General features: G+C 55.7%; 110 protein-coding genes, 1 other RNA gene and 1 other annotated feature (2 of these 112 only partly in view). Of the genes, 60 read left to right on the top strand and 51 right to left on the bottom strand.

Annotated elements, in window-relative coordinates; all coding sequences use genetic code 11:
• From queA to V6940_RS05810, 7 genes are all read left to right on the top strand, one after another.
• Positions 1-431, top strand: partial view of a tRNA preQ1(34) S-adenosylmethionine ribosyltransferase-isomerase QueA gene (gene queA, locus V6940_RS05840; protein ID WP_333495175.1) — the 3' end only. It extends 640 nt beyond the left edge of the window; the window shows 431 of its 1071 coding nt (coding positions 641-1071); its start codon lies off the left edge, out of view; its stop codon occupies positions 429-431.
• 53 nt (positions 432-484) lie between these two features.
• A complete protein-coding gene (gene tgt / locus V6940_RS05835) occupies positions 485-1612 on the top strand; it encodes a tRNA guanosine(34) transglycosylase Tgt (RefSeq protein ID WP_123649993.1) in 1128 nt (375 codons plus the stop codon).
• Between the two features lie 22 nt (positions 1613-1634).
• Complete coding sequence (yajC, locus tag V6940_RS05830; protein ID WP_123649994.1) at positions 1635-1967, top strand: preprotein translocase subunit YajC; 333 nt, start codon at positions 1635-1637, stop codon at positions 1965-1967.
• Positions 1968-1994: 27 nt separating this feature from the next.
• The gene (gene secD / locus V6940_RS05825) at positions 1995-3842 is read left to right on the top strand and encodes a protein translocase subunit SecD (RefSeq protein WP_333495174.1); all 1848 of its coding nucleotides are present in this window, start codon (positions 1995-1997) and stop codon (positions 3840-3842) included.
• Positions 3843-3852: 10 nt separating this feature from the next.
• Positions 3853-4824, top strand: coding sequence for a protein translocase subunit SecF (gene secF, locus V6940_RS05820; RefSeq protein WP_185667175.1), 972 nt, complete (start codon positions 3853-3855; stop codon positions 4822-4824).
• A gap of 116 nt (positions 4825-4940) precedes the next feature.
• Entirely contained in the window at positions 4941-5288 is a 348-nt protein-coding gene (yajD, locus tag V6940_RS05815) for an HNH nuclease YajD (RefSeq protein WP_333495173.1), read from the top strand.
• Positions 5289-5576: 288 nt separating this feature from the next.
• Complete coding sequence (locus V6940_RS05810; RefSeq protein ID WP_333495172.1) at positions 5577-5684, top strand: type I toxin-antitoxin system toxin Ldr family protein; 108 nt, start codon at positions 5577-5579, stop codon at positions 5682-5684.
• An 89-nt stretch (positions 5685-5773) separates the two neighbouring features.
• On the opposite strand, the gene V6940_RS05805 is transcribed toward V6940_RS05810, so the two are convergent.
• Positions 5774-6637, bottom strand: a complete 864-nt coding sequence (locus tag V6940_RS05805) for a nucleoside-specific channel-forming protein Tsx (protein ID WP_333495171.1) — start codon at positions 6635-6637, stop codon at positions 5774-5776.
• A 300-nt stretch (positions 6638-6937) separates the two neighbouring features.
• The gene (locus V6940_RS05800; RefSeq protein WP_333495170.1) at positions 6938-7480 is read right to left on the bottom strand and encodes a DUF3251 domain-containing protein; all 543 of its coding nucleotides are present in this window, start codon (positions 7478-7480) and stop codon (positions 6938-6940) included.
• Positions 7481-7631: 151 nt separating this feature from the next.
• Between V6940_RS05800 and nrdR the strand changes: the two genes are divergently transcribed.
• The 6 genes from nrdR (at position 7632) to pgpA (ending at position 11715) form a co-directional block, all read left to right on the top strand.
• On the top strand, positions 7632-8081 hold the full coding sequence (nrdR, locus tag V6940_RS05795; RefSeq protein WP_052283888.1) for a transcriptional regulator NrdR: 450 nt from the start codon (positions 7632-7634) through the stop codon (positions 8079-8081).
• Positions 8082-8084: 3 nt separating this feature from the next.
• A complete protein-coding gene (ribD, locus tag V6940_RS05790; RefSeq protein ID WP_333495169.1) occupies positions 8085-9188 on the top strand; it encodes a bifunctional diaminohydroxyphosphoribosylaminopyrimidine deaminase/5-amino-6-(5-phosphoribosylamino)uracil reductase RibD in 1104 nt (367 codons plus the stop codon).
• A gap of 85 nt (positions 9189-9273) precedes the next feature.
• Complete coding sequence (gene ribH / locus V6940_RS05785) at positions 9274-9744, top strand: 6,7-dimethyl-8-ribityllumazine synthase (RefSeq protein ID WP_001021161.1); 471 nt, start codon at positions 9274-9276, stop codon at positions 9742-9744.
• Positions 9745-9763: 19 nt separating this feature from the next.
• The gene (nusB, locus tag V6940_RS05780) at positions 9764-10183 is read left to right on the top strand and encodes a transcription antitermination factor NusB (protein ID WP_185667171.1); all 420 of its coding nucleotides are present in this window, start codon (positions 9764-9766) and stop codon (positions 10181-10183) included.
• A gap of 76 nt (positions 10184-10259) precedes the next feature.
• On the top strand, positions 10260-11231 hold the full coding sequence (thiL, locus tag V6940_RS05775; protein WP_333495168.1) for a thiamine-phosphate kinase: 972 nt from the start codon (positions 10260-10262) through the stop codon (positions 11229-11231).
• Entirely contained in the window at positions 11218-11715 is a 498-nt protein-coding gene (gene pgpA / locus V6940_RS05770; RefSeq protein ID WP_333495323.1) for a phosphatidylglycerophosphatase A, read from the top strand. The genes thiL and pgpA overlap by 14 nt, the downstream gene beginning before the upstream one ends.
• A gap of 147 nt (positions 11716-11862) precedes the next feature.
• Here pgpA and V6940_RS05765 read toward each other — a convergent pair whose 3' ends face one another.
• From V6940_RS05765 to xseB, 4 genes are all read right to left on the bottom strand, one after another.
• Entirely contained in the window at positions 11863-12837 is a 975-nt protein-coding gene (locus V6940_RS05765; RefSeq protein ID WP_333495167.1) for an aldo/keto reductase, read from the bottom strand.
• A gap of 63 nt (positions 12838-12900) precedes the next feature.
• Entirely contained in the window at positions 12901-14763 is a 1863-nt protein-coding gene (gene dxs / locus V6940_RS05760; protein WP_333495166.1) for a 1-deoxy-D-xylulose-5-phosphate synthase, read from the bottom strand.
• 18 nt (positions 14764-14781) lie between these two features.
• Positions 14782-15681, bottom strand: coding sequence for a (2E,6E)-farnesyl diphosphate synthase (gene ispA, locus V6940_RS05755; RefSeq protein WP_333010121.1), 900 nt, complete (start codon positions 15679-15681; stop codon positions 14782-14784).
• Positions 15682-15924: an exodeoxyribonuclease VII small subunit gene (gene xseB, locus V6940_RS05750; RefSeq protein ID WP_035894270.1), complete on the bottom strand. Its 243-nt coding sequence runs from the start codon at positions 15922-15924 to the stop codon at positions 15682-15684.
• Between the two features lie 200 nt (positions 15925-16124).
• Between xseB and thiI the strand changes: the two genes are divergently transcribed.
• Positions 16125-17573: a tRNA uracil 4-sulfurtransferase ThiI gene (gene thiI, locus V6940_RS05745; RefSeq protein ID WP_333495165.1), complete on the top strand. Its 1449-nt coding sequence runs from the start codon at positions 16125-16127 to the stop codon at positions 17571-17573.
• 73 nt (positions 17574-17646) lie between these two features.
• Here thiI and yajL read toward each other — a convergent pair whose 3' ends face one another.
• Both yajL and panE read right to left on the bottom strand, forming a co-directional pair.
• Positions 17647-18240, bottom strand: coding sequence for a protein deglycase YajL (gene yajL / locus V6940_RS05740; RefSeq protein WP_333495164.1), 594 nt, complete (start codon positions 18238-18240; stop codon positions 17647-17649).
• Positions 18203-19114, bottom strand: a complete 912-nt coding sequence (panE, locus tag V6940_RS05735; RefSeq protein ID WP_333495163.1) for a 2-dehydropantoate 2-reductase — start codon at positions 19112-19114, stop codon at positions 18203-18205. The genes yajL and panE overlap by 38 nt, the downstream gene beginning before the upstream one ends.
• 159 nt (positions 19115-19273) lie before the next feature.
• Between panE and V6940_RS05730 the strand changes: the two genes are divergently transcribed.
• Positions 19274-19765: a YajQ family cyclic di-GMP-binding protein gene (locus tag V6940_RS05730; RefSeq protein ID WP_220439711.1), complete on the top strand. Its 492-nt coding sequence runs from the start codon at positions 19274-19276 to the stop codon at positions 19763-19765.
• 42 nt (positions 19766-19807) lie between these two features.
• Here V6940_RS05730 and V6940_RS05725 read toward each other — a convergent pair whose 3' ends face one another.
• The 9 genes from V6940_RS05725 to V6940_RS05685 all read right to left on the bottom strand — a co-directional run bounded on the left by V6940_RS05725 (position 19808) and on the right by V6940_RS05685 (position 29378).
• Positions 19808-21172 (bottom strand): MFS transporter, encoded by a 1365-nt coding sequence (locus V6940_RS05725; RefSeq protein ID WP_333495162.1) that lies wholly within the window; start codon positions 21170-21172, stop codon positions 19808-19810.
• Between the two features lie 380 nt (positions 21173-21552).
• Positions 21553-21708 carry a Hok/Gef family protein gene (locus V6940_RS05720; protein WP_333495161.1) on the bottom strand — a complete coding sequence of 52 codons (156 nt, stop codon included), beginning with the start codon at positions 21706-21708 and terminating at the stop codon, positions 21553-21555.
• A gap of 309 nt (positions 21709-22017) precedes the next feature.
• Positions 22018-22905, bottom strand: a complete 888-nt coding sequence (gene cyoE, locus V6940_RS05715; RefSeq protein ID WP_333495160.1) for a heme o synthase — start codon at positions 22903-22905, stop codon at positions 22018-22020.
• A gap of 11 nt (positions 22906-22916) precedes the next feature.
• The gene (locus V6940_RS05710) at positions 22917-23246 is read right to left on the bottom strand and encodes a cytochrome o ubiquinol oxidase subunit IV (protein WP_106927992.1); all 330 of its coding nucleotides are present in this window, start codon (positions 23244-23246) and stop codon (positions 22917-22919) included.
• Positions 23246-23857: a cytochrome o ubiquinol oxidase subunit III gene (locus V6940_RS05705; protein WP_035894295.1), complete on the bottom strand. Its 612-nt coding sequence runs from the start codon at positions 23855-23857 to the stop codon at positions 23246-23248. Before V6940_RS05705 ends, V6940_RS05710 begins: the two co-directional genes overlap by 1 nt.
• Entirely contained in the window at positions 23847-25838 is a 1992-nt protein-coding gene (cyoB, locus tag V6940_RS05700; RefSeq protein ID WP_333495159.1) for a cytochrome o ubiquinol oxidase subunit I, read from the bottom strand. Before cyoB ends, V6940_RS05705 begins: the two co-directional genes overlap by 11 nt.
• 19 nt (positions 25839-25857) lie before the next feature.
• Positions 25858-26805, bottom strand: a complete 948-nt coding sequence (gene cyoA, locus V6940_RS05695; RefSeq protein WP_333495158.1) for a cytochrome o ubiquinol oxidase subunit II — start codon at positions 26803-26805, stop codon at positions 25858-25860.
• 473 nt (positions 26806-27278) lie between these two features.
• Positions 27279-28754 carry a muropeptide MFS transporter AmpG gene (gene ampG, locus V6940_RS05690; protein WP_333495157.1) on the bottom strand — a complete coding sequence of 492 codons (1476 nt, stop codon included), beginning with the start codon at positions 28752-28754 and terminating at the stop codon, positions 27279-27281.
• A gap of 45 nt (positions 28755-28799) precedes the next feature.
• On the bottom strand, positions 28800-29378 hold the full coding sequence (locus tag V6940_RS05685) for a lipoprotein (protein ID WP_035894299.1): 579 nt from the start codon (positions 29376-29378) through the stop codon (positions 28800-28802).
• A gap of 297 nt (positions 29379-29675) precedes the next feature.
• Between V6940_RS05685 and bolA the strand changes: the two genes are divergently transcribed.
• From bolA to V6940_RS05640, 9 genes are all read left to right on the top strand, one after another.
• Entirely contained in the window at positions 29676-29993 is a 318-nt protein-coding gene (gene bolA, locus V6940_RS05680; RefSeq protein ID WP_035894301.1) for a transcriptional regulator BolA, read from the top strand.
• A gap of 346 nt (positions 29994-30339) precedes the next feature.
• Positions 30340-31638, top strand: coding sequence for a trigger factor (tig, locus tag V6940_RS05675; RefSeq protein ID WP_185667148.1), 1299 nt, complete (start codon positions 30340-30342; stop codon positions 31636-31638).
• A gap of 240 nt (positions 31639-31878) precedes the next feature.
• Positions 31879-32502, top strand: coding sequence for an ATP-dependent Clp endopeptidase proteolytic subunit ClpP (gene clpP, locus V6940_RS05670; RefSeq protein WP_185667147.1), 624 nt, complete (start codon positions 31879-31881; stop codon positions 32500-32502).
• A 134-nt stretch (positions 32503-32636) separates the two neighbouring features.
• Positions 32637-33911 (top strand): ATP-dependent protease ATP-binding subunit ClpX, encoded by a 1275-nt coding sequence (clpX, locus tag V6940_RS05665; protein WP_035894304.1) that lies wholly within the window; start codon positions 32637-32639, stop codon positions 33909-33911.
• A 183-nt stretch (positions 33912-34094) separates the two neighbouring features.
• Entirely contained in the window at positions 34095-36449 is a 2355-nt protein-coding gene (lon, locus tag V6940_RS05660) for an endopeptidase La (RefSeq protein ID WP_185667145.1), read from the top strand.
• A gap of 209 nt (positions 36450-36658) precedes the next feature.
• Positions 36659-36931, top strand: coding sequence for a nucleoid-associated protein HU-beta (hupB, locus tag V6940_RS05655; protein WP_035895161.1), 273 nt, complete (start codon positions 36659-36661; stop codon positions 36929-36931).
• Positions 36932-37129: 198 nt separating this feature from the next.
• Positions 37130-39004: a peptidylprolyl isomerase gene (gene ppiD / locus V6940_RS05650; protein WP_333495156.1), complete on the top strand. Its 1875-nt coding sequence runs from the start codon at positions 37130-37132 to the stop codon at positions 39002-39004.
• A 148-nt stretch (positions 39005-39152) separates the two neighbouring features.
• The gene (locus V6940_RS05645; RefSeq protein WP_333495155.1) at positions 39153-39530 is read left to right on the top strand and encodes a helix-hairpin-helix domain-containing protein; all 378 of its coding nucleotides are present in this window, start codon (positions 39153-39155) and stop codon (positions 39528-39530) included.
• Positions 39531-39639: 109 nt separating this feature from the next.
• Positions 39640-40038 carry a YbgC/FadM family acyl-CoA thioesterase gene (locus tag V6940_RS05640; RefSeq protein ID WP_185667142.1) on the top strand — a complete coding sequence of 133 codons (399 nt, stop codon included), beginning with the start codon at positions 39640-39642 and terminating at the stop codon, positions 40036-40038.
• 86 nt (positions 40039-40124) lie between these two features.
• Here the strand turns inward: V6940_RS05640 and queC are convergent, their stop codons facing one another.
• Both queC and V6940_RS05630 read right to left on the bottom strand, forming a co-directional pair.
• Complete coding sequence (gene queC, locus V6940_RS05635) at positions 40125-40820, bottom strand: 7-cyano-7-deazaguanine synthase QueC (protein WP_333495154.1); 696 nt, start codon at positions 40818-40820, stop codon at positions 40125-40127.
• Between the two features lie 67 nt (positions 40821-40887).
• Positions 40888-42588: an SgrR family transcriptional regulator gene (locus V6940_RS05630; RefSeq protein WP_333495153.1), complete on the bottom strand. Its 1701-nt coding sequence runs from the start codon at positions 42586-42588 to the stop codon at positions 40888-40890.
• Positions 42589-42687: 99 nt separating this feature from the next.
• On the opposite strand from V6940_RS05630, the gene cof reads away from it, so the two are divergent.
• The gene (gene cof, locus V6940_RS05625; protein ID WP_333495152.1) at positions 42688-43506 is read left to right on the top strand and encodes an HMP-PP phosphatase; all 819 of its coding nucleotides are present in this window, start codon (positions 42688-42690) and stop codon (positions 43504-43506) included.
• A gap of 44 nt (positions 43507-43550) precedes the next feature.
• Here the strand turns inward: cof and V6940_RS05620 are convergent, their stop codons facing one another.
• On the bottom strand, positions 43551-44600 hold the full coding sequence (locus V6940_RS05620) for a PLP-dependent cysteine synthase family protein (RefSeq protein ID WP_333495322.1): 1050 nt from the start codon (positions 44598-44600) through the stop codon (positions 43551-43553).
• Positions 44601-44715: 115 nt separating this feature from the next.
• Here V6940_RS05620 and V6940_RS05615 point away from each other — a divergent pair, with 115 nt between their 5' ends.
• From V6940_RS05615 to V6940_RS05590, 6 genes are all read left to right on the top strand, one after another.
• Positions 44716-45174 carry an Lrp/AsnC family transcriptional regulator gene (locus tag V6940_RS05615; protein WP_185667138.1) on the top strand — a complete coding sequence of 153 codons (459 nt, stop codon included), beginning with the start codon at positions 44716-44718 and terminating at the stop codon, positions 45172-45174.
• A gap of 87 nt (positions 45175-45261) precedes the next feature.
• Positions 45262-47037, top strand: a complete 1776-nt coding sequence (locus V6940_RS05610; protein ID WP_333495151.1) for a SmdA family multidrug ABC transporter permease/ATP-binding protein — start codon at positions 45262-45264, stop codon at positions 47035-47037.
• The gene (locus V6940_RS05605; protein ID WP_333495150.1) at positions 47030-48808 is read left to right on the top strand and encodes a SmdB family multidrug efflux ABC transporter permease/ATP-binding protein; all 1779 of its coding nucleotides are present in this window, start codon (positions 47030-47032) and stop codon (positions 48806-48808) included. Before V6940_RS05610 ends, V6940_RS05605 begins: the two co-directional genes overlap by 8 nt.
• A 209-nt stretch (positions 48809-49017) precedes the next feature.
• The gene (gene glnK, locus V6940_RS05600; RefSeq protein WP_004858743.1) at positions 49018-49356 is read left to right on the top strand and encodes a P-II family nitrogen regulator; all 339 of its coding nucleotides are present in this window, start codon (positions 49018-49020) and stop codon (positions 49354-49356) included.
• A gap of 33 nt (positions 49357-49389) precedes the next feature.
• A complete protein-coding gene (amtB, locus tag V6940_RS05595) occupies positions 49390-50676 on the top strand; it encodes an ammonium transporter AmtB (RefSeq protein WP_035895173.1) in 1287 nt (428 codons plus the stop codon).
• Positions 50677-51034: 358 nt separating this feature from the next.
• Positions 51035-51295 (top strand): type II toxin-antitoxin system HicB family antitoxin, encoded by a 261-nt coding sequence (locus V6940_RS05590; protein ID WP_333495149.1) that lies wholly within the window; start codon positions 51035-51037, stop codon positions 51293-51295.
• A 54-nt stretch (positions 51296-51349) separates the two neighbouring features.
• On the opposite strand, the gene tesB is transcribed toward V6940_RS05590, so the two are convergent.
• Positions 51350-52210 carry an acyl-CoA thioesterase II gene (gene tesB, locus V6940_RS05585; protein WP_333495148.1) on the bottom strand — a complete coding sequence of 287 codons (861 nt, stop codon included), beginning with the start codon at positions 52208-52210 and terminating at the stop codon, positions 51350-51352.
• 218 nt (positions 52211-52428) lie between these two features.
• Between tesB and V6940_RS05580 the strand changes: the two genes are divergently transcribed.
• Complete coding sequence (locus V6940_RS05580) at positions 52429-52929, top strand: YbaY family lipoprotein (protein WP_333495147.1); 501 nt, start codon at positions 52429-52431, stop codon at positions 52927-52929.
• 139 nt (positions 52930-53068) lie between these two features.
• Here the strand turns inward: V6940_RS05580 and V6940_RS05575 are convergent, their stop codons facing one another.
• The gene (locus tag V6940_RS05575) at positions 53069-53380 is read right to left on the bottom strand and encodes an MGMT family protein (protein WP_185667132.1); all 312 of its coding nucleotides are present in this window, start codon (positions 53378-53380) and stop codon (positions 53069-53071) included.
• A 165-nt stretch (positions 53381-53545) separates the two neighbouring features.
• On the opposite strand from V6940_RS05575, the gene ffs reads away from it, so the two are divergent.
• From ffs to V6940_RS05560, 3 genes are all read left to right on the top strand, one after another.
• Positions 53546-53642, top strand: an RNA gene (gene ffs / locus V6940_RS05570) — signal recognition particle sRNA small type.
• A 340-nt stretch (positions 53643-53982) separates the two neighbouring features.
• Positions 53983-54231, top strand: coding sequence for a hypothetical protein (locus V6940_RS05565; protein ID WP_185667131.1), 249 nt, complete (start codon positions 53983-53985; stop codon positions 54229-54231).
• Positions 54228-54443 carry a hypothetical protein gene (locus tag V6940_RS05560; protein ID WP_035895186.1) on the top strand — a complete coding sequence of 72 codons (216 nt, stop codon included), beginning with the start codon at positions 54228-54230 and terminating at the stop codon, positions 54441-54443. The genes V6940_RS05565 and V6940_RS05560 overlap by 4 nt, the downstream gene beginning before the upstream one ends.
• Before the next feature lie 88 nt (positions 54444-54531).
• Here the strand turns inward: V6940_RS05560 and yczR are convergent, their stop codons facing one another.
• Positions 54532-55956, bottom strand: a complete 1425-nt coding sequence (gene yczR, locus V6940_RS05555) for a MocR-like transcription factor YczR (RefSeq protein ID WP_333495146.1) — start codon at positions 55954-55956, stop codon at positions 54532-54534.
• 89 nt (positions 55957-56045) lie between these two features.
• On the opposite strand from yczR, the gene yczE reads away from it, so the two are divergent.
• The 3 genes from yczE to V6940_RS05540 all read left to right on the top strand — a co-directional run bounded on the left by yczE (position 56046) and on the right by V6940_RS05540 (position 60992).
• Entirely contained in the window at positions 56046-56660 is a 615-nt protein-coding gene (gene yczE / locus V6940_RS05550; protein ID WP_333495145.1) for a membrane protein YczE, read from the top strand.
• 75 nt (positions 56661-56735) lie between these two features.
• Positions 56736-57815 carry a LacI family DNA-binding transcriptional regulator gene (locus V6940_RS05545; protein ID WP_333495144.1) on the top strand — a complete coding sequence of 360 codons (1080 nt, stop codon included), beginning with the start codon at positions 56736-56738 and terminating at the stop codon, positions 57813-57815.
• Positions 57816-57908: 93 nt separating this feature from the next.
• Positions 57909-60992 (top strand): beta-galactosidase, encoded by a 3084-nt coding sequence (locus V6940_RS05540; RefSeq protein WP_333495143.1) that lies wholly within the window; start codon positions 57909-57911, stop codon positions 60990-60992.
• A gap of 15 nt (positions 60993-61007) precedes the next feature.
• Here V6940_RS05540 and V6940_RS05535 read toward each other — a convergent pair whose 3' ends face one another.
• Positions 61008-61823, bottom strand: a complete 816-nt coding sequence (locus V6940_RS05535; RefSeq protein ID WP_333495142.1) for a nickel/cobalt efflux protein RcnA — start codon at positions 61821-61823, stop codon at positions 61008-61010.
• A 135-nt stretch (positions 61824-61958) separates the two neighbouring features.
• On the opposite strand from V6940_RS05535, the gene V6940_RS05530 reads away from it, so the two are divergent.
• A complete protein-coding gene (locus V6940_RS05530) occupies positions 61959-62231 on the top strand; it encodes a metal-sensing transcriptional repressor (protein WP_333495141.1) in 273 nt (90 codons plus the stop codon).
• Here the strand turns inward: V6940_RS05530 and V6940_RS05525 are convergent.
• The 5 genes from V6940_RS05525 to V6940_RS05505 all read right to left on the bottom strand — a co-directional run bounded on the left by V6940_RS05525 (position 62212) and on the right by V6940_RS05505 (position 67193).
• Positions 62212-63789: an EAL domain-containing protein gene (locus V6940_RS05525; protein WP_333495140.1), complete on the bottom strand. Its 1578-nt coding sequence runs from the start codon at positions 63787-63789 to the stop codon at positions 62212-62214. The genes V6940_RS05530 and V6940_RS05525 overlap by 20 nt on opposite strands.
• Before the next feature lie 96 nt (positions 63790-63885).
• Positions 63886-64545, bottom strand: coding sequence for a methionine ABC transporter permease (locus V6940_RS05520; protein WP_333495321.1), 660 nt, complete (start codon positions 64543-64545; stop codon positions 63886-63888).
• Positions 64542-65333 (bottom strand): methionine ABC transporter ATP-binding protein, encoded by a 792-nt coding sequence (locus V6940_RS05515; protein ID WP_333495139.1) that lies wholly within the window; start codon positions 65331-65333, stop codon positions 64542-64544. The genes V6940_RS05520 and V6940_RS05515 overlap by 4 nt, the downstream gene beginning before the upstream one ends.
• Positions 65330-66136 carry a MetQ/NlpA family ABC transporter substrate-binding protein gene (locus tag V6940_RS05510; RefSeq protein ID WP_333495138.1) on the bottom strand — a complete coding sequence of 269 codons (807 nt, stop codon included), beginning with the start codon at positions 66134-66136 and terminating at the stop codon, positions 65330-65332. The genes V6940_RS05515 and V6940_RS05510 overlap by 4 nt, the downstream gene beginning before the upstream one ends.
• Before the next feature lie 25 nt (positions 66137-66161).
• Positions 66162-67193, bottom strand: coding sequence for an isopenicillin N synthase family dioxygenase (locus tag V6940_RS05505; RefSeq protein ID WP_333495137.1), 1032 nt, complete (start codon positions 67191-67193; stop codon positions 66162-66164).
• Between the two features lie 329 nt (positions 67194-67522).
• Between V6940_RS05505 and V6940_RS05500 the strand changes: the two genes are divergently transcribed.
• Both V6940_RS05500 and ykgO read left to right on the top strand, forming a co-directional pair.
• Positions 67523-67786, top strand: coding sequence for a type B 50S ribosomal protein L31 (locus V6940_RS05500; RefSeq protein ID WP_035891863.1), 264 nt, complete (start codon positions 67523-67525; stop codon positions 67784-67786).
• Positions 67786-67926 (top strand): type B 50S ribosomal protein L36, encoded by a 141-nt coding sequence (gene ykgO / locus V6940_RS05495; RefSeq protein WP_003859006.1) that lies wholly within the window; start codon positions 67786-67788, stop codon positions 67924-67926. Before V6940_RS05500 ends, ykgO begins: the two co-directional genes overlap by 1 nt.
• Here ykgO and V6940_RS05490 read toward each other — a convergent pair.
• Positions 67923-68633 (bottom strand): GNAT family N-acetyltransferase, encoded by a 711-nt coding sequence (locus V6940_RS05490; protein ID WP_333495136.1) that lies wholly within the window; start codon positions 68631-68633, stop codon positions 67923-67925. The two genes, ykgO and V6940_RS05490, sit on opposite strands and share 4 nt — an antisense overlap.
• A 104-nt stretch (positions 68634-68737) precedes the next feature.
• Here V6940_RS05490 and pdxR point away from each other — a divergent pair, with 104 nt between their 5' ends.
• Positions 68738-70195 carry a MocR-like pyridoxine biosynthesis transcription factor PdxR gene (pdxR, locus tag V6940_RS05485; RefSeq protein ID WP_333495135.1) on the top strand — a complete coding sequence of 486 codons (1458 nt, stop codon included), beginning with the start codon at positions 68738-68740 and terminating at the stop codon, positions 70193-70195.
• On the opposite strand, the gene V6940_RS05480 is transcribed toward pdxR, so the two are convergent.
• The 6 genes from V6940_RS05480 to acrA all read right to left on the bottom strand — a co-directional run bounded on the left by V6940_RS05480 (position 70164) and on the right by acrA (position 76942).
• Positions 70164-70634 carry a YlaC family protein gene (locus tag V6940_RS05480; protein ID WP_333495134.1) on the bottom strand — a complete coding sequence of 157 codons (471 nt, stop codon included), beginning with the start codon at positions 70632-70634 and terminating at the stop codon, positions 70164-70166. The two genes, pdxR and V6940_RS05480, sit on opposite strands and share 32 nt — an antisense overlap.
• 105 nt (positions 70635-70739) lie before the next feature.
• Positions 70740-71294: a maltose O-acetyltransferase gene (maa, locus tag V6940_RS05475; RefSeq protein WP_333495133.1), complete on the bottom strand. Its 555-nt coding sequence runs from the start codon at positions 71292-71294 to the stop codon at positions 70740-70742.
• A 139-nt stretch (positions 71295-71433) separates the two neighbouring features.
• Positions 71434-71652, bottom strand: coding sequence for an HHA domain-containing protein (locus V6940_RS05470; protein ID WP_064547995.1), 219 nt, complete (start codon positions 71650-71652; stop codon positions 71434-71436).
• A gap of 25 nt (positions 71653-71677) precedes the next feature.
• Positions 71678-72052 (bottom strand): Hha toxicity modulator TomB, encoded by a 375-nt coding sequence (tomB, locus tag V6940_RS05465; RefSeq protein WP_185667108.1) that lies wholly within the window; start codon positions 72050-72052, stop codon positions 71678-71680.
• 524 nt (positions 72053-72576) lie between these two features.
• A complete protein-coding gene (gene acrB / locus V6940_RS05460) occupies positions 72577-75723 on the bottom strand; it encodes a multidrug efflux RND transporter permease subunit AcrB (RefSeq protein ID WP_333495132.1) in 3147 nt (1048 codons plus the stop codon).
• A 22-nt stretch (positions 75724-75745) separates the two neighbouring features.
• Entirely contained in the window at positions 75746-76942 is a 1197-nt protein-coding gene (acrA, locus tag V6940_RS05455; protein WP_220438620.1) for a multidrug efflux RND transporter periplasmic adaptor subunit AcrA, read from the bottom strand.
• Positions 76943-77084: 142 nt separating this feature from the next.
• Between acrA and acrR the strand changes: the two genes are divergently transcribed.
• On the top strand, positions 77085-77753 hold the full coding sequence (gene acrR, locus V6940_RS05450; RefSeq protein WP_185667105.1) for a multidrug efflux transporter transcriptional repressor AcrR: 669 nt from the start codon (positions 77085-77087) through the stop codon (positions 77751-77753).
• A 102-nt stretch (positions 77754-77855) separates the two neighbouring features.
• Complete coding sequence (gene mscK / locus V6940_RS05445) at positions 77856-81206, top strand: mechanosensitive channel MscK (protein WP_333495131.1); 3351 nt, start codon at positions 77856-77858, stop codon at positions 81204-81206.
• Between the two features lie 31 nt (positions 81207-81237).
• On the opposite strand, the gene V6940_RS05440 is transcribed toward mscK, so the two are convergent.
• The 3 genes from V6940_RS05440 to priC form a co-directional block, all read right to left on the bottom strand.
• Positions 81238-82152, bottom strand: coding sequence for an Rpn family recombination-promoting nuclease/putative transposase (locus tag V6940_RS05440; protein ID WP_333495320.1), 915 nt, complete (start codon positions 82150-82152; stop codon positions 81238-81240).
• 80 nt (positions 82153-82232) lie between these two features.
• Positions 82233-82391, bottom strand: a complete 159-nt coding sequence (gene rsmS / locus V6940_RS05435) for a pleiotropic regulatory protein RsmS (RefSeq protein ID WP_333495130.1) — start codon at positions 82389-82391, stop codon at positions 82233-82235.
• Between the two features lie 12 nt (positions 82392-82403).
• Positions 82404-82931 (bottom strand): primosomal replication protein N'', encoded by a 528-nt coding sequence (gene priC / locus V6940_RS05430; protein ID WP_333495129.1) that lies wholly within the window; start codon positions 82929-82931, stop codon positions 82404-82406.
• Between the two features lie 67 nt (positions 82932-82998).
• Here priC and V6940_RS05425 point away from each other — a divergent pair, with 67 nt between their 5' ends.
• The 9 genes from V6940_RS05425 to V6940_RS05385 all read left to right on the top strand — a co-directional run bounded on the left by V6940_RS05425 (position 82999) and on the right by V6940_RS05385 (position 92480).
• Positions 82999-83376, top strand: coding sequence for a DUF454 family protein (locus V6940_RS05425; RefSeq protein WP_333495128.1), 378 nt, complete (start codon positions 82999-83001; stop codon positions 83374-83376).
• A gap of 149 nt (positions 83377-83525) precedes the next feature.
• Complete coding sequence (gene apt, locus V6940_RS05420) at positions 83526-84077, top strand: adenine phosphoribosyltransferase (protein WP_035891847.1); 552 nt, start codon at positions 83526-83528, stop codon at positions 84075-84077.
• A 92-nt stretch (positions 84078-84169) separates the two neighbouring features.
• Positions 84170-86107 (top strand): DNA polymerase III subunit gamma/tau, encoded by a 1938-nt coding sequence (dnaX, locus tag V6940_RS05415; protein WP_333495127.1) that lies wholly within the window; start codon positions 84170-84172, stop codon positions 86105-86107.
• Positions 85437-85501 (top strand) — a sequence feature (DnaX frameshifting element). Its footprint overlaps the gene before it by 65 nt.
• A 57-nt stretch (positions 86108-86164) precedes the next feature.
• On the top strand, positions 86165-86497 hold the full coding sequence (locus V6940_RS05410) for a YbaB/EbfC family nucleoid-associated protein (RefSeq protein WP_052283815.1): 333 nt from the start codon (positions 86165-86167) through the stop codon (positions 86495-86497).
• Positions 86497-87102 carry a recombination mediator RecR gene (gene recR / locus V6940_RS05405; RefSeq protein ID WP_333495126.1) on the top strand — a complete coding sequence of 202 codons (606 nt, stop codon included), beginning with the start codon at positions 86497-86499 and terminating at the stop codon, positions 87100-87102. The genes V6940_RS05410 and recR overlap by 1 nt, the downstream gene beginning before the upstream one ends.
• A gap of 107 nt (positions 87103-87209) precedes the next feature.
• Positions 87210-89084, top strand: coding sequence for a molecular chaperone HtpG (htpG, locus tag V6940_RS05400; RefSeq protein ID WP_333495125.1), 1875 nt, complete (start codon positions 87210-87212; stop codon positions 89082-89084).
• 234 nt (positions 89085-89318) lie between these two features.
• On the top strand, positions 89319-89963 hold the full coding sequence (gene adk / locus V6940_RS05395) for an adenylate kinase (RefSeq protein WP_333495124.1): 645 nt from the start codon (positions 89319-89321) through the stop codon (positions 89961-89963).
• A gap of 186 nt (positions 89964-90149) precedes the next feature.
• Positions 90150-91112 carry a ferrochelatase gene (gene hemH, locus V6940_RS05390; RefSeq protein WP_333495123.1) on the top strand — a complete coding sequence of 321 codons (963 nt, stop codon included), beginning with the start codon at positions 90150-90152 and terminating at the stop codon, positions 91110-91112.
• 63 nt (positions 91113-91175) lie between these two features.
• The gene (locus V6940_RS05385) at positions 91176-92480 is read left to right on the top strand and encodes an inosine/guanosine kinase (RefSeq protein WP_333495122.1); all 1305 of its coding nucleotides are present in this window, start codon (positions 91176-91178) and stop codon (positions 92478-92480) included.
• 123 nt (positions 92481-92603) lie between these two features.
• Here V6940_RS05385 and ybaL read toward each other — a convergent pair whose 3' ends face one another.
• Entirely contained in the window at positions 92604-94280 is a 1677-nt protein-coding gene (gene ybaL / locus V6940_RS05380) for a YbaL family putative K(+) efflux transporter (RefSeq protein ID WP_333495121.1), read from the bottom strand.
• Positions 94281-94535: 255 nt separating this feature from the next.
• A complete protein-coding gene (locus tag V6940_RS05375; protein ID WP_333495120.1) occupies positions 94536-95756 on the bottom strand; it encodes an MFS transporter in 1221 nt (406 codons plus the stop codon).
• A 174-nt stretch (positions 95757-95930) separates the two neighbouring features.
• Between V6940_RS05375 and ushA the strand changes: the two genes are divergently transcribed.
• The gene (gene ushA, locus V6940_RS05370) at positions 95931-97583 is read left to right on the top strand and encodes a bifunctional UDP-sugar hydrolase/5'-nucleotidase UshA (protein ID WP_333495119.1); all 1653 of its coding nucleotides are present in this window, start codon (positions 95931-95933) and stop codon (positions 97581-97583) included.
• 67 nt (positions 97584-97650) lie between these two features.
• Here the strand turns inward: ushA and ybaK are convergent, their stop codons facing one another.
• The 3 genes from ybaK to copA all read right to left on the bottom strand — a co-directional run bounded on the left by ybaK (position 97651) and on the right by copA (position 101716).
• Entirely contained in the window at positions 97651-98130 is a 480-nt protein-coding gene (ybaK, locus tag V6940_RS05365) for a Cys-tRNA(Pro)/Cys-tRNA(Cys) deacylase YbaK (protein WP_333495118.1), read from the bottom strand.
• Between the two features lie 201 nt (positions 98131-98331).
• Positions 98332-99126 (bottom strand): TraB/GumN family protein, encoded by a 795-nt coding sequence (locus V6940_RS05360; protein ID WP_333495117.1) that lies wholly within the window; start codon positions 99124-99126, stop codon positions 98332-98334.
• Positions 99127-99214: 88 nt separating this feature from the next.
• Positions 99215-101716 carry a copper-exporting P-type ATPase CopA gene (copA, locus tag V6940_RS05355; protein ID WP_333495116.1) on the bottom strand — a complete coding sequence of 834 codons (2502 nt, stop codon included), beginning with the start codon at positions 101714-101716 and terminating at the stop codon, positions 99215-99217.
• A gap of 94 nt (positions 101717-101810) precedes the next feature.
• Between copA and cueR the strand changes: the two genes are divergently transcribed.
• A complete protein-coding gene (cueR, locus tag V6940_RS05350; protein ID WP_185667085.1) occupies positions 101811-102221 on the top strand; it encodes a Cu(I)-responsive transcriptional regulator in 411 nt (136 codons plus the stop codon).
• A 3-nt stretch (positions 102222-102224) separates the two neighbouring features.
• Here the strand turns inward: cueR and V6940_RS05345 are convergent, their stop codons facing one another.
• Both V6940_RS05345 and V6940_RS05340 read right to left on the bottom strand, forming a co-directional pair.
• A complete protein-coding gene (locus tag V6940_RS05345; protein ID WP_185667084.1) occupies positions 102225-102686 on the bottom strand; it encodes an NfeD family protein in 462 nt (153 codons plus the stop codon).
• A complete protein-coding gene (locus V6940_RS05340) occupies positions 102683-103600 on the bottom strand; it encodes an SPFH domain-containing protein (protein WP_035891812.1) in 918 nt (305 codons plus the stop codon). The genes V6940_RS05345 and V6940_RS05340 overlap by 4 nt, the downstream gene beginning before the upstream one ends.
• A 126-nt stretch (positions 103601-103726) precedes the next feature.
• Between V6940_RS05340 and fetA the strand changes: the two genes are divergently transcribed.
• Together fetA and fetB are read left to right on the top strand one after the other, a co-directional pair.
• Entirely contained in the window at positions 103727-104386 is a 660-nt protein-coding gene (gene fetA, locus V6940_RS05335) for an iron efflux ABC transporter ATP-binding subunit FetA (protein ID WP_333495115.1), read from the top strand.
• A complete protein-coding gene (fetB, locus tag V6940_RS05330; protein ID WP_333010202.1) occupies positions 104379-105164 on the top strand; it encodes an iron efflux ABC transporter permease subunit FetB in 786 nt (261 codons plus the stop codon). The genes fetA and fetB overlap by 8 nt, the downstream gene beginning before the upstream one ends.
• Before the next feature lie 102 nt (positions 105165-105266).
• Here the strand turns inward: fetB and V6940_RS05325 are convergent, their stop codons facing one another.
• The 3 genes from V6940_RS05325 to tesA are packed head-to-tail and all read right to left on the bottom strand — an operon-like array spanning position 105267 to position 107602.
• Positions 105267-106121: a co-chaperone YbbN gene (locus V6940_RS05325; protein WP_185667081.1), complete on the bottom strand. Its 855-nt coding sequence runs from the start codon at positions 106119-106121 to the stop codon at positions 105267-105269.
• A 58-nt stretch (positions 106122-106179) separates the two neighbouring features.
• Positions 106180-106986: an SDR family oxidoreductase gene (locus V6940_RS05320; protein ID WP_333495114.1), complete on the bottom strand. Its 807-nt coding sequence runs from the start codon at positions 106984-106986 to the stop codon at positions 106180-106182.
• Positions 106970-107602 carry a multifunctional acyl-CoA thioesterase I/protease I/lysophospholipase L1 gene (gene tesA / locus V6940_RS05315; protein WP_333495113.1) on the bottom strand — a complete coding sequence of 211 codons (633 nt, stop codon included), beginning with the start codon at positions 107600-107602 and terminating at the stop codon, positions 106970-106972. The genes V6940_RS05320 and tesA overlap by 17 nt, the downstream gene beginning before the upstream one ends.
• On the opposite strand from tesA, the gene ybbA reads away from it, so the two are divergent.
• From ybbA to V6940_RS05300, 3 genes are all read left to right on the top strand, one after another.
• Positions 107570-108256: a putative ABC transporter ATP-binding protein YbbA gene (gene ybbA / locus V6940_RS05310; protein ID WP_333495112.1), complete on the top strand. Its 687-nt coding sequence runs from the start codon at positions 107570-107572 to the stop codon at positions 108254-108256. The two genes, tesA and ybbA, sit on opposite strands and share 33 nt — an antisense overlap.
• Positions 108253-110667, top strand: a complete 2415-nt coding sequence (gene ybbP, locus V6940_RS05305; protein ID WP_333495111.1) for a putative ABC transporter permease subunit YbbP — start codon at positions 108253-108255, stop codon at positions 110665-110667. The genes ybbA and ybbP overlap by 4 nt, the downstream gene beginning before the upstream one ends.
• Before the next feature lie 211 nt (positions 110668-110878).
• Positions 110879-112021, top strand: coding sequence for a porin (locus V6940_RS05300; protein ID WP_333495110.1), 1143 nt, complete (start codon positions 110879-110881; stop codon positions 112019-112021).
• A 91-nt stretch (positions 112022-112112) separates the two neighbouring features.
• On the opposite strand, the gene mnmH is transcribed toward V6940_RS05300, so the two are convergent.
• Together mnmH and purK are read right to left on the bottom strand one after the other, a co-directional pair.
• Positions 112113-113204 carry a tRNA 2-selenouridine(34) synthase MnmH gene (gene mnmH, locus V6940_RS05295; RefSeq protein ID WP_333495109.1) on the bottom strand — a complete coding sequence of 364 codons (1092 nt, stop codon included), beginning with the start codon at positions 113202-113204 and terminating at the stop codon, positions 112113-112115.
• Between the two features lie 107 nt (positions 113205-113311).
• A protein-coding gene (purK, locus tag V6940_RS05290) for a 5-(carboxyamino)imidazole ribonucleotide synthase (RefSeq protein ID WP_333495108.1) crosses the window boundary here: on the bottom strand, positions 113312-113798 show its final stretch. Its footprint extends 581 nt past the window's final position; the window shows 487 of its 1068 coding nt (coding positions 582-1068); its start codon lies off the right edge, out of view — the gene reads right to left on this strand; it ends in the stop codon at positions 113312-113314.

The following is a 113798-nucleotide window of genomic DNA, read 5'->3' as shown; positions in this document are numbered from 1 at the left end:
CGGTGCGCGTTGACAGCATTGAAGACCACATCATGCACTCCGAATACGCAGAAGTGCCGCAAGAAGTGGTTGATGCGGTACTGGCGGCGAAGGCTCGCGGCAACCGCGTGATTGCCGTCGGCACCACCTCCGTTCGCTCGCTGGAAAGCGCGGCGCAGGCGGCAAAAGATGAGCTGATCGCACCGTTCTTCGGCGACACGCAAATCTTTATTTTCCCAGGCTACCAGTACCAGGTGATTGATGCGTTGGTGACCAACTTCCACTTGCCGGAATCGACGCTTATCATGCTGGTGTCCGCTTTTGCGGGTTATCAGCACACCATGAACGCCTATAAGGCTGCTGTAGAACAAAAATATCGCTTTTTTAGTTACGGTGATGCCATGTTTATCACGTACAATCCGCAGGCTATTTTTGAGCGTGTCGGGGAGTAAGTTCCCGGCATGAGAATTTAACGTCAGACTGTTTTTCTGACGCAGGAGTAAAGATGAAATTTGAACTGGATACCACAGACGGTCGCGCTCGCCGCGGCCGCCTGGTTTTTGATCGTGGCGTAGTTGAAACGCCTGCCTTTATGCCGGTGGGTACCTACGGCACCGTTAAGGGCATGACGCCGGAAGAAGTAGAAGCGACCGGCGCGCAAATCATTCTTGGCAACACCTTCCACCTGTGGCTGCGCCCGGGTCAGGAAATCATGAAGCTGCACGGCGACCTGCACGATTTCATGCAGTGGAAAGGGCCAATTCTTACCGATTCCGGCGGCTTCCAGGTCTTCAGCCTGGGCGATATCCGTAAAATCACCGAGCAGGGCGTGCACTTCCGCAACCCAATTAACGGCGACCCGATCTTCCTCGACCCAGAAAAATCGATGGAAATTCAGTACGATCTCGGTTCCGACATCGTGATGATTTTCGACGAATGTACGCCGTACCCGGCGGACTGGGATTACGCCAAGCGCTCGATGGAAATGTCTCTGCGCTGGGCTAAACGCAGCCGCGACCGTTTCGATGGCCTCGGCAACAAAAATGCGCTGTTTGGCATCATTCAGGGCAGCGTTTACGAAGATTTACGTGATATCTCCGTCAAAGGTCTGGTGGAGATTGGCTTTGATGGCTACGCTGTCGGCGGCCTGGCGGTTGGTGAGCCGAAAGAAGACATGCACCGTATCCTGGAGCACGTTTGCCCGCAGATCCCTGCTGACAAACCGCGTTACCTGATGGGCGTTGGCAAACCAGAGGACCTGGTTGAAGGCGTTCGTCGCGGTATCGATATGTTTGACTGCGTTATGCCAACGCGTAACGCCCGTAACGGTCATCTCTTTGTGACCGACGGTGTGGTGAAAATCCGTAATGCCAAACATAAGAGCGATACCAGCACGCTTGATGCCGAATGTGATTGCTACACCTGTCGCAATTATTCGCGTGCATACTTGCATCATCTTGACCGTTGCAACGAAATATTGGGCGCGCGCCTCAATACCATTCATAATCTTCGCTACTATCAGCGCTTAATGGCTGGTTTACGCAAGGCTATTGAAGAGGGTAAATTAGAGAGCTTCGTGACCGATTTCTACCAACGCCAGGGGCGTACCGTTCCACCTTTGAACGTTGATTAATTTTAATAATGAGGGAATTTGAATGAGCTTTTTTATTTCTGATGCGGTAGCAGCAACCGGGGCTCCGTCGCAGGGCAGCCCGATGTCTCTGATTCTGATGCTGGTGGTTTTCGGCCTGATCTTCTATTTCATGATCCTGCGTCCACAGCAAAAACGTACCAAAGAGCATAAAAACCTGATGAGCTCCATCGCGAAAGGCGATGAAGTGCTGACTAACGGTGGCCTGGTGGGTCGTGTGACCAAAGTAGCGGAAACTGGCTACATTGCTATCGCACTGAACGACACCACTGAAGTGGTTATCAAACGTGACTTCGTAGCTGCCGTTCTGCCGAAAGGCACCATGAAGGCGCTGTAATATTTCGTTTTCCCAAAGGGAACTGCCGTGTTAAACCGTTATCCTTTGTGGAAGTATGTCATGCTGATCGTCGTTATTGTCGTCGGTCTGCTGTATGCGCTTCCCAACCTGTATGGTGAGGATCCGGCCGTTCAAATCACTGGCGTGCGCGGCGTCGCCGCCAGTGAGCAAACGCTGATCCAGGTCCAGAAAACGTTACAAGAAGAAAAAATTACCGCTAAGTCTGTGGCACTGGAAGAGGGCGCTATTCTTGCGCGCTTCGACACCACCGACATCCAGCTGCGTGCGCGTGAAGCGTTGGTAAACGTGCTGGGTGACAAATACGTCGTGGCGCTTAACCTTGCTCCGGCAACACCGCGCTGGCTCGCTGCGATTAACGCAGAGCCAATGAAGCTCGGTCTTGACCTGCGCGGTGGTGTGCACTTCCTGATGGAAGTGGATATGGACACTGCGCTGGGCAAACTCCAGGAGCAAAATATCGATAGCCTGCGCAGTGACCTGCGTGAAAAAGGCATTCCTTATACTACCGTTCGCAAAGAAGATAACTACGGTCTGAGCATCACTTTCCGTGATAGCAATGCGCGTGATGAAGCCGTCTCTTATCTGAGCAAACGCCATCAGGATCTGGTGATTTCCAGCCAGGGTAGCACCGCACTGCGTGCGGTGATGACCGATGCTCGCCTGAGTGAAGCCCGCGAATATGCGGTTCAGCAGAACATCAACATTCTGCGTAACCGTGTTAACCAGCTGGGCGTTGCTGAGCCAGTGGTTCAGCGCCAGGGTGCTGACCGCATTGTGGTCGAGCTGCCTGGTATTCAGGACACCGCGCGTGCGAAAGAGATTCTGGGGGCGACTGCAACCCTGGAATTCCGTCTGGTAAACACCAACGTTGACCAGGCTGCTGCTGCATCTGGCCGTGTGCCGGGCGACTCTGAAGTGAAAGACACTCGTGAAGGCCAGCCGGTTGTGCTGTACAAGCGTGTGATTCTGACCGGTGATCATATCACCGACTCCACTTCAAGCCAGGATGAGTACAACCAGCCGCAGGTTAACATCTCGCTCGATAGCGCGGGTGGTAACATCATGTCTAACTTCACCAAGGACAACATCGGTAAGCCGATGGCGACTCTGTTCGTGGAGTACAAAGACAGCGGTAAGAAAGATGCTAACGGTCGCGCCATTCTGGTGAAACAGGAAGAGGTGATTAACATCGCCAACATCCAGTCTCGCCTGGGCAACAGCTTCCGTATTACCGGTATCAGCAACCCGAACGAAGCGCGTCAGCTCTCCCTGCTGCTGCGTGCCGGTGCGCTGATTGCGCCAATTCAGATTGTTGAAGAACGTACTATCGGCCCAACTCTGGGTATGCAGAACATCAAGCAAGGTCTGGAAGCGTGTCTGGCCGGCCTGGTGGTCTCTATCCTGTTCATGCTCTTCTTCTATAAGAAGTTCGGTCTGATCGCGACAAGTGCGCTGCTGGCTAACCTGGTACTGATCGTCGGTATCATGTCACTGCTGCCGGGTGCGACGTTGAGTATGCCGGGTATCGCGGGGATTGTGTTAACCCTTGCGGTCGCGGTCGATGCTAACGTACTGATCAACGAACGTATCAAAGAAGAGCTGAGTAACGGACGTTCGGTACAACAGGCAATCAACGAGGGCTATGCCGGTGCGTTCAGTTCCATCTTCGATGCGAACATTACGACGCTGATTAAAGTCCTGATCCTGTATGCAGTCGGCACCGGGGCAATTAAAGGGTTCGCGATTACTACCGGTATCGGTGTGGCAACGTCGATGTTTACCGCGATTGTCGGTACGCGTGCCATCGTAAACCTGTTGTATGGCGGCAAGCGCGTCAAAAAGCTGTCAATCTGAGGAGTGCGATGTGGCACAGGAATATAGTGTTGAACAATTAAACCACGGCCGTAAAGTCTATGACTTTATGCGCTGGGACTACTGGGCTTTCGGCATCTCAGGTTTCCTGCTGATTGCGGCCATCGTGGTGATGGGCGTACGCGGGTTTAACTGGGGTCTCGATTTCACCGGTGGTACGGTGATTGAAATTACGCTGGAAAAACCGGCGGACATGGACCTGATGCGCGATGCGCTGGAGAAAGCGGGCTTCGTTGATCCGCTTCTGCAGAACTTCGGCAGCAGCCATGACATCATGGTACGTATGCCACCAACCAAAGGTGCGGATGGTGGCCAGGTGCTGGGTAGCAAAGTGCTGAGTGTGATTAACGAATCCACCAGTCAGAATGCTGCCGTGAAGCGTATCGAATTCGTTGGGCCAAGCGTGGGTGCCGATCTGGCGCAAACCGGTGCCATGGCGCTGATCGTCGCGCTGATCTCTATCCTGGTGTACGTCGGTTTCCGCTTTGAGTGGCGACTGGCGGCAGGTGTAGTTATCGCGCTGGCGCACGACGTTATCATTACGCTCGGGATCCTGTCGTTGTTCCATATCGAGATTGACCTGACTATCGTGGCATCGTTGATGTCAGTTATCGGTTACTCGCTGAACGACAGTATCGTGGTATCTGACCGTATTCGTGAAAACTTCCGCAAGATTCGTCGCGGTACGCCGTACGAAATCTTTAACGTGTCGCTGACCCAGACGCTGCACCGTACGTTGATTACGTCCGGTACCACGTTAGTGGTTATTCTGATGCTGTACCTCTTCGGTGGTCCGGTACTGGAAGGCTTCTCACTGACTATGCTTATCGGTGTCTCCATCGGTACCGCATCGTCTATCTACGTAGCCTCGGCGCTGGCGCTGAAGCTGGGTATGAAGCGTGAACATATGCTGCAGCAGAAAGTCGAGAAAGAAGGGGCGGATCAGCCGTCAATTCTGCCGTAATCTGTCGCACTTAGGGCACGAATAAAAGCCGCAACGCCGTAGGGTGTTGCGGCTTTTTTATTGCCCATTTAGACTGTGCGTATTCCCTTACATTGAACACGACATATCGAGTCATTATGGCCATCATCCCAAAAAACTACGTGCGGCTGGAAAGCGGCTACCGTGAAAAAGCGCTGAAACTGTTCCCGTGGGTCTGCGGGCGCTGTTCGCGCGAGTTCGTCTACTCCAATCTGCGTGAGCTGACGGTTCACCATATGGACCACGACCACACTAATAACCCGGAAGATGGCAGCAACTGGGAACTTCTGTGCCTGTTCTGTCACGATCACGAACACTCGAAATACACCGAGGCTGACCAGTACGGTTCCACGGTTATCGCCGGGGAAGATGCGCAGAAAGATGTGGGCGAGGCGACCTACAACCCGTTCGCAGACCTGAAAGCGATGCTGAACAAAAAGAAATAGCCGACGTGCTGTAACACGTACATGGTTACTGGAATCCCGATCGCAAGGTCGGGATTTTTTCGTTTTTAGGGCACGTCGATGCCGATGAGCAGAGTAGAATCAGCGGCAAGCCGGGTCTCCCGGTGAGGCGCAGTGTTGCGGGGGCTTGATCCCCGGTGGCCTTGTCGCTGGAAAGAGAAAACCCCCGCACATTGTTCGGTATTCACCGGCAACATAACGGGGGCTAACTTGACTCCAGACAAGTTGAGGATAGCCGCGAACCGTTGCCATTGCAACCAAGGCGGCTGTATGACGCTCACGGAAATTTGCATTATTGTCTGGCACGATCTGGCCGCACCTACGCTGGTCGGTATTGCGACAGGTCTGTTTTCAGGCTGGTGGCATAGTCAGAGGTAAGGCGAGGTGGGCGAACCTGCCGCTCGCGTGGCAGCATGCGCCCGAAACAGGCCAGAGGGAAACCTCTGGCCTTTTTTGCGGTGTCGAACTTAGAAGTTGTAACCTACAACAAAGTAACCACCCCAACCGGTTGATTTCGCGCTGAAATCACCTTCGCCCCAGTTCAGGGTATTGCCACCCTGCCACTGGCCGCCGTTATGGAAGTAACGGGCAACTACGGAGTAGTGCCAGTGATCGTAGTTCAGCGCCAGGATGTGGCTGGACGCGATGGAGTTGCTGGTACGGTTCGGTTCGTCGCCGAGATCGGAACCCCAGTCGAAGTTAGTGAAGCCGATGTAGCTCAGCTTGCCGCCCCACAGATCGCTGATTGGCACAAAGTATTTCACTTTGAAGCGGTAACCATCCCACTCGTTTTCATTCGCGGCACCGTAGTTCTGCCACTGGTATTTGGCATACACGTTCAGGGACAGGCCCATCGGCAGGCCGGTGTCGATATCGGTACCCAGACCCATATACCAGGTGCTCTGGCGGCTGGCTTTGTTGTCACCCATATCGTAGATATAGTTGTTCGCGATGTACCACTCTTTGAACGGACCAAAGCTCAGGTCAGCACCGGTCAGCTTGTCGATAGAGAAGCGCGGTTCGATCTCCATGAACATTGGGGAGCCGTCAGACCATACGCCTTTATCGTTGCCGTTACCCCAGTCAAAGGTCTTAGGAATATCGATGTAGCCGTAGAAGTCGAGCCAGTCTTTTTTGGCAAACGCTTCATATTCCAGGTATACGTCGTTGTTCAGCTTTGGCGAGAAGCGGGTGTGATAGCTACCCACCACGTTTACGCTCTGATGCCACCAGTCGGAGACATACTGAGGTTGAGAGTCACCTGCTGCGTTAGCAGTGAAAGATGCGGAGAGCGCCAGTGCAGCACCGGCTGCTAATAATGTTTTTTTCATATTTGTGCCACTAATAAAAAAAAATCGAAAGAGAGTGATTTTTATCACCGAAGTTTTTCTAAATGTTTCGTGTTTCTGCGAGCCTATTATATGAATCCTTGCTCACGAAAATCAGTCATAGTTCACACATTTTTCAAACGCGTAATCGATTGCGTTCACGTTTGCGTAGTTTAGACGCCGCGATTGTACTGATGGGGTGAATTATTGCAAATGTTTACATACGAGAAATGTGTTTCAGGCGGGGGGCAGAGAAGGCGAATTCAGGGGGAAGTAGTGTTACAACTTCCCCCTGTAGAACGGCTACTGTGCGTTGGCAGGCTGCACGTCGTGAATACGGACAAAGCCGAGCTTATCGGGGGTAACGCCGTTAAGCTGTAGCGGGATATCGACGTCGCTCGGTGCCAGCACGCTTGCTGGCGCGGAGAAGAGCTGATTCTGCACGTTGACCTCTTGATACTGCTCGGTTGTGCCCTGAATCTGCCCCCATTCTACGGTGCCGGTGAAGGCCGGGAGCGCCTCGTTCGATTCCCCTTGAATGCGCAGCGTGACCGCCGTGCCCTGAGCATTAGCGGCGATATTGCGCAATGACATGCGCAGGGTCCCCACCTGGCTGTTCAGACGGGCAGGGGTGTTAGCGCCAGGCAGCAGGTAGACACCGCGCGTTGATTTCGCATTCAGCGCATTTTGCTGGGTGATTTTTACCGTCTCTTTATTCAGCTGCGTCATCTCGGTGCTGAGCGCGCTGATGCTTTGGTGCATCTGCTTGACTTCAGACTGCTGCGCGCAGGCGCTCAGGCTGACGAGGCTTCCCAGCAGGGCGATTCTTAGGTAACGTCTTGTCATGCTGTCTGTTTCCTTCTCTTCGGGATAACGCAATGGTAGCGCGCAATACGGCATCTGACATCGATCCTTTGTCTCAAAAAGCGCTGCGCCTTTGTTGTATTCCCAGTTCAGGGTAAAATAGATTCCCATCACCTCATCGTCAGGACGTCGTATGCACTGCCCATTCTGTTTCGCCGTAGATACTAAAGTCATTGACTCCCGTCTCGTGGGAGAAGGTTCTTCCGTTCGCCGCCGCCGGCAATGTCTGGTGTGCAACGAGCGCTTTACCACCTTTGAAGTGGCAGAACTGGTGATGCCGCGCGTGGTGAAAAGCAACGACGTGCGTGAACCGTTTAATGAAGATAAGCTGCGTAGCGGCATGCTGCGTGCGCTGGAAAAACGTCCGGTCAGCTCCGATGATGTGGAAATGGCGATTAATCATATCAAATCGCACCTGCGTGCGACCGGTGAACGCGAAGTGCCGAGCAAGCTGTTGGGTAACCTGGTCATGGAACAGCTGAAAAAGCTCGATAAAGTGGCCTATATCCGCTTTGCGTCGGTTTACCGCAGCTTCGAAGATATTAAAGAATTTGGCGAAGAGATCGCCCGCTTACAGGACTAAGCTATGCACGATGAAATGTACATGGCGCGCGCGCTAAAGCTGGCGCAACGCGGTCGCTTTACCACTCATCCCAACCCGCGCGTGGGCTGCGTGATTGTCAATCAGGGCGAAATTGTTGGCGAAGGTTTCCACTACCGCGCCGGTGAACCGCATGCGGAAGTGCACGCGCTGCGCATGGCGGGTGATAAAGCCAAAGGCGCTACCGCCTATGTGACGCTCGAACCGTGCAGTCACCATGGCCGCACGCCGCCTTGCTGTGACGCGCTGATTGCCGCGGGCGTTTCCCGCGTTGTCGCCGCCATGCAGGATCCAAACCCTCAGGTCGCGGGGCGTGGGCTGTACCGCCTGCAGCAGGCCGGTATTGAAGTCAGTCACGGTCTGATGATGAGCGAAGCCGAAGCGTTGAACAAAGGCTTCCTCAAGCGGATGCGTACCGGTTTTCCATACATCCAACTGAAGCTTGGCGCATCCCTTGATGGCCGTACGGCGATGGCCAGCGGTGAAAGCCAATGGATTACCTCGCCGCAGTCGCGGCGCGACGTGCAGCGCCTGCGTGCAGAAAGCCACGCGATTTTAACCAGCAGCGCCACGGTGCTGGCGGATGACCCGGCACTGACCGTGCGTTGGGACGAGCTCAATGCCGAAACGCAGGCACTCTACCCGCAGGACAGTCTGCGTCAGCCGCTGCGCATCGTTATCGATAGCGGCAACCGCGTCACGCCGGAGCACCGTATCGTGCAGCAGCCAGGTGAAACGCTGTTTGCGCGCACCGGGGATGATACCCGCGTGTGGCCGGAAGGCGTACAGACACTGAAAATACCGGAGCACAACGGTCACCTCGATCTAGTGCTGCTGATGATGCAACTGGGCAAACAGCAGATTAATAGCATCTGGGTGGAGGCGGGGCCAACGCTTGCTGGCGCGCTGATTCAGGCGGGGCTGGTCGACGAGCTTATCGTCTATATCGCGCCTAAACTGTTAGGAAGTGATGCTCGGGGATTATGTGTGCTGCCAGGCCTTGAGAAACTGGCCGACGCCCCCCATTTCAAATTCAACGAGATACGCCAGGTGGGCCCGGATGTGTGCCTGCATTTAACCACTGCGTGAGGCTTTCCGAATTAGAGGAAGCAGCGCCCAGAATATTATGATAAAATCCGCCCCCCTGCGGGGCAAATGAACCCAAAGGAAGAGTATGAACATTATTGAAGCTAACGTTGCTACCCCGGACGCTCGCGTCGCCATCACCATCGCGCGTTTCAACAACTTTATCAATGACAGCCTGCTGGAAGGTGCTATCGACGCCCTGAAGCGCATTGGTCAGGTTAAAGATGAAAACATCACCGTTGTTTGGGTTCCAGGTGCTTATGAACTGCCTCTGGCGGCTGGCGCACTGGCTAAAACCGGTAAATACGATGCGGTGATCGCGCTGGGTACAGTTATCCGTGGCGGTACTGCGCACTTCGAATATGTTGCTGGCGGGGCAAGCAATGGCCTGGCGCACGTCGCTCAGGACAGCGAAATCCCGGTAGCCTTTGGTGTTCTGACCACCGAAAGTATTGAACAAGCCATCGAACGCGCTGGCACAAAAGCCGGTAACAAAGGTGCAGAAGCTGCACTGACCGCGCTTGAAATGATTAATGTATTGAAAGCCATCAAGGCCTGATTTTTGTAAGGGGAAATCCGTGAAACCTGCTGCTCGTCGCCGCGCCCGTGAGTGTGCCGTCCAGGCGCTCTACTCCTGGCAGTTGTCCCAGAACGACATCTCCGATGTTGAATACCAGTTCCTGGCGGAACAAGACGTTAAAGATGTCGACGTCGTGTACTTCCGTGAACTGCTGTCCGGGGTGGCGACTAACAGCGCGTACCTCGACGGATTGATGAAGCCATACCTGTCCCGTATGCTCGAAGAGCTGGGCCAGGTAGAGAAAGCCGTACTGCGCATCGCGCTGTTCGAGCTGTCGAAGCGTGATGATGTGCCATACAAAGTGGCTATTAACGAAGCTATCGAACTGGCGAAAACCTTTGGCGCTGAAGACAGCCACAAGTTTGTCAACGGCGTGCTGGATAAAGCCGCTCCTGCTATTCGTCCCCACAAAAAGTAATCTCCAGGCCGGGTTTTGCCGAATCTCTTTCTGGCAAATCCCGGCCTTGTTTTATCCTTCTGCTGAGGCATAACGTATGGCATGCGGCGAATTCTCCCTGATTGCCCGTTATTTTGACCGAGTTCGAAACGCCCGTCTTGATGTAGAAACCGGAATCGGCGACGACTGCGCGTTACTCAATATTCCCGAAAAACAGACCCTGGCTATCAGCACCGACACGCTGGTGGTGGGCAACCATTTCCTTCCTGATATCGACCCGGCTGACCTGGCCCACAAAGCACTGGCGGTAAACCTGAGCGATTTAGCCGCAATGGGTGCTGACCCGGCCTGGCTGACGCTTGCGCTGACGCTGCCTGCGGTGGATGAAGCCTGGTTGGCGGCGTTTAGTGACAGGCTGTTTGAGCTGTTAAGCTATTACGATATGCAGTTAATCGGCGGCGACACCACCAAAGGGCCGCTGTCGATGACGCTGGGTATTCACGGCTACGTGCCGGTGGGCCGCGCGCTGAAACGCTCGGGCGCAAAACCGGGTGATTGGATCTACGTGACCGGCACACCCGGTGACAGCGCGGCGGGTCTGGCGTTGATTCTGAACCAGCTGACGATTGATAACCCTGAAGATGCAGCCTATCTGCGTCAGCGCCATCTGCGCCCGACGCCGCGTATCCTGCAGGGGCAGGCGCTGCGTGACCTGGCAAACTCGGCTATCGATCTCTCCGATGGTCTGATTTCCGATCTGGGGCATATTCTTAACGCCAGCGGCGTCGGGGCCCGCGTTGACCTCGATTTGCTGCCGTACTCGGATGCGCTGCGTCGCCATGTACCGCCGGAGCAGGCGTGCCGCTGGGCGCTTTCCGGTGGTGAAGACTATGAGCTCTGCTTTACCGTTCCGGAACTGAACCGCGGCGCGTTGGAAGTGGCGCTGAGTCAACTGGGCACACCGTTTACCTGCATTGGGCAAATCAGCGCCGATGTGGAAGGACTGCATTTCACCCAGGACGGTAAAGCGGTGCAGCTCGACTGGAAGGGATACGATCATTTTGGCTAAGCATGATGAAGCAAAACGTCGTCTGAATTTACGCAACCCCTGGCACCTGCTGGCAACGGGGTTTGGCAGCGGTCTGAGCCCGGTAATGCCGGGCACGGCTGGTTCGATTGCCGCCATTCCCTTCTGGTACGTGCTGACGTTCCTGCCGTTACAGCTCTATTCGCTGGTGGTGATGTTCGGTATTTGTATCGGCGTTTATATCTGCCGCCGCACGGCGCGCGATATGGGTACCCACGACCATGGTAGCATCGTCTGGGATGAGTTTATCGGCATGTGGATTACGCTGATGGCGATTCCGGTCATCAGTTGGCAGTGGGTATTGGCGGGCTTTGTGGTGTTTCGTATTTTTGATATGTGGAAGCCCTGGCCTATTCGCTGGTTCGACCGAAACGTCCATGGTGGAATGGGGATTATGGTCGACGATATCATCGCTGGGGTGATTTCGGCGGCGATACTGTTTGTGGTAGGGCATTACATTCTGTGATGCGTTAACCCTCACCCCGACCCTCTCCCTGGAAGGGAGAGGGAGAAAACCGCCTCGCCGCCTTTTGGTGGAGAGGGAGAAAACCGCACCAAACGGTTCCCTCGCCCCTTTGGGGAGAGGGTTAGGGTGAGGGGACATCCGGGCGCGTTACTTAAACCCAACCACGGGATGCGGCTGATACGGCGCTTCCATCGATGCAATCTGCTCCGGCGTCAGCGTAATATCCACCGCACTCAACAGCTCATCTAACTGATCTTCGCGGGATGCTCCAATAATCGGTGCCGCCACCCCCGGCTTACTCAGCAGCCATGCCAACGCCGTCTGCGCTCGGCTGGCTTCAACTTCCTGCGCGACCCGCTCCAGTTCCCCGGCAATCTGCTCATCGTTCTCTTCGGTTGAGCTATACAGCGTTTGCCCGAACTCGTCGGAGACCAGCCTTGCTGTCGTCTCGCCCCACGGGCGCGTCAGGCGACCACGCGCCAGCGGGCTCCACGGAATTACCGCTACCCCTTCCTGAGAGCAGAGCGGCAGCATATCGCGCTCCTCTTCCCGATAGATCAGATTGTAGTGATCCTGCATGGTGACGAACGGCGTCCAGCCGTTGGTTTTTTGCAGCGCCAGCGCATGGGCAAACTGACGAGCGTGCATTGATGATGCGCCAATAAAGCGTGCCTTACCGGACTTCACCACCTCATCCAGCGCCTCCAGCGTCTCCTCAATGGGCGTGCGGTAGTCCCAGCGGTGAATCTGTAGCAAATCGACGTAGTCCATCCCGAGGCGCTTTAAGCTGTCGTCGATGGAGCGGAGAATTTGCGCACGGGACAGACCTTCTTCCAGGTCACCCACCTGATGATAAACCTTGGTGGCGACCACCACCTCATCACGGCGAGCGAAATCGCGCAGCGCACGGCCGACAATCTCTTCGCTGCTGCCGTCAGAATAGCTATTTGCGGTGTCGAAAAAGTTGATGCCGCCTTCGATGGCACGCTGGATGATGGGGCGGCTGCTGTCTTCCGGAAGCGTCCAGGCGTGTTTACCCCGATCCGGTTCGCCGAAGGTCATACAGCCAAGGCAAAGACGAGAGACCCGAAGGCCGGTGTGTCCTAACGTATCGTATTGCATGAATCAGCTCCTGCTAGCGGGTAAGCGGTTTACCTTTAAGCATAGCAGGAGCGATGGGGAGGATTATGCTAGCCAGCCCGCGATCTTCGCTTCGATACCGGCGGCATCCAGGCCGAGGTCGGCGCGCGCCTCTTCCTGCGTGCCCTGCGGGATAAAGAAGTCAGGCAGACCAATATTGAGCACCGGCACGGGTTTACGATTTGCCATTAGCACGTCGTTGACGCCGCTACCCGCGCCGCCGATGATGGCGTTCTCTTCCAGCGTTACCAGCGAGTCGTGGCGTGCGGCCATCTCGAGGATCAGACTTTCATCCAGCGGTTTCACAAAGCGCATATCAACCAGCGTGGCGTTGAGTTTCTCCGCGACGATTTCCGCTTCAGCCAACAGGGTACCGAAGTTAAGGATCGCCAGCTTCTCGCCTTCGCGTTTCACTACGCCTTTGCCGAGCGGCAGTTTTTCCAACGGATGAAGTTCAGCACCGGTACCGCAACCACGCGGGTAGCGTACCGCGCTTGGACCGTCGCTGTAGTGATAGCCGGTGTAGAGCATCTGGCGACATTCGTTTTCATCGCTTGGCGTCATGATGACGAAATCCGGAATGCAGCGCAGATAGGAGATATCAAACGCCCCCTGGTGCGTCTGCCCGTCGGCGCCAACAATGCCCGCGCGATCGATAGCGAACAGCACCGGCAGCTTCTGGATAGCCACATCGTGGATCACCTGATCGTAGGCGCGTTGCAGGAAGGTGGAGTAGATAGCCACGACCGGTTTGTAGCCCCCAATTGCCAGGCCCGCGGCGAAGGTCACCGCGTGCTGTTCGGCAATCGCCACATCGAAATACTGGTCAGGGTATTTTTTCGAGAACTCCACCATGCCGGAGCCTTCGCGCATCGCTGGCGTCACCGCCATCAGCTTGCTGTCTTTCGCCGCGGTTTCGCACAGCCAGTCGCCGAAAATTTTCGAGAACGACGGCAGGCCGCCGCTGCTTTTCGGCAGCTTACCGCTGGTGTGGTCGAACTTCGGCACCGCGTGGAAGGTAATTGGGTCTTTTTCGGCCGGCTCATAGCCACGGCCTTTTTTAGTCATGATATGCAGGAACTGCGGGCCTTTCAGATCGCGCATGTTCTTGAGCGTATTCACCAGCCCCAGTACGTCATGGCCGTCAACCGGCCCGATGTAGTTGAAGCCCAGCTCTTCAAACAGCGTGCCCGGCACTACCATGCCTTTGATATGTTCTTCGGTGCGCTTGAGCAGCTCTTTAATCGGCGGTACGCCGGAGAAGACTTTCTTCCCGCCTTCACGCAGGGAAGAGTAGAGCTTGCCGGAAAGCAGCTGCGCCAGATGGTTGTTCAGCGCGCCGACGTTCTCAGAGATAGACATCTCGTTGTCGTTCAGCACGACCAGCATATCGGGTTTGATATCGCCCGCGTGGTTCATCGCTTCAAACGCCATACCGGCGGTAATCGCGCCATCGCCAATCACGCAGACGGTGCGACGCTGTTTGTTCTCTTTGCCCGCCGCAACCGCAATACCAATACCGGCGGAAATCGAGGTTGAGGAGTGACCGACGCTCAGCACGTCGTACTCGCTCTCGCCGCGCCACGGGAACGGGTGCAGGCCACCTTTCTGGCGAATGGTGTCAATTTTGTCGCGACGGCCAGTCAGAATTTTGTGCGGATAGGCCTGGTGGCCGACGTCCCAGATAAGCTGGTCGAACGGCGTGTTATAGACGTAGTGCAGCGCCACGGTGAGCTCCACCGTGCCAAGCCCGGAGGCGAAGTGTCCGCTGGAACGGCTCACGCTGTCGAGCAGGTAACGACGCAGCTCGTCACACAGCTTCGGCAGGCTCTCTTTTGGCAGCAGGCGCAATTCCTGAGTGGAATCGACCAGCGCCAGGGTCGGGTATTTGGCAATATCAAAACTCATCTGAGACTCATTTATGGTTTATTTGTCGCGCAGGATGATGTAGTTCGCTAGCGCTTCCAGTGCTGTGGTATCCAGTGATTGTGCGGCCAGCTCGGTAAGAGACTGACGGGCATCGGCAATAAGGTCACTGGCTTTAGTCCGGGCTTGCTCAAGGCCCAGTAGTGCAGGATAGGTGCTCTTGCCGAGCTGCTGGTCGGCACCCTGGCGCTTTCCGAGGGTCGCAGTATCGCCCACCACATCCAGAATGTCATCCTGAACCTGGAACGCCAGCCCGATGCTTTCGGCATACTTATCCAGCAACGGCAGCGCCCTGCGGCCCTGTTCGCCCGCGCTGAGTGCGCCCAGGCGTACGGCGGCACGGATCAGCGCACCGGTCTTATGGCGGTGAATGCGCTCCAGCATTTCCAGATTAACCTGTTGGCCTTCGGCTTCCAGATCCAGCGCTTGCCCCCCGCACATGCCCGCCACACCGCTGGCGGTTGCCAGCTCGGAGAGCATTGCCAGACGATCGCGATCGGAGACCTCACTCATCGGCGCATCACTCAGTATAGAAAACGCCAGCGTTTGCAGCGCATCCCCAGCCAGAATGGCACTCGCCTCACCAAATTTAATGTGGCAGGTCGGCTGACCACGACGCAGGTCGTCATCGTCCATCGCCGGGAGATCGTCATGCATCAACGAATAGGCGTGAATGCACTCGACCGCCGCTGCTGGCGCATCCAGCGTAGCGAGGCTAACGCCGAACATCTGCCCGGTGGCGTACACCAGGAATGGGCGCAGGCGTTTACCGCCTAATAGTGCGCCATACTGCATGGCATCAACCAGTGGAGTGTTCTGAAACGGCAGTGGCGCAATAAAACGGCGCAGCGCGTCGTTTGCCTGCTCAACGCAGGCATTCAGCTGTTGCGAGAAATCCATTTATTCAGCGTCCGGCGTGAAAGGCTCTAGTGGGGAATCTTCGTTATCGGCCAGCAGGATCTGCACGCGTTGTTCCGCTTGCTGCAGCTTCGTCTGCCCCTGACGTGCCAGCTGCACGCCACGTTCGAATTCATTCAGCGCTTCTTCCAGAGGAAGGGAGCCGCTTTCCAGACGGTTAACAATTTGCTCCAGCTCGGTTAAAGCGGTCTCGAAACTGGCCGGGGCTTCGTTTTTCTTTGGCATAGTGAATGTTTGGCTCTTGTTATGTCGCGACTGCGTCTATGGTAACGGAGTCTGGGTGTGAAGCAAATAACACGCAATGGTAAGCGGGATGATGGTATACTCCGCGTCCTGGACGCAGGTGCCCTCGCTATGAAACGGTACGCTGCGATACATCTTTTTGCCTAAAGCCCCGTCGGGCTTGCCAACGAACCATTGCCGCCATGAAGTTTATCATTAAATTGTTCCCGGAAATCACCATCAAAAGCCAAACTGTGCGTTTGCGCTTTATTAAAATTTTAACCGGGAACATTCGTAACGTTCTTAAAAACTACGATGAAACGCTTGCCGTCGTTCGCCATTGGGACCACATCGAGGTGCGTTCTAAAGATGAAGACAAACGTCTGGTGCTTCGCGACGCGCTGACCCGTATTCCTGGTATCCACCATATTCTGGAAGTCGAAGACGTTCCGTTTACCTCGCTGCACAATATTTTTGAGCAGACGCTGCCGCTGTGGCGTGAAGCGCTGGAAGGTAAATCGTTCTGCGTACGCGTTAAGCGTCGTGGTAAGCACGAATTCACGTCAATTGAAGTGGAGCGTTACGTTGGCGGCGGCCTGAATCAGCACATCGAGACGGCGCGCGTGAAGCTGACTAACCCAGACGTGACCGTTAATCTCGAAATCGAGAACGACCGTCTGCTGCTGGTGAAAGGGCGCTACGAAGGCATTGGCGGCTTCCCGATTGGTACTCAGGAAGACGTGCTGTCGCTGATCTCCGGCGGTTTTGACTCCGGCGTGTCCAGCTATATGCTGATGCGTCGCGGCTGCCGCGTGCACTACTGCTTCTTCAACCTCGGCGGTGCTGCCCATGAAATCGGCGTTCGTCAGGTCGCGCATTACCTGTGGAACCGTTTCGGTAGCTCACACCGCGTGCGTTTCGTGGCGATCAACTTCGAGCCGGTGGTGGGTGAAATTCTTGAGAAAGTGGAAGACGGCCAGATGGGCGTCGTGCTGAAGCGCATGATGGTCCGTGCGGCATCGCAAGTGGCTGAGCGCTACGGCGTACAGGCGCTGGTCACCGGTGAAGCGCTGGGCCAGGTGTCCAGCCAGACGCTGACCAACCTGCGTCTTATTGATAACGTCTCTGACACTCTGATCCTGCGTCCGCTGATTTCTCACGACAAAGAGCACATCATCAACCTGGCGCGTGAAATTGGCACTGAAGACTTTGCTCGCACCATGCCGGAATACTGCGGTGTGATTTCGAAGAGCCCAACCATCAAAGCGGTGAAGGCGAAAATCGAAGCGGAAGAAGCGAACTTCGATTTTGCGATTCTGGATAAAGTGCTTGCCGAAGCGAATAACGTCGACATCCGCGAAATCGCGCAGCAGACCCAGCAAGATGTGGTGGAAGTTGAAACCGTCAGCGGCTTTAGCGAGAACGACGTGATTCTGGATATCCGCTCCATTGATGAGCAGGACGATAAACCACTGAAGCTGGAAGGCGTGGAAATCGCTTCTCTGCCATTCTACAAGCTGAGCACTCAGTTTGGCGACCTCGACCAGAGCAAAACCTACCTGCTGTGGTGCGAGCGCGGCGTGATGAGCCGCCTGCAGGCGCTTTATCTGCGTGAGCAGGGCTTTACCAACGTTAAGGTTTACCGCCCATAACTAAAAAAACCGGCCTGGCCGGTTTTTTTATATCAGGTAGCCCGGCCGAGCAAAGTGACGCCGGGTTTTGCACCTACTCTTCGTAAAAGTTATAAATCCCCGCCGCCATCACCAATTGCGATGCAATCTCATACGCTTTTTCACGCCCGACCAGCAGGTCGATAATCTTCAGCCCGAAATCAATCGACGTGCCCGGCCCCTGGCTGGTCAGCAGATTGACGCGCGGGTCCCAGACCACACGCTTATCCTGCCACTGGCCTTCAGGAATTTGATCTTTCAGCGCCGGAAAACCGGTCATATTGCCGATAGGGAAGAGCTCATGGGGCACCAGCACGGTGGCTGCTGCCGCGCAGATAGCAGCGACAATCCGCCCGGAGTTGTGAAACTGTCTCACCGTTTCTACCAGCAGCGGGCTGTCGCGGAAGCACTCCGCGCCTTTAATACCGCCCGGCAGGATGATGATATCGAAATCGCCGTCTGCCACTTCGACCAGCGGGGCATCGGCCAGCAGCTTAACGCTGCGGGAGCAGGTAATGGTCAGGTTACCATCACTGGCGACGCTGGCGGTGGTGACGCTGATGCCGCCACGCACTAACAGATCGATAGTGGTGACGGCTTCCATCTCTTCACTACCAGGAGCGAGGCAAATCAGTGCCGACGCGCTCATATTCACTCTCCTTACGTTTAACCTGTTCATACAGGCGGGTATTTTCCGGCACTGGAATGCCGTGCGCCCGTGCGCGTTTGAGCAGGAAACCGGTGATATAGTCGATTTCCGTATGTCGAAGTGCGCGGATGTCCTGCAGCATGGAGGAAATGTTCTCCGCCGTCAGGTCAATCACCTGGTTAACATAAAATAACAGACTTTCCGGAGAGGTATGAAATCCTTCCCGCGTCATGGTCATTGCCACTTCATCGCATATACGCGCCACCTGATCCTGATGATGACGAAGTTCGCCGTTAGGGCAGTTCATCAGCGCCGTCATCGGATTAATGACGCAGTTTACGGCGAGCTTACGCCACATGGCAGAGTGAATATTGTCGTGCCAGGCAACGTCCGGCAACACCTCCTGGAGGGTTTCCGCAAGCAGGCTGTAGTCGTCATCGTAGCGTTTGGCCGGGCCGATGTGGGTGGTGCCGTTGGCGACATGAATAATGATATTGCCATCGCGACGCGCGGCTTGAGTGGTTGCCCCCAGTAGAATAGGCTGACGCAGGCCGTTAAGCTCCTGTAGCGTCCCCATACCGTTATGAATCAGCAAAATGGGCGTAGCTGCTGGAAGCGTCGCCGCCAGGCTTCTGACCGCGTCTGAGACCTGCCAGGCTTTGAGGGTCACCAGCAGCAGATCGCTCTGCGCCAGGAAGTCGGGATCGTTGGCGATAAATGAGTGGTTGAATACGCTACCGTCCAATTCCATCACGTTGACGCTACAGTAGGGCTGAGGTACGCGTAGCCATCCTTGTACTTCAAATCCTTTTTTATGGAGCGCCGTCATCCAGAGTTGGCCTAGCGCACCACATCCCAAAACGGTAATTTTCAAACATCCTCCTTACCACACCAGATGCTGCTGGTATGTCATACTTCACGCGAGCACTCGAATGAGTATAGCGTTATCAACTAAGCTTCCGGGGATAACAAGTTGAGTTATGCCGTGTTGCAGGTATTATGCAACGCAAAAGAAACTAAGGGAGGGGAAAAGATGCCATCTTTCGATATTGTCTCTGAAGTCGATCTTCAGGAAGCGCGCAACGGCGTGGATAACGCAGCCCGTGAAGTTGAATCTCGTTTCGATTTTCGCGGCGTAGAAGCGAAAATTGAGCTTAACGAAGCGAATAAGACCATTAAGGTACTGAGCGAGTCCGATTTCCAGGTGAACCAGCTACTGGATATCCTGCGCGCCAAGCTGCTCAAGCGCGGCATTGAAGGCACATCTCTTGATGTACCGGAAGAGTTCGTCCACAGCGGGAAAACCTGGTTTGTGGAAGCGAAGTTGAAGCAGGGTATTGAAAGCGCGATTCAGAAGAAAATCGTTAAGCTTATCAAAGACAACAAGCTGAAGGTGCAGGCGCAGATTCAGGGCGAAGAGATTCGTGTAACCGGGAAATCCCGCGACGATCTGCAGGCCGCGATGGCGCTGGTGCGCGGCGGCGACCTCGGTCAGCCGTTCCAGTTTAAAAACTTCCGCGACTAACCGTGAAAGTGCTGCCCGCACGCTGCTGCGGGCAGTTTCGTCTCACCTGGCGGCAATTACCTGCTCAACCTCAAAGCGGTTCGTCACTTTGCTGTCAATCTTGATATAGGCAGAGTGCTCCTGCGCCACCACCAATACTTCTTTAACGCCTTCGGTCGCCAGCAGGCGCTCGCGCAGCGCGTCGTCGGCATCGACATCATCCGGGATCTGCACGCGCAGGCTGCTAACGTACGGCGGCTCCTGCATCGTCATCGAAACCAGTAGCCAGACCGTTGCCAGTAGTGCGCCGGCGAGGAATACCGTTTGTGAGTCGAACAGGCCGTCAATCCAGCCTCCTAGCGAGCCGCCGATAGCGACACCGAGGAACTGGCTGGTGGAGTAAATCCCCATCGCCGTACCTTTGTAGCCCGCCGGAGCCTCTTTGCTGATAAGCGAAGGCAGCAGCGCTTCCATCAGATTAAACGCGAGGAAGAAAATCTGTACGCCGGCGACCAGCTCCCAGAAGTAGTTACCGGAACCCCACAGCACGATTTCCGCAATCAGCAGCAGGGCGATGCACAGCACGAACACGCGCTTCATGCGGCGCTTCACTTCGGCATAAATAATAAACGGCACGACGGCAATAAACGAGACGACCATGGTCACCAGGTAGATTTTCCAGTGCTCGGAAGCCGGGAAGCCCGCGGATTCCAGCTGACCGGGCAGCGCCACGAAGGTCGACATCAGCAGGATGTGCAGGCACATGATGCCGAAGTTCAGCTTCAGCAATTTCGGCTCCATCAGCACTTTGCTAAAGCAGCCTTTGACCATCCCTGATTCGCGGTTGAGCACGTGGTTTTTGCTGTCCGGCACCACCCAGAGAGTGAGCAGGATGCCCAGCGTCGCCAGCCCGGCAATCATCCAGAACAGCGCGTGCAGGCCGAGCTTGTGGGTGATAATCGGGCCCAGCACCATCGCAATGGCAAAGGTGACGCCAAAGCTGACGCCGATAAACGCCATCGCCTTGGTGCGGTTTTGTTCACGGGTCAGGTCGGAAAGGAGCGCCATGACCGCGGCGGCAATCGCGCCAGAGCCCTGTAGGGCGCGGCCGAGGATAATGCCCCAGATAGAATCCGACATTGCCGCAATCACGCTGCCGATCACAAAAATTGCCAGCCCGCCGACAATCAGCGGTTTGCGGCCAATGCGATCGGAGATAAGGCCAAAGGGAATTTGAAAAACGGCCTGCGCCAGTCCGTAAATACCAATCGCCAGGCCAATCAGCGCTTCGCTTGCGCCCTGCAATGCCATGCCGTATGTGGTCAGAACCGGAAGGACCATAAACATGCCAAGCATACGCAAAGAAAATACGGTCCCTAAACCCCAGGTGGCGCGTAACTCACCTGGCGTCATTTTGTAATCGTTCATTCCCACCTCTATATAAAAGCTGGGAGTAGTGTAGTGCGGGGAGAGAGCAGGGTAAACAGACGCTTAATTAACAAATATTACATTATTGAATCATTTGTGCGGAATAGAGACATAAACAATAACCCGGTGGCACCAGAGCCGCTGGGAGCAAGGACTCGTCAGGCGGCTTTCTGCGATATTGGGCGGGTGGTGTCGATCGCTTTCAGTGACCATAAATCATCTGCCGTATCAATAATTGGTTCGACCTATGACCGAGTTTGTCCCTGGATCTGCGGCACAGCGCCCAGGTAATACTGTAGTGCTAGGAAGATGAAAAATTGGGTGCGTTGAGAATACCTGGCAACATCAAGAGTGGCGGGGATGACTCCCCGCCGGGTCTCTTACTTAACAGATTCGTAGGCTGTGAAGACGGCGACCTCCGTATGCCCGCTGCGGATACGGACCGCGCAAAGATCTTTGCGTGTGACCAGTACCGACATCACGACGGTAATACAGAGGACTAACAGGGCAACAATCACTACCTTGTTCTGTTTCATAGGCTACTTCTCCTTGACCCTAAGGTCGGTAAGAGGCTAACCTAATACTGCTTGGTATTGGGGGCCTCAGATTAATGTTAAGCGTCTTGCCGGACGCTGAATGTTATCTGGGGCTTTTGTCTATCTGCCTTTCGCATCATGCTCAAGACAAACAGTCTCAAGCACCCGCCGCGATTCTATACCTCTTCCCTTCGAACGAGCTGCCTAAACGCTGGCTTCGCCGCTATTTAGGAAAACATCAATATTGGGCACTTTTCTTCAGGCAATAAAAAACCCCGCCGAAGCGAGGTTTTTTCAAACGGTGTCTCTTTACCAGACGTAAGTCAGCAGATTCTGAGAATTCGGCACCATAAAGTCTACGGACATCATCACAGAGAGCGCGGTAATGGCGATGATAGAGAAGCCGAACAGCTTGCGCGCCCAGACCTTATCATCTTCCACTTTGTAACCACGCAGCGCCATGCCAAGCCACCAGACGCTTACCGCAGCCGCAACGACCAGGTATTTATACCCAGCGTAGCCGCCCAGGGAGAGCATCAATGTGGCCAGAGCAAAGGCCACGATGTACAGCGTGATGTGGTTTTTTGCCACTGCAATGCCTTTCACCACCGGCAGAACCGGGATGTTCGCTGCCTGATAATCCTTGAAGCGGAAAATCGCGATAGCGTAGGAGTGAGGCATCTGCCACAGGCTGAAGATCGCCAGCAGAATCAGTGCACCGCTGTCGAAATCACCGGTCACTGCGCAGTAGCCAATCACCGGCGGCGCAGCGCCGGAGAGTGAACCAATCAGCGTGCCGTAAACGGAGTGGCGCTTCATGTACAGGCTGTAAACGCCGACATAAACCACGAACCCCATTACCCCCAGCCAGCAGGCGAGGGGATTGGCGCCGAACCACAGCAGCATGAAGCCAGCGAGACCCAGCAAAGTGGCGTAGACCAGTGACGTTTTTGGCGCAATCAGTCCCTTAACCAGCACTCGGTTCTTCGTTCGTTCCATCTTACGGTCGATGTCACGATCGATGTAGTTGTTGAAAACACAACCCGAGGCGACCACCAGAGACACGCCGATCAAAGTCCAGGCGAACAGCGGATAGTCGATGTGACCTTTGGAGGCCAGCAGGAAACCGCCGATCACGGAGATCAGGTTGCCAAAAATGATGCCAGGCTTCGTTACTTGCAGGTATCGCTTAAACATACTCGCCGCTCTTAGTGAACCATCATGTTGTAGTTCAGGTTCCACATAATCCAGATGGAGCCTACTACCACGATGGCAATGATTATCACGGTAAAGACAAACGCGGTCAGGTTCCAGCCTTCGTCAGACTTGCTGTTCATGTGCAGGAAGTACACCAGGTGTACGACAATCTGCACAACAGCGGTGACCAGAATGGTCCCCAGAATCGCCGCATGCGACGCGCTGCCGGTCATCACCATCCAGAACGGAATCACCGTCAGGATGATAGACAGGATGAAACCTGTCATGTACGACTTCACGCTGCCGTGGGATGCGCCGCTGTGATCGTTAGAATGACTCATTACATTGCCCCCATCAGGTAAACAACGGAGAACACACAGATCCACACTACGTCCAGGAAGTGCCAGAACAGGCTCAGGCACAGGATACGAGTACGGTTAGTGCTGGTCAGGCCGCGGCGAGAAATCTGCACCATCAGCACGGCCATCCAGATAAGACCGGAGGTGACGTGCAGACCGTGAGTCCCTACCAGTGCGAAGAACGCTGACAGGAAGCCGCTGCGATCCGGGCCCATACCTTCAACAATCAGGTGATGGAATTCATAGATTTCCATCGCGATGAACCCTGCACCAAAGAGGAAGGTCAGGGCGAGCCAGGAAACAACCTGGCTCTTGTTGTTTTTGTACATGGCGATAGCCGCCATGCCGTAGGTGATGGAGCTGAACAGCAGCAGTGCGGTTTCAACCAGAACGAACGGCAGTTCGAAGATATCTTTACCCGCCGGGCCGCCAGCCGTGCCGTTCACCAGAACGGCATAGGTAGCGAACAGGGTGGCGAAGATGATGCAGTCGCTCATCAGGTAGATCCAGAAGCCGAAGATCTTCATCGGCCCTGTATCGTGGTGCCCGTGTTCGTGCGCGTGGGCGTTATGCGCCAGAGTATCAGTTGCCATTTTTCAGCCCTGCCTTAGAAATCTCATCGAAATGCTGGTTTTCCAGTTTTTCGACTTCTGCAACCGGCACGTAGTAATCCACGTCCTCGTCAAAGCTTTTGATAATCCAGGTGATCACGATGCCTGCGAAGCCGACAATCGCCAACCACCAGATATGCCAGATCATGGCGAAACCAAAGATGGTTGCGAAGGCAGCAATCACAATGCCCGCGCCGCTGTTTTTCGGCATATGAATTTCTTCATAGTGAGCCGGCTGCTTGTACGCTTCACCTTTCTCTTTCATTTCCCAGAATGCATCGCGTTCGTGAATCTGCGGCACAATGGCAAAGTTGTAGAACGGAGGAGGAGAAGAGGTTGCCCACTCCAGCGTACGGCCGCCCCATGGGTCACCGGTCAGGTCACGGTTCTGTTCGCGGTCGCGAATAGAGACGTAGAACTGAATCAGCTGGCACAGGATACCGCAGGCAATCAGCGCAGCACCGCATGCTGCAACAACCAGCATTGGGTGGAACTGCGGGTCAATCTGCTGGCTCAGGCGACGGGTCATCCCCATGAAGCCCAGCACGTACAGCGGCATGAATGCGACGAAGAAGCCGATGATCCAGAACCAGAAAGCACGGATGCCCCAGGTTTCGTTCAGCGTGAAGCCAAAGGCTTTCGGCCACCAGTAGGTCAGACCTGCGAAGCAACCAAATACTACGCCGCCGATGATAACGTTATGGAAGTGCGCAATCAGGAACAGGCTGTTGTGCAGCACGAAGTCCGCGCCCGGCACTGCCAGCAGAACGCCGGTCATACCGCCGACCGAGAAGGTCACGATAAAGCCGATGGTCCACAGCATCGCAGAGTTGAAGACGATGCGACCCTGATACATGGTGAACAGCCAGTTGAAGATCTTCACCCCGGTAGGGATGGCGATAATCATCGTGGTAATACCGAAGAAGGCGTTTACGTTCGCGCCCGCACCCATGGTGAAGAAGTGGTGCAGCCAAACGATGAACGACAGGATGGTAATACACACGGTCGCCCACACCAGTGAGGTGTAACCGAACAGGCGTTTACGTGAGAAGGTTGCTGCAACTTCAGAGAACACACCGAAGACTGGCAGAACCAGAATGTACACTTCCGGGTGACCCCAGGCCCAAATCAGGTTGATGTACATCATCATGTTGCCGCCCATATCATTGGTAAAGAAATGGGTGCCCAGATAGCGATCCAGGGTCAGCAGCGCGATGGTAACCGTCAGAATTGGGAAGGAGGCGATAATCAGGATGTTGGCGCACAGAGATGCCCAGGTAAATACCGGCATCTTGAACATCGTCATTCCTGGTGCACGCATCTTGATGATGGTCACGAAGAAGTTAATACCGGTCAGTGTGGTACCAATACCGGAGAGCTGCAGCGCCCAAATCCAGTAATCGACACCTACGCCCGGACTGTACTCAATTCCCGAGAGCGGCGGATAGGCCAGCCAACCGGTCTGAGCAAATTCACCAACGCCCAGGGACAGGTTAACCAGAATCACACCGACAACGGTGAACCAGAAGCTCAGGTTGTTCAGGAATGGGAACGCTACGTCGCGCGCACCGATCTGCAGTGGAACCACCAGGTTCATCAGACCGATAACGAACGGCATCGCCACGAAGAAGATCATGATGACGCCGTGGGCGGTAAAGATCTGGTCGTAGTGATGCGGTGGTAGGAACCCAGCTTCCCCGGCCGAGGCCAGAACCTGCTGGCTACGCATCATCACGGCATCGGCAAAGCCACGCAGCAGCATGACGATAGCAACGATGACATACATGATGCCCAGTTTTTTGTGGTCGACGGAGGTCAGCCACTCGTTCCATAGATAGGACCACTTACCAAAGTAAGTGATGGCCGCCAGGAGAGCGAGTCCCCCGACGATAATGGCAGCCACCGTAACCACGATAATGGGTTCGTGGTAGGGCACTGCATCCAGTGTCAGTTTTCCGAACATCGTATTCTTCCTCGGCCCCTTAGTGAGCGGATTCCGCGTGGCTCATGTCCATGCCTTCCATTCCTTCGTGCGATGCGTGTTCGCCTTCTGGTTTGGTCATGTCCATGCTCTTGCCGTGATCCATGAATTTGCTGGTCACTGCTTTAAACAAATCTGGTTTCACGCTGGAGAAGTACTCCACCTTGTTATATTCGCTCGGTGCAGCCAATTTCTCGAAGGTGGCCATGTTATCCATGGTGTTCGGAGATTGTTTCGCTTTCGCGACCCACTGATCGAATGCGGCACGATCCGGCGTAGCAATGGCTTTGAACTTCATTCCAGAGAAGCCCTGGCCGCTATAACTCGCAGAGATACCGTCGTAGATACCTGCTTCGTTAGCGATCAGATGCAGGTTGGTCTGCATACCGGCCATCGCGTAAATCTGGCTGCCCAGACGCGGGATAAAGAAGGAGTTCATCACGGAGTTAGAGGTCACTTTGAACTGCACTGGAACGTTCGCCGGGAAGGCGATTTCGTTAACGGTAGCAATGCCCTGCTCCGGATAGATGAAGAACCATTTCCAGTCCATGGAAACCACTTCGATAGTGATTGGTTTCTCATCATGAGCCAGCGGTTTGCTCGGTTCTAAAGCGTGAGTGGTTTTCCAGGTCAGTACGGCGAGGAAGATGATGATAAGAATTGGCACGGTCCAGACCACAGCTTCCACTTTATTGGAGTGTGACCAGTTCGGGCTATACTTCGCATCTTTATTGCTCGCACGATACTTCCAGGCGAAACCAACGGCCATTAAGACGGCGGGAATCACGACGATCATCATCAGGCCGAAAGCCGTCAGAATCAGCGAGCGCTGTTCCAGTCCAATCTGTCCTTTGGGGTCAAGTAGCGCAGAATCACAACCACTGAGTAATACAGTGCTGGCGATTAATGACAACCATCCCAAGTTTTTATTGTATTTCCTGAGTCTCATGTAACGACCTCAATTCCACGGGGTGTTGGTGGCGTTTAAAGTGTGGGGTCATTTTACGGGAAGGTTACATTACTGTAAACATCATTGGTGCTCTGTCAGTTATGTGTTACCGGGTTCTGCCGTGCCTGTCACAGATGTTGCCAAATGTGTCTATTTTCCGAGCGGAAAGCCCATCTGGCGGGCGTTATAACGAAAGGGGGTATGGGGAAGGGGTTAAGATGGCAATTGGTATAACCATTGCCAAAAATATACAAATAATTAACAATTAATCATCAAATAATGGACAATTCAAAAACGAAAAATTAATTGTTCTGGTGCTGAATCGGTTAAAGAAATAAAGCACATTTTAGACGTTCCAATAATTTCCAGAATTCTAAAGCGCACAAAAGCACAAATATTTTTTTTCACATACGATGCAAGAGTTATTATTACGTCTCGTGATTACAACGTACTCTTCACATTTTCCGCTTATTTTATTGGAACTGCGTTTTACGCAGAGCAAGGTAGTCCAGTAGACAGCCGTAAATGATGCCGATAAAGGCAATTATGACGCCTATCTCGAGTACGATTCCGGACCACTGAATGGCAGTGAGGTTCAGAGCATTTGCTAGCAGCATTACCAGCCAGACTCCCAGCAGCGAGGCTCCCAGCATCAATAGACGTAGCGCGAATCGGTAAGCGCCCGCATAGCTATCACGTGGCATAAATTGCTCGGTCTGCTGAGTATATTCCAGGGTCTGCCGGCAGATAAGCAGCAGCAGAATGCCCGGGACGGCGGCAATCACCGAGAAGAGATAGAATGTCGGCCAACCGTGCGCTTCGACAAACCAACCGGCAATTGGCCCAACGTAGACACGGCCCACGGCGGACAACGCCGACAGCAGCGCAAACTGGGTGGCGGAAAACGATTTATTACACAGCGTCATCAGCAGCGCGACGAATGCTGCTGTGCCCATACCGCCACACAAGTTTTCAAAGAAGACCGCGGCCGCCATCGAATAAATATGTTTATCCGTGACCGAAAGTGCCCAATAGCCGGCGTTCGACACACCCTGCAAAATGCCAAAAATCAGCAGCGCGCGGAACAGCGTCAGGCGCTGCATCAGCACACCGCCGTAAAGTGCGCCGACAATGGTGGCAAACAGACCAAGGGTTTTATTCACCATCCCGACCTGGCCTGCGTCAAACCCGACGCCGCGGATCAAGAAGGTGGTGGTCAGGCTCATGGCGAAGGCATCACCGAGCTTATACATCACGATGAGCAGCAGAATCAGCCAGGCGTTGTTACGGCCGAAGAAATCTTTAAGCGGTTGTACCACCGCTTGCTCAAGGCTTTTCGGAACCGGAATCACGTCGCTCGGTTCGGGGGCCAGCAGCGTGGCAATAATGCACGGCACTAGCAGCGCCGCCATTAGCCAGTACATGCCCTGCCAGCCCAGCCATTTATCGGCCAGCCATAGCGCCAGACCGCCGGAAACCAGCATCCCCAGACGATAGCCCAGCACGCTAATCGCCGCACCCGCACCGCGCTCTTCCGCTGGAAGCACGTCGGTTTTCCAGGCATCGAAAACGATATCCTGCGAGGCGGAGCAGAAGGCGATGATGACCGCCAGCGCCGCCATCCAGCGCAGCTGCGTGGAGGGCTCAAGGAAGCCCATCGCGGCAATGGCAATAAGCAGTAAACATTGTGTCGTCAACAGCCAGCCGCGACGACGCCCTAAAAACGGCGGCGTGTAGCGGTCCATGACCGGTGACCAGAGAAACTTAAAGACGTAAGCCTGGCCGACAAGCGAGAAAAAGCCGATGGTTTTCAGATCGATATTTTCGACCGTCATCCACGCCTGCATCGTCCCTGAGGTCAGGGCGAGCGGTAAGCCGGAAGCAAAGCCCAGAATCAGCAGAATGGCTGATTTCGGTTGCTGAAAAATGCGGAGATAGTGACCAGACATAGTGTTCTACGTTCAGACCCGGCCTGAGCCGGGTCTGTGACGGGATTAGCGAGCGTTCTGCTTGATGAAATCGTGGATAGTGGTGTCCTGTGCCATATCGGCGATGGTATCGCCCAGCACGCTATCAACGGTATCGGAAATGTTTTTGTTGGAAGCCTGGAATGCGCCTTCAACGGAGTAGTTAGAACGGTAGTTTTTCGTCATCTTATTACCGTTAGCGGCGGTCGCGATGATAGCGATGTCGGCTTTGGTAGAGATGTTGTAACGCACGTTACCCTGGGAAACGTCGGCATACAGCTGATTAACGATAATCTGCAGATTTACCGCACCGTTCGGGCCAATCATATAACCGCGCGCGGTCATCTGTTTTTCCAGCACTTCCTGCATCAGGAAACGCAGGTCGCGGGAAGCGGTCAGGGTGACCAGCTGGTTGTTGCGGGTGACTTTGGCCAGCGCCTGATCCTGACGCTGGTCAGCGCCGGTGATGCTAACGGTCACGCCCATCAGGCTTGGATCCTGCTGAGGCAGGGTGATTTTTGGTGACACTTCAACCGTGGTCGGAGGCGTTGCGCATCCTGCCAGCATAAACAGTGCTACCAGTGGGAAGAGGATTTTTTTTAACATGTTAGGGGTCTCAAACGCATTGTTTACTGAAAATTCCCGCCATCATAACATCGCCATCGGTCAGGGGAAGTAGGCAATGCATGTAATTTCATCGTGTTGGTGTTTTTCTGCACGCGTGAACAATCTGCGGCAGGATTTCAGATGAGAAGCGATTGTAAAAGACGTTAACTTCATCTACTTGACAAATAAAAGGGCGCGAACGCTAATTTTTTGTTGCCTTCGTGTAATGGAATCAGTAAAAGCGGCTAACATTTAAAGGGATAGGCGGCATCTTAACGTTGTCGGAGGAGTAATATCATGATGATGCGTGAACAAATCGAAGAAAAACTGAGGGCAGCGTTTGAACCTGTTTTCCTGGAAGTCGTAGACGAAAGCTACCGCCACAACGTACCGGCCGGCTCTGAGAGCCACTTTAAAGTTGTGCTGGTGAGCGATAAGTTTACCGGGGAACGTTTTCTGAATCGTCATCGGATGATCTACGGAACGTTAACAGAGGAGTTTGCGTCCACCGTCCATGCGCTGGCATTGCATACTTATACGCGAAAAGAGTGGGAAGGTTTGCAAGATACCGTCATTACCTCACCGCCATGCCGCGGAGCGGGTACTATCGCGTAGAAAAGGCATTTGCAACACGGAACTTTTCCAGTATGTTGCGTACAGATTATGAGAAAACGGCCTGCGGGCCGTTTTGTTTTGTCTGAATTTTGAGCGCATTTGACAGCGTTCAGACAAAAATTAGCCGGGAATTGTGAAAAATGCCGCAGCAACGCGTGATAACCGTTCTCGACTCATAAAAGTGATGCCGCTATAATGCTGCGTCTTATTTTTCGGAATGTCTTCGGGATGATTCTGACGACAGGGAATGTGATTGATTACGAGAGCATCCCAGGTCCGCAACGCCAGCTTTTCGAGCTTGCGGAGTAGAGTTGACCGAGCACTGTGATTTTTTTGAGGTAACAAGATGCAAGTTTCAGTTGAAACCACTCAGGGCCTTGGCCGCCGTGTAACGATTACTATCGCTGCTGACAGCATCGAGACCGCTGTAAAAAGCGAGCTGGTCAACGTAGCGAAAAAAGTACGCATTGACGGTTTCCGTAAAGGTAAAGTACCGATGAATGTTGTTGCTCAGCGTTATGGCGCTTCCGTGCGTCAGGACGTTCTGGGTGACCTGATGAGCCGCAACTTCGTTGACGCGATCATCAAAGAGAAGATCAATCCAGCTGGCGCGCCTAACTACGTTCCTGGTGAATACAAGCTGGGTGAAGACTTCACCTACGCAGTAGAATTCGAAGTGTACCCAGAAGTTGAACTGCAGGGTCTGGACGCTATCGAAGTTGAAAAACCAGTAGTTGAAGTGACCGAAGCTGACGTTGACGGCATGCTGGACACTCTGCGTAAGCAGCAGGCAACCTGGAAAGACAAAGACGGCGTTGTTGACGCTGAAGACCGTGTTACCGTTGACTTCTCCGGCTCTGTAGACGGTGAAGAATTCGAAGGCGGCAAAGCGACTGATTTCGTACTGGCAATGGGCCAGGGTCGTATGATCCCAGGCTTTGAAGACGGTATCAAAGGTCACAAAGCAGGCGAAGAGTTCGTTATCGACGTTACCTTCCCAGAAGAATACCACGCTGAAAACCTGAAAGGTAAAGCGGCTAAATTCGCGATTACCCTGAAGAAAGTTGAAGAGCGTGAACTGCCAGAACTGACTGCAGAATTCATCAAACGTTTCGGCGTTGAAGATGGTTCCGTTGAAGGCCTGCGCGCTGAAGTGCGTAAAAACATGGAACGCGAACTGAAAGGCGCGGTACGTAACCGTGTTAAATCTCAGGCAATCGAAGGTCTGGTAAAAGCGAACGAAATCGACGTTCCTGCTGCTCTGATCGACAGCGAAATCGACGTTCTGCGCCGTCAGGCTGCACAGCGTTTCGGTGGCAACCAGCAGCAAGCGATGGAACTGCCTCGCGAACTGTTTGAAGAGCAGGCGAAACGCCGCGTAGTTGTTGGCCTGCTGCTGGGCGAAGTGATTCGTACCCACGAGCTGAAAGCTGACGAAGCACGCGTTGCTACCCTGATCGAAGAAATGGCTTCCGCCTACGAAGATCCGAAAGAAGTTATTGAATTCTACAGCAAAAACAAAGAGCTGATGGAAAACATGCGCAGTGTCGCTCTGGAAGAACAGGCTGTTGAAGCGGTTCTGGAAAAAGCGAAAGTGACTGAAAAAGCAACTTCCTTCAATGAACTGATGAACCAGCAGGCGTAATTTCGCTTACCGGTTTACGGTTTTGAGAAAAACCCGTTGCCTTTTGGTGACGGGTTTTTTTATTGCAGCAATAACCAAAGCTTGCGTGATAAAACGGCTTTTCGGTGTTAGCGTATCAACAAAATATTGTTATGCTTGAAATAGGGTAAGATCGTACCCATTACTGAGGGAACGAATCACTCGCCGCATCTCTATAATTAGCAGGCTGTGGCTATTTTATTTATTATCCAGGAGACGGAAATGTCATACAGTGGCGAACGAGATAATTTTGCACCCCACATGGCCCTGGTGCCGATGGTCATTGAACAGACCTCACGTGGCGAACGTTCTTTTGATATCTACTCCCGTCTACTTAAAGAGCGCGTAATCTTTCTGACCGGTCAGGTCGAAGACCACATGGCAAACCTGATTGTGGCGCAAATGCTGTTTCTGGAAGCGGAAAACCCGGAAAAAGACATTTATCTGTACATCAACTCCCCAGGCGGCGTGATCACAGCAGGGATGTCTATTTATGACACCATGCAGTTTATCAAGCCGGATGTCAGCACCATCTGTATGGGGCAAGCGGCATCGATGGGCGCGTTCCTGCTGACGGCAGGCGCAAAAGGTAAGCGCTTCTGCTTACCAAACTCCCGCGTAATGATTCACCAGCCGCTGGGCGGTTATCAGGGCCAGGCGACGGATATCGAAATCCACGCCCGTGAGATCCTGAAGGTGAAAGGACGCATGAATGAGCTTATGGCGCACCATACTGGCAAATCTCTGGAGCAGATTGAGAGCGACACTGAACGTGACCGCTTCCTGTCCGCTTCTGAAGCCGTCGAGTATGGCCTGGTTGACTCAATTTTGAGCAAACGTAACTAATGTCATGACGGCACGTGCCGCTGCACGGTATATAATACTAAGGGCGGCACAACGCTTGCGTAGCAGCTTGCGCTTAAGAATGGCATTTGCGTCGTCATATGCGGCACAAAGAACTTAAAAAGAGGTTTTGACTCATGACAGATAAACGCAAAGATGGCTCGGGCAAACTGTTGTACTGCTCTTTTTGCGGCAAAAGCCAGCACGAAGTGCGTAAGCTCATCGCCGGCCCATCCGTGTATATCTGCGACGAATGCGTCGACTTATGTAACGACATCATTCGCGAAGAGATTAAAGAAGTGGCGCCGCATCGTGAACGCAGTGCTCTGCCGACGCCACACGAAATTCGCCACCATTTAGATGACTACGTTATCGGTCAGGAACAGGCGAAAAAGGTGCTGGCCGTTGCGGTCTACAACCACTACAAACGTCTGCGTAACGGTGATACCAACAACGGCGTTGAGCTCGGCAAAAGTAACATTTTGCTGATTGGCCCAACCGGTTCCGGTAAAACCCTGCTGGCCGAAACGCTGGCACGCCTGCTGGACGTTCCGTTCACCATGGCCGATGCAACCACCCTGACCGAAGCAGGTTACGTGGGTGAAGACGTTGAAAACATTATTCAAAAGCTGCTGCAGAAGTGCGACTACGACGTACAGAAAGCCCAGCGCGGTATTGTTTACATCGATGAAATCGACAAGATTTCTCGTAAGTCTGACAACCCGTCGATTACTCGTGACGTGTCCGGCGAAGGCGTGCAGCAGGCGCTGCTGAAGCTGATTGAAGGTACCGTAGCGGCCGTTCCGCCGCAGGGTGGTCGTAAGCATCCGCAGCAGGAGTTCCTGCAGGTTGATACCTCGAAGATCCTGTTTATCTGCGGTGGTGCATTTGCTGGTCTGGATAAAGTGATTGCTAACCGTGTTGAAACTGGCTCTGGCATTGGTTTTGGCGCAACGGTAAAAGCAAAATCTGACAAAGCCAGCGAAGGCGAACTGCTGACCCAGGTTGAACCAGAAGATCTGATCAAATTTGGTCTGATCCCTGAGTTCATCGGCCGTCTGCCAGTGGTTGCAACGCTGACTGAGCTGAGCGAAGAAGCGCTGATTCAGATCCTCAAAGAGCCGAAAAACGCCCTGACCAAGCAGTATCAGGCGCTGTTTAACCTCGAAGGCGTGGATCTGGAATTCCGTGACGAAGCGCTGGACGCTATCGCCAAGAAAGCGATGGCGCGTAAAACCGGTGCTCGTGGTCTGCGTTCCATCGTAGAAGCCGCGTTGCTCGAAACCATGTACGATCTGCCTTCTATGGAAGACGTCGAAAAAGTGGTTATCGACGAGTCGGTGATTGCTGGTCAAAGCGAACCGCTGCTGATTTACGGCAAGCCGGAAGCGCAGCAGGCATCTGGCGAATAATTCACCAGTTCATACAATCAGTTAATCAAAAAGGGGGGATTTTATCTCCCCTTTTATTTTTCCGTATTCATGGCGTTGAATGTGTGGAATACATCCCCATATACTGGTTACATGTTAATGGTTGTGTGAAGCACAGTCGCATGACCAGTTTACCTGGCGGACACTAAACTAAGAGAGAGCTCTATGAATCCTGAGCGTTCTGAACGCATTGAAATCCCCGTATTGCCGTTGCGCGATGTGGTGGTTTATCCGCACATGGTCATCCCCTTATTTGTAGGGCGGGAAAAATCTATCCGTTGTCTGGAAGCGGCCATGGATCATGATAAAAAAATCATGCTGGTCGCGCAGAAAGATGCTTCAACGGATGAGCCGGGTGTAAACGATCTTTTCACCGTCGGGACCGTGGCCTCTATTTTACAAATGCTGAAGCTGCCTGACGGTACGGTCAAAGTACTGGTCGAAGGGCTGCAGCGTGCGCGTATCTCTACGCTCTCTGATAACGGCGAACACTTCTCCGCGAAAGCAGAGTACCTGGAATCGCCGGCCATTGAAGAGCGCGAGCAGGAAGTGCTGGTACGCACCGCAATCGGTCAGTTTGAAGGCTATATCAAGCTGAACAAAAAAATCCCACCAGAAGTGCTGACGTCGTTGAACAGCATCGACGACCCTGCACGCCTGGCGGATACCATCGCGGCCCACATGCCGCTGAAGCTGGCAGATAAACAGTCCGTTCTCGAGATGTCCGACATCAACGAGCGCCTGGAATATCTGATGGCGATGATGGAGTCAGAAATCGATCTGCTGCAGGTTGAGAAGCGTATTCGCAACCGCGTGAAAAAGCAGATGGAAAAATCTCAGCGTGAGTACTATCTGAATGAGCAAATGAAAGCCATTCAGAAAGAACTCGGCGAGATGGACGAAGTTCCTGACGAAAATGAAGCGCTGAAGCGTAAGATCGACGCGGCGAAAATGCCGAAAGAGGCGAAAGAGAAAACCGAAGCCGAACTGCAAAAGCTGAAAATGATGTCGCCGATGTCAGCAGAAGCTACCGTGGTTCGCGGTTATATCGACTGGATGGTGCAGGTGCCGTGGAATACGCGCAGCAAGGTTAAAAAAGACCTTCGCCAGGCGCAAGAAATCCTCGATACCGACCATTACGGCCTCGAGCGCGTCAAAGACCGTATTCTTGAGTATCTTGCGGTTCAAAGCCGTGTGAACAAGCTGAAAGGGCCAATCCTGTGCCTGGTAGGGCCTCCTGGTGTGGGTAAAACCTCTCTGGGTCAGTCCATTGCTCAAGCGACCGGGCGTAAATACGTTCGTATGGCGCTGGGCGGCGTGCGTGACGAAGCGGAAATCCGCGGTCACCGTCGTACTTACATCGGCTCTATGCCGGGTAAACTGATCCAGAAAATGGCCAAAGTGGGCGTTAAAAACCCGCTGTTCCTGCTCGATGAAATCGACAAAATGTCTTCGGACATGCGCGGTGACCCGGCCTCCGCTCTGCTGGAAGTGCTTGATCCAGAACAGAACGTAGCGTTCAGCGATCACTACCTGGAAGTGGATTACGATCTCAGCGACGTCATGTTCGTGGCGACCTCGAACTCCATGAACATTCCAGCGCCGCTGCTGGATCGTATGGAAGTGATCCGTCTTTCCGGTTATACCGAAGACGAGAAGCTGAACATTGCTAAACGTCACCTGCTGCCGAAGCAGATCGAACGTAACGCCCTGAAAAAAGGCGAGCTGACGGTAGACGATAGTGCGATTGTTGGCATCATCCGTTACTACACCCGTGAAGCGGGCGTTCGTAGCCTGGAACGTGAAATCTCGAAACTGTGCCGTAAAGCGGTTAAACAGCTGTTGCTGGATAAAGAGCTGAAGCACATCGATATTAACGGCGATAACCTGCACGACTATCTCGGCATTCAGCGCTTCGACTACGGTCGCGCGGATGAAGAAAACCGCGTGGGTCAGGTCACCGGCCTGGCGTGGACGGAAGTGGGCGGCGATCTGCTGACCATCGAAACCGCCTGTGTACCGGGTAAAGGCAAGCTGACCTACACCGGTTCCTTGGGTGAAGTGATGCAGGAGTCCATTCAGGCAGCGCTGACCGTGGTGCGCGCGCGCGCAGAAAAACTGGGCATCAACCCTGATTTCTACGAAAAACGCGACATTCACGTTCACGTACCGGAAGGGGCTACGCCGAAAGATGGTCCAAGTGCTGGTATCGCGATGTGTACCGCGCTGGTTTCCTGCCTGACCGGTAACCCGGTGCGTGCAGACGTGGCAATGACAGGGGAAATTACCCTGCGTGGCCTGGTGCTGCCAATCGGCGGTCTGAAGGAAAAACTGCTTGCGGCACACCGCGGTGGCATTAAGACTGTTCTGATTCCTGATGAGAACAAACGCGATCTGGAAGAGATTCCGGACAACGTTCTGGCCGATCTGGAGATTCATCCGGTTAAGCGCATCGAGGAAGTTCTGGCGCTGGCGCTGCAAAATGAGCCGTCTGGCATGCAGGTTGTAAGCGCAAAATAGTGACCTCGCGCAAAGAGCGTTAATAAAAACAAGGCTGGCAAGCGTAAACTGACTTGCCAGCCTTTTTTTGTCTCGCTAATTTAGACGGCTGGCAGGTGTGTCGATGACGACGGGTGTTGTAAGGGCATGGGAGTCCTGATATAACTGCTCCGCGATTGCACCGTGAAGGATTCAGGTGCGATATAAATAATAAAGAGAGGAAGAGAACAGTGAATAAATCTCAACTGATTGACAAAATTGCTGCTGGCGCGGATATCTCCAAAGCTGCAGCTGGACGTGCGTTAGATGCTTTAATTGCTTCTGTTACTGAATCTCTGCAGGCCGGGGATGATGTTGCACTGGTAGGTTTTGGTACCTTTGCTGTTAAAGAGCGTGCTGCCCGTACTGGCCGTAACCCTCAGACCGGTAAAGAGATCACTATCGCCGCTGCTAAAGTACCAGCGTTCCGTGCAGGTAAAGCACTGAAAGACGCGGTAAACTGATCGCTTTCCCGCGTAGGGAATGTGGCACAGTACAAGGGCGCATCATCTGATGTGCCTTTTTTTATGGCTTATTGTGTACTTTTAAGCGTTTATATTCGGTGTCATGCTGACAAGCGCCCCGGTTTCTTGTCAAAATAGCGGCCACACGTGCTATGCTGCACGAGGTATTTGTCACCTACAGCGGAGTGTTGTTACACCATGATGGACAATTTACGCACGGCAGCCAACAGCGTCGTGATCAAAGTCATTTTCGGGCTCATTATCGTGTCGTTCATTTTGACCGGCGTGAGTGGTTACCTGATCGGCGGTAACAATAATTTTGCCGCAAAAGTGAATGGCCAGGAAATTGGCCGCGGCCAGTTTGAAAATGCCGTTGCTAGCGAGCGTAACCGCATGCAGCAGCAGCTTGGCGACCAGTACTCAGAGCTGGCGGCCAACGAAAACTACATCAAAACGATGCGTCAGCAGGTGTTGAACCGCCTTATTGACGAATCGCTTCTGGATCAGTACGCGAAGACCTTAGGGCTTGGCATCAGCGACGAGCAGGTGCGTAAAGCGATTTTCGCCACCCCAGCTTTCCAGACCGACGGCAAATTTGATAACACCCGCTACAACGCGCTGGTGAATCAGATGGGCATGTCGGCGGATCAGTACGCGCAGGCGCTGCGTAACCAACTGACGACCCAACAGCTGATTAACGCCGTTGCCGGTACCGACTTTATGCTGCCGGGTGAAACTGACCAGCTGGCCGAGCTGGTTGCACAGCAGCGTTTGGTTCGCGAAGCGACGATCGACGTGAATGCGCTGGCGGCAAAGCAGCAGGTTTCCGATCAGGAAGTTTCTGGCTACTACGAGCAGAACAAGAGCCAGTTTGTGGCGCCGGAGCAGTTCCGCGTGAGCTACATCAAGCTGGACGCTACCTCCATGAGCGAGCCTGTTTCTGACGACGAAATTCAGTCTTACTACGACCAGCATCAGGATCAGTTCACTCAGCCGCAGCGTGACCGTTACAGCGTAATTCAGACCAAAACTGAAGCGGATGCGAAAGCGGTACTGGATGCCCTGAACAAAGGTGCAGACTTCGCTGCACTGGCAAAAGAGAAATCTGCTGACATCATCTCCGCACGTAACGGCGGCGATATGGGCTGGCTGGAAGCCTCTACCACGCCTGACGAACTGAAAAATGCCGGCCTGAAAGAAAAAGGCCAGCTGTCTGGCGTGATCAAATCCTCCGTGGGCTTCCTGGTCGCGCGTCTTGACGACGTACAGGCAGCACAGGTGAAACCGCTGGCTGACGTGCGCAAAGAGATTGCGGACAAAGTGAAGCAGGAAAAATCGCTCGACGCTTACTATGCACTGCAGCAGAAAGTGAGCGACGCGGCGAGCAACGACAACGACTCTCTGGCGGGTGCAGAGCAGGCGGCTGGTGTGAAAGCGGTTGAGACCGGTTGGTTTGACCGTAACAGCCTGCCGGCCGAGCTGAACTTCAAGCCGGTATCTGAGGCTATCTTCAACGGTGGTCTGGTTGGCGAGAACGGCATGCCGGGCAGCAACTCTGACATCATCACCGTTGACGGCGACCGTGCCTTCGTCATTCGCGTGAGCGAGCACAAAGCCGAAGCGGTGAAACCGCTGGCGGAAGTGAAAGCGCAGGTGACCGATATCGTTAAGCACAACAAAGCAGAACAGCAGGCCAAACTGGACGCTGAAAAACTGCTGGTGGCGCTGAAAGACGGTAAAGGCGACGACGCGATGAAAGCTGCAGGCCTGACCTTTAGCGCCAGCAAAACCCTGAGCCGTGCCGGTCAGGATCCGCTGAGCCAGGCTGCCTTCGCACTGCCGCTGCCGCAGAAAGACAAACCAAGCTACGGTATCGGCAACGATATGCAGGGTAACGTGGTTCTGCTGGCGCTGGACGAAGTGAAAGCCGGCGAAATGCCGGAAGCGCAGAAGAAAGCGATGGTTCAGGGTATTACCCAGAACAACGCGCAAATCGCCTTCGAAGCGATGATGAACAACCTGCGTAAATCCGCGAAGATTAAGCTCGGCGACATCATCGATCAGCAGCAATAATCGGAATTCGCTTCGCATAATTTTGTAATGCGATGTACACCTCAAAGGCCGCTTTCGCGGCCTTTTCCACATTTGAAATCTGCCTTTTGAACCGTTGCGCGCTAACCGCTATGGTGCTTTCGCTATCAATCAATAAGGAGAAATCAAGATGAAACGTGGAATCAAAATGTCTGTTATGGCTGCGGTACTGGCGTGTGCGGGGATGAGCTTTAGCGTTCAGGCGGCAGCGCCTGCTGCGGCGAAAACGCCGGCGGCACAGGTAAAAACCAGTGCAGATACTGGAGAACAGGTGAAAGCTGTCCCTGGCGCTAAAGCGGCGGAGGATGAAGGGACCAGGGTTAGCATCAATACCGCGTCGGCTGAAGCACTGGCACAGGCGATGAACGGCGTAGGGTTGAAAAAGGCGCAGGCCATCGTTAGCTACCGTGAAGAGTACGGACCGTTCAAAACGGTCGACGATCTCAAACAGGTGCCGGGAATGGGTAGCTCGCTCGTTGAGCGTAATCTGGCGCACCTCACGCTTTAATTTGCATCAGGTATTTGCACTCGTCTGAAAATTTGCCAGACTAAAGAGGTCATACCAGTGGTGTGACCTCTGACTCTATGTAAAAACAAAATAATAAGGCTATGGCGCTATGCAGACACAAATCAAAGTTCGCGGTTATCACCTGGACGTCTATCAGCACGTTAACAACGCTCGCTATCTGGAGTTTCTCGAAGAGGCCCGCTGGGATGGGCTGGAGAGTAGCGCGGGGTTCCAGTGGATGAGCGCGAACCACATCGCCTTTGTGGTGGTGAACATCAATATTAACTACCGTCGCCCGGCGGTGCTGGGTGACCTGCTGACGGTGACCAGCAAGGTGCAGCAGTTGAACGGTAAAAGCGGCGTATTAAGCCAGGTGGTCACACTGGAGCCTGAAGGGCAGGTGGTTGCCGACGCGCTGATTACCTTCGTCTGTATCGACTTAAAAACGCAGAAGGCGCTGGCGCTGGAAGGGGAGTTGCGGGAGCATCTGGAAGCGATGGTTGAGTAATGAGCCTGTCCCGGGGGCGGTGTAAACGCCTTGCCCGGGTTAGGTGGCCCGGGCGAGCGCAAGCGACCCCGGGAACGTCTCCAGACCTATTTCAGCCCGGTTTTCTGCTTCATTGCCGCCATCACCCCTGGCTTATCCGCCAGATAATGATTCAGCCCATTTGCGCGCAGGTTACAGGCCGCGCAGTGACCGCAACCATTGCCCTTGATGCCGTTGTAGCAGGTGAGCGTTTCGGTACGCACCAGTTCCAGCTTGCCCCAGTAGTCCGCTAGCGCCCAGGTTTGCGCTTTATCGAGCCACATCAGCGGCGTTTCAAAGCGAATATCTTTTGCCATGCCCAGGCTAACCGCATGGTTCAGCGCCTTCACGAACTCGTCACGACAGTCCGGATACCCGGAGAAGTCAGTCTCGCAGACGCCGGTGATGACGGCTTCTGCCTTCACCTGGTAGGCATAAATGGACGCCAGCGTCAGGAACAGAATATTGCGCCCCGGCACAAAGGTATTCGGAATACCGTTGGCATCCGGTTCGTAGTCCGGTACGGGAATGCTATCGCGGGTCAGGCTGCTGACCGCCAGTTCATTGAGCAGGGTAACGTCCAGCACCTTGTGCGCGCGCGCGCCCAGAGTTAAGGCCAGTTCACGGGCGACGTCAATTTCAGCGCGATGGCGCTGGCCATAATCAAACGTGACGCAGTGAACTTCATCATATTGATGCAGCGCCTGCACCAGGCATGTTGTGGAATCTTGTCCACCGCTAAAGACGACAACGGCACGTTTCATGGCTTTTCCTGTCAGTGACTCTAAAAGCCGCTATGGTAACGCCTGCACGCCGTGGCGACCAGCTTCTTCACCGCGTTGTTGGCGGCAGCCAGGCAGCAGAAAAGTCAAACCAGCCGCGGGCATTCAGGCGAATGCCGTTGACTCCCGGCGGCGCGCTGACCTGATACTGATAGTTAAATAGCGGTGTCAGCATCGCTTCACTCATCAGGCGAGTAAAGATGTGCTTCAGCGCGGCGATTCGCTGAGCATCGTTCGCTAGCGCCTGAGCGTCATCTAATGCCTGGCGAACGCGGCTGGCCTGCTGTTCGGTAAACAGCGCGGGCCATAATGCATCACAGCGCAGCCACTGCTCCAGCGCGTACTCCGGCATCTCGCCAATCAGGCGGTCGCCCATAAACAGGTCGGCCTGTGGCAGGCTTGGACAGCCGGTCCAGCTTTTAGCATCATAAAAAATCACCGTCAGCTCGCAGCCCAGTTTCGCCAGGGCTGTTTTTAGCTCTTCGGCCATGGTGTGCAGTTCTACCGGCAAATGGTAGAGAAGCGTCAGGTGGGGCGGTAGGGCAACATCGGGCGCATCTTTCGGTAGCGGGATATCCCAGCCGGGCAGCATCTCTTCGCTGGGGGTAATCAGGTTTTCCCCCAACGGTAGGCTTTGCAGCAGGCCGGAGCGGTGAATCAGCCCGATGACCCGCTGCGCCTGTGCGCTGCTCAGGCGCGGGCTCTGGCGCAGTGCCAGATAGCAGAATCCCAGGCTGATGCTGTGGCTGACCAACCTGAGTTCGCCAAGCTCCTCTGGTTTGCCAATGGCAATCTGCACCGGGTGCTGACAGCTGGTCCCCAGCCCCTGCTCGAAAAGCTGTGGCGTGATCCAGTATTCAATGGCCTGCAGCAGCGGGTGGCTCTGGTGATAGCGATGATGGCTCTCAATGCGTACCAGTTCGGGCTCAAAAATTTTCAGCATAAACGGGCCGGTGCCCTGCGACGGTTCGTCCGGATGTGCCAGCACGCTACAGTAGCTTGCCAGCCGATGTGGTAGCCAATAATCCGGATGATGCAGCGTGAAGGTCAGGCACTGCGGATGCGTTTGCGTAATGGCTTTTACGCTGGAAAAGAGCTTCGCCAGTTCGGGCAGTTCCAGCAGCATCAGCAATCGTCGACGAAGCTGCTCGGTCTCCACGGCATCGCCGTTGTGCCAGTGCAGGGTCGAACGAATATAAAACTGCCAGCACAACCCATCGTCGGATACCGACCAGTGGTGCGCCAGGTCGCCCTGCGGCTGTGAGGCTTCATGGTTAAAGCGAGTCAGGCCGGAGTAAATCTGCCCGGCAAGGTGCTGCTCGGCGCGACCGGCCAGGAAGCCAGGATGCAGTGGCTCCAGCGGACGGTAGTAAGGAATACGCAGTGTCGGCGTATTGTTTTGCCACTGGCCACCGAGAAACGGGTGCAGCAGCGCCCTCAGCTCAACCGGGGCAATCTGCGCCAGCTCCAGCGCGTTATGCTGCTCGCCGCGGTTCAGTGCGGTTTCCATCATCTCATTGCGCAGCGTTTCTGGCGCGGTATGAAACCGTAGCCGCCCGCGCTTGCCGCGCCCGGACTGCGCTTGCCAGCTCAGCCAGCCCGCCTCTTGCGCCTGACGCAGCAGGGTACGTACGTGTCGCTCGCTGCAAAAACAGCGGGCGGCCAGCTCAGCGATGGTGACCTGCTGATCTTCTCCCTGCGACGGCAGCCACAGACGCTGGAACTGATTTAAACGGTTCAACTGGCGCATAGAAACCCGGAACAATAAATATTAACTATTCAGTATTACTTCCGTATATCCCAGCAGATACTGGATGGCAAGAGAGAGCGATCACAGGCGGGATAAAAGATGGCAAGACTGGCAGCATTTGATATGGATGGCACCCTTTTGATGCCAGACCATCGTTTAGGCGAGAGAACCGTGGCGGTACTGAAGCGCCTGCGCGAACGGAACATCACGCTGACCTTTGCCACCGGTCGTCACGTGCTGGAAATGCGCCCGCTGGTGGAGAAACTGTCGCTGAATGCCTTTCTGATAACCGGCAACGGTACGCGTATTCATACCCAGCAGGGCGAAGTGCTGCACCGTAGCGATCTCTCCCCGGACGTAGCGGAAGAGGTGCTGCACACCCGTTGGGATACGCAGGCCAGCGTCCATGTTTTTAACGACGGCGGTTGGTTTACCGGGCGTGAAATCCCGGAGATGTTAAAGGCGCACGTGTATAGCGGTTTCCGCTATCAGCTTCGCGACCTGCGCATGATGCCGGCGCATCAGGTGACAAAGATTTGCTTCTGCGGCGATCACGACGATCTCAGTCGTCTGCGGATCCAATTAGTTGAGGCATTCGATAAGCGCGCAGATATCTGTTTCTCCGCCGTCGACTGCCTGGAAGTGTTGCCGCTCGGCAGCAATAAAGGCACGGCGCTGTCGGTGCTGAGTCGTCATCTGGGCGTGGGTATGGATGAGTGCATGGCCTTTGGCGATGCGATGAATGACCGTGAAATGCTGGGGCTCGTGGGGCGCGGCGTGATCATGGGGAATGCCATGGGGCAGCTTAAAGCGGCGCTCCCCCATCTACCGATTATCGGAAACTGCAAAAACCAGGCGGTTTCTCACTATTTAACGCATTGGCTGGATACACCTAATCTTCCTTATTCCCCCGAATAGAGAGACCTTCCAGCAAGCCAGGCTCAGTTGATGCCTGGCTTTTTTTATTTCCCAATCATGGTGTTAATAGCCTGCAGCCACGGCGCCGTGTCGCCGATGTTATTCGCCACCCATTCTGGGTTGTAGTAGGTGTCGAGGTAGCGCTCACCGCTGTCGCACAGCAGCGTCACGATCGAGCCGGTTTTCCCTTCATCGCGCATCTGTGTGGCTAACTGCAGCGCGCCCCACATATTCGTCCCGGTAGACGCGCCAACCTTACGGCCAAGCTGCGTTTCCAGCCACTGAGCGGTGGCGACGCTTGCGGCATCCGGCACTCGCAGCATGCTATCAACCACATCAGGAATAAACGACGGCTCGACGCGCGGACGGCCAATACCTTCAATTTTACTGCCGACGCTGCCGCGAAGATTCACATCGCGGTGCTGCCAGTAGTCCATAAACACGGAGTTCTCCGGGTCGACCACCATCAGTTGGGTTTCATAGCCCTGACAGCGAATGTAGCGGCCAATGGTGGCAGAAGTGCCGCCGGTGCCTGCGCTCATCACTATCCACGTTGGTACCGGGTTGGGTTCGTGCGACATCTGACGGAAAATGCTGTCGGCAATGTTGTTGTTGCCGCGCCAGTCGGTGGCGCGTTCGGCGTAGGTGAACTGATCCATATAGTGGCCGTTCAGCTCGCGGGCCAGGGTTTCCGAAGCGGCATAGATTTCACACGCGCTCTCGACGAAGTGGCAGCGGCCGCCGTAAAACTCAATCTGTTCTACCTTACGTTTCGCCGTGCAGGAAGGCATTACCGCGATAAACGGCAGGCCGAGCAGGCGGGCGAAGTAGGCTTCGGAAACCGCCGTTGAACCGGACGACGATTCAATAATGGTGGTGCCTTCTTTGATCCAGCCGTTGCACAGTCCGTAAAGGAACAGTGAACGCGCCAGACGGTGCTTGAGGCTGCCGGTCGGGTGCGTGCTTTCATCTTTCAGGTAGAGCTGAATGCCGGGAAAAGCCGGTAGCGGCAGGCGGATTAAATGCGTGTCGGCGCTGCGTTGGTAGTCGGCGTTAATTTCGCTGATGGCGTGTTTGACCCAGGTGCTGTTCATCATTATTTTCCGTTTGTCATTTTGTGCCCAGCTTAGCGAAAAGTGCAGAAAAATTTGTTGCCATCTGACCTTTAAAATAGAATTAAGAGAGAAAATTTTTCTCCCGGTGACCGAAATGTTAGATAAAATTGACCGAAAGCTGCTGGCCCTACTACAAAATGACTGCACGCTCTCTTTGCAGGCGTTAGCAGATGCCGTTAATCTGACCACCACACCGTGCTGGAAACGACTAAAACGTCTGGAAGATGACGGTATACTGCTTGGCCGTGTCGCCTTACTGGATGCGGAAAAGCTTGGGCTTGGGTTAACGGCGTTTGTGCTGATAAAGACCCAGCACCACAGCAGCGATTGGTACAGCCTTTTTGTGAGCGAAGTGACGCAAATGCCCGAAGTGTTGGGCTTCTGGCGCATGGCAGGGGAGTATGACTACCTGATGCGCGTCCAGGTGGCGGACATGAAACGCTACGATGATTTTTATAAAAGCCTGGTGAACCGCGTCCCTGGACTGTCGGATGTTACCTCAAGCTTTGCGATGGAACAGATTAAATACACCACTGCTCTCCCCATCGAATAATACTTTTTCTGGGATTTTCTCTTTGCCCATCGAGCTGCCAGGGCGGCAGCGCAGGACGAAGAGAATCGACGTTCAGGATTTTACCGCGTGCGATTATTTGCTCAACTAAGTTGGTACTTCCGCCGGGAATGGCGGCGCTATCTCGGCGCTGTCGCCTTGCTGATTATCATCGCCATACTCCAGCTCATTCCGCCTAAAGTGGTCGGGATCGTGGTGGATGGCGTGACACAACACCACTTCACCACCGGGAAGGTGATGATGTGGCTCGGCACCATGGTACTGATTGCCGTGGTGGTCTACCTGCTGCGCTACGTCTGGCGCGTATTGCTGTTCGGTGCCTCCTATCAGTTAGCGGTAGAACTGCGAGAAGATTTCTACCGGCAGTTAAGCCGCCAGCATCCGGAATTTTATTTACGTCACCGCACCGGCGACCTGATGGCCCGCGCCACCAACGACGTAGACCGCGTGGTGTTTGCCGCCGGGGAGGGGGTGCTGACGCTGGTGGACTCATTGGTGATGGGCTGCGCGGTGCTGATTGTGATGTCCACCCAGCTTAGCTGGCAGTTAACTCTGTTGGCGCTACTGCCGATGCCCATCATGGCGTTGGTGATCAAACGCTACGGCGATCTGCTGCATGAGCGCTTCAAAGTAGCCCAGGCGGCGTTCTCAAGCCTTAACGACCGAACTCAGGAGAGCCTGACCAGCATCCGCATGATCAAAGCCTTCGGCCTTGAGGACCGGCAGTCCGCCCAGTTTGCCGCCGATGCGGCTGACACAGGGGTGAAAAACATGCGCGTGGCGCGCATCGATGCCCGCTTTGACCCGACGATTTACATCGCCATAGGGATGGCCAATCTGCTGGCGATTGCCGGTGGCAGCTGGATGGTGATGCAGGGCGAGCTGACCCTCGGCCAGCTCACCAGCTTTATGATGTACCTTGGGCTGATGATCTGGCCCATGCTAGCGCTGGCCTGGATGTTCAACATCGTCGAGCGTGGCAGCGCCGCCTACAGCCGCATTCGTACCCTGCTGGCGGAAGCGCCGGTGGTTGACGACGGCACACAGCCGGTACCCGACGGGCGCGGTACGCTGGAACTGGCGATTGGACGTTTTAGTTACCCGCAAACCGACAAGCCAACCCTCTGCGACGTCAATGTGACCCTGAAACCGGGCCATATGCTCGGCATTTGCGGGCCAACAGGGTCGGGGAAATCCACTATCCTGTCGCTTATTCAGCGCCATTTTGACGTTGATGAAGGTGAGATCCGCTTCCACGACATTCCCCTGCGTCAATTGCAGCTGGATGGCTGGCGCAGCCGCCTGGCAGTGGTCAGCCAGACACCGTTCCTCTTCTCTGACACGGTTGCCAGCAATATTGCGCTCGGCCATCCGAGCGCGACGCAGGAAGAGATTGAGCATGCGGCGCGGCTGGCCTGCGTGCACGAGGACATTCTGCGCCTGCCACAGGGTTACGATACCGAAGTCGGCGAGCGCGGCGTGATGCTCTCCGGCGGGCAGAAGCAGCGTATTTCCATTGCACGTGCGCTGCTGCTGGAGGCGGAAATTCTGATCCTCGACGATGCATTGTCGGCGGTTGATGGCCGCACCGAGCATCAGATTCTGCACAACCTGCGCCAGTGGGGGGAAGGCCGCACGGTGATTATCAGCGCGCACCGTCTCTCGGCGCTGTCGGACGCCAGCGAAATTATTGTGATGCAGCACGGGCATATTGCCCAGCGCGGTCAGCATGACCAGCTGGCCGCAGAGCAGGGCTGGTACCGCGATATGCATCGTTATCAACAGCTGGAGGCCGCGCTGAACGACGTGCCGGAAGAAGATAAGTCGGAGGTGGCCGATGCGTAGTTTTGGGCAACTGTGGCCAACCCTGAAGCGCCTGCTGGCCTACGGCTCGCCGTGGCGTAAACCGCTGTCGATTGCGGTGGTCATGCTGTGGGTGGCCGCCGCCGCCGAAGTGAGCGGACCGCTGCTGATAAGTTACTTTATCGACAATATGGTGGCGAAAAATCGTCTGCCGCTGGGGACGGTCGCCGGGCTGGCGGCTGCTTATATCGGGCTGCAACTGCTGGCTGCTTCACTGCACTACAGTCAGTCGCTGCTGTTTAACCGCGCGGCGGTCGGCGTGGTGCAACAGCTGCGTAGTGATGTGATGGACGCCGCGCTGCGCCAGCCGCTGAGCGAGTTTGACACCCAGCCGGTAGGCCAGCTTATCTCCCGCGTCACCAACGATACGGAAGTGATCCGCGATCTGTACGTGACGGTGGTGGCGACAGTACTGCGCAGTGCTGCACTGATCGGCGCAATGCTGGTGGCGATGTTCAGCCTCGACTGGCGCATGGCGCTGGTGGCGATCGCTATCTTCCCTGCGGTGATGATCGTGATGGTGATTTATCAGCGCTACAGCACGCCTATCGTGCGCCGCGTTCGCGCCTATCTGGCGGATATTAACGATGGCTTCAACGAAGTCATCAACGGCATGAGCGTGATTCAGCAGTTCCGTCAGCAGGTGCGCTTTGGTGAGCGGATTGGCGACGTGAGCCGCTCACACTATCTGGCGCGTATGCAAACGCTGCGTCTGGACGGCTTCCTGTTGCGTCCGCTGCTGAGCCTGTTCTCTTCGCTGGTGCTGTGCGGCCTGCTGATGCTATTTGGCTTTAGCGCGCAGGGCTCCATTGAGGTCGGTGTACTGTACGCGTTTATCAGCTATCTGGGGCGCCTGAACGAGCCGCTGATTGAACTCACCACTCAGCAGTCGATGTTACAGCAGGCAGTGGTGGCCGGTGAGCGCGTATTTGAACTGATGGATCGCCCGCGCCAGCAGTACGGAAAGGATATGGCACCGCTGGTGCGCGGCGATATTGATATCGACGATGTTTCATTTGCCTATCGCGATGACAAACTGGTGCTGCAAAACATTTCGTTATCGATTCCAGCACGCAGCTTTGTGGCGCTTGTGGGGCACACCGGTAGCGGAAAAAGTACGCTTGCCAGCCTGCTGATGGGCTATTACCCGCCAAACTCCGGTGAAATACGCCTTGGCGGTCGCCCGCTACAAAGCCTGAGTCATCAGGTGCTGAGACAGGGCATCGCCGTGGTGCAACAGGATCCGGTGGTGCTGGCCGACTCCTTCTTTGCCAACGTCACGCTGGGGCGCGATATCAGTGAAGCACAGGTCTGGCAGGTGCTGGAAACCGTACAGCTGGCCGAGCTGGCGCGAGGGATGAGTGAGGGTATCTATACCCATCTGGGTGAGCAGGGTAACAACCTGTCGGTCGGGCAGAAGCAGCTGCTGGCGCTGGCCCGCGTGCTGGTTGAGACCCCGCAGGTGCTGATCCTGGACGAAGCCACCGCGAATATTGACTCCGGCACCGAGCGTGCGATTCAACATGCGCTGGCCGCCGTGCGTCAGCACACGACGCTGGTGGTGATCGCTCACCGTCTGTCGACCATCGTGGAAGCGGATACCATTATGGTGCTTCACCGTGGACAGGCCGTCGAGCAGGGGACTCACCAGCAACTGCTTGAAGCCAAAGGGCGTTACTGGCAGATGTATCAGCTACAGCTGGCCGGTGAAGAGCTGGCGGCCAGCGCCCAGGATGATGCGTTGACCGTGTAATGCACCACCGTCAGGCATTTTTCTAACAGATTGCTGTTGTGACACGCATCATGCACCCGCATGGTGCGTTTTTCTTTTAACGCCCACCATCTTGCCGCCATAAACCCTGATTTTTACCGCAGAGCAGGGTGGTTTTCATTTCTGGCATGACCCTTGCTTTACCTCTTACGTGTTCGTAGCCATTACCGAATTCTGACTGGAGGGGATCTATGAAGCTGGTTACCGTGGTAATTAAACCATTCAAACTCGAAGACGTTCGCGAAGCGCTGTCTTCCATTGGCATTCAGGGCTTAACGGTGACGGAAGTGAAAGGCTTCGGTCGTCAGAAGGGTCATGCAGAGCTTTATCGTGGCGCGGAATACAGCGTCAACTTCCTGCCGAAAGTAAAAATTGATGTGGCTATCGCCGACGATCAGCTCGATGAAGTTGTCGATGTGATTAGCAAAGCCGCTTATACCGGAAAAATTGGCGACGGTAAGATTTTTGTCGCCGAACTGCAGCGCGTAATCCGTATTCGTACCGGCGAAGCCGACGAAGCGGCGCTGTAATTCCCAGCCAGCACAGTGATAGGGATCGAGATGATGAAAAAAACAATGGTAAAAACGGGGTTGAGCGCACTGGCGCTGCTGCCGGGTCTGGCGATGGCGGCACCGGCGGTGGTCGATAAAGCCGATAACGCCTTTATGATGCTGTGTACCGCACTGGTGCTGTTTATGACCATTCCGGGGATTGCGTTGTTTTACGGCGGCCTGATCCGCGGTAAGAACGTGCTCTCTATGCTGACGCAGGTCGCGGTGACCTTTGCGGTAGTCTGCGTACTGTGGGTGGTTTACGGCTACTCGCTGGCCTTCGGTACCGGCGGCAGTTTCTTCGGCAGCTTCGACTGGGTGATGCTGAAAAATATCAAGATTACTGACCTGATGGGCTCGTTCTATCAGTATATCCACGTGGCATTCCAGGGCTCCTTTGCCTGTATCACCGTGGGCCTTATCGTTGGCGCGCTGGCAGAGCGTATTCGCTTCTCCGCGGTGCTGATTTTTGTGGTGATTTGGCTGACTCTCTCCTACGTGCCGATTGCGCACATGGTCTGGGGCGGCGGTCTGCTGGCGAGCCACGGTGCGCTTGACTTTGCAGGCGGTACGGTGGTGCATATTAACGCCGCGGTGGCAGGCCTGGTGGGGGCTTACCTGATTGGTAAACGCGTCGGCTTTGGCAAAGAAGCGTTCAAACCGCACAACCTGCCGATGGTATTTATCGGTACCGCGATCCTCTACTTTGGCTGGTTTGGCTTCAACGCCGGTTCTGCCAGTGCGGCGAACGAAATTGCCGGTCTGGCTTTTGTGAATACCGTGGTGGCAACCGCTGCGGCGATCCTTGGCTGGGTATTTGGCGAATGGGCGCTGCGCGGTAAGCCTTCTCTGTTGGGCGCGTGTTCTGGTGCGATTGCGGGTCTGGTGGGTATCACCCCAGCATGTGGCTATATCGGTGTCGGCGGTGCGTTGATTCTGGGTATCGTGGTCGGTCTGGCGGGTCTGTGGGGCGTGACCTCTCTGAAACGCTGGCTGCGCGTGGATGACCCATGCGACGTGTTCGGTGTTCACGGCGTGTGCGGCATCATCGGCTGTATCCTGACCGGTATCTTTGCTTCTACGGCGCTGGGCGGCGTGGGTTATGCAGAAGGCGTGACCATGAGCCATCAGGTGCTGGTGCAGCTTGAAAGTATCGCCATCACCATCGTCTGGTCCGGCGTCGTGGCCTTCATCGGCTATAAAGTGGCAGATTTAACCGTCGGTCTGCGCGTACCGGAAGACCAGGAACGCGAAGGTCTGGACGTGAACAGCCACGGCGAGAATGCCTACAACGCTTGATATCGGCAACCCGGGTGAGGCGTTTACGCCGACCCCGGGAGAATGCTTCAGACGTTGAAAAACAAAAGATTTATTTTGACCGTTATTTAACCCGCCCTGGTGCGGGTTTCTTGTTTATACGGTGGAGCCAATGATTTTTGTGATCGTTATCACAATGGGTGCTGGTATGGTGTCTGTAAAACCTTACGAACCGTAAGTAATTAAATACGTTTGCGTAAAAGTCTTTTATCTAAAACGGCTTTTTATCTTTTACGCTGGAGAGTATTCTCCCACCCCGTCGATTTCATCGGCAAAGATTTGCGGGCAAAGCCAGCTTTCCCCGCGCCAGGATGGCACAACAATTCAAGGAACGTTTCAAATGCATACCAGCACATTATTTATCGATGGTCACAAAGCCCGCGTTAAATACGACCCTATTATTGAAATGTTTCGCGGGGAGTTTTTGAACACCGAACGCAGAGCGACATTTATCGCAGGGGACGCAAAAGAGCTGACGATTGCCGCCCGCGACGCGTTTGATTGCTACTGTAATAACTGCCGCGCGACCGGCGTCAAACCGTTCGGTAAGAAGAAACGCCTGCCTCGTATTAGCACCCTGCTGAGCCGTATCATCCATTAATTACCCAGCTGCAACTGCACGCCCGCGTGATATCGCGGGCGTGGTTGATATCACCTAGTTGCGGTTACGCATAACCCCTTCCTGCACCGTCGACGCCACCAGAACACCATCCTGAGTGTAGAACTCGCCGCGTACAAAACCACGGGCGCTGGAGGCAGAGGTGCTCTCGACGCTGTACAGCAGCCATTCGTTCATATCGAACGGGCGGTGGAACCACATCGAGTGGTCGATGGTCGCAACCTGCATGCCGGGTTCGAGGAAGCCCACGCCGTGTGGCTGGAGGGCAACCGGCAGGAAGTTGAAGTCAGAGGCATAGCCGAGCAGGTACTGATGAATATGCAGTGAATCCGGTACGGTGCCGTTGGCGCGCATCCACACCTGACGGCGCGGTTCCGCCACATGGCCCTTCAGCGGGTTGTGGAACTCCACCGGGCGGATCTCCAGCGGCTTATCGCAAAGAAACTTCTCTTTGGCCTGCGGCGGCAGCAGGTGTGCCAGCGAACGGGCGATGTCGGTTTCCGACGGCAGGCCGTCCGGTGACGGTGCGGCGGGCATCGTTTTTTGATGCTCGTAGCCGGACTCCGTGCCCTGGAAAGAGGCGGTCATATAGAAAATAGGCTTCCCGTTCTGGATAGCCGCCACGCGACGCGCGCTGAAGCTATTACCATCGCGCAGGACTTCAACGTCATAAACGATAGGTTTCTGGCTGTCGCCCGGGCGCAGGAAATAGCTATGGAAGGAGTGCACCAGACGGTCGGCAGGGACGGTCTCTTTTGCCGCATATAGCGCCTGGCCGACAACCTGGCCGCCAAAGACCTGACGCAGCCCCAGATCTTCACTCTGGCCACGGAACAGTCCTTCTTCAATTCTTTCCAGATTTAATAATGTCAGCAGATTAGAAAGCGCTTGGCTCATTGATACCCTCTATAATTTTACAGTCGCAACATCAGGTGAATGCTCTCATTATAACGTAGTTTCGCGAGTGGTCCGATGGGTTCAATTGTCTGAATAATGGGGCGTTTGCAGGTAATCATGTGAATTATATGCCACACTAAAGCGGTTACGTTTGTTAATGCATTGTCACTCAAATGAGAAAATAGCCTCAGAATGGGTGAGCAATAAGGAGAATGCTAATGAAACTCGTGCCGATCTTAAGCGGTTTGGCGATTGCACTGGCCCTGGCGGGCTGTGCGAAGACGCACCAGCAAAGTCAGAATCAGACACCTGCGCCAGAAGCAGCGGCGGCCAACCAGGCCGTGTCAGGACCAAACGTCTCTGGTAGCGTGTGGATCCGCCAGAAGGTGGCGCTGCCGCCGGATGCCGTACTGACCGTAACACTGTCCGACGCGTCGCTGGCCGATGCACCATCGAAAGTGCTGTCGCAGAAAGTGACGCGTACCGAAGGGAAACAGGCGCCGTTTAGCTTTGTCCTGCCGTACAACCCGGCAGATATTCAGCCTAACGCCCGTATCCTGCTGAGCGCGGCGGTGACCATCAACGATAAGCTGGTCTTTATTACCGACACCGTCCAGGAAGTGATTAACCACGGCGGCACTAAAGTCGACCTGACGCTGGTTCCAGTGCAGCAAACGCCGGTGCCGGTTCAGGATAGCTCGCCGGTTCAGGTTCCATAATGCGAATGCCCTCCACGTGAGGGCATTTTTTTGCCGTGAATTCAGTGTTACTTTTGTAGGCCTGATAAGCGAAGCAGCCATCAGGCAATCACGGCGCATATTGCCGGATGGCGGCGTTGCCTTATCCGGCCTACAGCTGCTAGTAGTTCCAGCGATACTTCTGCATATCAATCTGCCCGCTTCCCGACACCTGCACCCCTTCAGAAAGTAATGCCTGGCGTTGACGCTGTAGATCCGGGCCGGTCAGGGATATCACGCCGTGCCGATTCACTACTCGATGCCACGGCAGCGTGGAGCCCTCCGGCAGCCGTTTTAATACGCCGCCGACCTGACGAGCGGCGCGCGGAGAGCCAGCCAGCCGGGCAATATCGCCGTAGGTGGTGACGTAGCCTTCCGGGATGGAAGCGATGATTTGCCAAACGCGCTGAGGGAAAGATCCAAAATCGTCCATAGTGAGTTCCTTAAAGCAGAACCTTCAGCATAATCAGCCTGATGCCCCCTGTGAAGGGCGGATTGCACAAGAATCCAGCAGGCAGTAGCGGATAGCTTGCAATTGCCCGTCTCAGCAGTGATAATGCGCCAGCGCGTTGGATAACAACGCTCTCAATGGGGGCCCTGTTGGTTCTCCCGCAACGCTACTCTGTTCACCAGGTCAGGTCCGGAAGGAAGCAGCCAGGGCAGATGACGCGTGTGCCGGGATGTAGCTGGCAGGGCCCCCACCCATTTCTACCGCCGTAAAATTCCCTCTCGTTAAGACCAATCTAATCCCTGTATTTATTGTGGCTATTTCTCGTCAACAACCTTTTGCATTCAAATAACATTCATCCATTTGTAATATTACTGTCATTTATGTGTCATAAATTGCCTTTAGATTAACATTGGGTATTTATATTACCCTTTGTGTTATAAATATATTTCTGGAATGTGCTGTTGGTTTCATGTATTAGTTATTACAGAAATAATACAGAAACCATTTTTGGCCGCGTCGCTTTGCGGGTTTTGTTAACACAAACTCGCCTACGAGACGGCGCGTCTTTACGGGAAGGGGTTTATATGACAGTCGCAGTGCTTAACGTAAAAATTGATGAAGCGGTAAAAGAGAGACTTCGCCACTTTGCTGAAGTCCACGGCCTGACTTTAGGCGCTGCGGCAGAAAAGCTGCTGCTGCTGGGGTTTGTAGCAGAAGAAGAGGCGGGTGTATGTGAAGATGACATCGACAGCCAGCATACGGAAGAAGATGTTGCTCCATTCACACCTAAAGAAATCAAAGCATTACGTAAAATCCTGAAGAAGAGAAAATGAAACAGCAAACGTCAATAGCGTGTAACTATAGCGAAGCCTGCGACCTGTTACGTTCAGGCTACGTGAAGCATGTTCTTCTCAACTGGAATGTTGGCAGCGATGAATTCTTTCGTATCGCCTCAGACTGGTGCGATACCGGTGCTAAGATTAAAAAAGAGGGAGAATCTTTCGTTATTTCCCTGAAAGGCTTTCCGATCCCTCCACAGCACTAATATATTCTTTAGCCGCACTTTATTACGTTAAAGAATATAATGTTTCAGGCCGGTTATGTTATTGGGGGCGTTCTCCCCTTGCGCGCGGTTAAATTATTTTCCGCACTTTGTTTGCGCCATGCTGGCCTGCTAACGTTGCCCAAATCGGCTGTAATGTCGAAAAGGCGCGACGCAGGGTTTCATCGTCCAGTGTAAACGGAATGCGTAAATTACGCTCTCCGCTGCCCGCCAGACCAAATCGTGTTCCCACGCCAAGATGAATCGCGCTGGCTTCTGCTCGCGCAGCAAACCGCGTTGCCATCATCTCCGGCAGCTCAACCCAGAATGACAATCCCCCTTCCGGCAGCACAAATTTCCACTGCGGGAAGTATTCATGCATTAACGCCGCGCACATATCCCGCCTCGCCGTCAGCAATCGACGCCGTTCGGGCAGTAGCTGATGCTCATTTTCCAGTAGCCAGCAGGTGGCCAGCTGTTCCAGCAGCGGCGAGCCTAAATCAAGAGTATCGCGGGTCTGGACCAGCGCTGCAATGGTGCGCGATGACGCGCGGATCCAACCCAGGCGTAGCCCGCCCCAGAAGCTTTTCCCGGTTGAACCCACGGTAATGATCGGCGCATCGCGATTAAACGCGGCCAGCGGCGGCGGTGGCGGGGCGTTGTACCATAAATCCACCATCGTTTCGTCGACGACCAGCGTCGTGCAGGTTCGTGCCGCCAGGTCCGCTACTATCTGCCGGGTGGCGCTGTCCATGCACTGGCCGGTAGGGTTTTGAAAATCGGGCATCAGATACGCCAGCCGCGGTGCGGTCTGGGCGATAACCGCTGCCAGGCCGTCGGTGTCCCAGCCTTTATCGGGCAATGGCAGCGCCACCGGGCGGCAGGATGCACCCTCAATAGCGGAAATCGCCAGTGGATAGGTCGGCGTTTCAACCACCACCCGGTCTCCCGGCCCGGTGAGGTTACGCAGAATCAGCGCCAGCCCGCTGACCGCGCCGTTTACCAGCATGATCTCGTCGGCTCGTGTTGGTAGCCCGCGCGCGCTATAGCGCTGGGCAATGGCTTCGCGCAGGGCGGGTAGTCCTTGCTGATCGTAACCCGTATTGCTGAGGTAGCCGGGCAGCGCCGCCAGCGCATGGCTGTATGCCTGGTGGATTTCTGCGCCGGCCGCCAGCGCGGCGGTGGACATGTCCAGCGTCGGCGAGTCCGGCATGCGCGGCGCACGCTGGTAGCCTTCGGTGCTGAGCGTGACCGTCGAGCCGCTACCCTGCTTGCTCTGCACATAGCCTTCGTCGCGCAGCTGAGCCAGCGCGCTGGCAATGGTGGTACGGCTGACTCCTAGCGCGCTGGCAAACTCCCGCTCTCCCGGCAGGCGGGTGCCGAGTGGCAGGCGGGCATCGAGAATCAGCAGCCGCAGCGCGTCGGTGAGCTGCCGCCATAGCGGCGTCGGGGAGGGGCCGTCCTGCCAGTGGCCGAGCAAACGAATTAACGATTGGGTGGCGGAGCGTCGAATCATGGGAGCAGTCCACTTTTTAAAAACTGGTCATTAATCATAATGCCATTTTTACCGATGATGGAAGCCTCATTCTACAGGCCGAGGTCTCTATGCTGCGCCGACTGATTCAGCTCTACATTGGGTTAATACTCTACGGGGTATCGACCGCCGTCTATGTTCGTGCCAATCTCGGGGCTGACCCGTGGAACGTGTTCCACCTTGGCGTATCCGGGTTAACCTCCCTTGATATTGGCATGGTGATGATCCTTACCGGCGCAGCCGTACTGCTGTTATGGATCCCGCTGCGCCAGCGTCCGGGACTCGGCACCATCAGCAACGTTATCGTGCTGGGACTGGCGGCCGATGCCACGCTCTCGCTGATGCCGCCGCTGGAATCGCTCTGGCTTCGCGCCGTGCTGCTGCTGTTGGCGGTGGTGCTGAATGGGATGGCGACCGGTATGTATATCGGTGCCGGTTTTGGCGCCGGGCCGCGCGATGGCCTGATGACCGGCATTCACGCCCGTACCGGCTGGCCAATCCGCCGCATTCGTACCACTATCGAGCTGTCGGTGCTGGTTATCGGTATGCTGCTGGGTGGCACCTTCGGCGTGGGCACCGTGCTGTATGCACTGGCGATTGGCCCGTTGATTCAGATTTTCCTGCCATGGTTCCAGTTGCCTCGTGTGGCGCAGCGTCGCACGGCTGAGGTGGAGCAAACTTCCTGATTTTACGAAGCGCTCACAGCATATTTTTCGTTTTCCGGTTACACTGCACCTGGTACGCCAGTTAAACGGAAAAGTATGAAAACAATCACGCTGTATGATGTGGCCCGCGTTGCCGGTGTCTCCTACCAGACCGTGTCACGGGTGATAAACCAGGCCGCGCACGTGTCGCCGCGCACGCGGGAAAAGGTACAGGCAGCGATGCAGGAACTGCACTATGTTCCCAATCGCGGTGCGCAACAGTTGGCCGGAAAGGCCACGCGCGCGCTGGGCTTGCTGACCACCGATCTGGCGCTGCATGCGCCTTCGCAAATCGCCTCGGCGGTGAAGCGCCGAGCCGGAGAAGTGGGCTTTTCCGTGCTGATTTCGATGGTGGAAAGCCATGACCGGGAAGCCTGCTTCAACGCTCTGCAGGAGCTTCAGGCGCAGCGCGTCGAAGGGCTGCTGGTGAATGTGCCGCTGGAGCGTGAGGATGCGCAGGCGCTGGCCGCCGCCTCGCCGGTACCGATACTGTTTCTCGACGTAGGACGTGATGCCGAGGTGAATAGCCTCGTGTTTGACGCCGAGCAGGGCGCTCGGCTGGGCGTTGAACATCTGCTCTCGCTGGGGCATCGGCAGATTGCGTTGCTGGCGGGGCCGCAAAGTTCCGTCTCCGCCCGGGCTCGGCTAGCGGGCTGGCAGCATGCGTTACAACAGGCTGCGGTACAGCCGGTTTCCGTGGCCTATGGTGACTGGAGCGCGGCCTCCGGTTATGAAAAAGCGCACCTTTTACTCAGTGAAAAACCCTACCCTGATGCACTGCTGGTGGCCAACGATCAGATGGCATTGGGCGCGCTGCGCGCCTGCGCGGAGAAAGGCATTCGCGTGCCGGGGCAGCTATCGATAGTGGGTTATGACGATACCACCGACAGCGCCTGGTTTACACCGCCGCTGACCACCATCCGCCAGCGCTTCAAAGAAGCCGGGCGGATGAGCGTGGATTGGCTCATTGCGCAGGAAGGTAGCGCATTACCTCTGAGCCAGACTTGCCTGAACGTTGAGCTGATTGCCCGCAGTTCTAGCGCCGAGCGGCAGCCGGAAAGCCTACAGGATGACGATCTGGCGCACTGCTTGCAGGCGCTGGCGACCCGAATAATCAGACGATCGCGCGATTTGTGATCTGACTCGCTTCCTCTCGATCCGATCCTTTACCTCGTGGTGAGATACGTGCACTCTCATTAAAAATTGTGAGCGCTTCGCAACGAGGTTTCCATGCCGCATTCTTCTCTGACGCTGTCTGCTTTACTCTCCCGCCGTGACTGGGAAAATCCCCAGCTTACCCAGTGGCACCGACTGCCCGCCCACGCGCCGTTTAACAGTTGGCGTGAGGCGAGCGCAGCGCGGCTGGATAGCGCATCGACCTCGCGCCTGTCATTGAACGGCAGCTGGCGCTTCAGCTTCTTTTCCGCACCTGAAGCCGTACCGGAGAGGTGGGTTGAGCAGGATCTTCACGATGCTGTCGCTATGCCGGTACCGTCTAACTGGCAAATGCATGGTTTTGATACGCCTATCTACACCAACGTGACCTACCCGATCCCGGTGACGCCGCCGCAGGTGCCCGTTGACAACCCGACGGGCTGCTACTCGTACACCTTTGTCGTAGAAGATGAATGGCTGACGCAGGGACAAACGCGGATTATTTTTGACGGCGTAAACTCGGCATTTCATCTGTGGTGCAATGGTCAGTGGGTGGGCTACTCCCAGGATAGCCGTCTGCCGGCCGAGTTTGACCTGAGTGCGGTGCTGAAACCTGGTGAGAACCGCTTGGCGGTGATGGTGCTGCGCTGGTGCGATGGCAGCTACCTGGAAGATCAGGATATGTGGCGCATGAGCGGTATTTTCCGCGATGTGACGCTGCTGCATAAACCGGCAACGCGTATCGCCGACTATCAGGTTACGCCTCGGCTGTCTGAGCGCTTTACCTTCGGCGAGCTGGATATTCAGGTGACCGTCGAAGGCTCTGCCGCTGCTGCGACCGACGTGGAAGCCGTGCTGTGGTGGGGTGACAACGCCGTTGCCAGCCTGCAACAGGCCGTGGGCATTCCGTTTGTGGATGAACGCGGCGGTTGGGCAGAGCGCCTGAAGGTCACGCTGGCGCTTGAGCAACCCGCATTATGGAGCGCCGAAACGCCAAACCTTTACCGGCTGGTGCTCACGCTGCGTGATGCAGACGGTAAGCCGCTAGAGTCGGAAGCCTGCGATATCGGTTTCCGTCAGGTGGCGATAGAGGGCGGGTTGCTGAAACTGAACGGTAAACCGTTGCTTATCCGCGGCGTTAACCGCCATGAACATCACCCGGAAACCGGGCAGGCGGTGGATGAAGCCACCATGCGCCGCGATATTGAGCTGATGAAGCAGCACAACTTTAATGCCGTACGCTGCTCCCACTATCCGAACCATCCGCTGTGGTACCGCCTGTGCGATCGCTACGGGCTGTACGTGGTGGATGAAGCGAATATTGAAACCCATGGCATGGTGCCGATGAGCCGCCTGGCGGACGACCCGCGCTGGCTACCGGCGATGAGCGAGCGCGTGACACGAATGGTCGCGCGCGACCGTAACCATCCTTCCATTATCATCTGGTCGCTCGGCAACGAATCCGGGCACGGCGCGAACCATGACGCGCTCTACCGCTGGATAAAAACCGCCGATCCGTCACGCCCGGTGCAGTATGAGGGCGGCGGCGCTAATACGGCGGCGACGGATATCGTCTGCCCGATGTACGCTCGCGTCGATGCCGATCAGCCGCACCCGACGGTGCCGAAGTGGAGCATTAAAAAGTGGATTGCGCTGCCGGAAGAGACTCGTCCGCTGATCCTCTGCGAGTACGCTCACGCGATGGGCAACAGCTTTGGCGGTTTTGCGAAATACTGGCAGGCGTTTCGTGACAACCCACGCCTGCAGGGCGGTTTTGTCTGGGACTGGGTTGACCAGGCATTGAGCAAAACCAATGAGCAGGGCGAGCGCTTTTGGGCCTACGGCGGCGATTTTGGCGATACGCCAAACGATCGTCAGTTCTGCATGAACGGCCTGGTGTTCCCGGATCGTACGCCGCACCCAGCGCTGTTTGAGGCGCAAAGGGCACAGCAGTTCTTCCAGTTCAGATTGGTGGGGTGCGCGCCGCTGGAAATAGACGTGAGCAGTGAATTCCTGTTCCGTCACACGGATAACGAACGTCTGCGCTGGTCGATTACCGTTGATGGCAAAACGCTGACGCAGGGCGAGGAAGCGCTTGATATCGCCCCACAGGGGCAGCAACGAATAGTGCTGCCGTTCACCGATAGCGCCGCGCTCAGCGAAAATAGCTGGCTCAACGTTGAGGTATATCAGCCGCAGGCGACCGAGTGGTCGGCAGCCAACCATCTGTGCGCCTGGGATCAGTGGCCGCTGCCGACCGCGCTGTCGCTGCCGGTACAACAAGAGACGGGTACCGCTCCGCAGCTGCACGTTGAGGCGCAGGCGTTTGCGATTGTCCACGGTAGCCAGCGTTGGCAGTTTAGCCGTGAGAGTGGCGATTTGACGCAGTGGTGGCGCAACGACAAACCCGAACTGCTGTCGCCGCTGCGTGATAATTTCACCCGCGCGCCGCTGGATAACGATATCGGCGTGAGCGAAGTGACCCGCATCGACCCGAACGCATGGGTAGAGCGCTGGAAGGCGGCGGGGATGTATGCCATGACGCCGCGGCTGTTACTGTGCCGGGCCGCGTCGCAGGAACAGGGCGTTGAGGTCGAGACGCAGCAGAGTTGGGAGCATCAGGGGAAAATTCTGTTTATCAGCCACAAACGCTGGCGCATTGATGATTGCGGCGTGCTGCATGGCGATGTGACGGTGCAGGTGGCGGAAGATATTCCGCACCCGGCGCGAATTGGCCTGCACTGCCAGCTGGCCACCGTGGAGGAACAGGTGAGCTGGCTGGGGTTGGGGCCGCATGAAAACTATCCAGACCGTCGTCTGGCGGCGCGTCAGGGATTATGGACTCTGCCGCTGTCGGCACTGCATACGCCGTATATCTACCCGACGGAAAATGGGCTGCGCTGCGATACCCGACAGTTGGAATATGGCGCGCACTGTTGGCGCGGTGAGTTCCACTTTGGCCTCAGCCGCTACAGCCAGCGTCAGTTACATGAGACCACCCATCACCATCTGCTGCACGAGGAGCCAGGCTGCTGGCTGAACCTTGATGCCTTCCATATGGGCGTGGGCGGCGATGACTCCTGGAGCCCAAGCGTAGGGCCGGAGTTTTTACTGCCCGCCCGCCGCGTTCGCTACCAGTTTAGCTGGCAGTTAGCCTAAGCCCTGCACACGGCATCAGATCAGTGCGCTGATGCCGTGTCCCATCATGTAAAGCCCCACCAGAATAATCAGCGCGCCGGAGAACCACGGCGCTTTTCGCGATAGCTCCCCAAACCCGCTCCAGCGTTTGCTCACCTGCTTCAGGCCAATGGCGGCAATGGCCCCAGAGGCGACCAGCGTGAGCGCCAGCCCGACGCTAAAGCTCAGCACCAGCGTCGCGCCCAGCGCCACGTGCTTAAGCTGCAGGCAGATAAGCAGAATGGTGATCGAGGCTGGGCAGGGAATGAGCCCGCCGGTCAGACCGAACACCACAATTTGCCCGGTGGTGACTTCCTGGCCTTTGAAACGGCGGTTGATCTCTTCGGCGTGGGCGCGCTGGTGGGCATCCTGCCAGTCGGCCTCTACCAGATCGTGGTGATGATCGTGGTCATGATGATGTTCATGATCGTGGTGGTGGTGATCATGGTCGTGATGATGATCGTGCGCCCCGCGTGACTCGCGCCAGGTACGCCACAGCATCCATAGCGCGATAACAATAATGATTATCCCGGAAAGCAGCTGAAACCACGGCTCGGCGGTTTGTGCATCCCAGCCGCGGCCAAACCGCATCCCGGCCATGGCGATGACCCACACCACCACGGTGTGCGACAGCGTCGCTGCCAGCCCCAGTAATATCGCCTGCTTTAGCGTACCGCGGATCGCCACGATAAACGCTGCCATCATGGTTTTGGAATGGCCTGGCTCCAGGCCGTGCAGCGCCCCAAGCAGAATGGCACCGGGGATAAAGAACCAGGCATTGCCCTGTTGTAAGAGTGTCGTGAAGTCGTTCATCGCGAAGGATCCTTGCAAAAAAGTGAAATCACTATACTCCCACCCAGTATTGTAATACTACCCCCTAGTATAAAAATGCGCAGTCAGAGCCGCGCGTGGTATGCTTGCGCAGGAGTTAAAAACAGGATCCCGGCCATGTCACATACCGTTCGTCATAAGAAGATGTTATTGACGCGTCTGAAGAAAATTCAGGGGCAGAGCGTTGCGCTTGAGAAAATGCTCAATCGCGAGCACGAGTGCGCGGAGGTGCTACAGCAACTGGCGGCGATTCGCGGGGCGGTCAACGGCATGATGCTGCAGGTGATTCAGGGTCATCTGACCGATCACGTGGTCAAAGAGCCCGAAGAGGGTCAGCGCGAAGCCGACCTCGACGTGGTGATGCAGGTGATTAAGTCCTATCTGAAGTAGCGTGCGCCCGCAGGTTGCTTTCCGCCCAGAGAATAAACGCTTCTTTCGGCAGGGCCTTGCTGTAAAGCCAGCCCTGTCCAAACTGCACGCCGTGCTCGCGCAGCCACTTCTCCTGGCAGGTACTCTCAATCCCTTCCGCCACGACGTTAAGCTGTAGGGTTTTCGCCATCTCAATGATGTATGGCGTCACCTGGGCGTATTCCAGCGCATCAACGAAGGATTTATCGAGTTTTAAGGTATCGACCTCAAGGTCCTGCAGGTAGCGCAGGCTGGAGTAGCCGGTACCGAAGTCGTCGATATAGATGGCGTGCCCGGCCTTACGGTAAGCGGTCATCGCCGGCAGCGTGGTTTTCGGGTCGGCAAAACCGCGCTCGGTTAATTCAAGGGCAATTTGCTGCGGCTGCACGTGCCAGATGCGCATCTGCTGGTGCAACAGCGTTTGCAGTACGACAGAGTGGAAATCGGCGACGGAGAGGTTGATGGAGACATGCTGATCCGGATGCAGGCTGAGCCATTTACCGAGATCGCGGAAAACGGATTTCACGACGTTTTCCGTCAGGTTGGTGATGAGCCCGGTTTGCTCGGCAAGTGGAATAAAAATCTCCGGCGACAGGTAGCTGCCGTCCGGCTGCTTCCAGCGTGCCAGTGCTTCACATCCCACCACTTTGCCATCGGTAAGCGACACGATGGGCTGGTAGTAGACGGTAATCGCGGCATTGTTCAGCGCATCAAGCATACGCTGGCGTGGCGACTGCAAACGGCGCAGCACCTGGAAAATCAACCAGCTTGCCAGCAGGCTCATGAGTATACCGACCGGTAACCACAGCATCAGTTGGTGGCGCAGGCGTTCAGACAGCGGCAGAGTCGAAGACCAGGTCATGATCGACACCTGCAGATCGGGATACTGGCGTACCGTATAAACGATATTGTCTTTGGTCAGCGTCTCCAGATGCTGCAGCTGAATCTGCTGCCAGGCCTGCTGGTCCAGGGGCGCGCTGCTGGCGAGAACCCGGCTATTATGGGTGCTGATCAGGGCGACCTGGGTTTTTGAGTTACTGAACGGGATAACGTCGATAAACGAAACGGGGTCGATAATCACCATATGGTGATCGGAAGCGAAGGCGGCCATATAGCGGTGAATACCGAGATCGTTGCGCTCGGTGTACCAGGCGCGATAGCCGGATGGGATAATGCGGTCGGGTTCCGGGAAGGTGAACGGCTTCCCGGCGTTTTCGAGCGAGGAGCACCTGGCTGTCAGCCCATCGAGATAGAGCACTTCCTGAATATAGCGCCACGAGTAAGAGAGGCGCCGCATCTCCTGGAGATGCGTTGGACTACAGCCCGCATCCTTCAGGGTATCCATCTGCCGTAGCGCCCCTTTGGCTTGATCCATCACCTGCTCGGTACGTATGAGGACCCGCGATGCGTAGGTTTCCTGCTCGGTAATAAATTGCCGATGCGCTTCCCGCTGAGCAAGCCAGACGCTCAGCAAAATAGGCAGGAGTATCGCTATAATCAGTACGCCGGTTATCAGACCGATCAGGTGTCGAGTTGTCACTGCCAGTCCTTTTCCGGGGCTAAGTAGTGCAAGTATACCCGACATTTCCTACGCTTATTACGCGAAATCATCCCCCCTGCCAGAATTAGCGCGGATTCAGCGGCGATGCGCCAGCGCGCGAACCAGGCGGTCACCCCCCATTTGCACGCCCTGAACCATCAGGACCAGAATCAGCACCGTGCCAATCATTATCTGGTCGTTAAACCGCTGATAGCCGTAGCGAATCGCTAAATCACCCAGCCCGCCACCACCGATGACCCCCGCCATAGACGAAAAGCCAATCAGCATGACGATAGTCAGTGTGGTGCCTGCCAGCAGCGCCGGGAGCGCTTCGGGCAGCAGCGCTTTGCTTACCACATGCCAGGCGTTACCGCCCATCGACAGCACCGCTTCAATGCGTCCGTAGTCCACCTCATCCAGCGCGCTTTCGGTCAGGCGAGCAAAGAAGGGAAATGCCCCGATGGTAATCGGCACAATGGCCGCCGTGCTGCCGAGCGTGGTGCCAACCAGCAGACGGGTGAAGGGGATAAGGGCAATCAGCAGCACGATAAACGGCAGCGAGCGCCCGGTGTTGATAATCGCCCCGAGCACTGCGTTCAGGCGCGGCATGGGGACAATCCCCTGGCGGCGGGAGAGAAACAGTAACACGCCCAGCGGCAGGCCGATTAAGACGGTAAACAGGGTGGCGAATCCCACCATGTACAGCGTATCCAGCGTGCCGTCGACCAGCAGTGGCCATAAATCTTCCCAGCTCATGCGACTATGCATAGGTGTCTCCCTTCAATGCCGTGACGGGCGAGGAAGCGGCGCTCTTCATCGCCGTCTCCCAGTAAAATGTCCCGCAGGCGTGACCAGGGGGAAGCCAGCAGGTCGGCGATTTTTCCGCTCTCCTGCAATTCCCCGCCTTCCAGCAGCGCCGCGTGATCGCAAAGGTTTTTGACTACTTCAAGCTGATGGGTGATCAGTACAATGGTCAGCCCCAACTGGCGATTTATCGTCTCCAGCAGTGCCAGTACGCTGGCGGTGGTTTCGGCATCCAGTGCGCTGGTGGCCTCATCGCACAACAGCACGTCGGGCTCTGCCGCCAGCGCGCGGGCAATGCCGACGCGCTGCTTTTGCCCGCCGGAAAGCTGGGACGGGAAGGCGTTGGCTTTGTCGCCAAGCCCCACCAGTGCGAGCAGTTCCGTTACGCGCTGTTGACGCTGCGCTTTCGGGATACCGGCAATCTCCAGCGGCACGGCAACGTTGTCGGCTACACTTCGGGCGTGCAACAGATTGAAGTGCTGAAAAATCATGCCGGTGCGCAGACGATGGGCGCGAAGCTGCGCCTTATCGTACTGCACAATATTTTCCCCGTTGAACAGGATACGGCCCGCGCTGGGCCGCTCCAGTAAGTTCAGACAGCGAATCAGGGTGCTTTTACCCGCACCGCTCCGCCCAAGAATGCCATAAATGGCCCCTTTAGGGACGGTAAACGAAACGTCGTTGAGTGCCGGGTGGCCGCTTCCGGCATACTGCTTGCTCAGCCCTTCTATGACGATCATGACTGCGGCGCGCTAACCGGGATCACCGAGCCGTTGTAGTGCTGGCGAATAAATTCTGCCACCTGCGGCGAAGTCAGGTCTTTGGCGAGTTGTTTGATGCGCGGATCGTTTGCCAGCTGCGGGGTTGTGACCAGAATATTGGCGTACGGGTTATGCGTGGGGCTTTCCAACCCCAGCGAATCTTTGGCCGGGTTCAGCCCTGCCTCCAGCGCGTAGTTGCCGTTGATCACCGCCAGGTCGACGTCGTCCAGCGAGCGTGGGATCTGCGGCGATTCCACCTCGAGGATCTTCAGCTTATGCGGGTTTTCGGCGATATCTTTTGGCGTGGCAAGCGTCGTCGCTGGGTCGGTAAACTTCGCCGCCAGCTTAATCAACCCTTTGCTCTGCAGCAGGAACAGCGCGCGGCTCAGGTTGGTGGTGTTATTCGGCACCGCCACGGTTGCGCCTTCGGGCAGCGATTGCAGATCTTTATGTTTATGTGAATAGATGCCCAGCGGCTCGATGTGCACCGTGGCGGCAACGGCAAAGGTTTTGCCCAGCGCCTTTTCCTGGTCTTTCAGGTACGGCACGTGCTGGAAATAGTTGGCATCGACGTCGCCGTTGGCCAACAGTTCGTTGGCGTTAACGCCGCTGGTCAGTTCGACAATTTTCAGATCCAGCTTCGGGTCCTGCTTTTTAATAAAGTTGAGAATTTCCGCGTGCGGTACCGGGTCTGCGGCGATACGCAGCGGTGCGGCAGACGCGCTCCAGGCCAGAGAAAGAGACAGTGCTACCCCTGCCAGTTTGAATGCGGCATGTTTCATGGTGTGTTCCTTGTTTTAAGGGTTATCAGGCAATCAGCTGTTCACTGCGCGCGCGCAGTACGTCACGGTAATAGCGCTCCGCTACGTCCGGATGGGAGCGCAGGCGGCCTTTCAGATAGTTCCAGCCCACGTCGCGCAGCAGCGGATTCAGCGGGTCGCTTTGCGGGCCATTGGCTTCTCGCGCCAGTGATTCAGGCAGGGAGTAAACCGGCACAACGGCATCCAGCTGTGCGCCTAAGAAGAAGGCGATGGAGAGGCGTTGCTTGTTGGCCGGCGGTGAGATCACGCGATGAACGGTGGCGCGCAGGTAGCCGTTGGTTGCCAGTTCAAGCAGCTCGCCAATATTGACCACAAAGCTGCCGGGCAGCGGTTTGGCGTCAATCCACTGGCCGTCGCTGACCTCTACCTGCAGCCCTTGCTGATCGTCCTGCAACAGGAAGCTCAGAAAGCCGGAGTCTTTATGCGCCCCCACGCCCTGGGTGCTGTTTTGCGTCTCCTGCTGGCCGGGGTAGCGGATCAGCTTGATATGTTCGTTGGGCTTTTGGCCGTACAGGGTGTCAAACGCCTCGGGAGGAAGCTGGAGCGCCTCAGCAAAGGCCCGCAGCAGCGTCATCGCCATTTCGGTCATTGATCGCTGCCACTGCAGCAGGACCGGGCGTAAGGTGGGCAGCGCCTCAGGCCACAGGTTAGGGCCCTGCAACTGAAGCCAGCGCGGGTCGTGCTCTCGCAGCGAAACGGCCTGGCGTTCGGCACCGATATCAAACTGTTCCCGCCAGTCCGGCTGGCCGCGCGTTAGCTCGGCGGCGCTGCGGTTATAGCCGCGGAAGTGCGGGGAGTGGATCATCGCCACCTGCTGTTTTTGTTCGTCGGACAGGGCGAAGAAGCGGCGTGATTCCGACTGCAGCGACTGCTGCAGGGCGTCGTTGATACCGTGATCGGTCAGGTAGAAAAAGCCAACGTCGCGGGCGGCGTGGCGAAGCGCCAGCAGAAACTCAGCGCGTTCAGACGGCTGGTGGTAGCGCGCCAGGCTGAGAATGGGCAAGGTGGTCAGACTCATTGAACTCTCCATTTTGCAGATGAATGCCGTAATTTTGGGGTGGTGCAAATGCGGGATGACAACAACAGCGCTGCATGGGATATCTCCGTCGGGTTGATAACGACAGCCTGCCTGATGGCGAAGGGCGCGACCAATAACGTTATTTTCTAATTTATGACGGAGTGGGGGTCTGAGCTTTTGCGAAAATTAGCTAAAGCGCATGGTGGCAGGCGAGGATTAATACGTGTGTTCTACGATTTTATCATTCCCCTTTAATTTGTAGGGTTGCAAAGCCCGGTTTCGCGGCGTATCGTAATTGTTATGTTATAACATATGATATCGAGGGTCAGATGAAAGCCAATATCCATCCCCATTACCGCACCGTGGTGTTTCATGACACCAGTGCCAACGAGTATTTCAAAGTGGGTTCGACCATTAAAACTGACCGGGAGATTGAACTGGAAGGGGTGACATATCCGTATGTCACGATTGATGTGTCGTCCAAATCGCACCCGTACTACACCGGGAAACAGAGAACGGCCTCTACCGAGGGTAGCGTGGCGCGCTTCAGCCAGCGTTTTGGCCGCTTTATTGATGTGAAAAGAGGTTCATGATGCAGGTACTTAACTCATTGCGCAGCGCCAAACAGCGCCACCCGGATTGCCAGATTGTGAAACGCAAAGGGCGACTGTACGTTATCTGCAAGTCAAACCCTCGCTTTAAGGCCGTTCAGGGGCGTAAGAAGCGCCGTTAAACGGACAACTGTCGCAGCGACTCCAGGGAGTGGCGTTGCTTGCCGTCGGCGGTAAAATTGTCGGCGGCAAGCCATTTCTGGAAGGCGGCGTTCAGCACCGACCACTCACCGTCGATAATCGAAAACCAGTCGGTATCGCGGTTATGACCTTTAATCACCAGCGCCTGGCGAAAATGGCCTTCAAACTGGAAGCCTAAGCGCAGCGCGGCCTTGCGTGAGGGTTCGTTGAAGCTGTTGCATTTCCACTCATAGCGGCGATAGCCCAGGGTATCGAACGCATAGCGCATCAGCAGCCATTGGGCTTCCGTAGACGCAGGCGTTCTGCTCAACAGCGGCGAGAAGTGGACGTGGCCGACTTCCATCACCCCGTTATTCGGGTCGATGCGCATTAATGCCAGCGAACCGACCGGCAGATTGGTTTGTCTATCTATAACCGCAAAATGAACCGGATCCTGCAGGTTTTCCACGCTTGCTACCCACTGGCGATATTCCTCTACCGAACTTTCCGGCTCGCGCAGCAGCCACGTCCAGTTACGGGTATCCGTTGCCTGCTGGTGAGCGGCGAACAGCGCATCGGCGTGCAGAAGGCTCAGTGGTTCAAGGCGGCAAAACTGCCCTTCCAGTACCACGCGCTCAGGACGTGGACGTGGCTGCCAGTCCGGTAGGGCATCGCCAATTAACTGACCAAATTGATTAAGCTGACTCATAACCTCTCCTTAGGGAAAATAAACAATACGCTGAGCGTAGGGGTTTACTGGTTCCATAAGAAGTGCCACCAGGTTATCTTTTGATGGTACCACGAGGAGCTGAGATGAATATTCCTGACGATCCCTTTTTTGCCCTGCTTTCCCGCTCACTACAGGCGCGTGGAACAGAGACGCTTCAACGGAGCCTGTATACTGCGCTGAGAGAGGCCATTATGCAGGGGCAACTCCAGGCGCAGAGTTGGCTGCCGGGCTCGCGAGCGATCGCCGAGCGGCTGCAGGTATCGCGTAATACGGTTAATGCGGCGCTGGAGCAACTGGCGATGGAAGGCTACCTGCGGCGAGACCGTCGGGGTTCGCGGGTGGCCGCGCTGCCGCAGCCGGAAAGTCACGAGGCATCGATACCGGCGCCCGTTAAGCTACCGTTACGGTTACAACGGCTGCCGCAGGTCATGCCGCGCGATACGCCACCATTGTTGTTCACCCCCGGCACGCCGGCCATTAACTATTTTCCCTTACCGCTCTGGCGACGATTGCTTGACCGCGTCTTGCGTGAAGAGGGGAGTTCGCTGCTCGGCTATGGCGATGCGGCAGGTGAGTGGCCGTTGCGGGTGGCGATAGCCCGCCATCTTGCGTTATCGCGCGGTATCGACTGCGATGCCCGGCAAATTGTCATCACTGAAGGGGCGCTGGAAGGCGTAAACCTGTGCACGCAACTCCTCAGTGAACCGGGACAAACCGCCTGGGTAGAAGAGCCGGGTTATTTTGGTGCCAAAAGCGCATTCCTGGCGGCGGGGTTAGCGCTGGAAACGGTACCGGTGGATGAAGAAGGGATGCAGATTGCCGTCAATCTGCCACCACCGACGATGATCTTTACCTCCCCCTCTCACCAGTATCCTATTGGCAGCGTGCTCAGTGCGACGCGGCGTCTTGCGCTGCTGGACTATGCACGTCAGCATGGGACGTGGATCGTTGAGGATGACTACGACAGTGAATTTCGCTTCAGCGGCGAACCTATTCCAGCCATGCGCGGAATGGTCGATAACGCCCCAGTGGTCTACCTGGGTACTTTCAGTAAGACGCTGTTCCCGTCGCTGCGTATTGGGTTTATGGTGCTGCCATCGATGCTGGCTGAGGCGGCGCAGCCTGCTATACGTGCGCTTTTGCGCGGTGGACATCGCGCCGAGCAGCGTGCGCTGGCCTGTTTTATTGAAGAGGGTCACTATGCGCGCCATCTGGCGGCGATGCGCCGCCTTTATCGCAAACGACAGGCACAGCTGCACGATGCGTTGGAACAGGAACTCACCGTTCCGCATCAACTGATGGCAGGAGAAGGGGGGCTACATATGACGGTAGCTATTGACGGGATTGATGACGTGGCACTGGTGCATCAGGCGCGACTGCATCAGATGGCGCCAGGTGCGCTCAGCAGCTTTTATCTGAACCGCCAACAGGCGCGTACCGGGCTGGTGCTGGGCTATGGAAATACGTCCGCATCGCAGTTTACGACGGCGATACGGACGCTACAGCGACTTATTGTGCCGCTTCGGCGCGGGCAAGGGTGAAGACATCGTAAAACGAGAGTTCGCCCTTGGTGGAGACCATTTTCTGTAGCTGAGCCTTCGCCTGGCCGTCCACGCGGGCGGAGTTCAGGATCCGCTCGATAAGCTGTTTGGGGACAAAGCGGGTGTTGTACCACTCACCGTTGTAGCAGACACGGAAATCCAGGACGTCGATATCTTCATAGCGGTAGCGCGGATAGACGTCGAAAAAGAAGAAGCCGTTCAGCAGCGCAAACAGCAGCCACAGCAGCCAGACGGTATCGGCCAGGGTTTCAGAGCGCATCATCACCACGAGCGTCGCGAAGAACGCAAGGTACATGGCGATGAATAGGCCTGGGTGGTTACGGATAAAGCTAATACTAAAGCGCGGCCGGTTGTCGCGCTTTTCAGTCGCGTTTAGTTCATCAATGGTTTGCGTGAGTAATCGCTGGATCTCTGACATCTTTTGCTCGGCAACGAAGGGCGGAATAGCCTATTGTATGTTGCGTCAATCAATACAGAAAGTAACAGATCGGTTGCAAAAAAGCATAACAGTCCGCGTCTGTTATCAGGCCAGCATTTTGATGACGTTAGCGGGGTTACCACCGACGACGGCGTTTGCCGGTACATCTTTAACCACAACCGCACCGGAAGCAATAACCGCGTTATCACCGATGGTCACGCCGGGATTAATCACCGCTCGCCCGCCAATCCACACGTTATGACCAATAGTCACCGGTTTGCCATATTCAATGCCGCTGTTGCGCTCAGCCGCATCAAGCGGATGGGTGGCGGTGTAGATATGAACGCCGGGCGCCAGCATGCAGTTATCGCCGATATAAATAGGGCAGACATCGAGCATCACGCAGTCGAAATTCGCGTAGAAGTTGGTACCGAGATGGATATTGTAGCCGTAGTCGCAGCGGAATGTCGGTTCAATATAGGCATCGTGGGCTTTGCCTAATAACTCTGTCAACAACGCTGCCCGTTCGGATTTCTCGTCCGGCTCGGTATGATTATACCGATGGATAAGGTGCCGGGCGCGTAGCCGGTCCATTCTCAGCGTGTCATCAGCCGGGCGATAATATTCACCCGCAATCATCTTACGTTTTTCTTCACTCATAGGGCCTCCAGTACGGGAAGCCATCACCATAAAAGGCGAACAGAGATTTGGGAACGTTCCCGATTCATCGATGTGATGCAAATCACAGAGATTCGACAAAATACACGGAGTGGGGTACGTGCCTGTAAATGAATAAAAATTAACGAATATACTTCCAGACGGTTGAAGGAATTTTGTCGTACAGTTTATTCATGGTCAATTCAGCCAGACGATGATCGGCCGCTGAGTAAAATACCGCCAGTTCGTTATCAGACAGTTCATATTTATTTTTTTCAATGACACGTTCTAACGTATCAATTGACTGACAGCGTCGTAGGCGCATCAAATAATCAGTTTTAGTTAGTGGTTTATCAGACATAATTCACCCATTGATTGTAATAATTTTAACAAGAGAGGCTAACAGGGTTAGCTCGGCTAGCGTTGACGAAACAGCGGAAAAGTTTGTTCCCTGACTTACGCCATTTTTGCAGGTCGCTGCTATTAATGCCGTAGTTACCGAACAACATGAAAGTATCATCCAGATATTCGTCGATCTGCGCAATCAGTTTATTATCTTCGTCGTACTTAATTTTATAATTAAGTGCAAACGTTGCAATATGTTCAATCAGCTCATTAAGCTGCAGGTTAACCGCCGAGGTAGGGTCATTCACCCAACCATGGTTGCTCTCTTCAAGCGTGACAAGACAGTCATGATACAGGGTTTCGCAAAGAAACTTAAGCTGTGCGATATCGTGTCTTTTTGGTGAGTATTCGTCCATAACGCATCCCCCTGATTGCAGTTCAAACAACGAGTAACAAATACCGGTGTGGGATGGGTACTACTGGTTAACCTGAAACATGTGCGTGTTCCCGATCTGCAGTAACTATAATCTACTCCGCAAAAGATTTCACCGAGCTATTACGAAAAATTACAATTAAGTCTCAAATGGTTAGTTTTTTTATAAACAATGACCGGGCAGGGCGGGCATTGACCCCGCTTTATCATACTTTCGCATGATAAAGAGAACATTCATGGACTTAGACCGCGGGTGCTGCGATGTCGTTCGATTAAATATTATAGGATTATTCTTAATTCGTTTCTATCGCCGGGGTTACTACAGATTATTCAAAATGAATTAAAGACAAATCTCAATAAAGCGAGATAGGAGAGGGGACTATATTTTAATATATAGGCTAACCACAATATCTATTTTTTTATGATTGATTGAAAAATAGACACCAGGGCTGCCAGCGTAGCGATAAAAAAAAGGGCCGCAATAGCGGCCCTTTCGATAGCATAGTTTTAGTGATGCTCTACCTTATGGCTGTGCTCGAGGTCTTCGTTTTTACGGCTGAAACGACGACGTACAACCACGAAGAACACCGGTACGAAGAAGATGGCCAGAACGGTTGCTGTTACCATCCCACCCATTACGCCGGTACCAACGGCGTTCTGCGCACCGGAGCCTGCGCCGGAGCTGATAACCAGCGGCATTACGCCGAGGATAAACGCCAGCGAGGTCATCAGGATTGGACGCAGACGCATACGAACGGCTTCCAGCGTCGCTTCAATCAGCCCTTTGCCTTCTTTGTCCATCAGGTCCTTGGCGAATTCAACGATTAATATCGCGTTCTTCGCCGACAGGCCAATGGTGGTCAACAGGCCCACCTGGAAGTAAACGTCGTTAGTTAACCCGCGAAGCGTGGCTGCCAACAGCGCACCAACAACCCCCAGTGGAACAACCAGCATAACCGAGAACGGAATAGACCAGCTCTCATACAACGCTGCCAGACACAGGAAGACGACAATCAGCGAGATGGCGTACAGGGCAGGGGCCTGGTTACCGGACAGACGTTCCTGATAGGACATCCCCGTCCAGTCGTAGCCGATACCCGCAGGCAGTTTGCCCGCCAGCTCTTCCATCATGTTCATGGCTTCACCGGTACTCTTACCTTCAGCCGCCTGACCCAGAATTTCCATGGATGGCAGACCGTTGTAACGTTCCAGACGCGGTGAACCGTATTCCCAACGTGAAGTAGAGAAGGCGGAGAAAGGCACCATCTGACCATCGCTGCCGCGAACGTACCATTTGCCAATATCTTCCGGCAGCATACGGTATTTCGCTTCGGACATCAGGTACACCTTCTTCACACGACCGCGGTCGATGAAGTCGTTGACGTAGCTACCGCCCCAGGCTGTGCCGAGAGTGGTATTGATGTCGCTGATGGAAACGCCCAGCGCCTGCGCTTTTTCCTGATCGATATCGATCTTGAACTGCGGCGTATCTTCCAGGCCGTTAGGACGCACGCCGGTCAGCACGTCAGGGTGCTGGGCAATCATCCCGAACAGCTGGTTACGCGCCTGGGTCAGTTTTTCGTGGCCCAGACCCGCCTGGTCGATCAGCTGGAAGTCGAAGCCGGTAGCAGTACCCAGTTCCACGATAGCTGGCAGGTTAAAGGCGAACACCATCGCATCTTTAATCGTCGAGAAGTAGCCCATCGCACGACCGGTAATCGCTTCAACTTTGTTCTCAGCGCCCGGACGTTCACTCCAGTCTTTCAGCGACACGAAGGCGATACCGGTGTTCTGGCCACGACCCGCGAAGCCGAAGCCGTTTACGGCAAAGACGGATTCAACGTTGTTCTTCTCTTTGGTGAGATAGTAGTTGGTCATCTCATCCAGCACTTTCTGCGTACGTTCCTGGGTCGCACCGGCAGGCAGCTGCGCCATGCTCAGGAATACGCCCTGGTCTTCGTCCGGTAAGAAGGAGCTTGGCAGACGCACGAACAGGTATGCCATGCCAACAACGATGATCAGATACAGCAGCAGGTAACGACCGGTGCTGCGCAGAATGTTGCCTACGCTATCGGTGTAATGGTGCGTGCTCTTCTCGAACATGTTGTTGAACCAACCGAAGAAGCCCTTGGTAGAACCGTGGCTGCCTTTGGCAATTGGCTTCAGCATCGTGGCACACAGCGCTGGCGTCAGGATCAACGCCACCAGTACCGACAGCGCCATCGCGGAAACGATGGTGATGGAGAACTGGCGATAGATTGCCCCGGTGGAACCACCGAAGAAGGCCATCGGGATAAATACCGCTGACAGCACCATCGCGATACCCACCAGTGCGCCCTGAATCTGGCCCATGGATTTACGCGTTGCTTCTTTCGGCGGCAGCCCCTCTTCGGCCATCACACGCTCAACGTTCTCGACCACCACGATGGCGTCATCCACCAGAAGGCCGATGGCGAGCACCATCCCGAACATTGTTAGGGTGTTTATCGAGAAGCCAAACGCGGCAAGTACCGCAAAGGTCCCGAGCAGTACCACCGGCACCGCGATAGTTGGGATCAGCGTCGCACGGAAGTTCTGCAGGAACAGATACATCACCAGGAACACCAGGATGATCGCTTCGACCAGCGTTTTCACCACTTCGTGAATCGAGATCTTAACGAACGGGGTGGTGTCGTATGGGTAAACGATTTTCAGGCCTGACGGGAAGAACGGCTCCATTTTCGCCAGTTCAGCGCGAATCGCGTTCGCGGTGTCCAGGGCGTTTGCGCCGGTCGCCAGTTTAATACCCAGACCGGAAGCCGGCTGGCCGTTAAACTTCGCCACCACGTCATAGCTTTCGCCGCCGAGCTCAATTTTCGCCACGTCGCGCAGGCGTACCTGCGAACCGTCCTGATTAACCTTCAGCAGAATGTTGCCAAACTCTTCGGTGTTAGTCAGACGCGTCTGTGCCACGATAGAGGCGTTCAACTGCTGGCCTTTCACCGGTGGCGTACCACCTAATTGGCCTGCTGCCACCTGGGCGTTCTGCGCTTTCAGCGCGGCGATAACATCCACTGGTGTCAACTGGAAGTTATTCAGTTTGTTCGGGTCCATCCAGATACGCATCGCGTACTGGGAACCGAACAGCTGAACGTCGCCCACGCCGCTAGTACGGCTGATGGCGTCCTTCATGTTGGCCGCAACGTAGTCGGAAATATCGTCCTGGTTCATGGTGCCGTTGGTGTTGATAACACCAACAACCATCAGGAAGCTGCTGGAGGCTTTTTCAACGCTGATACCCTGCTGCTGAACTTCCTGCGGCAGAAGCGGCGTCGCCAGAGCGAGCTTGTTCTGTACCTGTACCTGAGCGATGTCCGGATCGGTACCGGATTCGAAGGTCAGGGTAATGGTTGCGGTACCGGTGGAGTCGCCGTTGGAGGACATGTACATCAGGTGATCGATACCGTTCATGTTCTGTTCGATAACCTGAGTGACAGTGTTCTGCACCGTTTCGGCGTCAGCACCGGGATACATGGCCGTGATCGAAATCGCAGGCGGCGCAATCGTTGGATATTGCGCGACCGGCAATTTGAGGATCGATAGCCCCCCAGCCAGCATGATAATAATGGCGATCACCCACGCAAATATGGGGCGATCGATAAAGAAATTAGGCATGTCTTAACGGCTCCTGTTTAAGTTAAGACTTGGTTTGTTCTGACTGAGCGGCGCCTGCGGCAGCTTGCTGTTTATCGTCAGAAGTGACTTCCTGGGCTTTCACCTGCACGCCCGGTTTCACTTTTTGCAGACCGCTGATAATCACGCGATCGCCGTCTTTCAAACCACCCGTCACCAGCCATTTGTCGCCAATCGCCTGGCTTGCAACGATCTGACGAACTTCGACTTTATCGCCTTCACCCACAACCATGGCGCTCGCGTCGCCACGCGGCGTACGAGTCACACCCTGCTGAGGAACCAGCAGCGCGGTTGGGTTGGTCCCTTCTTCCAGACGTGCGCGAACAAACATGCCCGGCAGCAGCGTATGGTCAGGGTTAGGGAAGATGGCGCGCAGCGTGATAGAACCGGTGGTCTGGTCAACGGTGACATCAGAGAATTCTAACGTCCCGCTCTGCGGATATTTGATGCCATCGTTGGTCACCAGGTCCACTTTCGCTTTACCGTTTTCCTGTTTCAGTTTGCCGTCTGCCAGCTCCTGCTTCAGACGCAGGAAATCATTGCTGGACTGGGTAACATCAACGTAGATCGGATCGAGCTGCTGAACGGTAGCCAGTGCGGTTGCTTGACCGTTCTGAACCAGCGCGCCTTCGGTGACCGACGATTTACCAATGCGACCGCTGATAGGCGAAGTCACTTTGGTGTAGGCCAGGTTGATACGCGCGGTTTCTACAGCAGCTTTTGCGGCCAGAACGGCGGCGTTAGCCTGCTGGGCATCCGCAACGGCAGTATCGTAATCCTGACGACTGATGTACTGAGTACCCAGCAGTTTGGAGTAACGATTGACGGTCAGTTTGGCGATATTGGCAGCCGCTTCCGCTTTCGCTAAGTCACCTTTCGCGCTTTCATAGGATGCCTGATAGGTTGCCGGATCAATCTGATAGAGCGACTCGCCCGCCTTGATGTCGCCACCTTCGATAAAGTTGCGCTTCAGAATAATCCCGCTGACCTGCGGGCGAACTTCTGCGACACGATAGGCGTTGGTGCGGCCTGGCAGTTCCGTCGTGATTACAAGAGGTTCAGATTTGAGCGTCACCACGCCCACTTCTGGCATGTGTTGCGCTCCTTGCTGAGCTGGTTTGTCGTCACATCCTGTTAGCGCTAAGCTGCCTGAGAGCATCAGAACGACCGCCAGAGGCGTTAACCCTCTGTTTTTGTTCATATGTAAACCTCGAGTGTCCGATTTCAAATTGATCAATGGAACAAGCGTCCACAAACCCATTGCTGCGTTTGTATTATCGTCATACTATGGTACATACATTCATAAATGTATGTAAATCTAACCCCTGCAAATTCACCGACCTATGGCACGAAAAACCAAAGAAGAAGCGCTGGCTACGCGTCAGCACATACTGGATGTCGCCCTACGGTTGTTCTCACAGCAGGGGGTATCATCCACCTCACTCGCCGAGATTGCAAAAGCGGCAGGGGTGACGCGCGGCGCAATTTACTGGCATTTTAAGGATAAGTCGGATCTCTTTAATGAAATCTGGGCGTTATCAGAGTCCAGCATCGGCGATCTTGAAATTGAGTATCGGGCAAAATTCCCCGGTGATCCACTCTCAGTTTTGAGAGAAATCTTAGTTTATATTCTAGTTGCCACGGTTATCGAAGAGCGCCGACGATTGATGATGGAAATCATTTTTCACAAATGTGAGTTTGTCGGTGAAATGGCCGTAGTGCAACAGGCCCAGCGTAATTTATGTTTAGAAAGTTACGATCGGATTGAACAGACGTTAAATGACTGTGTCACTGCGAAGGTTTTACCGGCAAATTTGTTAAGTCGCCGGGCGGCGATTTTAACCCGCAGCTATATCTCAGGGTTAATGGAAAACTGGCTGTTTGCCCCGACCTCCTTTGATCTGAGGGCCGAGGCTGAGTCCTACGTGGCTATCCTGCTTGAGATGTATCAATTTTGTCCAACGCTACGCGACGAAAAAGACCTCCCTTGTTCTAAGGATTACCAGGAATAATCCTGGCTGCCCCGGCTATTCGCCTGTAGCCAGAAGTGCTATTCTGCGCCGATATTTATCTCCGGCATGCCGCCGGCTTTAGCCACCACACATGTTAAGATTATGCTGCATAACATCCGCCCTCGGGCCACGATCTCTGCATTTCTCATTATTGCTGTCTGTTTTGTGCTATCTATCGCCGCGGTACAGGCCCGTGCGCTGAACGGCACCGATATTCCTGACCGTTCTGACGTCCAGGATCAGCTTAACGCGCTGAACAATAAAAAAGACCTGACCCCTCAGGAAAAGCTGGTTCAGCAGGATCTGACGGAAACGCTGCAGCTGCTCGATAAAATCGACAGCGTTAAGGCGGAAAGTACCCAGCTACAAAAACAGATTGATCAGGCGCCCATTAAGCTGCGCCAGGCCACCGACAATCTGAATGACATCAGCGATGTCGATAACGATGATGAGACGCGTAAAACGCTGAGCACCCTGTCGCTGCGCCAGCTTGAAGCTCGCGTGTCCCAAGCGGTGGACGATTTACAGAACGCGCAAAACGACCTGGCCACCTACAACAGCCAGCTCGTCTCTCTGCAAACCCAGCCTGAACGCGTACAGAACGCGATGAACTCCGCCTCCCAACAGCTGCTGCAGGTGCGTAACAGCCTGAATGGCAACACCGTCGGCGATGGTCTGCGCCCTACCCAGCAGACGATGCTGCAGGTGCAAAAAACGCTGCTTGACGCGGAGATTGAGCTTCAGCGTAAGAGCCTGGCTGGCAATACGGTATTGCAGGACTCCCTGCAGAAGCAGCGCGACTACGTGACCGCCTACAGTACCCGCCTCGAGCATCAGCTTCAGCTGTTGCAGGAAGCAGTCAACAGTAAGCGTCTGATGCTGTCGGAAAAAACCGCCGCCGAGAACGCTACACCCGAAGAGACCGCCCGTATCCAGGGCAACCCACTGGTAAAGCAAGAGCTCGAAATCAACCATCAACTGAGCCAGAAACTGATTACCGCAACCGAAAGCGGCAACCAGCTGGTTCAGCAGAATATTAAGGTAAAAACCTGGCTCGACCGCGCGCTGCAGTCCGAACGTAACGTCAAAGAGCAGATTGCGGTGCTGAAGGGCAGCCTGCTGCTCTCCCGTATTCTTTATCAGCAGCAGCAGACGTTACCGTCGGCGGATGAGCTGGAGGACATGACCACCCGTATCGCCGACCTGCGTCTTGAGCAGTTCGAGATTAACCAGCAGCGCGACACTCTGTTCCAGAGCGATGATTTTGTTGCCAAACTGGAAGAGGGGCACAGTAACGAAGTCGACAGCGAAGTGCATGATGCGCTGCTGCAAATCGTCGACGCGCGCCGCGAAATGCTGGACCTGATCAACAAACAATTGGGTAACCAGTTGATGATGGCTATCAACCTGCAGGTTAACCAGCAGCAGTTGATGAGCGTCTCCAAAAGCCTGAAATCGATTCTGACCCAGCAAATCTTTTGGGTGAACAGCAACCGCCCAATGGACTGGGACTGGATTAAATCGTTCCCTGAAGCGCTGAAGAGCCAGTTCAAATCGATGAAAATCACCGTGAACTGGGAGAAAGCGTGGCCTGCCGTGTTCATTGCTTTCCTCGCCGGGCTTCCGCTGCTGCTGATTGCCGGGCTGATTCGCTGGCGACTACAGTGGCTGCGCAGCTATCAGGATAAGCTCGGCGATCAGGTGGGCAATCTGCGTAATGACAGCCAACTGCATACGCCGAAGGCGATTCTCATCGATCTCATCCGTGCGCTGCCGGTGGTGCTGATCATTCTGGCGATAGGCCTGATTCTGCTGACCATGCAGCTCAATATCAGCGCGCTGCTGTGGGCATTCAGTAAAAAACTGGCGATTTACTGGCTGGTCTTCGGCCTGTGCTGGAAAGTGCTGGAGAAAAACGGTGTTGCCGTCCGCCACTTCAATATGCCGGAACAGCTTACCAGCCACTGGCGTCGCCAGATTGTGCGCATCAGCATCGCGCTGCTGCCGCTGCACTTCTGGTCGGTGGTGTCGGAACTCTCCCCGCTCAACCTGATGGATGACGTGCTGGGGCAGTTTGTTATTCTGTTAAACCTGTTAGTGATTGCGGTGCTGACGTGGCCGATGTGTCGCGAAAGCTGGCGTGATAAAGAGTCGCACAGCCTGCGACTGCTGACGGTGACGGTGCTGTCGCTGGTGCCGGTGGGGCTGATGGTGCTCACCGCGACCGGTTACTTCTATACCACACTGCGTCTTTCCGGCCGCTGGATTGAAACGGTCTATCTGGTTATTTTCTGGAACCTGCTGTACCAGACGGTACTGCGCGGTTTGAGCGTGGCCGCCCGCCGCATTGCCTATCGCCGAGCGGTTGCCCGTCGCCAGAATCTGGTGAAAGAGGGGGCCGAAGGGGCCGAACCGCAGGAAGAACCGACGATTGCGCTGGAGCAGATTAACCAGCAGACGCTGCGTATTACCATGCTGGTGATGGTCGCGCTGTTTGGCCTGATGTTCTGGGCTATCTGGTCTGATTTAATCACCGTATTCAGCTACCTCGACAGCATTACGCTCTGGCATTACACCGGCACCGAAGCGGGGGCCAGCGTGGTGAAAGACGTCACTATGGGCAGCCTGCTGTTTGCCATTATTGCCTCGATGGTGGCCTGGGCGCTGATCCGCAACCTGCCGGGTCTGCTGGAAGTGCTGGTGCTCTCAAGGCTCAATATGCGCCAGGGGGCCTCGTATGCCATCACCACCGTGCTGAACTATGCCATTATCGCCGTCGGGGCGATGACCGTGTTTGGTTCGCTCGGGGTATCGTGGGATAAACTGCAGTGGCTTGCCGCCGCGCTGTCGGTTGGTCTGGGCTTTGGCTTACAGGAAATTTTCGGTAACTTCGTCTCTGGCCTGATTATTCTGTTCGAACGTCCGGTGCGTATTGGCGATACGGTGACCATTGGCACTTTCTCGGGGACGGTCAGCAAGATCCGTATCCGTGCAACCACCATCACCGACTTTGACCGCAAAGAGGTGATCATCCCAAACAAAGCGTTCGTTACCGAGCGACTGATCAACTGGTCATTGAGTGATACCACCACCCGCGTGGTGATCCGCCTCGGTGTGGCCTATGGCTCCGATCTCGACAAGGTGAAAAAGGTGCTGCTGCAGGCGGCGACCAGCCACCCGAAAGTGATGCACGATCCGGAACCGTCGGTCTTCTTCACCACCTTCGGTGCCAGCACGCTGGATCACGAGCTGCGTTTGTATGTGCGCGAACTGCGTGATCGTAGCTATACCGTGGATGAATTGAACCGGACTATCGATCGCCTGTGCCGTGAAAACGACATCAATATCGCCTTCAACCAGCTCGAAGTGCATCTGCACAATGAGAAAGGGGATGTGGTGACGGAAGTGAAACGTGACGGTAAAACCGACGGCCAGGATTTGGTCGCGGATTAAGCGTAAAAAGGGCGGCGCAAGCCGCCCTTTACTATTCTGCTTGTGCCGTAAGATCGTCGGCGTTCAATCCGGTCAACTGCTGTATCAGCGCCGCGGGCAGCCCGGCATCCAGCATATTTTGTGCAATCTTCTGCGCTTCATCGCGTCGACCCAGCGCTTCGCCTTGCTCAATCCCTTTCTTCCGTCCCTCTTCGGCTAGCCATTCGGCCATGGTCATCAGCTGCTCCTTATGCTGTGGTGAATATTGCGCCAGTGCGCAGAGTAACGCTTCCGGATGAGATGTGCTACCCGCTTGTAGCATGTAGGTGATCAGCGTTTCCAATTGCGACGGCGTGAGCCAGTTTTCTATCAGCAACGTCCCTAGCGGTTCTTGTAAAAAGGCCAGATCGCGCTGACGGATATGCTTAAACAACAGCTCCAGCATTGCCATGCGTTGATGGGCCATGATTTCACTGTCCGGTATCACGGTGATATCAACAAGGGGAAAATCCTGGGTGTAGAGGCGATGTGCCAGCGTGGTGTTATCGAACAGTTCAAGCCAGTTCATACGATACGGCCAGGGGCTGACGCTGCCGTGATAAAACAGCATCGGGACGACCAGCGGCAGGGTCTCGTGCCCGGCATCCAGATGCTGCTGCATGGCAGCGAGGGTGTAGCGCATCAAACGAAAAGGCATCAATTTATCCGGCGTGCTTTGATGCTCTATCAGCACATAGATATAGCTCGTCCCATTACGGGTTTGCAGCGAGTAGAGAATGTCGGAATAGCTGGCGCGCAGATTTTTTTCGACAAAGCTGCCGGATGCGAGCTGTAGCGTCTCAAGGTGGCACTGCGCGAGCAGCTCGCGGGGAAGGTGCGCCTGTAAAAAATCCTGCGCTATCGCTTTATGGCGTAAAAACTGTTTAAAGATGGCATCGTGCGGCGTCGCCGAATAGATTTTCATGATGTTCCGTCATCGGGTTTTCCTGAGCGTGACCGAGAATTTGCCACAGGCGATGACGGTGATGCAGCTCACCGTTTTGGGTTTTACGCGCCGCCTTCCGCATTTTTTAGCTTATTGATGTAATCTTTGCGCACCATCTCCAACGCGCTTAGCACTATTTCAGGGGCGATCTCGTTGCTCTCCAGCAGTTCAATCAGATCCACCGCCAGTTTGACATCATCGGGGGCGCTTTCCAGCGACATAGCTTCTCCTTGTTAGCGCGTGATGCGCGCCAGTATGCGTTCAATATCTTCCAGCGCTTCACGGCAGCGGGTGAGGCGGCCATCAAAAGCGGTGATTTCGCGGGCCAGACGCTGCTGCTCTTCAAGCGTGATGGCCTGCAGGTATTGCTGCTGACGCTGCTGCTTCATCTCCAGCAGGCGACGTTCAAAGTCCTGGGTTTCCAGCCGTTTGCGCTGCCAGCGACGCAGGCCGGGCGAGGGACTATCCCAGACGCGTAACGACCAGGCTTCGCTTTCGCGGCTGATGGCTTCAATCTGCGCCGCCAGACGTTCGGCAAGCCAGGCCACCTGCGGCAGCTGCTGTTGTTCCACAGCATGCTTAAGCTCCTCAAAATGGGCGTAAGCTTCGTCGAGATAGGCCTGCATTTTTGTGCTGCGCGTCTGGAAAAGCTGGCGGTCAAAGCGCGCGCTCAGCGTTGCATGGGCTGCCAGCGGCGTAATCTGCGTCTGAAGCCGTGTAAGCTGTTGTTCCAGCGTTTGTAAAAGCCGCGCCGTTTTCACCGGATTCTCCCCTTGATGGTTATCGGCTATGCTAGAGTAGCAGACCCACTTGATAACGATTCGCATTATGCAGCGTACTATTTTAATCATTATTGGCTGGCTGGCGGTAGTCCTTGGCACCATTGGCGTAGTATTGCCTCTGCTGCCAACCACGCCGTTTATTCTGCTCGCCGCCTGGTGTTTTGCGCGCTCTTCGCCGCGTTTTCATCATTGGCTGCTGTATCGTTCCTGGTTCGGCGGCTATTTACGCCACTGGCAGCGTTATAAAGCCATGCCACCGGGGGCTAAACCGCGGGCGATTATCGTGATTTTATTGACCTTTGGCGTTTCGCTGTGGTTGGTCAATATGCTGTGGGTCCGGCTGCTCCTGCTGACGATTCTCTGTGGATTACTGATTTTCCTCTGGCGTATTCCGGTCGTTGATGCAGAGCAACAAAACGGATGAACCGCATTTATGGTGTTGCAATTCTACGAGCTAGCCAGTAAATTCTGGCGTTTTCGAGCACAGGCGCGCCCGGTTAAAAATTAAGCAGCATCCATTTTTAACCCGTTTTGCTCGCCTTGAGTAACACTGTTTCAATCAGGCACAAACCTATGACCGCAACTGCACAGCAGCTTGAATATCTGAAGAACAGCATCCAGAGCATCCAGGACTATCCAAAACCTGGCATTCTTTTCCGCGATGTCACCAGCTTACTGGAAGACCCGAAAGCCTACGCGCTCAGCATTGAACTGCTGGTCGAGAAGTACAAAGACGCCGGTATCACCAAAGTCGTGGGTACCGAAGCGCGTGGCTTCCTGTTTGGCGCGCCTGTCGCGCTGGCGATGGGCGTAGGTTTTGTCCCGGTGCGTAAACCGCGCAAGCTGCCGCGTGAAACGATCGCCGAAAGCTATGAGCTGGAGTACGGTACCGATCAGCTGGAGATCCACGTTGATGCGATCAAGGCTGGCGATAAAGTGCTGGTGGTCGACGATCTGCTGGCAACCGGCGGGACTATCGAAGCGACGGTTAAACTGATCCGTCGTCTGGGTGGCGAAGTGCACGATGCGGCCTTCATCATCAACCTGTTCGATCTGGGCGGCGAACAGCGCCTGGAAAAACAGGGCATCACCAGCTATAGCCTGGTGAATTTCCCGGGTCACTAAGCATTTCCCGATACATAGCCTCGCCGATCCGGCGGGGCTGTGGTAGCATTACCCCCTCGTGAATCCACCTTCCAGCGTTTCAGAGCCTGCCAATGAGTTATCAGGTCTTAGCCCGAAAATGGCGCCCACAAACCTTTGCTGACGTCGTCGGCCAGGAACATGTGCTGACCGCACTGGCGAACGGCTTATCGTTAGGGCGCATTCATCACGCATACCTTTTTTCCGGCACCCGTGGGGTGGGGAAAACCTCTATCGCCCGTCTGCTGGCGAAGGGGCTTAACTGCGAAACCGGCATTACCGCCACGCCGTGCGGCGTGTGTGATAACTGCCGCGAAATAGAACAGGGGCGCTTTGTCGATCTGATTGAGATCGATGCCGCCTCGCGAACCAAAGTCGAAGATACCCGAGATCTGCTGGATAACGTCCAGTACGCGCCCGCACGCGGTCGCTTTAAGGTCTATCTGATCGACGAAGTGCACATGCTCTCGCGCCATAGCTTCAATGCGTTGTTAAAAACGCTTGAAGAGCCGCCTGCGCACGTCAAATTCCTGCTGGCCACGACCGATCCGCAAAAGCTGCCGGTTACCATTCTGTCGCGCTGCCTGCAGTTCCACCTGAAGGCGCTGGACGTTGAGCAAATTCGTCATCAACTGGAGCATATCCTTGATGAGGAGCATATTGCTCACGAACCTCGCGCCCTGCAGCTGTTGGCGCGTGCGGCGGACGGCAGCCTGCGCGATGCGTTAAGTCTGACCGATCAGGCGATTGCCAGTGGTGAAGGCCAACTGACCGCCGTATCGGTCAGTGAAATGCTCGGTACCCTTGACGACGATCAGGCGCTGTCGCTGATTGAAGCGCTGGTGGCGGCCAACGGCGAACGCGTGATGGAGCTGGTCAACGATGCTGCACTGCGCGGCGTTGATTGGGAAGCATTGTTGGTTGAGATGCAAAGCCTGCTGCACCGTATCGCGATGGTTCAACTGTCGCCTGCGGCGCTCGGCAGCGATATGGCCGCCGTGGAGCAGCGAATGCGCAATCTTGCGCGTACCGTGCCACCAACTGACGTCCAGCTGTACTACCAGACGATGCTGATCGGCCGTAAAGAGCTGCCGTATGCACCGGACCGTCGGATGGGCATTGAGATGACGCTGCTGCGCGCACTGGCGTTCCACCCCAATGCGCCACTGCCGGAACCGGAACGGCCGCCGCAGACCTTTGCACCGGCTGCTGCACCGATGACGCAACAGCCGCCACCGATGCAGACCTCTGCACCGATGACGCCGCCGCCTGCCGCTCCGCTTCCTGATTCAACCAATCAGGTGCTGGCCGCGCGTCGTCAGCTGCAACAGCAGCAGGGTAATCAGGGAGTAAACCCCCCAAAAAAGAGTGAACCGGCAGCCGCTTCCCGCGCGCGGCCGGTGAACAGTGCTGCGCTGGAAAGACTGGCTTCGGTAACGGAACGCGTTCAGGCGCGTCCGGCACCGGCCGCATTGACCCAGCCTGCGGCGAAGAAAGAGGCATACCGCTGGAAAGCGACCACGCCTGCTGATGAAGTGAAAAAAGAGGAAGTCGCCACGCCGAAAGCGCTGAAGAAAGCGCTGGAGCATGAGAAAACGCCAGAACTGGCGGCCAAACTGGCGGTGGAATCTTTAGCACGCGACCCGTGGGCGGCCGAGGTGAGCCAGATGGCGCTGCCGAAGCTCGTTGAACAGGTGGCGCTCAACGCGTGGAAAGAGCAGAACGGTAACGCGGTGTGCCTGCATCTGCGTCCTACACAGCGGCATCTGAATTCGCCAGGCGCGCAGCAAAAGCTGACCGAGGCATTGAGTACTTTATACGGTGCGCCTGTTGAATTGACCATCGTGGAAGATGATAATCCGGCGGTGCGTACGCCGCTGGAGTGGCGACAGGCCATCTATGAAGAGAAGCTCGCGCAGGCGCGCGAGTCGATTATCGCGGATAATAACATTCAGACGCTGCGCCGATTCTTCGATGCGGACCTGGATGAAGAGAGTATTCGCCCCATTTGACCGCAAGCGCTGCTTACGGTCGTTATTCTTTAACGTGACCTACTGAGAGAGAAGCCTATGTTTGGTGGTAAAGGCGGTCTGGGTAACCTGATGAAACAGGCCCAGCAGATGCAAGACAAAATGCAGAAAATGCAGGAAGAAATCGCCCAGCTGGAAGTAACCGGCGAATCTGGCGCAGGTCTGGTCAAAGTGACCATCAACGGCGCGCACAACTGCCGTCGCGTGGAAATCGATCCAAGCCTGCTGGAAGACGACAAAGACATGCTGGAAGATCTGGTCGCTGCAGCGTTCAACGATGCGGCACGTCGCATTGATGAAACTCAGAAAGAGAAAATGGCCTCTGTATCCTCCGGTATGCAGCTGCCACCAGGCTTCAAGATGCCGTTCTGATGCAAACCAGTCCGCTGTTAACTCAGCTGATGGAAGCGTTGCGCTGTCTGCCGGGCGTTGGCCCGAAGTCGGCGCAGCGCATGGCGTTTACCCTGCTGCAGCGTGACCGCAGCGGCGGGATGCGTCTGGCGCAGGCGTTAACCCGCGCGATGTCGGAAATCGGCCACTGTGCCGATTGCCGCACCTTCACCGAGCAGGAAGTGTGCAACATCTGTTCGAACCCGCGTCGCCAGGAAAACGGTCAAATCTGCGTGGTGGAGAGTCCTGCTGACATCTACGCCATTGAGCAGACCGGGCAGTTCTCCGGCCGCTACTTCGTGCTGATGGGCCACCTGTCACCGCTGGATGGCATCGGCCCGGACGACATTGGTCTCGACCGCCTTGAGCAACGTCTGGAAGCGGAGCAGTTGACCGAAATTATCCTCGCCACCAACCCGACGGTGGAAGGGGAAGCCACGGCCAACTATATCGCCGAGCTTTGCGCGCAGTATGGCGTTGAAGCCAGCCGTATCGCCCACGGCGTGCCGGTAGGCGGTGAGCTGGAGATGGTTGACGGCACCACGCTGTCGCACTCGCTGGCCGGTCGCCATAAGATTCGTTTTTAATCAATCGAGAGCAGGATTTTCTGCTCTCGCTTGAAATCCGCAACACCCATCCCCATTTTCCTCTCATCGTTTTTTTTACCTTGTAATCAGCATTGAGGTATTTTGCAATGAAAGGACAAGAAACCCGTGGCTTCCAGTCAGAAGTAAAACAACTTCTGCATCTGATGATCCATTCTCTGTATTCCAATAAAGAAATCTTCCTGCGTGAGCTTATCTCTAACGCTTCAGATGCCGCCGACAAGCTGCGCTTCCGCGCGCTGTCCAACCCGGATCTGTATGAGGGCGATGGCGAACTGCGTGTGCGCGTCTCCTTCGATAAAGATAAGCGTACGTTGACCATTGCCGATAACGGCGTGGGCATGAACCGTGACGACGTGATTGACCACCTGGGGACTATCGCTAAATCCGGCACCAAAGCTTTCCTCGAATCTATGGGCTCTGACCAGGCAAAAGACAGCCAGCTTATCGGCCAGTTCGGTGTCGGCTTCTACTCGGCGTTTATCGTCGCGGACAAAGTCACCGTGCGCACCCGTGCGGCAGGGGATAAGCCGGAAAACGGTGTGTTCTGGGAATCTGCCGGTGAAGGTGAATACACCGTTGCTGACATCACCAAAGAAGACCGTGGTACCGAAATTACGCTGCACCTGCGCGAAGACGAAAGCGAGTTCCTCGACGACTGGCGCGTACGTTCCGTCATCAGCAAATACTCCGACCATATTGCGCTGCCGGTAGAGATCGAAAAACAGGAAGAGAAAGACGGCGAAACCGTGGTTTCCTGGGAGAAGATCAACAAGGCGCAGGCGCTGTGGACGCGTAACAAAGCCGAGCTGAACGACGACGAATACAAAGAGTTCTACAAGCATATTGCCCACGACTTTACCGACCCGCTGACCTGGAGCCACAACCGTGTGGAAGGGAAGCAGGAGTACACCAGCCTGCTGTACATCCCGTCGCAGGCGCCGTGGGATATGTGGAACCGTGACCATAAGCATGGCCTGAAGCTGTACGTGCAACGCGTCTTTATCATGGACGACGCCGAGCAGTTTATGCCGAACTACCTGCGCTTCGTGCGTGGTCTGATAGATTCTAACGATCTGCCGCTGAACGTTTCTCGTGAAATTCTGCAGGACAGCACGGTCACCCGTAACCTGCGTAACGCGCTGACCAAGCGTGTGCTGCAGATGCTGGATAAGCTGGCGAAAGACGACGCTGAGAAATACCAGACCTTCTGGAAACAGTTCGGTCTGGTGCTGAAAGAAGGCCCGGCGGAAGATAACGGCAACCAGGAAGCCATTGCGAAGCTGCTGCGCTTTGCGTCGACTCACACTGACTCTTCCGAGCAGACCGTGTCGCTGGCCGACTATGTGTCCCGCATGAAAGAAGGGCAGGAGAAAATCTACTACATCACCGCCGACAGCTATGCCGCGGCGAAGAGCAGCCCGCACCTGGAGCTGCTGCGTAAGAAAGGCATCGAAGTGCTGCTGCTTTCTGACCGCATCGATGAGTGGATGATGAACTACCTGACCGAGTTCGACGGCAAGCCATTCCAGTCCGTTGCCAAAGCCGACGAGTCTATCGACAAGCTGGCGGACGAAGTGGACGAGAGCGCCAAAGAAGCGGAAAAAGCGCTGACGCCGTTCATTGAGCGCGTGAAAACCCTGCTGGGCGACCGCGTGAAAGAGGTGCGTCTGACTCACCGTCTGACCGACACCCCGGCCATCGTCACCACCGACGCGGACGAAATGAGCACCCAGATGGCGAAGTTGTTTGCCGCTGCGGGCCAGGCTGCGCCAGAAGTGAAATATATCTTTGAGCTGAACCCGGATCATGTGCTGGTGAAACGCACCGCGGATACCCAGGACGAAGGGCAGTTTAAAGAGTGGGTTGAGCTGCTGCTTGACCAGGCGCTGTTCGCTGAGCGTGGTACGCTGGAAGATCCTAACCAGTTTATCCGCCGTATGAACCAACTGCTGGTGTCATAAACCTTACCCTCACCCTAACCCTCTCCCTAAAAGGGAGAGGGTACTGGCCCTGCGCTGGTTCTCACCCTCACCCTGTGGTAGAGGGCCGGGGTGGGGGCATCAAACTGCTCCGTACGCAAAATATCTGACCATTAACCGTTTCAGCCGTCCCGCCTTCCTTGAGCCAGCGCCGTTCTGGTGGTATCTTTTAGCGCTTTTTAAAAAATATCGACAACCTTTGAGGGGATTTTCGCAATGCGTATCATTCTGCTTGGCGCACCGGGCGCGGGTAAAGGAACTCAGGCACAGTTCATCATGGAGAAATATGGCATTCCGCAAATTTCCACCGGTGATATGCTGCGCGCCGCTGTAAAATCCGGCAGCGAGCTGGGCAAACAGGCTAAAGACATCATGGACGCAGGCAAGCTGGTCACTGATGAACTGGTTATCGCGCTGGTCAAAGAACGTATCGCTCAGGAAGACTGCCGCAACGGTTTCCTGCTGGACGGCTTCCCACGCACTATCCCGCAGGCTGATGCCATGAAAGAAGCGGGCATCAACGTTGACTATGTTCTGGAATTCGACGTTCCTGACGAGCTGATCGTTGACCGTATCATTGGCCGTCGCGTACACGCGGCATCTGGCCGTGTTTACCACATCAAATTCAACCCACCTAAGGTTGAAGGTAAAGACGACGTGACCGGCGAAGATCTGACTACTCGAAAAGACGATCAGGAAGAGACCGTTCGTAAGCGCCTGGTGGAATACCATCAGATGACTGCTCCGCTGATCGGCTACTACTCCAAAGAAGCGCAGGCAGGTAACACCAAGTACGCAAAAGTTGACGGCACCAAAGCTGTTGCTGACGTACGCGCTGAACTGGCGAAGATCCTCGGTTAATCTCGTCTTCCGGCACCGAGCGTGCCGGATGGCTGGGTGATCGCCTTATCCGGACTACATCTTACCGTAGGCCGGATAAGCGCAGCACCATCAGGCAAATTCTCTCCTTACCTCTCGCAGCAATTAGTTTTTCTTCCTCACTTTTCCGCTACAATTATCAACAATTTGAATCGATAAGAGGCGGTAATGCATCATAAGAAACCCGGTATCCTGCTGGTTAACCTCGGCACCCCCGATGCTCCAACGCCTGAAGCGATAAAACGCTACCTGACACAGTTTCTAAGCGATAAGCGCGTCGTTGATACCCCTCGTCTGCTTTGGTGGCCGTTGCTGCGCGGCGTGATCCTGCCTATCCGCGCGCCGCGCGTGGCCAAACTCTATCAGTCCGTATGGATGGAAGAGGGCTCGCCGCTGATGGTGTTCAGCCGCCGCCAGCAGCGCGCGCTTGCCGCTCGTCTGCCGGATATTCCGGTGGTGCTGGGGATGAGCTACGGTACGCCGTCGCTGCAAAGCGGCGTAGATGAACTGCTGGCGCAGGGCGTTAACCATCTCATCGTGCTGCCGCTCTACCCGCAATACTCCTGCTCTACGGTGGCGGCGGTGTGGGACGAGCTGGCGCGTATTCTGGCGACCAAACGGGCGATTCCAGGCGTTTCGTTTATCCGCGACTACGCCACCGACCACGGCTATATTCAGGCACTCGCGGCCAGTGCGCGCGCGTCGTTTGCCCGTCACGGCGAGCCGGACGTGCTGCTGCTCTCGTATCATGGCATTCCTCAGCGCTTTGCGCAGGAAGGCGATGACTACCCGCAGCGCTGCCGCGATACCACCCGCGAACTGGTGTCGGCCCTCGGCATCTCGCCTGACAAGGTAATGATGACCTTCCAGTCGCGCTTTGGCCGTGAACCCTGGCTCACGCCGTACACCGACGAAACGCTGAAAATGCTCGGTGAGAAGGGCGTGAAGCATATTCAGGTGATGTGCCCAGGCTTCTCGGCGGACTGTCTGGAAACGCTGGAGGAGATTGCGGTGCAGAACCGCGAGGTCTTTATAGAGGCCGGTGGTCAGCAGTATGAATACATTCCTGCGCTGAATGACGACGAAGCGCATATCGCGATGATGGTCAATCTGACCGCGCCCTATACCTGATCGCAAGCAGGCGGATGAATGTGCTACTATTCACCGCCTGTTCACAGCCACTCCTGAAAAACCATGAAATTTCCCGGTAAACGCAAATCTAAACACTATTTCCCGGTGGACGCTCGCGATCCGCTGCTAAAGCAGATTCAACCCGAAAGTGAAACCAGCGCCACCTGGGTTGTCGGTATCGACCAGACGCTAGTGGATATTGAAGCCAAAGTCGACGATGCGTTTATTCGGCGCTACGGCTTGAGCGCCGGGCATTCTTTGGTGATTGAAGATGACGTTGCCGAAGCGCTGTATCAGGAGCTGGTGCGGGAGAATCTGATTACCCATCAGTTTGCCGGTGGCACCATCGGCAACACCATGCACAACTACTCGGTGCTGGCGGACGATCGCTCGGTGCTGCTGGGCGTGATGTGCAGCAACATCGAAATCGGCGGCTACGCCTACCGCTACCTGTGCAATACCTCAAGCCGTACCGACCTGAACTACCTGCAGGGCGTTGAAGGGCCGATTGGCCGCTGCTTCACGCTTATCAGCGATTCTGGCGAGCGGACCTTTGCCATCAGCCCGGGCCATATGAATAAACTGCGCCCGGAGAGCGTGCCTGAGTCGGTGATTGCCGGTGCATCTGCGCTAGTGCTGACTTCCTATCTGGTGCGCTGCAAGCCGGGTGAACCGATGCCTGAGGCAACCATGCAGGCCATCGCCTATGCGAAGAAATATGACGTGCCGGTGGTGCTGACGCTGGGGACTAAATTCGTAATCGCCGAAAGCCCGGAGTGGTGGCAGAGCTTTATCAAAGAGCACGTGTCGATTCTGGCGATGAACGAAGAAGAGGCAGAAGCGCTAACCGGCCTCAGCGACCCGCTGCAGGCGTCGGATAAGGCGCTCGACTGGGTGGATCTGGTGCTGTGCACGGCCGGGCCAACCGGGCTGTATATGGCGGGCTTCACCGAGAACGACACCAAGCGTAAAACGCAGCATCCGTTGTTGCCGGGGGCGATTGCCGAATTCAACCAGTATGAATTCAGCCGCGCGGTGCGCTTTAAAGATTGTCAGGACCCGCTGCGCATTTATTCGCACATTGCGCCGTTTATGGGTGGCCCTGAAAAAATCATGAACACCAACGGCGCGGGCGACGGTGCGCTGGCAGCGCTGCTGCACGACATTACCGCCAACGCCTACCATCGTACCAACGTGCCGAACTCCAGCAAGCACCAGCATAGCTGGCTGACCTACTCGTCGTTGGCGCAGGTATGTAAGTATGCAAACCGGGTAAGTTATCAGGTTCTGAACCAGCATTCACCGCGTCTGACGCGCGGCCTGCCGGAGAAAGAAGATAGCCTCGAAGAGGCGTACTGGGAACGGTAATATTGCTTATCAGGCCTACGCAAACGTGTAGGCCTGATAAAAGCGTAGCGCCATCAGGCAATATCGGCGCACATTGCCGGATGGCGGCGTCGCCTTATCCGGCCTACGATGGCGTGACGAATATTACCCGCTAACCGCCTCAGTCAACGGTGGCTCACTCAGCAGCCCCAGCATCGTTTTGGCAATTTCACGCTCGCCCATCACCACTTCATTGGCTCCGCGCTCGCTGATATAGGCCACTTCATCGTCGTAGTGCGCACGAGCGATAATCTCAATATGTGGACACTTCTCGCGGGCGCTGGCGACAATCTCCCCAGCTTCGTAGCCGTTCGGAATGGTCAGCAGCAGCCAGCGGGCGCAGTCCAGATGCGCCAGGTCCATAATCTCTTCGTTCGCCGCATTACCCAGTACCGCACGAATGCCGCGCTCGCGCAGCTCATCCACGCGGGTACGCGAGGTTTCGATAACCACCAGCGGGATACCCTGCGCCATCAGCTTCTCGCCCAGCAGGCTGCCAACGCGACCGTAGCCGACCAGCAGCGCGTGGTTACAGATATCCACCGGGATCTGCTTCTCGTCTTCCAGCGCCTCTTCCAGCGTCTGCTCCTCGAGGGTTTCCGTTTTCTCGAGGTATTTTTCCAGCACTGAGAACAGCACAGGGTTGAGCATAATAGAGAGGATGGCGCCCGCCAGCACCAGATTCTGCCCCGACTGCGGCAACAGACCCAGCGCCATGCCGAGGCCAGCAAGGATAAAGGCAAATTCACCAATCTGCGCCAGGCTGGTAGCGATGGTTAACGCGGTACGCTGAGAGTGACCGAACAGGCGCACCAGGCCGAAGGCCGCCAGAGATTTGCCGAAGATGATGATGGCAAGCGTTGCCAGCACCGCCAGCGGCTGCTCAATCAGAATCAGCGGGTCGAACAGCATGCCGACGGAGACGAAGAACAGCACCGCGAACGCATCGCGCAGCGGCAACGTATCGTGGGCAGCACGGTGGCTCAGCTCGGATTCGTTCAGCACCATCCCGGCGAAGAACGCGCCAAGCGCAAAGGAGACATCGAACAGCTCAACCGCGCCGAAGGCAATGCCCAGCGCCAGCGCCAGCACCGACAGCGTAAACAGTTCGCGAGAACCTGTTGCAGCGCTGCGGGAGAGGATCCACGGCACCAGACGGCGGCCGACCAGCATCATAATGGCGATAAACGCCACCACCTTACCGATGGTGATTGCCATATCAACCGCCAGTGAGGCGAAGCCGATATTCTCTTTTTCCATCATGCCGGCGACGGCTGGCAGCAGCACCAGGGTCAGCACCATCACCAGATCTTCAACAATCAGCCAGCCGATGGCAATTTGCCCGCGCTGGCTATCGATAAGCTGTCGTTCTTCCAGCGCGCGCAGCAGCACCACGGTACTGGCAGTGGAGAGACACAGACCAAAGACGATACCGGTCATCATTGACCAGCCTAAGAAGGTGGAGAGCAGCATGCCGAGCAGGGTGGCAACGGCTATCTGCGCAATCGCTCCGGGGATGGCTATTGACTTTACCGCCATCAGATCCTTGAGCGAGAAATGGAGACCCACGCCAAACATCAGCAGAATAACGCCTAGTTCCGCCAGTTCAGGGGCCAGTTTGGTATCAGCGACAAATCCTGGAGTAAACGGTCCGGCCAGTACGCCCGCTAACAAATATCCTACCAGTGGAGAAATTCTTAACTTATTGGCAATCATGCCAAGGAAAAAAGCGAGCACAAGGCCACCAACAATGGTGGTGATTAGCGGTGTGGCGTGATGCATTCCGTCTCCTTTCGTCGTGATGCGTGGTCCCATTTTTGGTGCAGAATGCCGGAACAGCCTGAAAACCAAAAAACCTCGTAATAGTTTATGACAATTTCGGTCATTTTGTTTGTGAATAATTCTTGAATTTAACTAAAAATTTGAATTTTGAGGAGTAAATGGCACAAATAAGAAAGTTGAATGCGGGAAGTCAGAGGTGACGTGTGCTTGCGGGAGAAAGAAGGCAGCCAAAACAGACGTTTGGCTGCCAGAAAATCAGTGTTTTTGGCGGTTATCAGGTAAGAATATGGTCAACATACCGATCAATGGCAGGAAGGCGCATATTTTATAAACCAGGTCGATGCTGGTGTGGTCCGCAATTAGCCCCAGCACCGCGGCACCCAGGCCACCCATCCCAAAGGCGAAACCGAAGAACAGCCCAGAAACCATGCCGATACGGCCTGGTAACAGCTCCTGCGCGTACACCAGGATGGCGGAAAACGCCGAGGCGAGGATAAATCCAATGATTACCGTCAAAATCCCCGTCCACCAGAGGGTGGCGTAGGGTAAAAGGAGGGTAAACGGCGCTACGCCGAGGATAGAGCCCCAAATAACATATTTACGGCCAATCTTATCGCCGACTGGCCCGCCAATCACGGTCCCTGCGGCAACTGCAAACAGGAAGGCAAAGAGGTGAATCTGGGCGTTTTGTACCGATAATCCGAATTTTTGCATCAGATAAAAGGTGTAGTAGCTGCTAATGCTCGCCATATAGAAGTATTTAGAGAAAATCAGCATCAGCAGAATGAAAACGGCCAGCACCACTTTATTTTTTGGCAGAGGATTAACGATAACGATTTTAGGTTTACCTTTCGCTAAACGATGCTGTGCGGCGTACCAGCGGCTAACCTGCGCCAGAACGACGATTGCCAGCAGCGCGGCCAGTACGAACCAGGCGACGTTGCCTTTACCGTAAGGCGCGATAATCACCGCCGCCAGCAATGGCCCCAGCGAGCTACCGAAGTTGCCGCCTACCTGGAAGATGGACTGCGCCAGGCCGTGACGACCGCCGGAAGCCATACGCGCCACGCGGGAGGACTCCGGGTGGAACACTGATGAACCGGTGCCGACCAGCGCTGCCGCCAGCAGAACCCCGCCGAAGCTGCTCGCCAGCGCCAGCAACACCAGGCCGCTTAGGGTAAAGCACATGCCGACCGGTAGCGACCACGGCATAGAGCGTTTATCGGTGATATAGCCGATAACCGGCTGGAACAGCGATGAGGTGAGCTGGAAGGTCAGGGTAATCATCCCGATCTGCACGAAGCTGAGCGAAAACTCCGACTGAAGCAGCGGATAAATCGCCAGAATCAACGACTGAATCATATCGTTGAGCAGATGGGAGAGGCTGATCGCCCCCAGAATACCAAATGAGGTACGACCCTTCTGCGAAGACGCAGACGGGCCAGGCCGCGTAGGGCTGGTTTCAGAAATTGCCATAGATTCCACTTGTAATTAATAGTGCGATGTTGGGGATATACGCTTTAATAATAATTATCAGACTAAGATACCTGCCTAAGACGTTTGAAGGAAGTCTCATTTCTGAAAACAAATTAGACTAATATTTCAGAGCATTGTAATTTCGGCGATGGTTATTCACTCAGGGAGAGAAACATGCATTTCGTCAAACGGGGCGTGGCACTGGCGATGCTGTCTGCATTGTCTTTAGTCAGCTTACCTTCTCAGGCTTATCAGCAAGATAAAACCTATAAAATCACCATCCTGCATACCAACGATCATCACGGGCACTTCTGGCGCAGCGAATACGGCGAATACGGGCTGGCGGCGCAAAAAACGCTGGTGGACGGTATTCGTAAAGAGGTGGCGGCTGAAGGGGGAAGCGTGCTGCTGCTCTCCGGCGGTGATATTAACACCGGGGTTCCAGAGTCCGATCTGCAGGACGCCGAGCCTGATTTCCGCGGCATGAACCTGGTGGGCTACGATGCGATGGCCGTGGGTAACCACGAATTCGATAATCCGATGAGCGTGCTGCGTCAGCAGGAAAAATGGGCCAAATTCCCGTTCCTCTCCGCCAACATCTATCAGAAAAGTACCGGTGAACGTCTGTTTAAACCCTGGGCGATTTTCAAACGCCAGGATCTTAAAATTGCCGTTATTGGCCTAACCACCGATGACACCGCTAAAATTGGCAACCCGGAATATTTCACCGATATTGAGTTCCGCAAACCGGCGGAAGAAGCCAAGGTCGTGATTCAGGAGTTGCAGCAAAAAGAGAAGCCAGATCTGATTCTGGCAACGACCCACATGGGCCATTACGATAACGGCGAGCACGGCTCCAACGCGCCGGGCGATGTCGAAATGGCACGCAGCCTACCTGCGGGCTCGCTGGCGATGATTGTGGGCGGTCACTCACAGGATCCGGTCTGTATGGCATCGGAGAATAAAAAGCAGGTCGACTACGTGCCGGGCACCCCGTGCGCGCCGGACAAACAGAACGGCATCTGGATTGTGCAGGCGCATGAGTGGGGCAAATACGTTGGTCGCGCCGACTTTGAATTCCGCAATGGTGAGATGAAGCTGGTGCACTATCAGCTGATCCCGGTGAACCTGAAGAAAAAGGTGACCTACGATAACGGACAGAGTGAGCGCGTACTTTACACGCCACAAATCCCAGAAAATTCGCAGATGCTCTCGCTGCTGACGCCATTCCAGAGTAAAGGCAAAGCACAGCTGGATGTAAAAGTGGGCAGCGTCAACGGGCATCTGGAAGGGGATCGTAGCAAGGTTCGCTTTGTCCAGACTAATATGGGACGACTGATTCTCGCTGCACAGATGGCGCGCACTGGCGCTGACTTTGGCGTGATGAGCGGCGGCGGCATCCGCGATTCCATTGAAGCGGGCAATATCACCTATAAAAGCGTGCTGAAAGTGCAGCCGTTTGGCAACGTGGTGGTGTACGCCGATATGAACGGCAAAGAGGTCACTGAGTATCTGACTGCGGTCGCTCAGATGAAGCCAGATTCCGGTGCGTATCCGCAGTTTGCTAACGTGAGCTTTGTGGCCAAAGACGGGCAGCTTCAGGATCTGAAAATCAAAGGTGAACCGGTTGACCCAGCGAAAACCTATCGCATGGCCACCCTGAGCTTTAACGCCACCGGCGGCGATGGCTATCCGAAGATTGATAGCAAACCAGGGTATGTGAATACCGGGTTTATCGATGCTGAGGTGCTCAAGCAGTATATTGAGCAGAACTCACCGTTAGATGTGAATGCTTACGAACCGAAAGGTGAGGTGAGCTGGCAGTAAGGTTTGAGCCTTTATTCCCTCTCCCCGCTGGGGAGAGGGTTAGGGGGAGGGGGACAAGCCGCATCCATCAATCCCGACGCGCAATATCCGCAAACGTCGCGCCAAGAATCTTCGCTAAATCCACCGCCGCCAGTTCAATGTCCAGCCCGCGCTTGCCGCCGGAAACATAGATAGTGGCAAACTCCTGCGACGGCGCATCAATCACCGTTGGCAGACGCTTTTTCTGCCCCAGCGGGCTAATGCCGCCTACCAGATAACCGGTCACGCGTTGAGCCACCATTGGGTCGGCCATATCGACTTTTTTGGCGCCTAACGCTTTGGCCACTTTCTTCAAGTCCAACTGCCCGGCGACCGGCGTTACCGCCACGGCGAGCTGTTTCATGTCGCCGTTCATTGCCACCAGCAGGGTTTTGTAAACCTGGTCGGCATTCAGACCGAGTTTACGCACCACCTCATCGCCGAAGTTGGTTTCATGCGGATCGTGTTCGTAGGCGTGGATGTTGAACGGGATCTTGTTCTTTTCGAGTAGCTTAACTGCGGGAGTCATAACGTTCCTTCTTACTACAGACGTGATATACAGCCAGCATACGCCCAAAAATGCATTAAAAAATAGTACAATCTTGCGCAATAGGTATTGGCAGTTGCGGCAACTTTGAGCGACAATCGAAAGATCCGGAGTGCGAACTCCGGGATAATAATAATGATGAAATTCCTCTTTGACGGGCCAATAGAGATATTGGCCATTTTTTTATCCCAGCATCTGCGGCAGATTACCTTCCCCGTACAAATGTAGCGCCCCGACGGCTACCACGTAGCGCCCCGGCGGCAGCGCCAGCAGCGCATCGCGCCAGGCTTCATTGCGTTTCACCATCAACACATCATACAGCGACTGGCTAAAGGTATTGGGCAGCGAAGCCGTACCGTTGGACGGCGGCTGCTCTAACCACCAGCCAATCATCACCTGCAGCAGCCTGGCGTTGGTATGCCAGTGCGTCAGCGTATCGTCGAGCAGCGCCATGCCGCCGTCGGGGAGTTCGCAGAGCAATGCTATCTGGCTATCGGCCCCTTCCAGCTCCTGCACCGGCAGTGATGTTTCGCGAGCAGCCTTCAACAATTGGTAGTCAATGCCGTAATCCGGGCGCAGCCCCAGCTTTTGCGCCTGAGTGGCCTGTAGCACCATCGCCACCTGCCACAGCGGCTGGGTATCAAAGCGATACAGCGGCATGCCTAGCTCATCGCTGAGCTTTTCAAGCTGGCTGAACTGCGCTTCGCTGAGCCGTTCGCGCAGCGGTGGATATTCTGGCAGATCGCTGAAGGGGGTCTCGTTACCGGAGATATCCGCCTCGACGATTAACGCATCGGCCTGACGGAGTTTTTTCAGTAGCTTCGTGGGAAGGGGGGCCATGTCGCGGGTCCCCATATGAATGCTGCCCACCAGATGCAGATGGCGGCCGCCGGGTAAGGTGACGTCCAGCGCGGGCCAGCTGTAGGGGGAACCGCGCAGCGTGCGCCACAGGCGTTGTAGTTGATTTAACAGGCTCATCCGCGCTCCCTGGAAGAAAAATCTCATGCTAGCGCGATGGGGGGAAAGGTGCAAACACGTCCCTCCCGATGGCGGGAAGGACGGTGGGTTACTGCTTAGGTTTGAAGCGCAGCAGGCGGTTGGCGTTGCTCACCACCGTAATGGAGGAGAGCGCCATCGCGGCCCCGGCAACCACTGGGTTCAGCAGCGTGCCGGTCAGCGGCCAGAGGATCCCGGCGGCAATCGGAATGCCCAGCGAGTTATAGACAAACGCCCCGAGCAGGTTCTGCTTCATATTACGCAGCGTGGCGCGGGAAATGGCCAGCGCATCGGCGACGCCGACCAGGCTATGGCGCATTAGCGTAATCGCCGCGGTTTCAATTGCCACATCGCTGCCGCCGCCCATGGCGATACCGACATCGGCCTGCGCCAGCGCTGGCGCATCGTTGATACCGTCACCGACCATCGCCACCTTCTGGCCCTGCGCCTGCAGGTCTTTAATCGCCTGCGCTTTACCGTCCGGTAGGACTCCGGCAATCACTTTATCAATACCTGCTTCTTTGGCAATGGCGTTGGCGGTGACAGGGTTATCCCCGGTCAGCATCACCAGACGATAGCCTTCGCGGTGCAGGCGCTGCAGCGCGGCAACGCTATCGCTGCGCAGCGGATCACGAATGGCGAACAGCGCGGCGGCTTTACCGTCGATCGCCAGCAGCACCGGTGTGGCACCCTGAGCGGCCTGCTGAGCCATCTCATCGTCCAGCTCGCGGGTCACGACCTGATGTTCATGCAGCAGCGCCTGGTTGCCGAGCAGCAGGGTGTGTCCGTCGGATTCACCGCTCACGCCCAGCCCACGCAGGGTGCGGAAGGCGTTAACCTGTGGCAGCGTTCTTGCATCCGCTTTTTCCACAATAGCGCGGGCCAGCGGGTGGTTCGAACCCTGTTCCAGCGCGGCGGCCAGGCGCAGAGCGGTGGCTTCGCTAATCGCCCCGAGCGTTTTGACCGCAACGACCTGCGGTTTGCCTTCGGTCAGGGTACCGGTTTTATCAAACACCAGTGTAGTCAGTTCACTGGCGCGCTGGAGTGCATCGGCATCACGTACCAGTACGCCGTACTCTGCGGCGCGGCCGACGCCGGCAATAATCGACATCGGTGTTGCCAGACCCAGCGCACACGGACAGGCGATAATCAGTACCGTCGTGGCGATAACCAGGGTGTAGACAATCTGCGGTGCCGGGCCAAAGAAGTACCAGATAGCGGCGCTGATAATCGCAATCGCTACTACCACCGGCACGAACACTGCGGAGATTCTATCCGCCAGTTGGCCGATTTCCGGCTTGCTGCTCTGCGCCTGACGCACCATCTTAATAATGCGCGAAAGCGTAGTGTGGCTGCCGACGGCGCTTGCGCGGAACTGGACTGAACCATCTTCTACGACGGTACCGGCATGAATACTGTCGCCGTCGCCTTTTTGCTGCGGGATCGGCTCACCGGTCAGCATGGCTTCATCAAACCAGGCTTCGCCCTGGGTAATTTCACCGTCAACCGGAACGCGGTCGCCGGTTGCCAGACGTAAGATCATGCCCGGCTGAACGTCGGCCAGCGGCACGGTTTTTTCACCGTCTTCCGTGACCACGCGGGCGGTCGGCGGCGTCAGGTCGAGCAGTTTTTCCAGCGCCCGGGAGGAACGCTGACGTGCGCGCGCTTCCAGCATATGCCCGAGGTTTATCAGGCCGATAATCATGGCGCTGGCTTCGTAATAGAGGTGGCGGGCTTCCATTGGGAACCACTGCGGACATAGGTTGACGCTCATCGAGTAGAGCCACGCGACGCCGGTACCTAAGGCGACGAGGGTATCCATCGTTGCGGTACGGTTCTTCAGGCTTTTCCATGCGCTGGTGTAAAAATGCCCTCCGGCAAACACCATCACTGCCAGGGTGACGAGACCGATGACCAGCCACAGGGCGCGGTTATCGTCGGAGACCATCATGTTGTCGCCGATCATGCCCCAGACCATCACCGGAACGCCGACCAGCAGGGCGACAATCGCCTGCCAGCGAAAACGCTTCATGGTTGCCAGCGCGGTTTCCTGCTGACGTTCGCGGCGCTTGAGATCGTCCTCAATCGCTTCCGCGCCGTAGCCGGCTTTTTCCACCGCCTGGACTAAATCACCGGCGGAGGCGCTACCCATGACCAGGGCCGTGCGCTCCGCCAGGTTTACCCGTGCCTGTACGACGCCCGGTACGGCCTGTAACGCATTTTGTACTCGGGAAACGCAGCTGGCGCAGCTCATACCGTTGATCAGCAATTGTTGGCTGTCATCCAGTTCCTGCGCTGCCGGAAGCTCAGGGGTGGCCGCTGTCAGTGCTTCCGACGGGAGTGATGACTCTGCCAGCGGTTTAGCCTTTGGGTGGCTTAACTCCGCACCATAACCGGCTTGTTTAATGGTTTCGATCAGCGCTTCAGCGCTGGCGCTACCGGTCACGTGCGCGGCTTCGATAGTCACTTCCGCATGGTCAACGTCAGAACGTTGCTCCAGGCTCTCTTTCACGCGTTTCACGCAGTGGCCACAGGACAGACCGTCCAGGGCTAGATCGATGGTTTGAGACATATCACTTTCCTCAATAATGGATGACCAAATTCACCTTATGGTCTACAGTTGTGAAGGTTAAACCTTCCAGCAAGGGGAAGGTCAAGGGGGAAATGTGAATATCAGTGATGTTGCCAAAAAAACCGGCTTAACCAGCAAAGCGATTCGCTTTTATGAAGAGAAGGGACTGGTCACGCCGCCGCTGCGCAGTGAAAACGGCTACCGCAGCTACACGCAGAAACACCTTGATGAGTTTACGCTGCTGCGCCAGGCGCGGCAGGTGGGATTTAATCTGGAAGAGTGCGGCGAGCTGGTAAATCTGTTTAACGATCCAAAGCGCCACAGCGCCGATGTGAAAGCCTACACGCTGCAAAAGGTGGCGGATATCGAGCGCCATATCAGCGACCTGCAGGCGATGCGCGATCAGCTGCTTTCGCTGGCGGCATCCTGCCCGGGAGATGACAGCGCCGATTGTCCGATTATTGATAATCTTTCCGGCTGCTGTCACCGTAAAACCCAGGCCTGACGATTAGCGAGGAGGGGAGAGTCGAATCCGCAGGACGATCCCTTCCACCGCAATCACCTCTACTTTGCTGCCGGCGGGCAGGTCGTCATCGGCGGCAACCGGCCAGGAGCTATCGCCGACCCGCATATGACCGCGACCGTTAACCAGCGCGTTATCCAGCGTAAAGCGCTGGCCCAGCAGCTGCTGGCCGCGCTGGTTAAGCTGGCCTTCAGCCGGGCGCTGACGGTTTGTGCGGCGGCTCAACCACTTCCACCACAGCCAGGCTGCCAGCAGCGTAAGCACGGCAAACAGCGTGCCCTGCCACTCCCAGCCGATAGGCAGCAGCCATGTGATGATGCCGGTGACCGCCGCCGCCACGCCGCTCCACAGCAGGTAACCGCTGCCGCCGAGCATTTCTGCCGCCAGCAGCAGGCCACCCAGACTCAGCCAGAAGAGATGCGGGTGCGTGAGCACCAGGGCAATCATGACGATTTCCGTTCGCTGGCGCTGTCTTTAATCAGCTCGGCGATCCCGGCGATTGAACCCATCAGGCTGCTGGCATCCAGCGGCATCATGACCACTTTGCTGTTATTGGCGGAGCCAATCTGCTGCAGCGCATCGGTGTATTTCTGCGCCACGAAGTAGTTCACTGCCTGAATGTCACCGGCGGCAATCGCCTCGGACACCATCTTGGTTGCCGTGGCTTCCGCCTGCGCTGAACGTTCACGCGCTTCCGCCTGCAGGAAGGCAGACTGACGCTCGCCTTCTGCAGTCAGGATTTGCGCCTGTTTTTCACCTTCGGCTTTGACGATTTGCGCCTGACGAATCCCTTCGGCTTCGAGGATATAGGCGCGCTTGGTACGTTCGGCCTTCATCTGCGCGTTCATGGCGTCGATAAGCTCTGCCGGTGGGCGTACATCGCGAATCTCGATACGGGTGATTTTAATCCCCCATGGATTGGTCGCTTCATCGACGATATGCAACAGGCGCGTGTTGATGTTGTCACGCTGGGAAAGCATTTCGTCGAGCTCCATCGAACCGAGGACGGTACGAATATTGGTCATCGTCAGGTTGATGATGGCAAGTTCAAGGTTGCTGACCTCATAGGCCGCTTTTGGCGCATCGATCACCTGAATAAAGCAAACGGCATCAATCGAGACGTTAGCGTTATCTTTAGAGATGACTTCCTGGGAAGGAATGTCGAGCACCTGCTCCATCATATTGATTTTGCGGCCGATGCGATCCATAAACGGCACCACCAGGCTTAAGCCAGGGTGCAGGGTTTTGGTGTAGCGGCCAAAACGTTCGACCGTCCACTGGTAGCCCTGAGGCACAACTTTGACGCCCGCCGCGACAATCACCAGCGCGACGAAGATAAGAACCGGGATAAATATCAGCATAAAACCTCCTGTTTAACTGTCCGTAACGTATTCAAGTATATCGGCTAAGTGGGGGAAATTCGCCCCCCGAAATTAATTGGGGTTACACTAGAGGCACAAAAGTCAGCATCAGGACAATTTAAAGCAATGAAGGAAAATAGCGCGATTTTACAGCTGGAGCAGGTGAGCTTTCGTATTGGCGAGAAAACGGTCCTTGATAAGATTAACTTAAGCGTGACCTCGGGCGAATTCAAACTGATTACCGGGCCCTCCGGCTGCGGTAAAAGCACCTTATTAAAAATTATCGCCTCGCTGCTGTCACCTACCTCCGGGACGATTTTGTTTGAGGGCAAAGATATCAATGCGCTGACCCCAGAGGCTTACCGCCAGCAGGTGTCCTACTGTGCGCAAACCCCGGCGCTGTTTGGCGATACGGTCTACGACAACTTTATTTTCCCCTGGCAGATACGTAATCAAAATCCTGAACCGGATCGTTTTCTGACGCAACTGGCGCAGTTTGGCCTGCCGGAAGAGACGCTGTCGAAATCGATTAACGATCTGTCCGGCGGGGAAAAGCAGCGGGTGTCGCTCATTCGTAACCTGCAATTTTTACCCAAGGTGCTGCTGCTGGATGAAATTACCAGCGCACTGGACGAGCAAAATAAAAAGAACGTGAACGAGATTATTCATCAGTATGTGCGTGACCAGCAGGTTGCGGTGCTGTGGGTGACCCACGATAAAGATGAAATTAGCCATGCGGATGAAGTGGTGACGCTGCCTTCGCATCAGGAGGCGGTCAATGAATAGCGAACATATCATCACTAACCAGTCGCTGGCGCTGTCGATGGTGCTGGTACTGGTTGCCATCCTGGTCAGCTACCGAGAAAAGCTGGCGCTGGAAAAAGACATTATCTGGAGTATCTGCCGGGCGGTGGTGCAGCTGATTATCGTCGGCTACGTGTTGAAGTATATCTTCAACGTTAACCATGCGGTGCTGACGCTGTGCATGGTGCTGTTTATCTGCTTCAACGCGGCGTACAACGCGCAAAAGCGCAGCAAATATATCGACAAAGCGTTTGTGTCATCGTTTATCGCCATTACTACCGGCGCGGGGCTGACGCTGGCAGTGCTGGTCTTCTCCGGCTCAATTGCGTTTGTGCCAATGCAGGTGATCCCGATTTCCGGGATGATTGCCGGGAACGCGATGATTGCGGTGGGGCTGTGCTACAACAACCTGGGGCAGCGTTTTAGTGCCGAACAGCAGCAGATTCAGGAGAAGCTAAGCCTGGGGGCTACGCCAAAAATGGCGTCGGCGCGGTTGATTCGCGAAAGTATTCGCGCGTCGCTGATCCCGACCGTGGATTCGGCAAAAACCGTAGGGTTGGTGAGTCTGCCGGGGATGATGTCCGGGCTGATTTTTGCCGGTATCGATCCGGTAAAAGCGATTAAGTATCAGATTATGGTGACGTTTATGCTGCTCTCAACCGCCAGCCTGTCGACCATTATTGCCTGTTATCTGACCTACCGGAAGTTTTACAACGCTCGCCATCAGCTGGTGGTGACGCAGTTGAAAAACCGCACATAAATCATGATGTAGCCGGGTTTCATCGCCCGGCCACCTCTCCCCAAAGGGGAGAGGGAGCAAAACGTAGCCCGGCCAAGCGAAGCGCCGCCGGGAATAGCACCGTTAGTACAGCAGCGAATACAGCTGACGACGATACTTCGACGCTAACGCATCACCGGTACCCAGCGCTGCCAGAATTTCCTGCAGCATTTTGCGCGCCTGGCCGTCCGCCGCGCCTAAATCTTTGCGCAGGTGGCTGAACAGCAGCTCCAGCGCCTCTTCGTTACGACCCACCTGATGCAGCTGAAGCGCCAGCTTCGAGGCCAGCGCCGCGTCGTCCGGGTTAGCCGCTACTTCTTGCTGCAACTGCTGAATTTCCGGCGTGTCCGCCGCCTGCTTCAGCAGCTCAATCTGCGCAACCAGCCCTTGATAGCGGGTGTCCTGATCCTGCAGAGGAATGGTTTTCAGCACGGCTTCCGCCTCTTCTGAACGGTTAAGCGCAATCTGTGTTTCCGCCAGCAGCAGACCAATCTGGCTGTCCTGGCCGGAGAGCTGCCAGGCATCTTTCAGCAGCGGCAGCGCGTCGGCGTGATTACCTTCCTGAATCAGCGCCAGTGCCTGCTGCGCTTTCAGCTCTTCTTCCCGCGGCAGCACTTTATCGAGCAGCGCACGAATCGCTTCTTCCGGCTGCGGGCCCTGGAAGCCGTCAACCGGCTGGCCGTTCTGGAACAGGTAAACGGTCGGGATGGAGCGCAGGCCAAACTGAGAGGCGACCATTTGCTCGGCGTCGCAGTCGACCTTCGCCAGAATAAACTGACCGTTGTACTGCGCGGCCAGATTTTCCAGCACCGGCGTCAGATCCAGGCAGTGCTGGCTACGGTCTGACCAGAAGTAGAACAGAACCGGTGTGGTAACGGACTGCTCCAGCGTCTGGTGGAGATTAGCTTCGGTAATGTTGACGATATTCTGTACGGACATAAGTCTTTCTCTGTAGTCGGTTTGTATTCGAGATGGGGGCAAAAGCGTCGGCTTCAACTTAGCCCTGCAGAATTTTGTCCATCGCGCGCCCCGGCAGCAGGCGTTTCAGCCAGCCTACCGCGTGGGTGACCAGGGTGACAGGATAGCGCAGCTTCGGTTTATCGCTGATAAACGCATGGCGCACTTTCTCCACCACCGCATCCGGGCCGAGGGTAAAACGCGCGGCGATGCCGGGATTCTCGACCGGTTTATCGCTGGTTTGGTTAACGTTTTCCGTAAAGCGGGTGCGAATGGGGCCGGGTTCAATCAGGCTAACCTTCACCCCCGTATGGCGCAGCTCCATGCGCAATGCGTCGGACCAGGCCTCCAGCGCATATTTGCTGGCGGCATAGGCGCCACGGCCCGGGGTGGAAATCAGCCCCATCACCGATGAGGTCATCACGATACGGCCTTCGCCGTGTGGGATTATCGCCGGTAGCAGGCGCATGGTGAGCTGGTGGACGCCGAAAAAGTTGGCGGAAAACTGCTGCACCATCTGTGCGCGGCTGATGCTCTCCAGCGGACCATAGACGCCATATCCGGCATTATTAAACAGGCCAAACAGGCGGTTATTGGTCAGGGCGATGACCTGCTCCGCGGCGTTATCCACGCTTTCCGGGCTGTCGAGGTCGAGCAATATTCCGGTAAACCCCATGCCGTTCATGCGCTTCACATCATCGGGTTTGCGGCAGGCGGCCAGTACGCGAAAGCCCTGGCGTTTCAGTTCTAACGCGCTTTCGAGGCCAATCCCGCTGGAACATCCTGTAATTAAGACCGATTTTTGCATAACTTTACCTGAAGACACCGCTTTACTTTCCGGCATCATGATTAACTAATGGAGCCAGGCGTGTCGCCATCCAGTCTGCAATAAACGGCTGGGCGTCACGATTGGGATGAATGCCATCATCCTGCATCCACTGCGGCTTGAGATAGACCTCTTCCATGAAGAAGGGCAGCAGTGGGATAGAAAACTCGCTGGCGAGCTGCGGATATACAGCGCTGAACGCCTCATTATAGCGGCGTCCGTAGTTTGCTGGCAGACGAATTTGCATTAATAGCGGTTGGGCATGGGCAGCCTTGACCTGCTGCAGAATCGTGCGCAGCGTTTTCTCGGTTTGCTGTGGTTGAAAACCGCGCAGGCCATCGTTGCCGCCGAGTTCAACCAGCACCCATTGCGGTTTATGCTGTTGCAGTAGTGCGGGCAGGCGTGCCAGCCCCTGGTCTGAGGTATCGCCGCTAATACTGGCGTTCACCACCGTGATGTCAGGCTGCCATTTATCATTCAACAACGCCGGCCAGGCCGTATTGGCCGCCATGCGGTAGCCCGCGCTAAGGCTGTCGCCAAGCACTAACAGCGTGTCCGCCGCCGCGGCGCGCAGGCTAAACAGAATCAAAAACAGGAAAGGCAAATGCCAGCGGAAAACGTACTTGAAGTGCATCATCTTAAGAAATCCGTCGGTCAGGGGGAGCATGAGCTTTCCATCCTTACCGGAGTTAACCTGATTGTCAAACCGGCACAAACCCTTGCTTTAATTGGCGAGTCGGGTTCCGGGAAGTCGACGCTGCTGGCGATTCTGGCCGGGCTGGACGATGGCAGCAGCGGTGAGGTGAAGCTGTTGGGGCATCCGCTGGAGAAGCTCGATGAAGAAGCCCGAGCGCGGCTGCGTGCCCAGCATATCGGCTTCGTTTTCCAGTCTTTCATGCTGATCCCCACGCTGAACGCGCTGGAGAACGTCGAGTTGCCCGCGCTGCTGCGCGGTGAAAGCGACGGGCAAAGCCGCCAGGGGGCGAAGGCGCTGCTGGAACCGCTGGGTCTGGGTAAGCGTCTGCACCATCTTCCGGCGCAGCTTTCCGGCGGCGAGCAGCAGCGTGTGGCGCTGGCTCGTGCCTTTAACGGCCGTCCGGATCTGCTGTTTGCCGACGAACCGACCGGCAACCTTGACCGCCAGACCGGAGATAAAATCGCCGACCTGTTGTTCTCCCTTAACCGTGAACACGGCACCACGCTGATTCTGGTAACCCACGATGCGCAGCTTGCCGCGCGCTGCGATCGACGGCTGCGGCTGGTCGACGGGCAGCTACGGGAGGAGGCATGATTTTACGCTGGTTCTGGCGGGAGTGGCGCTCGCCGTCGCTGCTGATTGTCTGGCTGGCGCTGAGCCTGGCGGTGGCCTGTGTGCTGGCGCTCGGCAGCATCAGCGACCGCATGGACAAAGGGCTCAATCAACAAAGCCGTGAGTATATGGCGGGTGACCGGGTGCTGCGCAGTTCGCGTGAAATACCGGCACAGTGGATTGAACGCGCACGCGCTCAGGGGCTAACGGTTGGCGAACAGATCAACTTCTCGACCATGACCTGGGCGGGCGACACGCCGCAGCTTGCGGACGTGAAGGCAGTTGATGACAGTTACCCACTCTATGGCGACCTGCAAACCGCACCGGTGGGCCTCAAACCGCAGGCGGGAACGGTGCTGCTGGCTCCCCGCCTGATGGCGCTGTTGAATCTCAAAACCGGCGATAACCTTGACGTGGGCGATGCCACCCTGCGTATTGCCGGTGAAGTGGTACAGGAGCCTGACAGCGGGTTTAACCCGTTCCAGATGGCTCCCCGGTTGATGATGAACCTGGCCGACGTGGTCAAAACCGGTGCCGTGCAGCCTGGTAGTCGAGTGAGCTGGAGCTATAAATTTGCCGGCACTCCCGCGCAGCTTGCCAGCTATGAAAGCTGGCTGTTGCCACAGCTGAAGCCGGAACATCGCTGGATTGGCCCGGATCAGGACGACGGTGCGTTAGGCAAATCGCTACAGCGTTCCCAGCAGTTCCTGTTGCTCTCCGCGCTGCTGACGCTCTTGCTGGCGGTCGCTGCCGTGGCGGTGGCAATGGGCCACTATTGCCGCAGTCGCTACGATCTGGTGGCGGTGCTGAAAACCTTAGGTGCCGGGCGGGCGCAGCTGCGCAAGCTGATTATCGGCCAATGGGTGCTGCTGCTGGCGCTTTCAGCGCTGGCGGGCGGTGCGATGGGGCTGTTGTTTGAATCGGTGCTGCTGGCGCTACTCAAGCCGGTGTTGCCGGCGGCGTTACCTGCCGCCAGCGCCTGGCCGTGGCTGTGGGCGGTGGGGTCAATGACGGTGATCTCGCTGCTGGTCGGGTTGCGTCCGTACCGATTGCTGCTGGCAACTCAGCCGCTGCGCGTGCTGCGTCAGGATATCGTTGCCAACGTCTGGCCGCTGAAAATCTATCTGCCGCTGGTCTGTATTGTCACCGTGGTGCTGCTGGCATGGCTGATGGGCGGGAGCCCGCTGCTGTGGTCGGTGCTGGCGGGCGCGGTGGTGCTGGCGGCGCTGTGCGGGCTGGTGGGCTGGCTGCTGCTGAAGGTGTTGAAGCGTCTCACCCTGCGCGCGCTGCCGCTACGTCTGGCGGTGAATCGTCTGCTGCGCCAGCCGTGGTCGACGCTTAGCCAACTGGCAGCGTTCTCGCTCTCATTTATGTTACTGGCACTGCTGCTGGTACTGCGCGGCGATCTGCTGGATCGCTGGCAGCAACAGCTACCGCCGGAAAGCCCGAACTATTTCCTGATCAACATTGCACCTGAACAGGTCAGTGAGGTGAAAACCTTCCTGGCGGAGCATCAGGTGATCCCGGCGGCGTTCTACCCGATCGTTCGTGCGCGCCTCACCCAGATCAACGGTCATAGCACCGAAGGTAATAAAGATGAATCGCTGAATCGAGAGCTGAACCTCACCTGGCAAAACCAACGGCCGCAGCATAACCCGCTGGTGGCGGGCGTCTGGCCGCCGAAAACTGGAGAAGTCTCTATTGAGGAAGGGCTGGCGCAACGGCTGAATATTGGCCTCGGCGATAGCGTAACCTTCACCGGTGATACTCAGGACTTTACGGCGAAGGTGAGCAGCATTCGCAAGGTGGATTGGGAAAGCCTGCGGCCGAACTTCTTCTTTATCTTCCCGGACGGCGCGCTGGACGGTCAGCCGCAGAGCTGGCTCACCAGCTTCCGCTGGGACCACGGTACGACGCTACTGACTCAGCTGAACCGTGAATTCCCGACGGTGAGCCTGCTGGATATTGGCGCTATCTTAAAGCAGGTCGGCCAGGTGCTGGCGCAGGTCAGCCGGGCGCTGGAGGTGATGGTGGTGCTGGTCACCGCCTGCGGCGTGCTGCTGCTGCTGGCGCAGGTTCAGGTTGGCATGCGTCAGCGTCATCAGGAGCTGGTGGTCTATCGCACGCTGGGTGCCGGAAAGTCTCTGCTGCGCCTGACGCTGTGGGCCGAGTTTGCCCTGCTGGGGGCAATTTCCGGACTGGTGGCGGCCATCGGCGCGGAGACCGCGCTGGCGATGCTGCAAACGAAGGTGTTCGATTTCCCATGGTCACCGGACTGGCGGCTGTGGGTGGCGCTACCGCTTTGCGGAGCACTGTTACTGTCGCTGTGCGGTGGGGGGCTGGGGCTGCGCCTGCTGAAGGGTAGGGCGCTGTTCCGACAGTTTTCCAGCTAGCTATTTCCCCGGCGGCGCTGTGCCGCCGGGTTTCTCTCCATCCTCGCAAAATTGTTCATCCTTTCATCAACATGCCCGTATTAGGGCACCATTCGGTAACTCTGCTGCGCTAAGTCGCACGTTTCATTAAAAATCAGTCAGGTGCAATTTATTAATAAACGATAAGATTTATTTGCCAAATAGATGGCACGTAATCTATCAAGGAAAAATAATGACTATAAAAATGAAAGCGCTGGCGATCTCGATCGGCGCTGCAGTGGCATTGACGTCTTTCGCATCCCAGGCTGAAATTACCCTGCTCAAGCAGGATCCTCAGGCTGGTAACCCGCTGAGCCGTCTGAACTTCACCGTGGGCGGGAGTATTCGTCCGCAGTTCAACATGATGACCGGCGACGGCGACAAAGGCTCTTACAAACGTAATGGCTTTGACGGCGGTACCCGTTTCCGTTTCGCCGCTGACTACTACCTGTTTGATGACATCAGCTGGGTCAGCTACTACGAACTGGGTGTTAACATTCCAGCGGTCTTTGACTGGGATAACCACTACGCGGAAGGCGCGAACGACACCACCCGTCGTATGCTCTACACCGGCCTGAAGAGCGATACCTGGGGTACGCTGACCTTCGGCCAACAGAACAGCATCTACTACGATGTGGTTGGCGCGAAAACCGATATCTGGGACTATGACATGATTGGTCAGGCGCCAGGTAACGGTATCAACGGTGACTACGATGGTTCTTACCGTACTCGTAAATCTCTGAAGTATAAGAAAACGGTAGGTGACGTAGATCTCTACGCTTCTTACCTATTCAACGATGATCTGAACCTGAACAACGGCCTGCTGTACAAACGTAAAGGCGGCGGTTCACTGGGTGTGGATTACCATATCACCGACGATCTGAGCTGGGGTACGGCATGGAACTACACCCGTGCTGATATGAACACCACCTACAACAGCGAAAGCAAAACCTACGATCAGAACATCCTGGGTACTGCGCTGAGCTGGACGCCGGACAACTGGACCTTCTCCCTTGGCGGTGGCTGGTACCAGAACTTCATGACCACCAAAAAATCTTCCGTGCATGACTACTTCGCGGGCGATGCATGGGGCGTGGAATACTTCGCGGGCTACAAAATCCCAGTGGGTCAGTACGCGCTTAAATCCGTTCAGCCATACTTCATGGGTGACCGTATTGAATACGTGAATGGTCGCAACTACCAGCGCATCGACAACGGTGTGGGTATCAGCTTCCAGCTGGATTACGGTTTCCGTGTTGACTACGAACACGTGTTTACCTCCAGCACCGATGACCTGGGTGATATGAACCTGGTTCGTCTGCGTTACGATTTCTAATCGTCAAAAAGGGCGGCAATTGCCGCCCTTTACCGGTATTGCAAACCGTGTAGCCCGGCCAAGCGCAGCGCCGCCGGGAATGGCATCAGACCTACTCTTGTGCTTCCGCCAGCCACTGCGTGACTGCTTCCGACGTTCCCCGAAACACAATTTTGTCCGCCTTCTTCTCCAGTTGATAGCAGTACATCGGGTCGTAATATTCCTTCAGCAACGGTACCAGCCAGGCAAAATGCGCCTCCGTTGAGCCGGTACGTTTCTGCTCGGCCAGTGAAGCATCAAGCGTGGCGGTCAGTTCGGCAAAACGCTGTAGCCCCAGGCGACGACGAATGGCGAACAGGCCGTGGTGCAGATAGGCGCTGTACTCTTCCCAGCCTTTCTCTTCACCAAACGCGGCGGTGAAGTCATGATACATATGGGCAAAATACTCTTCGCGCAGGCGCTCAAGACGTAGATCGAACGGATCTTCCACTACCGCGATCGGCGACTGCGCCATACGATCGCGCAGGCACTCCGGCAGGTGATTAGCGCCGATCATGTGACCTTCATCTTCCAGCACCCAGCGAACCTTATCCTGCTGATATGCGCCTTTCAGCAGCGCGGTGGCGAGGTGATTCTCAAAGGTAGCCTGAGAAAACTGGGGTGTTAGCGTACGGCCAAACGACGACCCGCGGTGATGCGCCAGCCCTTCAAGGTCGATTCCCAGCGGTTGTTCGCGCACCAGCGGCGTTTTGCCGTTACCGGTGCAGCCGCCGATCAGCACGATCGGATGGCGTACCAGCTCCTCGGTGGCCTGAATCGCTGCCTGACGCAGCGCCTTATAGCCGCCGACGATCAGTGGGTAATCAAGACCGTTTTCTTTGATCCAGCTCTGGGTGATATGCGAGCGCTGGCCGCCGCGTGCGCAGCACAGATAGCCTTGCGGCATGCGGCGACAGGCATCGAGCCAGGCGTCAATGCGCTGTTGGCGCGTTTGCCCGGAGACCAGTTTGTGCCCCAGCGCCATTGCGGCTTCGGGCCCCTGACGTTTATAGCAGGTGCCGACCGCAGCGCGCTCATCGTCGTTCATCAGCGGCAGATTGACGGCGGCGGGCATCGCGCCCTGAGCGAACTCGATGGGGGCACGCACGTCAATGATGGGCGTTTCCGCGCGCAGAATGGCGCAGTAATCCGTCCCATTATTCATGGGGAAATCCTTCTTATTTAAATCGGGGGTCATGCGGTTATGGCGGGATTTTACGCTTCAGAGAGGGGGCCGGGGAAGGATAAGTTACTTTCCCCGGCATTTAAGGCTTAATTCAGACGTGATTGCGCCCAGGCGATACCGCTTGCGTACTCCGGCGGCAGCAGGGGAACCATCGCTTCCAGCGTAGCGCTGAGGCGGCCGGTATCGCTATCATTGAGGTTCAGGTGGCCTACTTTACGGCCCTCGCGCAACTCTTTGTCATACCAGTGCAGGTGCACCAGCGGCAGCTTCAGCCAGTCATAGTTCAGGTCGGTGCCAATCAGATTCACCATTACCGACGGGCTGTTCACCACCGGCGGTGGCAATGGCAGGTCGGTAATCGCACGCAGGTGCAGCTCAAACTGGCTGATGGATGCACCGTTCTGCGTCCAGTGGCCGCTGTTGTGCACGCGTGGCGCCAGCTCGTTGATCAGCAGTCCGGCAGGGGTGATAAAGCACTCCATCGCCATGACGCCGACGTAGTTCAGCTCCTGCATAATCGCACCGAGCATGGTTTCGGCCTGAGCCTGCTGCTGTGCGTCCGCCTGCGGGAAG

Source organism: Kluyvera sp. CHPC 1.251 (assembly GCF_036759945.1).
GTDB lineage: Bacteria > Pseudomonadota > Gammaproteobacteria > Enterobacterales > Enterobacteriaceae > Kluyvera > Kluyvera sichuanensis.
This window is presented reverse-complemented; position numbering and strand designations above follow the sequence as displayed.

What these genes read in the sequence shown, in the direction of transcription:
- tgt (WP_123649993.1), top strand. Translation starts at nt 485, where the DNA reads ATGAAATTTGAACTGGATACCACAGACGGTCGCGCTCGCCGCGGCCGC.
- yajC (WP_123649994.1), top strand. Translation starts at nt 1,635, where the DNA reads ATGAGCTTTTTTATTTCTGATGCGGTAGCAGCAACCGGGGCTCCGTCG.
- yajD (WP_333495173.1), top strand. Translation starts at nt 4,941, where the DNA reads ATGGCCATCATCCCAAAAAACTACGTGCGGCTGGAAAGCGGCTACCGT.
- V6940_RS05810 (WP_333495172.1), top strand. Translation starts at nt 5,577, where the DNA reads ATGACGCTCACGGAAATTTGCATTATTGTCTGGCACGATCTGGCCGCA.
- V6940_RS05805 (WP_333495171.1), bottom strand. Translation starts at nt 6,637, where the DNA reads ATGAAAAAAACATTATTAGCAGCCGGTGCTGCACTGGCGCTCTCCGCA.
- V6940_RS05800 (WP_333495170.1), bottom strand. Translation starts at nt 7,480, where the DNA reads ATGACAAGACGTTACCTAAGAATCGCCCTGCTGGGAAGCCTCGTCAGC.
- nrdR (WP_052283888.1), top strand. Translation starts at nt 7,632, where the DNA reads ATGCACTGCCCATTCTGTTTCGCCGTAGATACTAAAGTCATTGACTCC.
- ribD (WP_333495169.1), top strand. Translation starts at nt 8,085, where the DNA reads ATGCACGATGAAATGTACATGGCGCGCGCGCTAAAGCTGGCGCAACGC.
- ribH (WP_001021161.1), top strand. Translation starts at nt 9,274, where the DNA reads ATGAACATTATTGAAGCTAACGTTGCTACCCCGGACGCTCGCGTCGCC.
- thiL (WP_333495168.1), top strand. Translation starts at nt 10,260, where the DNA reads ATGGCATGCGGCGAATTCTCCCTGATTGCCCGTTATTTTGACCGAGTT.
- V6940_RS05765 (WP_333495167.1), bottom strand. Translation starts at nt 12,837, where the DNA reads ATGCAATACGATACGTTAGGACACACCGGCCTTCGGGTCTCTCGTCTT.
- dxs (WP_333495166.1), bottom strand. Translation starts at nt 14,763, where the DNA reads ATGAGTTTTGATATTGCCAAATACCCGACCCTGGCGCTGGTCGATTCC.
- ispA (WP_333010121.1), bottom strand. Translation starts at nt 15,681, where the DNA reads ATGGATTTCTCGCAACAGCTGAATGCCTGCGTTGAGCAGGCAAACGAC.
- xseB (WP_035894270.1), bottom strand. Translation starts at nt 15,924, where the DNA reads ATGCCAAAGAAAAACGAAGCCCCGGCCAGTTTCGAGACCGCTTTAACC.
- thiI (WP_333495165.1), top strand. Translation starts at nt 16,125, where the DNA reads ATGAAGTTTATCATTAAATTGTTCCCGGAAATCACCATCAAAAGCCAA.
- yajL (WP_333495164.1), bottom strand. Translation starts at nt 18,240, where the DNA reads ATGAGCGCGTCGGCACTGATTTGCCTCGCTCCTGGTAGTGAAGAGATG.
- V6940_RS05730 (WP_220439711.1), top strand. Translation starts at nt 19,274, where the DNA reads ATGCCATCTTTCGATATTGTCTCTGAAGTCGATCTTCAGGAAGCGCGC.
- V6940_RS05725 (WP_333495162.1), bottom strand. Translation starts at nt 21,172, where the DNA reads ATGAACGATTACAAAATGACGCCAGGTGAGTTACGCGCCACCTGGGGT.
- V6940_RS05720 (WP_333495161.1), bottom strand. Translation starts at nt 21,708, where the DNA reads ATGAAACAGAACAAGGTAGTGATTGTTGCCCTGTTAGTCCTCTGTATT.
- cyoE (WP_333495160.1), bottom strand. Translation starts at nt 22,905, where the DNA reads ATGTTTAAGCGATACCTGCAAGTAACGAAGCCTGGCATCATTTTTGGC.
- V6940_RS05710 (WP_106927992.1), bottom strand. Translation starts at nt 23,246, where the DNA reads ATGAGTCATTCTAACGATCACAGCGGCGCATCCCACGGCAGCGTGAAG.
- V6940_RS05705 (WP_035894295.1), bottom strand. Translation starts at nt 23,857, where the DNA reads ATGGCAACTGATACTCTGGCGCATAACGCCCACGCGCACGAACACGGG.
- cyoB (WP_333495159.1), bottom strand. Translation starts at nt 25,838, where the DNA reads ATGTTCGGAAAACTGACACTGGATGCAGTGCCCTACCACGAACCCATT.
- cyoA (WP_333495158.1), bottom strand. Translation starts at nt 26,805, where the DNA reads ATGAGACTCAGGAAATACAATAAAAACTTGGGATGGTTGTCATTAATC.
- ampG (WP_333495157.1), bottom strand. Translation starts at nt 28,754, where the DNA reads ATGTCTGGTCACTATCTCCGCATTTTTCAGCAACCGAAATCAGCCATT.
- V6940_RS05685 (WP_035894299.1), bottom strand. Translation starts at nt 29,378, where the DNA reads ATGTTAAAAAAAATCCTCTTCCCACTGGTAGCACTGTTTATGCTGGCA.
- bolA (WP_035894301.1), top strand. Translation starts at nt 29,676, where the DNA reads ATGATGATGCGTGAACAAATCGAAGAAAAACTGAGGGCAGCGTTTGAA.
- tig (WP_185667148.1), top strand. Translation starts at nt 30,340, where the DNA reads ATGCAAGTTTCAGTTGAAACCACTCAGGGCCTTGGCCGCCGTGTAACG.
- clpP (WP_185667147.1), top strand. Translation starts at nt 31,879, where the DNA reads ATGTCATACAGTGGCGAACGAGATAATTTTGCACCCCACATGGCCCTG.
- clpX (WP_035894304.1), top strand. Translation starts at nt 32,637, where the DNA reads ATGACAGATAAACGCAAAGATGGCTCGGGCAAACTGTTGTACTGCTCT.
- lon (WP_185667145.1), top strand. Translation starts at nt 34,095, where the DNA reads ATGAATCCTGAGCGTTCTGAACGCATTGAAATCCCCGTATTGCCGTTG.
- ppiD (WP_333495156.1), top strand. Translation starts at nt 37,130, where the DNA reads ATGATGGACAATTTACGCACGGCAGCCAACAGCGTCGTGATCAAAGTC.
- V6940_RS05645 (WP_333495155.1), top strand. Translation starts at nt 39,153, where the DNA reads ATGAAACGTGGAATCAAAATGTCTGTTATGGCTGCGGTACTGGCGTGT.
- V6940_RS05640 (WP_185667142.1), top strand. Translation starts at nt 39,640, where the DNA reads ATGCAGACACAAATCAAAGTTCGCGGTTATCACCTGGACGTCTATCAG.
- queC (WP_333495154.1), bottom strand. Translation starts at nt 40,820, where the DNA reads ATGAAACGTGCCGTTGTCGTCTTTAGCGGTGGACAAGATTCCACAACA.
- V6940_RS05630 (WP_333495153.1), bottom strand. Translation starts at nt 42,588, where the DNA reads ATGCGCCAGTTGAACCGTTTAAATCAGTTCCAGCGTCTGTGGCTGCCG.
- cof (WP_333495152.1), top strand. Translation starts at nt 42,688, where the DNA reads ATGGCAAGACTGGCAGCATTTGATATGGATGGCACCCTTTTGATGCCA.
- V6940_RS05620 (WP_333495322.1), bottom strand. Translation starts at nt 44,600, where the DNA reads ATGAACAGCACCTGGGTCAAACACGCCATCAGCGAAATTAACGCCGAC.
- V6940_RS05615 (WP_185667138.1), top strand. Translation starts at nt 44,716, where the DNA reads ATGTTAGATAAAATTGACCGAAAGCTGCTGGCCCTACTACAAAATGAC.
- V6940_RS05605 (WP_333495150.1), top strand. Translation starts at nt 47,030, where the DNA reads ATGCGTAGTTTTGGGCAACTGTGGCCAACCCTGAAGCGCCTGCTGGCC.
- glnK (WP_004858743.1), top strand. Translation starts at nt 49,018, where the DNA reads ATGAAGCTGGTTACCGTGGTAATTAAACCATTCAAACTCGAAGACGTT.
- amtB (WP_035895173.1), top strand. Translation starts at nt 49,390, where the DNA reads ATGAAAAAAACAATGGTAAAAACGGGGTTGAGCGCACTGGCGCTGCTG.
- V6940_RS05590 (WP_333495149.1), top strand. Translation starts at nt 51,035, where the DNA reads ATGCATACCAGCACATTATTTATCGATGGTCACAAAGCCCGCGTTAAA.
- tesB (WP_333495148.1), bottom strand. Translation starts at nt 52,210, where the DNA reads ATGAGCCAAGCGCTTTCTAATCTGCTGACATTATTAAATCTGGAAAGA.
- V6940_RS05580 (WP_333495147.1), top strand. Translation starts at nt 52,429, where the DNA reads ATGAAACTCGTGCCGATCTTAAGCGGTTTGGCGATTGCACTGGCCCTG.
- V6940_RS05575 (WP_185667132.1), bottom strand. Translation starts at nt 53,380, where the DNA reads ATGGACGATTTTGGATCTTTCCCTCAGCGCGTTTGGCAAATCATCGCT.
- V6940_RS05565 (WP_185667131.1), top strand. Translation starts at nt 53,983, where the DNA reads ATGACAGTCGCAGTGCTTAACGTAAAAATTGATGAAGCGGTAAAAGAG.
- V6940_RS05560 (WP_035895186.1), top strand. Translation starts at nt 54,228, where the DNA reads ATGAAACAGCAAACGTCAATAGCGTGTAACTATAGCGAAGCCTGCGAC.
- yczR (WP_333495146.1), bottom strand. Translation starts at nt 55,956, where the DNA reads ATGATTCGACGCTCCGCCACCCAATCGTTAATTCGTTTGCTCGGCCAC.
- yczE (WP_333495145.1), top strand. Translation starts at nt 56,046, where the DNA reads ATGCTGCGCCGACTGATTCAGCTCTACATTGGGTTAATACTCTACGGG.
- V6940_RS05545 (WP_333495144.1), top strand. Translation starts at nt 56,736, where the DNA reads ATGAAAACAATCACGCTGTATGATGTGGCCCGCGTTGCCGGTGTCTCC.
- V6940_RS05540 (WP_333495143.1), top strand. Translation starts at nt 57,909, where the DNA reads ATGCCGCATTCTTCTCTGACGCTGTCTGCTTTACTCTCCCGCCGTGAC.
- V6940_RS05535 (WP_333495142.1), bottom strand. Translation starts at nt 61,823, where the DNA reads ATGAACGACTTCACGACACTCTTACAACAGGGCAATGCCTGGTTCTTT.
- V6940_RS05530 (WP_333495141.1), top strand. Translation starts at nt 61,959, where the DNA reads ATGTCACATACCGTTCGTCATAAGAAGATGTTATTGACGCGTCTGAAG.
- V6940_RS05520 (WP_333495321.1), bottom strand. Translation starts at nt 64,545, where the DNA reads ATGAGCTGGGAAGATTTATGGCCACTGCTGGTCGACGGCACGCTGGAT.
- V6940_RS05515 (WP_333495139.1), bottom strand. Translation starts at nt 65,333, where the DNA reads ATGATCGTCATAGAAGGGCTGAGCAAGCAGTATGCCGGAAGCGGCCAC.
- V6940_RS05510 (WP_333495138.1), bottom strand. Translation starts at nt 66,136, where the DNA reads ATGAAACATGCCGCATTCAAACTGGCAGGGGTAGCACTGTCTCTTTCT.
- V6940_RS05505 (WP_333495137.1), bottom strand. Translation starts at nt 67,193, where the DNA reads ATGAGTCTGACCACCTTGCCCATTCTCAGCCTGGCGCGCTACCACCAG.
- V6940_RS05500 (WP_035891863.1), top strand. Translation starts at nt 67,523, where the DNA reads ATGAAAGCCAATATCCATCCCCATTACCGCACCGTGGTGTTTCATGAC.
- ykgO (WP_003859006.1), top strand. Translation starts at nt 67,786, where the DNA reads ATGCAGGTACTTAACTCATTGCGCAGCGCCAAACAGCGCCACCCGGAT.
- V6940_RS05490 (WP_333495136.1), bottom strand. Translation starts at nt 68,633, where the DNA reads ATGAGTCAGCTTAATCAATTTGGTCAGTTAATTGGCGATGCCCTACCG.
- pdxR (WP_333495135.1), top strand. Translation starts at nt 68,738, where the DNA reads ATGAATATTCCTGACGATCCCTTTTTTGCCCTGCTTTCCCGCTCACTA.
- V6940_RS05480 (WP_333495134.1), bottom strand. Translation starts at nt 70,634, where the DNA reads ATGTCAGAGATCCAGCGATTACTCACGCAAACCATTGATGAACTAAAC.
- maa (WP_333495133.1), bottom strand. Translation starts at nt 71,294, where the DNA reads ATGAGTGAAGAAAAACGTAAGATGATTGCGGGTGAATATTATCGCCCG.
- V6940_RS05470 (WP_064547995.1), bottom strand. Translation starts at nt 71,652, where the DNA reads ATGTCTGATAAACCACTAACTAAAACTGATTATTTGATGCGCCTACGA.
- tomB (WP_185667108.1), bottom strand. Translation starts at nt 72,052, where the DNA reads ATGGACGAATACTCACCAAAAAGACACGATATCGCACAGCTTAAGTTT.
- acrB (WP_333495132.1), bottom strand. Translation starts at nt 75,723, where the DNA reads ATGCCTAATTTCTTTATCGATCGCCCCATATTTGCGTGGGTGATCGCC.
- acrA (WP_220438620.1), bottom strand. Translation starts at nt 76,942, where the DNA reads ATGAACAAAAACAGAGGGTTAACGCCTCTGGCGGTCGTTCTGATGCTC.
- acrR (WP_185667105.1), top strand. Translation starts at nt 77,085, where the DNA reads ATGGCACGAAAAACCAAAGAAGAAGCGCTGGCTACGCGTCAGCACATA.
- mscK (WP_333495131.1), top strand. Translation starts at nt 77,856, where the DNA reads ATGCTGCATAACATCCGCCCTCGGGCCACGATCTCTGCATTTCTCATT.
- rsmS (WP_333495130.1), bottom strand. Translation starts at nt 82,391, where the DNA reads ATGTCGCTGGAAAGCGCCCCCGATGATGTCAAACTGGCGGTGGATCTG.
- V6940_RS05425 (WP_333495128.1), top strand. Translation starts at nt 82,999, where the DNA reads ATGCAGCGTACTATTTTAATCATTATTGGCTGGCTGGCGGTAGTCCTT.
- apt (WP_035891847.1), top strand. Translation starts at nt 83,526, where the DNA reads ATGACCGCAACTGCACAGCAGCTTGAATATCTGAAGAACAGCATCCAG.
- dnaX (WP_333495127.1), top strand. Translation starts at nt 84,170, where the DNA reads ATGAGTTATCAGGTCTTAGCCCGAAAATGGCGCCCACAAACCTTTGCT.
- V6940_RS05410 (WP_052283815.1), top strand. Translation starts at nt 86,165, where the DNA reads ATGTTTGGTGGTAAAGGCGGTCTGGGTAACCTGATGAAACAGGCCCAG.
- recR (WP_333495126.1), top strand. Translation starts at nt 86,497, where the DNA reads ATGCAAACCAGTCCGCTGTTAACTCAGCTGATGGAAGCGTTGCGCTGT.
- htpG (WP_333495125.1), top strand. Translation starts at nt 87,210, where the DNA reads ATGAAAGGACAAGAAACCCGTGGCTTCCAGTCAGAAGTAAAACAACTT.
- adk (WP_333495124.1), top strand. Translation starts at nt 89,319, where the DNA reads ATGCGTATCATTCTGCTTGGCGCACCGGGCGCGGGTAAAGGAACTCAG.
- hemH (WP_333495123.1), top strand. Translation starts at nt 90,150, where the DNA reads ATGCATCATAAGAAACCCGGTATCCTGCTGGTTAACCTCGGCACCCCC.
- V6940_RS05385 (WP_333495122.1), top strand. Translation starts at nt 91,176, where the DNA reads ATGAAATTTCCCGGTAAACGCAAATCTAAACACTATTTCCCGGTGGAC.
- ybaL (WP_333495121.1), bottom strand. Translation starts at nt 94,280, where the DNA reads ATGCATCACGCCACACCGCTAATCACCACCATTGTTGGTGGCCTTGTG.
- V6940_RS05375 (WP_333495120.1), bottom strand. Translation starts at nt 95,756, where the DNA reads ATGGCAATTTCTGAAACCAGCCCTACGCGGCCTGGCCCGTCTGCGTCT.
- ushA (WP_333495119.1), top strand. Translation starts at nt 95,931, where the DNA reads ATGCATTTCGTCAAACGGGGCGTGGCACTGGCGATGCTGTCTGCATTG.
- ybaK (WP_333495118.1), bottom strand. Translation starts at nt 98,130, where the DNA reads ATGACTCCCGCAGTTAAGCTACTCGAAAAGAACAAGATCCCGTTCAAC.
- V6940_RS05360 (WP_333495117.1), bottom strand. Translation starts at nt 99,126, where the DNA reads ATGAGCCTGTTAAATCAACTACAACGCCTGTGGCGCACGCTGCGCGGT.
- copA (WP_333495116.1), bottom strand. Translation starts at nt 101,716, where the DNA reads ATGTCTCAAACCATCGATCTAGCCCTGGACGGTCTGTCCTGTGGCCAC.
- V6940_RS05345 (WP_185667084.1), bottom strand. Translation starts at nt 102,686, where the DNA reads ATGATTGCCCTGGTGCTCACGCACCCGCATCTCTTCTGGCTGAGTCTG.
- V6940_RS05340 (WP_035891812.1), bottom strand. Translation starts at nt 103,600, where the DNA reads ATGCTGATATTTATCCCGGTTCTTATCTTCGTCGCGCTGGTGATTGTC.
- fetA (WP_333495115.1), top strand. Translation starts at nt 103,727, where the DNA reads ATGAAGGAAAATAGCGCGATTTTACAGCTGGAGCAGGTGAGCTTTCGT.
- fetB (WP_333010202.1), top strand. Translation starts at nt 104,379, where the DNA reads ATGAATAGCGAACATATCATCACTAACCAGTCGCTGGCGCTGTCGATG.
- V6940_RS05325 (WP_185667081.1), bottom strand. Translation starts at nt 106,121, where the DNA reads ATGTCCGTACAGAATATCGTCAACATTACCGAAGCTAATCTCCACCAG.
- V6940_RS05320 (WP_333495114.1), bottom strand. Translation starts at nt 106,986, where the DNA reads ATGATGCCGGAAAGTAAAGCGGTGTCTTCAGGTAAAGTTATGCAAAAA.
- ybbA (WP_333495112.1), top strand. Translation starts at nt 107,570, where the DNA reads ATGCCAGCGGAAAACGTACTTGAAGTGCATCATCTTAAGAAATCCGTC.
- tesA (WP_333495113.1), bottom strand. Translation starts at nt 107,602, where the DNA reads ATGATGCACTTCAAGTACGTTTTCCGCTGGCATTTGCCTTTCCTGTTT.
- ybbP (WP_333495111.1), top strand. Translation starts at nt 108,253, where the DNA reads ATGATTTTACGCTGGTTCTGGCGGGAGTGGCGCTCGCCGTCGCTGCTG.
- V6940_RS05300 (WP_333495110.1), top strand. Translation starts at nt 110,879, where the DNA reads ATGACTATAAAAATGAAAGCGCTGGCGATCTCGATCGGCGCTGCAGTG.
- mnmH (WP_333495109.1), bottom strand. Translation starts at nt 113,204, where the DNA reads ATGAATAATGGGACGGATTACTGCGCCATTCTGCGCGCGGAAACGCCC.